We start from the raw sequence: 113,760 nt of genomic DNA, 5'->3' as shown, positions 1-113,760 counted from the left end.
CCAGTCTACTTTCAGCACCTTGAAAAACTCGGCCTCTTCGAGCCAGTTTTCATTGGGCAGTCCTTCAATGTACTCCGCGTTTGGAAGCATTTCACTATCACTCGGGCGTTTTAAAGTACGGATTACAAAAGTCAGATCTGGGCGTTGTTTTAGTGGTGCAGCAATCTTGGCACTGGCAGCAAAAAAGACCTTCGCGTTGGGTGGAATCAAGCTCAATGACTCTTCAACGTTATCTGCCGAATACCAAATATCATCATTGGCTTGCTCCCAAGCAGCTCGTTCAAAACGGAGCAACGGAATCGCAAGATGTCTTGTTGCTTCGACCGCATTGCAGGATATTTGAGCGGCATAGGGGTGGGTTGCGTCGACTACGGCAGCAATGCCCTGAGTTTGCAAGTAGTTTGAGAGACCATCGGCGCCACCAAAGCCTCCGGTTAGTATCGTCACTGACAGATCTGCTGGATTTTTGGTTACGCCTGCAAGTGACGCGATGACTTCGTACTCGGTATTTGCAACCAACACACCAATCAGCTTTCTGGCTTCTTGTGTGCCTGCGAGCACGAGGATTTTGGACCTCTCCAACATCAAAACTGCTCCAGTTTTGCAGGTTCTTTCGCTGGGACATGACCCAATACCTGACCTTGCCGATCGACCACGATAATCTCGACACTCACTGGAGCTCCGCGAAGGATGTTTAAGGCCGCACGCTGTGCTCTCTGCGCTATGACCTCTCCTATATGAATGTTTTCAGCAGCAGCTTTCTGAGCAATATGAGAGACTAAATTTGCCCTTCTTGTTTCCTCAAGGAGCTCTTTCGAAGCTCCGGCATGATCCAGCACATCTGCGAGGGCATCAAAATCGACTGCGGAGCGGGCTGAATGCAGGTCCATAGTGCCTTGTGCAAGCTTCGTCAGCTTTGCAATTCCACCGGAAATCGTTAGTTTCCGAACAGGGTGCGCGCGCAGATATTTGAGCAGGCCACCCGCGAAGTCTCCCATATCAAGATAAGCCTGTTCGGATAAATCAGGGTAGTAGGCACGCAGCACATCTTCTGAGGTTGCTCCTGTTGCAGCTGCGACGTGGGTCAAGCCAGTGGCACAGGCAACGTCTACACCGCGATGAATAGATGCTATCCAGGCAGCACAGGAAAACGGGCGGACAATGCCTGTTGTACCAAGGACGGAAAGGCCACCGACAATACCCAGGCGCGGGTTCATGGTCTTTTCAGCCAGCTCTTCGCCATTTTGGATGGATATCTCAACATCTACAGCAAGAGCTACGCCATGATCATCTGCCACTTGTTGCAGCTCACGGGTCATCATTTGGCGAGGCACGGGGTTGATTGCAGGCTCACCAACCGGGATCGGCAGACCGGGTTTCGTGACCGTTCCAACTCCAGAGCCAGCGATAAAGCGAATTCCGGCAACCGTTGGATTGGGGGTCACTTTGGCCTGAATGAGCGCTCCGTGGGTTACATCAGGATCATCACCAGCATCCTTGATGATGGCGGCTGAGGCAGAGTTCTCACTCAATTTCTCAAAGGCGAGTGCGAAGGATGGCGTATCACCACGAGGCAAGGTGATGCTGATCGGGTCCGGAAAATCTCCAGACAACAAAGCTGCATACGCTGCCTTTGCCGCAGCGGTTGCACAGGCGCCTGTTGTCCAGCCTGTTCTAAGTTTTTTTTGCCCAGTTTCAGCCATCCGGCGACTATACAGATTTAGCGGGATATACCAAGCAGAAGGCTTTGGACTTCCAATTGGTTTCCAATTAAATTGCTAGGCAAAATCACATAAATCATGAGACCCACTTGTTTGATATCTCTCTCCCCCACTTTGAATTTCCGGTGCTTGAAGCTGGATGGGTTTGGTTGGCTGGAGCAGGACCTGGTGACCCCGGCCTGCTGAGCTTACATGCTTTGAATGGCCTGCAGCAAGCGGATGTCATTGTCTATGACGCACTGGTGGATGAGCGAATACTTCAATTTGCGGGAGACGGGGCGGAAATCATCTATGCTGGCAAGCGCGGTGGCAAGCCTTCCCCCAAGCAGTCAAGTATCTCGATTAAGCTGGTGGAACTTGCGAAATCCGGCAAACGTGTCATGCGCCTAAAAGGTGGAGACCCGTTTGTGTTTGGCCGCGGTGGAGAGGAAGCTCTAGCACTGGTGGATGCAGGTGTTCCCTTCCGTATTATTCCCGGCATCACAGCTGGTGTTGGCGGGCTGGCATATGCTGGGATTCCATCTACCCACCGAGGGATTAATCAAGCGGTTACGTTCCTTACAGGTCATGACCAAAATGGGGTTGCGCCAGACGAGCTCGACTGGGATGCTCTTGCCAAAGGATCACCCGTGATCGTGATGTACATGGCGATGAAGCATATTTCTCTCATTACTCAGAAGCTTATGAATGGTGGCCGATGTACGACCGAACCTGTTGCTGTCATCTGCAATGCCACACAGCAGACCCAACAGGTACTGGAAACAACGCTTTCTGCTTGCGCTGAGGATATTGCAAGTTGTGGCCTAAAGCCGCCTGCGATTGTTGTCGTCGGTGAGGTGGTGAATCTGCGTGAGCAACTGAACTGGATTGAGCCTGCTCTTGCACGCACCTCACAACCCTCTCAAATGAAAGAAGAACCTGCCCTATGACTATTGCGAAGGGTTTCGTCATTGCCGCGCCGTCTTCCGGGTCTGGAAAGACAACGATTACACTGGCGCTGTTGCGTGCTCTTCGTGATACCGGACTTCGTATTGCCTCTGGCAAGTCGGGACCAGATTATATTGATCCGGCTTTCCACAGCGCCGCTTCCGGGCGGCCATGCCTCAACTACGACGCCTGGGCAATGTCATTGGCGCAACTTTCGCTCAACGCCACAGAACAGGACAAACACTCTGACGTTGTGGTTGTTGAGGGAGCTATGGGGCTCTTTGACGGTGCTGCCGATGGCTCAGGCTCTGTTGCTGAACTAGCAGTTCATCTGGGGCTGCCGGTTATTCTGGTGGTGGATTGCAAGTCTCAGGCGCAATCGGTTGCTGCCCTTGTCCATGGCTTCCTTACGTATCATCCACACTGTCATATCAAAGGTGTCATTCTCAACCGTGTGGGTTCTCCACGTCATGAACGCATTTTGCGGCGAGCATTGGAACCGTTGAATGTCATTGTGTTGGGTGCGTTTTATCGCTCTAAGAAACTGGAACTACCGGAACGCCATTTAGGGCTTGTGCAAGCCAGTGAGCGAGAGGATTTGGAAGAATTTCTAAATGCTGCTGGCGAGGTTGCTACTGAAAGTGTAGATGTGCCGGCTTTGATGCGCCTTGCAAAAGTGCTTGCTATTCCTGCCCGGGAAAACAAGGAGCTTACGGGTATTTCTCATTTACCACCGCTTGGGCAACATATCGCGATTGCAAAGGATATTGCCTTTGCATTCAACTATGAGCATCTGCTCAGTGATTGGCAGAAGCAAGGCGTTACGCTTTCCTTCTTCTCTCCCTTAGCGAACGAAGAGCCTTCAGCAAATGCTGATGCAATATTCCTGAGTGGTGGGTATCCAGAACTTCATGCAGAGCAGTTGTCTCAAGCAGAGACCTTTAAGCGCGGAATAAAATCTGCAGCAGCTGCAGACAAACTCATTTATGGTGAGTGTGGTGGCTACATGGTACTTGGTGAAGCCCTGACTGATAAAAGCGGGCAGTCTCATGAGATGCTTGGTTTGCTGCCGATTGAAACCAGCTTTGCGAAGAGAAAACTGCATTTAGGCTATCGTAAACTGAAAGCAACTGATGCCGCAAAATCTGCTGGTTTCCCTTGGCTCAAACCCTTGGGGGCACATGAGTTCCACTATTCGACACTGACGGTAAAATCAGAGGCACCGTCACTTTTTGACGCTCAGGATGCAGAGCATCACGATCTGGACCCATTGGGCCATATTAATGGACGCGTTATGGGATCTTTTGCCCACGTGGTGGCAGAAAGAAGCGAAGAATGGTGGTCCGCTTCTTCCTGAGCTGATTGGTTACACGGTCACTTTTGTTTTTTTCTTTGGGCGAAGAACGTGAACGTGGTTGGCGTCATAAAGTGCACTGTCACGAAACTCTTTCCCTGCCTTCAAGGCTGGTCCGACAAAAATGAGCGCCGTTCTAGTGATCTTGGAGGCTTTTGCCTTATCGCGAATGTCCGCTAGTGTTCCATGAATGAATGCCTCATCTGGCCAGCCCACGCGGTAGGCGATAATCACTGGACAATCTTCACCGTAAAGCGGTGTTAGTTTCCGGTAGATCTCTCCCAAATTTCTAACACTAAGATGGATTGCCAGCGTGGCGCCAGAGCGGCCAAGCGTTTCCAGATCCTCACTCTCAGGCATACCTGAGGACTTCATCGAGGTTCTGGTGACGATGATGCTCTGTGCGATCTCAGGGATCGTCAACTCGGTTTTCAAGGCAGCCGCAGCCGCAGCGAATGCGGGTACACCTGGAGTTACATCATACTCAATGCCCAGATCATCCAATCTGCGCATCTGCTCTGCTGTGGCACCATAAATAGATGGATCGCCAGAGTGAACTCTTGCCACATCCAGATCATTTTCGTGAGCCTTTGCAATTTCGTCGATGATTTCATCCAGCGTCATGGAAGCTGTATCCATGACTAAAGCATCATCTGGTGCTGCCTCTACAATAGCGGGCGGCACCAATGAGCCTGCATATAGGCAGACTTTACATTTTTCGATGAGCTTGAGCCCGCGCACTGTAATGAGTTCAGGATCACCCGGCCCTGCTCCAATGAAATGAACCCTCACGTTGCTGTCTCCGTTTCTTTCTCTGGTGCATCAATCCTTTTGGCATATCCGCGTGGCGTGTACACAAAATGCAATGACTGGCCATTGCCCCCCAAGCGGCTTTGGCTACATCCCACAATGACCGTGGTCAGCATGTCGACATCATCGACTTGCAGTTCCTTCAGCGTTGTTGTGGTGATGAGCTCATTCTCTCGCCCGATGTTGGATCCAAGAATAACAGGAGTATTTTCTGGACGGTATTCCAGCAGCTTCTCCCGTGCCCAAGCCAATTGCGTACGGCGGCGCTTAGAGACCGGGTTGTAGAATCCAATCACAAAGTCACCGATTGCTGCACCTTCCAGGCGTTGCTGGATGGTTTCCCATGGAGTGAGGAGATCCGACAGCGAAATCGCGCAGAAATCGTGCCCCAGCGGCGCACCAATGCGGTTGCTAAGCGCTATCATTGCAGAGATGCCCGGTGCGGATGCGACCTCAACGCGGCGGGCTGCATCGCTGACGCCACCATTGTCCTGCGAACGGTCTAGTAGTTCGAAGACCAGGGCGCCCATTGCGTAGACACCGGAGTCTCCTGAGCAGACCAGCGCGACGTTGTGGCCCTGTCCGGCTCTTTCGAGGGCAAAGCGGACGCGCTCTTCTTCCGCACCCAATGGAAAGGCGTGTCGTTGTTTGCCTCTGATCAGAGATGAGACGAGATCGAGATAAAGGCCGTAGCCTACAACTTCATCTGCCTCAGCCAACCAGCTGGAGGCTTCTGGCGTACGCCATGCTTCTTGCCCCGGCCCAATGCCGATGACGTGAAGGCGGCCTCTTGCTCTACCAAGTTTCTCGTGTTTCACAGGGACCAACGCTCTGGCGATCGCAACTGTGGCGTTTGCAGTCTTCTGCTTTTCCAGCACGAGTGCACCGGATGCACCGACACCAGCCAATGCAGAGCCTTCACTTACGCCGTGGCACCCAACCTCGGCAAAGACCACGTCAGACGGATTTTGCAGACGATCTCTTTGTTCGTTGAGTTCGTCAGCTGTGAACAGGCGGAAAGGCTTATTGTAGCGAACAGCAAGCTTGTTCATGGCTACCTCATCGGCCTTCAGGTCGATACTCGCGAAAGCTGCGACAGCTCCCATCGAGATGTCTGCCTCTTCCAAGCGTTTTTGAAGGAGCTCATCCAACTCCTCAAGAGAGCACCCTCGGGAACAGCCAAGACCGACAACGTGAGTTTGAGGATGGAACACGAGCTTTCCGTTGTGCCCATCATGTGGCTGCTCGGTTACAACAATTTCCAGTTCGGCATCATCTGCAACAGGAAGGTTGGCTGCCTCCAACCAGTCTGCTTGACCGGAGAGTTTTACGGTGTCACCTGCCAGCATATGCGCCATAACTGACTTGGCATCTGATGGATTGGCGAGCGTCCAGCCTTCTGGTGGATCATCCAGCGCAACACCAAATACAGTATCGCCGGCAGTTGTAATCGCGGCATGCCCTTGCAGGGCCTCTGCAATTTCATGAGTGAGAGCATTGGCGCCGCGATGTCCGCCGAGCAGTGGCACGACGCTTGAACCATCTTCTGACACCGCAATAACAGGGGGTTCGTTACGCTTATCTCCCAAGACGGGCGCGAGTGCACGGATGAGAATCCCCGCAGCACAAATACCGATGATTGGTGTTCCTGACTGAAACAGGGATCGCAGATGGTCCATCGGCTCTGAGAAGGACAGCTGGTAATCTACGTTTGGCTTGGAACCATGTTTTGCAAAGCCATGAATGAGGCTTTCATCCAGTACAGTGGAGAGCTTCTGAGCGGTTTTCAGAGCAACCGGGCTGATCACAACGATTGCGGGTGCAACGTCCATGCCTCTTCTCCCTTATAAACAATTATCATTGAAAAATACGGTGCCGTTTCATTTGGATAGTCGGCCAGACGGGCCACGACCATTTCCGGCAAGGTCGCGCGTTCGACGTATCCGGCAGCACCAAGTAAGCCCAGTTTTTCAAGCAGAGCTTTGACGCGCGGTAGATGGCGTCCAACCTTCATGATGACGAAGGCGTCGGACTGCTCAATACGGCGTTGAAGTTGCTCATCTTCCAGCGGACCGGGAATAATTGTCAGCACTTCATTGCGCGCTGCGAGGGGCCTGCCCAATGCAGCTGCACAGGCGTTGACTGATGACACACCCGGCACGATTTCACAGGAGAAGTCACCGCGCAGGCGCTCGTAGAGGTACATGAACGAGCCGTAGAGAAATGGATCGCCCTCACACAGGACAACAACATCTTCTCCGGCTTTCAATTTCACCGAGATCGTTTCTGCAGCTTGGTCGTAGATTTCCTTTGCAGGAAAACGTTCAACCTTCATCGGCATTTCAATCGGGACTTCTGTTGTTTCCTCTTGAATGTATGGTGCTGCAATTTGTCGAGCAAAACTGGGCACTCCAACAGCAGCCGGGTATGCGATTGTTTTTGCAGAACAAATGAGCCGGTGAGCTTTTAGCGTCAAAAGCTCAGGATCTCCTGGTCCAAGACCAACGCCATAGAGCGTGCCAGTCATGATTTTACCAAGCTCCATTGTGTTACCGGCATCAATGGACGCCAACCCGTGAGACCGCCAATGGGATCGACTCTTGAGATTGCTATACGGCTTAGATCTCCACCGTACTTATTCCAGCCCTCCGCCAGCACTTGCTCTCCTTCCAGAGTCACAGCATTGGCAACCAGACGTCCTCCTGATGGTAGCGCCTCAAAGCATGTTTTGAGTATACCCTTTGACGTCAGGCCACCTCCAACAAAAATCGCATTTGGCTGCGGCAAATTATCAAGTGCCTCTGGGGCTTTGCCTTCAATAAGTTGAAGCGTAGGGGTTCCGAGAGCTGCAGCATTGCCACGAATGAACACATGCCGCTTTTCCAGCGGCTCAATGGCAAGTGCCTTGGTGTCCTTTGCAGCCCGCAGCCATTCAATACCGATGGATCCGCTACCTGCGCCAATGTCCCACAGAAGCTGCCCCGGAATAGGGGCAAGCTTGGCAAGCGTAACAGCCCGCACTTCCTGTTTGGTCATTTTTCCATCATGGCGGAACGCAGAATCCGGCAGGCCGGGTGTGCGTGACAAGACAGGCGTGTTTGGGGTTGGTTTGGCCTCAATCGCAATCGTGTTCAGCTCGGCAGCTTGATCAGAATACTCTTCAGCTTCACAGCTTATAACTTTTTCCTGCGAACCGCCGAGATGCTCAAGTATCGTCAGGATACTTGCTCCATACCCTTCATCAGCGAGTAGATCTGCAATCTCCCCCGGAGCTGCGCCATTAGACGTGAGTGCGATAATGCGGGCACCGGGATAGAGGAAACCGCGCAGGGTATCCAGTGGACGACCGTGCAAACTGAGAGTTTCAACATTTTGCAGAGGCCAACCCAAGCGACTTGCAGCCAGAGAGAAGGCTGAGAGATGCGGGATGACTTCAATTTCCTCAGCGCTAAACTGACGATGAAGGGTTGCTCCAATACCAAACCACTGCGGATCACCCGTCGCCAACACCACGGTGTTTTGACCACGGTTTGCTGCAAGTTCTTCAATGCCTTTTGAAAGCGGGGATGGCCATGCTTTCATCTCACAACTGATGTTGTTTGCACAATACTGAAGAAGCTCCAGATGGCGCACTCCACCATAGATGCAAGAGGCAGCGCTCAATGCTGACTTTGCAGTTTCAGACAGGCCGCTGAATCCGTCCTCACCAATGCCGATGATTGTGAGCCAAGGTGCTATTTGACCGCTCATTTTGATATCCCCTGCACCTTTTCTTCAGGCAAGCCCGCTGCCATTGCATTGACTGCAGCTGCTGCAATTGCAGAGCCACCTCTGCGTCCCTGAAGCGTTAAGAACGGTATTCCGAGTGAGCTTGTGGCTAGCGCTTGCTTAGACTCTGCCGCCCCTACGAACCCAACGGGAAAGCCGAGAATAGCAGCTGGCTTTGGTGCTCCATTTGCAACCATCTCAAGAAGATGAAATAGCGCAGTCGGGGCATTGCCAATTGCTATGACTGCACCTTCCAGATGCGGTCTCCAGAGTTCAACAGCAGCTGCTGACCTTGTTGTGCCGAGCTGTTTTGCGAGCTCGGGCACTTCTGGTTGGTTCAAAGTACAAATGACCTGATTGCTTACTGGCAGATATTTGCGGATGATGCCATGAGCAACCATCTCGACATCTGTCAGTACAGGAGCACCGTTTCGCAGAGCCTCGTTTGCTTTGGTAACGACATCCTCAGAATATGACAAATCCTGAGGAATATCAGTCATCCCACAGGAATGTATCAAGCGGACTGCAACAGGCCTCAAATTATCTGGCAGGCTCTTTAAGTCAGCCTCTGTCCGTACGATTGAAAAGGACTGCCGATATATTTCGGCAGGATCCTTAATGTAATCGTAGGATGCCAGAACCTCTGGAATCTCGTTCTGGCCCATTCTCAGGCATCGTCCTTCAACATGGATTTCGGTCCAAGCGGGTGATCTGCATGGGGGTACGGATGATGATGGTGATCATGTCCATGGTCGTCACCGTGATGGTGGTGATGTCCGTGGCTGTGATCGTGGGAGTGACTATGAGCGTGATCATGAGAATCCGCGCCCTTGCTGTCGCACTCTCCAGTACACGTCACATCACACAGCTTGCACTCTGCTTCGTCGCCTAAGCCTTCCACATGGTGATGGTGACTTTCCTGAGGCAGGCCGATCTCAGCCTCAAATCCAAGAACTTGTTCTCTGTATTTACAGAGCTGGCAGTTCATATTGTTTGAACCCTGAACAATCTCCGTCACACGCTCCTGCATGGTGTCGATGACCTTCGGGTGATCGTTCAGATAGCCAGCTTTGATAAACTCAATATCCGGATGGCGCGCAGCAACTTCATCGGTGAAATTGTAAATACGCTGCACAAGAACGCCGGTGAACAGGAAGTATGGAAACACAACGATGCGCTTGTAACCAAGCTTAACAGCGTGCTCCAAGCCCGGTTCAACGAGGGGGAATGTTACGCCAGAATAGCAGGTTTCCGCCCAGCCAAAGCCGAAGCCTTCCCACAACATGCGGGTGATTTTGGCAACGTTGGAATTTGCATCCGGGTCTGACGCACCACGGCCAACGACCATGAGCAAGGTTTCTTCCGGTTTTACATCACCACCAGCTGCATCGATGGCTTCCTGAATGCGTGCGCCTGCGGCCTGCACCATGCGCGTATCGACAGCTAGTTCGCGGCCATATTCAATAGAAACTTCAGGATGTTTGGCCTGGTAGGTGTTGAGCACAGATGGAATGTCGTTTTTTGCGTGCCCAGCTGCAAACAGCATGCCTGGAACTGCAAGAATACGCGTGCACCCCTGCTCGCGCAGATTGTCCAAGCCTGAATGGATCACTGGATTTGCGAACTCAAGGTATCCATAGTCCACAGGAAGATCCGGAAATCTTTCACGCATACCTTTTGCAAGGCGAGCAAATTCGGCGACTGCACCTTTGTTTCGACTGCCATGTCCGCAGATCATGACGCCGAGCTTTTCTTCTGTTTTTATTGTCATTATGCTGGCTCTGCTTCTGTACCATCCGGGGAGAGAGCGCCATCGCTCTCAGCATTTTCAGGCGAGTTCTCTTCAGAGGAAGAGGGCCGCTTTTTTGCTTTGGCAGCCAGTCCAGCGATGATTGCAGCGCCGGTGACTGCGGCTATGCCAATCCAATGGCTGTGGCCAGCGAGTTCACCTAAATGTCCCGCATGCGCAAAGGCAGCAGACGAGGAAAGCCCCATCACTCCTGCGAGGAGTACGGGCTTTAAAAAATAAGACATGTTCTATCTCCAACATGCAGCGGTGCCTTCCATTGCCACGGGCAACAGGGGTTTATCGCTGTCATTTAAGGAGACGTCGCAAAGACAATAGATTGACCAACGAAATAGAACATCAACCACGCACCATAAGTCCGCAGCTTCACACATTATTTCGTCAGACAGCTTCGATTCTGGCCCCCGATGTGGGTCGACCGCCCCCGAAATCCATTTCAGTCCGTCACGGGACGCCGTCCATAGTTTTACGAGGAGCAAGCTAGTTGGCAGTCCTGAAGATAGCAAGATGATAAATTGCGCAATTGGTCGATACCAGAGGTTTTCTTAGGTGCAAAAATACGAGTAACTTGATCGAAGTGTTTGACTTACACCTGCATCTAGCATTGCTATTATAGGCAGGGCCCTAGCCTATCACAGGGGGCGCTTTTGTGGAGAATGCGTTATGAAAAAAGAGCTTGTCCTCACCGTCGTTGCTGATGATCGCCCAGGTCTGGTTGGTGAAATCTCCAAGGTGGTTGCAGATCACAAAGCAAACTGGATTGACAGTTCCCTCTCTCGTCTGGGAGGTCAGTTTGCAGGTATTGTTCGTGTGCATGTTGAAAAGACGCAGGCAGCAGGCCTTTCAGCAGCTCTGACCAAGCTTGAGTCTGTGGGACTTACCATTGGCATTCATGAGCACAACACAGGTGATGCACCAGCAGGTGCTCATGCGCTTCTTCATATTCTGGGACAAGATCAGCCGGGCATGATCAGCCGTGTTTCCAGCGTGTTGGCAGATCTTCATGTGAGCATTGAGACTCTGGAGTCACTGGTTGAACCGGGCTCCATGAGTGGTGGTCTCATGTTCCGCGCCAATGCTCGCATCATCATCCCAACGCATCTCTCACCAGCAGAAGTCTCCGACGCATTGGAAGGCATTGCGGCTGATCTGATGATTGACGTTGAACTCAATGAAGCAGCAGCAGAAGAGGACTGATCTCTTACACGCATCACGTTGTTCTCAGATCTCTCCCGGGTAACTACGTATTTACCCTCGATCCCTGCTGGGATTTACGCTAGATATGGCTGTTTGGTTCAATTCCTGGGAAAGATCTGATGCAAGAAACTGTTCGGACGATAACAGCGCTTCGCGGCCATGTGTTTCAATTTAGCGGCGATCCGTTCTGCGATAATCCGGCAGAGGCACTGACAAACTGGTCTGATGGGCTGGTTGTTACGGAAAACGGTAGGATTACCGCAATTGGTGATGCTGCGGACCTGATAAAGACACTGCCGGATGATGCGGTTGTTTATGATCATAGCGGCAAATTCATTCTGCCCGGCTTTGTGGATTGCCATGTCCATTATCCGCAGACAGAGGTGATTGCGTCCTACGGCGCTCAGCTGATCGAGTGGTTGAACACCTACACCTTCCCGGCTGAAGCAAAATTTGGCGACATTGACTACGCCCGCCGTGCTGCGGATGTGTATTTGCAGCAGAGCTTTTCAAACGGTATCACGAGTGCTTCAGTTTATTGTACCATCCATCCTGAGTCTGTAGATGCGCTGTTCGAGCAAGCTGCACGGTACAACATGCGAATTGCTGCCGGCAAAGTCATGATGGACCGCAATGCGCCAGAGAACCTGCGTGATACGGCGCAGACAGGTTATGATCAATCCAAAGCGTTGTTGGAAAAATGGCATGGCCAGGGGCGTGCGCTCTATTCCATCACACCACGCTTTGCACCAACGTCTACTCCTGAGCAGATGGAAGCGACCGGAGCGCTCTGGAAAGAGCATCCTGAAGCCTTACTGCAGACTCATACCTCTGAGAACCGTCAGGAGCTAGAGTGGGTGGGAGAGCTTTATCCTGAACATCCTGATTACGTTGGCGTTTACGAGCACTTTGAGTTGTTGGGTAAAGGTTGCGTGCTTGGGCATGGGATTTACCTGAATGATCGTGAGAAGGCGCTTATTCACGAAACCGGTACGTCCATCGCTCACTGCCCGACCTCGAACACCTTTATCGGCTCTGGCCTGTTCGATGTGCGTGGTTCTCATTTCACACATGAACCTATCAGTGTAGGGCTGGCAACCGATGTGGGGGGCGGATCCAGTTTTTCTATGCTGACGACAATGCGAACAGCCTATGAGGTTGCCCAGTTGCAGGGTTACTCTTTGCATCCGGTACAAGCGTATTATCTGGCGACTGTTGGATCTGCTAAGGCACTATATCAAGAGAACCGGATCGGCAATATCAAGGTTGGCATGGAAGCTGATTTTGCTGTCATTGACCCGCTCTCAACACCACTCATCCGCCACCGCATGGCATACGCCAATAACGTGATTGAGCAGCTGTTTATTCAAATGATCCTTGGCGATGATCGCGCGATTGCAGCCACATATGTGGATGGTAAGCGGGTCTATTCTCAAGCAGGATAACGCTGCGGTCAGAGCTGGTGAGTGCATCAGCTCTGTTTTTCACTGTTGAGGGCACCCGCGCCTTTTCCGAAGTACATGAAGGACAGCAGGTAGCACAGCAGAGTGACAGCTGCTGCGGTTCCAAACACATACTCATAGCTGTCCGTGAAAAGGAATATTGAGCTGGAGACAGACATTCCGATTGTACCACCCAGCATTTGAGAGGTGATCATAACACCACTCGCCTGCCCCTTTTTCGTCAACTCAACCGAGTCTACAGATGACTTCATAGATGGCAGGAACAACAAGGGCATCGCAGCTCCCCATGCGAGTAGTGCCGGAAGCAGCAGCCAATAGTTATCCTGTGAAATAAAGGCTGTTAGCCACAGAGTGGAACTGGACAGCACCAGCAGCCCCCACATGGCCGGCGTGCGAACACCAAACTTATCGACGCAGACACCACTCAAGCCCGCCGTTGCTGCATTCATCACGACTGCAGACATCAATGCTAAGCCTGCGAAGAAAGGGGCAAAGCCGAGCTTGTCCTGAAAGTACAAAGCTCCAAAAATGAACATTGCGATCTTGGAGTATTGCGCCTGAAAGACCACAAATGCTGCAACGGCAAAAGACGGCTCCTTGAAGAAACGCACTTGAATGAGCGGTGCCTTTTTATGCAGTTCATTCCAAAGGAAAATGGCTAGCGCAGACACCCCAACAACGAATGACAAGACAATATCTCTTGATGTCCAACCCCATTCTGGTGCTTGCATGATGGCCAGAACGAAAAAGAAAAGTCCCACAAGCAGTGTGATGATGCCTAGCCAGTCAAATGAGTACTCCGAAAGGCTTTTATCCTGTCCGTGAGCAATCCGTCCCCTCAACGGCGCAAATGCGATAACCAAACAGACGATCAAAACAAAGGGTGGATTGATCCAGAAAATCCATCTCCAAGAGAAATAGCTGGTGAAGTAACCGCTCACTAACGGCCCTGAAGACAAGAAGATTGTGGCGATTGAGCCGAACACGCCCAATGCGAAGCCTCTGCGTTCAGGTGGGAAAATGCGCAAAATGGCGACAATCGGCAGCGGGAACATGATTGCAGCGCCAATCCCCTGCACGACACGTGCAGCAACGAGGAACCCTCCGTTTGGTGCGAAGCCACAGGCCAGCGACGCCAGACCGAAGATAATCATGCCAGAGAGGATGAGATAATTGATGTTTACTAAGTCAGCCAGTTTGCCACCGAGAGCCACCAAAGCTGCGAACATCAATAGATAGGAGTTCACCACCCAATGGGCTTGAGTGAGTGTCATCCCAAATTCTTCTGAGATGGTTGGCAGAGCCAGACTAACGACTGTTTCATCCAACAAAGCGAGCCCAAGGATGAAACTCATTGCTGCCAGCAACACCCATCGATGCACAACGGATGGCATGCAAGTATATTTGGTGGGGTTTTGGGGCAACTCCGTCATTGGCACTAGCACCTCACAGGCCGTAGCCGACAGGCACAAGCCAATTCCAAGAGTTTCTAGCTATCACAGAGGCAAGAAGATGCTTAAGGGCGTACTTTGGTACACACTTAGCAGAGCACTAAGGCTCAAGAGACAATTATGCCGTTCTCTCGAGCCTCAGCTTCGTTAAATCTGGTTTTATTCACCCAGAGCAAGGCCTTCGCGGCGTGGATCTACCCCACCCTGCAGGCCATCTGCGGTGATCACAATTCCATGAAGACCGGAGTTGAGGTCACGAATGTTGGTTTTGTAACCCATAGCATCCAGAGCTGGTTGCAGCTTTTCAGCAGCTGTGCCCTTCTCAAGATCATAGGTGCCGAAGCGATTGACCAGATGCGGCATGGAGATCGCTTCCTGAATGTTCATACCCCAATCCAGGTTGGCAACCAGTGTTGTTGCTACGTAACCAATGATGCGACTACCACCTGGAGACCCAACGACAACGAATGGTTTGTCGTCTTTCATAACGATTGTTGGCGCCATGGAAGAACGTGGACGTTTGCCTGGCTCAACGCGGTTCGCAATCGGCACGCCATCACGATGCGTACGAAATGAGAAGTCCGTCAATTCGTTGTTAAGCAGGAAGCCATTGGTCATAAGACGAGAGCCAAAGCCATTCTCAATAGTAGTTGTCATGGAAACAGCATTGCCGTTTGCATCTACGATTGAGAAGTGGCTGGTTGATGGCAGTTCAATGCTCTCATCATCAGCCAGCAACATGGCGTGATCCCAAGTTGGGTTACCTGGGACAACCTTGTCTTTCGGCAGGGCTTTATCGCCGCTCAAAAGCTCAGCGCGCTCTTTGAGGTAAGCAGGTGCAACGAGGCCGTTGGTTGGCATTGGCACATAGTCATTGTCCGCCATGTAACGACCACGATCAGAGAAGGCGAGACGGGATGCGTCACCAATCAAGCGCCATGCGTTCGGGTCGCCTGAGTTCATGGAAGGCAGGTCATAGCTGTTGAGCTGACCGAGGATTTGACCAACAGTCAGAGCGCCAGAGGATGGTGGGCCCATGCCACAAACTTCAAAGGCGCGGTACTCTGCACAAACAGCGGCACGCTCTTTGATTTGGTAGTTTGCCAGATCCTCAAGAGCCAGTTTACCCGGATTGCCCTTAGCAGACTGAACAGTCTCAACGATGGACTTTGCAATATCTCCGGAATAGAAACCGTCCGCTCCATTTTGAGAAATTGCAGTCAGTGTCGCTGCATACTCTGGGTTTTTGAGCAGGTGCCCAACTGGCAAAGGAGTGCCACCCGGCAGGAAGTAGTTTTTCGTTGTTTCGAAACGAGAGAGGCGCTCTTGATCATTGGTGATCAAAGCGTTCAGGCGTGGCGAAACTTCAAAGCCGTCTGTTGCGAGTTTGATGGCAGGTGCAACCAGATCTGCCCATGGCAGAGAGCCCAATTTCGCATGAGTATCATACAGCAGCTTTACTGTGCCTGGCGTTCCTACAGATAGGCCGCCAACAACTGCATCATAGAATTTGAGCGGTTCGCCGTTTTCGTTTTGAAACAATTCTGGTGTTGCGGATACAGGCGCTGTTTCACGACCGTCATATGTGGTCAGCTCGCCCGCTTCTGCGTCGTAATAAACGAGGAAGGCACCACCGCCGATCCCGGAGGATTGAGGTTCAACCAATCCCAACATGAGCTGCACAGCAACCATTGCATCAATGGCGTTTCCGCCAGCTTTCAAAACATCAAAACCCGCTTTTGATGCATGAGGGTTTGCAGCAACCACCATAAACTTCTGCGCGGTTACCATTTGCTTGTCGGAGATTCCGCTTGCCATTTCCGGCGCAATACTGTCCGCCGCCTCTTGCGCTTGCGCAGGTAAAGCAAGCCCTGCTGCCAGTATGGCAGAGACCCATAGTTTCTTCATTATTTTCCCTCCTGAAGCGGGCAAATTCCCGCTGATTAGACTAGCTCTTCAAATTCACTTTCATTCTTCAATGCAAAATCCAAAATTCCACGCACATGTTCCGTGGTGCTATCAACGACCGGAGCTGAAATATCCTCCTGCCCCACCAACAGTCCAAGCTCTGTGCACCCCAGAATGACACTATCTGCACCCTGGTCCTGTGCTTTTCTGACAATCTGCAAGAGTGTGCGGCGAGAATCCTCATTAATCTGGCCCCGGCACAACTCATTATAGGCGATGTCATGGACGACGGCTTGCCCTCCATTGTCAGGGATCACTACCGATAATCCGTAGTTATCCTGCAATCTTCTGATGTAAAAATCCTGTTCCATAATGTAGCGCGTTGCAAGCAAAAGTGGTTTCCTGCGTTTTACCTTTTGAATGGCATTCGCAGTTGTTTCAGCAATATGAATGAATGGGATCGTCAAACCATCCTGGATGTAGGAGGCGACTTTGTGCATTGTGTTCGCACAGATCACAATGCAATCAGCACCGGCACCTTCTAATTTCAGCGCCGCCTGTTTTAGCAGGTTACCCGCTTCTTCCCACTCTCCGTGAGCAAGAAGCAACTCGATCTGAGAAAAATCAAAAGACCATAAAACCAACTCAGCAGAGTGGAGTCCGCCAAGCCGTAAACGTGTTTGCTGATTAATCAGTCTGTAGTAAGTCGCAGTGCTCTCCCAGCTCATTCCTCCTAATAAGCCAATCGTTTTCATATATTCCTCGACATACAATACTCGTCGTAGGAACTATGTTGGCAAATTGCGCCGACTTAGAGAAGGTCGTTTTTTGTGCAATTGAGCTGGGAGACCTAATTTAAGGCACTCTGCAGGTGATGTCCTCGCCGTCTTTCGCTTCACAACATGACCATTCGGTGTAATCTTCCAGGCATGCCTCACCACCTACAGAGCGGCGATTGCAGAGCTTATTCGTCTGGAAGGTGTAGCGATCATCCGCATCGATATCAGTAAATCTATGAATGGGTCCGTTGGGAGCCTCCGGTCCAATTGTGACCTGAACTTCGCAGAGTTCGGTATCAGTGGTATCCAGAGTGATAGATGTCGCATTCGCTTTCTGACCTAGCGCTAACACTAGGAAAAGAGCCGAAAATACGAAGAGGCCAAACCAGAGGGGGCGCTTAAAACACAGGGACATTATCTTCACCTTTAGTATTTTTCTATTAAAATTGAATAGAAATTACCTATTCAATTCCGAGGTAAAGGTAGCTATCGCCGGTAAACTTAAGCCGCAAAGTGGACGATGAATTTTCATAAGATTACAGTAAAGTAACCTAGGATAATTCTATTGCCACTTAGTCATGTTCACGCCGGGATCAATTCCTAGTGTATTAATGCCGCGAGCAGCAATTTCTTTGAGCATATCCGCTTTGTTTTGCATATCTGCATAAAATGGAGGCACCGGCGGTGCGATAATTCCACCCATCCGAGTCACCTTGAGCATCGCCTCCAAATGTCCCTCATGCAAAGGTGTCTCACGCGGGACGAGAACCAACTTGCGGCGCTCTTTGAGCACAACATCAGCAGCACGTGTGAGCAGGTTGTCTGAGAAAGAATAGGCCACACCTGATAGTGTACGCATGGAGCATGGCGTGATAATCATACCGTCAGTGTGGAACGAGCCGCTTGCAATAGCGGCTGTCATTTCATCAGGTGCGTAGGTGATGGATGCAAGCGCTGTAAGCTGCTCAACACCATCCTTGCCAAGCTCATGTTGGACAGAAGCGACAGCTCCTTTTGAATGCACCAGATGCGTTTCAACACTCAGCGCTTTCAGGATTTCCAGCGTTTTCAGAGCAAGTTGAGCACCAGATGCACCCGATACTCCGACAATGATACGCTTCGTCATGCAGCCTACTCACTTCCTTCAGGAGAATTCTTTATCTCTGAAGGGGTGATAGCATCCTTTGGTTGATCCTGGTTTTGTTTTTTAGTCAAGCCACCTGGAAACAGTTCATCCCAGCGATCTTCAACCTTCTTGGTCAGTTCTTCCGGCATACGCATCACTTCCGGCCAGTCAGTACGCGTTTCTGATCCGATTTTGGTTGTTGCATCAATACCAAGTTTGCCGCCCAGACCTTCCATACCAGATGCAAAATCCAACGTGTCGACAGGCGTGCGATCCAGAACAACGAGATCGCGAGATGGGTCCATGCGGGTTGCAACAGCCCACATAACATCGCTCCAGCTTCTGCAGTCTATGTCTTCATCAACGGTGATGATCAGCTTGGTCATGGTGAATTGAGGCAGCAGCGACCACATGCCCATCATTACGCGGCGTGCCTGACCGGGATAGCTTTTCTTGATCTTGAGAACTGCAATTCGATAGGAACAAGCCTCTGGCGGGAGCCATAGATCGACGACCTCTGGAATTTGCTGTTTCAGCAATGGCAAGAAAACATCGTTCATGGTTTCGGACAGGACTGCAGGTTCGTCTGGCGCTCTGCCGGTGAAGGTGCTCATGTAGACTGGATCCTTGCGGGCGCGGATACCCGATATTTTAAAAACAGGGAACTGATCAGGGTCGTTGTAATAGCCGGTATGGTCCCCGAATGGGCCTTCCTCAGCTGTTTCTAATGGCTCAGCAAAGCCTTCCAGGACAATCTCAGAGGATGCAGGGACATGCAGGTCCACGTGCTTACATGGGATCAGCTCTGGTCGCCCACCGGACAAGACACCGGAAATCATCAGTTCGCTGACGTCAGATGGTGTTGGTATGACTGCTGACAGGATTGTAGCAGGATCTGCGCCGATGACAACGGCAACCGGCATACGCTCGCCACGCGCTTGCCAGAGGCGATGGTGAGCAGCTCCACCGCGCATGGCGAGCCAGCGCAGGATTGCTTTGTCTTTGCCGATGACCTGCGCACGATAGATACCCAGATTGTATTGAGAGGGATCATCCTTCCCCGGAGGGCGTGTGATGACGATGCCCCATGTAATCAGTGGACCCGCATCGTTTGGCCAACACATCTGCACAGGGAACTGTTCCAGATCAACCGGCATGTCAATCAGAGGAGATGACCGCAAGCGTTTTGGGCGAGCCGCCCATGCTGCTTTGGCAACAGGCAGAGCATCGATGAAGCCTTTCAGGCCCTTCGGTGGTTGCGGTGAGCGGAGATAGGCCAGCAACTCACCCAAGGCTGGAAGCTCGTCCGGAGTGCAGCCAAGGCCAAGGGCAACGCGCTCTCGGGAGCCGAACACATTGGTCAAAAGCGGCATATTGCTGTGCGTTCCCGAACATGTGATCGCATTATCAAACTGAAGGACTGGACCACCCTGCTCAATCACCTGACGATGGATTTCTGTCGCTTCAAACTGAGCTGAGACCGGTGCCTTTACCCTCACAAGCTCCTGCTGCGCTTCCAATACATTGAGAAAGCTGGAGAGTGTCTCGAACTTCTTTTCGCTACGCCAATACATTCCATTTCCAGATTACTGGGCAAACTCGGGATCTGTTCGCCGGATTAACACACATTTGAAGGGTGTTGTCGCTCTGGTCCTTGACCTCCATCAATGATGAGTTCCGCTAGGATTAATAGGAGAGGATACTGATCAGTGGAGATTAAAGTATGTTCTTTAAACCGGAACGAGGCCTGTTTCCTCCTGCCCTGCAAAAAGCTCTCGGCATATTGCCGGTTCCTCCGCTTGGCTTTGCTCTGACCCGGGCAGTGCGTCGGCTTGCCCGTAATCGCCCAGACCTCTTCGAGCGTCTGGACACATACAAACGCACGCATTTCATTATCGACCCAATTGATATCCCGCACGTCTTCCGCATGATCCCGAATGGTGAACATGCGACGGTTGAGATGTTCAAACGTAAAGATGCGCCCGAAGGCGCGGCGCGTATCTCTGGACCACTTATCGTCCTGCTGGGACTGGTTGATGGCACATATGACGGCGATGCCGTTTTCTTTACCCGCGATCTGGTGATCGAGGGTGATACGGACGCTGTGCTAGCCCTTCGCAACACCATGGAAGAAGCCGATCTCTCCCCTGCTGAATTCCTTGGTTTTAATGGCCGCCCGCGTGAAGTCGTGGATAGAGCAACCAACAAGACCTTAGATCATCTGCGCCGACTACTCGACGCACCAACTGCCACTTCCTGATTGCCGCGGCAGAGTGGAAGCACTCTGCGCGAACCAAGTGGTTCACTCTGTTATTTTCTGGAAGGTGTTTTATGCTTGGACAGCGCAACGATAATAATCCATCGCTGGAGCTTGTTTGCCCAGCCGGTACACCAGCTGCTCTTAAAGCCGCCGCAGAAGCGGGCGCACACAGCATTTACTGCGGTCTGCGCAACGAAACCAACGCCCGTAATTTTCCCGGTCTCAACTTCTCTGAAAAAGAGCTGAATGCCGGAGTTCGCCTTGCCCATAAACACGGTTCGCACGTTCTTGTTGCTGTGAACACGTTTGCCCGGGCGGGTGACACACACATCTGGAAGCGCGCGGTTGATGCTGTTTCTGCATCTGGTGCTGATGCGATCATTGCTGCCGATATTGCAGTGCTTGACTACGCACAAGAGAAGCATCCGAACCTGCGTCTGCACCTTTCCGTACAAGCTGCTGCGGCAACACCGGAGTCCATCAGCTTTTATCAGGACACCTTTGGCGTGCAGCGTGTGGTTCTTCCACGTGTCATGTCCGTTGAAGAAATCGTCAAGCTCAATAAAGAGGTCACGGTCGAGACTGAAGTCTTTGTGTTTGGCGGCCTATGCGTGATGACGGAAGGGCGCTGCGCTTTGTCTTCATACGCTACAGGCAAGTCTCCAAACCTGACTGGCGTTTGCTCCCCTCCGGGCGATGTTTCTTACGACGAAGACGGCAGCAATCTTTATGCCCGTCTGGGCGGCTTTACCATTGATGGTTTTGGTGAAGGCGAAACTGCTGGATACCCAACGCTCTGTAAGGGACGCTTTAAAGCAGAGGGAGAAACCTCCTACCTGTTTGAAGACCCAGTTAGCCTGAATGCTGCAAGCTTGTTACCGCGCCTTCAAAAAGCAGGTGTGACCGCAGTTAAGATTGAAGGTCGCCAGCGCGGTAAAGCCTACATTTCACAGGTGGTGAAAGCCTTTCGTGCAGCTGTTGATGCCATGGATGCAGGCGGCAATGCAGAAGAAGAAGTTTCAGCCATGTTGAGCGCAATGACAGAAGGTGGACGCGAAACCACCGGCGCCTACAAAAAGATCTGGAGATAAGGACCAATCATGAGCAAGATCGAACTTTCCATTGGTCCTAACTTCTTCAACTGGTCCAACGAAAAACTCGTCGACTTTTATGCGCGTGTTGCAGATGAAGCTCCTGTTGAGCGCGTTTACATTGGCGAAGTTATTTGTGGCAAACGCATGCCGTTCAACGACAAGGTGTGGCCTGAGATTTATGAGCGCCTCACCAATGCAGGTAAAACGGTTGTCTTCTCAACAATTGCGCTGCCCGTCACCATGCGTGATCGTAAGTCCATCAATGCCCTTTCAGCAGATTGCGAGCTGGTCGAAGCTAACGATATTGCGAGTGTTCACAAACGCTCTGGTGAACCTTTCGTTGGTGGGCCGTTCCTCAACATCTACAATGAGCAGACAGCGAAGGTTCTCATAAACCTGGGTATGGAAACGTTCTGCCCGCCCGTTGAACTGCCGATCAAGTCTGTTGAAGCGATTGCACAGGCTCTGCCAGACCTGACCATCGAGCTGTTTGCATTTGGTCGTCTGCCACTGGCTGTCTCTGGTCGCTGCTACCATGCACGCGCTCACAAGCTGCACAAAGATAACTGTCAGTTCATTTGTGACCGTGATCTTGACGGCATGGATGTGACGACATTGGATGATCAGAAATTCCTTGCAGCCAATGGTATTCAAACACTATCTCACAGTGTTCAAGCCATCACGCTTGGCCGCGACGAGCTTTTGACAAAAGGCGTTGGCCGCTTGCGTCTTTCACCGCATGATATTGATATGATTGCGATTGCCGAGATCTATCGAGATCTTGTTGACGGAAAGATTGAAAGTGGCGAGGCCGTAGCACGTCTGCAGACACAACAGCTGCCAGGTGCGCTGGCAAACGGATATGTGACCGGAAAACCCGGACACCTCTGGGAAGCAGACTAAGATTTCAGGAAAAGCGGGGCTTCGGTCCCGCTTTTAGTTTGACGGGACCATTCCGCTCATCACGTCAAAGATCATTTTACAGATTTGCTCTGCAGCCTCAGCACGCAGGCTTTTCTGAAACTCGACAGCTTCCGCCGCTTTGCCTTCTTTGATGAACTTCAACAGCTCCCAATGCTCCTGAGCAGAGTTGACGGGCGCTCCATGCGCTTTCAGCAGCATGTTCCGCGCTCGTTGGGATCTATCCCAGAGCTGCAGAAAGACAGTCTCCAGATGCACGTTGCCGCTGAACTTGACGACATCTTCGTGGAACTTCTTGTCTGCAGATGCCCAAACGCTGAGGTCTCCACGCTCAAGTGAAAGATCCATCAGGGTGACAGAGTCCTCAAGTGCACGCGCTTGCTTTTCGCTGATTGGCTTTTCAGCTAGCTTTCGGATTGCAAGCCCCTCAACAACCTCAAGGATCTCGTAGATCTCCGAGATATCACCCACGGTGATTGGAAGGACGCGCATGCCTTGACGCGAGCGCATTTCCACGAGCCCGTCCTTTTGCAGCATTAGCATGGCCTCACGCACTGGCGTACGGCTCATTTCCAGCTGGGTAGCCGCTTCCTGCTCAAGCACCTGTGTACCCGGTCCGAGCCGGTTTTCGAGGATTGCTTGCTTCAGTTTGCGATAAGCGATGGAGACGTTAGACGTGGACGAAGGCATTTCCAAAAGGTGGGTTCGAGTAAAGATCGGCTTTCTCTATCATCCCCCTTCTGCATTGTCGATATTTCCGCCAAGTCATGATAAATTGCATTGCACATATAAAATTAATTTTATCTATAGAATCCATAGAGTTCGGCCATTTACCCTAATCAGAATTGATTACTTAAAACTACGTTTAATCCGTGAGTTATCCCTGCCAAAACGTAACTGCGTAATACACAAACAGATATCGGGCGACTTTGCCGATTGCGACCAACGCCAGAAAGTTCATGAATTTCATGCGCAATGTGCCTGCAATGACGGTGAGCGGGTCGCCAATAATAGGCACCCATGCGAGCAGCATTGACGCTTGGCCGTAACGCTTAAACCAACGTACAGCTTGCTTGAATTGGTGCTCTTTTACTGGGAACCATGAATGGTGCTGATAGTGCGACAAAAAACGCCCGCAGTACCAGTTGAACACTGAACCTGCGACGTTGCCCAGCGAGGCAGACGCGATCAGGATAACTGGATCCCAACCTCCCGCCAACAACAAGCCGCTGAGAGCTGCCTCTGATGAGCCCGGAGCTAACGTGGCAGCTAGAAATGAAAACGCGAACAAGCCACCATAAACACCAAGAGCCACGAGCATCTTAAGAAAAACTCCAAATCACTTGAGTAGTAATATTTCACAGCATATTGAGCCGCCCCTCCGTGCAGGCTATGAAGGGGCTCGTTTCGCTTGAGCGCATTTTCCCGATTGATTGCAGCTAATTAAACGAAATGCGCTGAAGGAGCTCTATGCTAAGATAAACAGTTCGGAAATAAGGCATTCCGACTAGTTCTGGGGGAGAACATGGATAAGCAACAGAAAATAAGTGTTGTTGACATGCATACAGGTGGCGAGCCGCTTCGTATCGTAACCGACGGCTATCCGGACATCCCCGGCGAAACCATTTTGGCAAAGCGTCGCTACGCACGTGATAACCTTGACCACCTCCGACATTTTCTGATGTTTGAGCCGCGTGGTCATTTCGATATGTATGGCGCGGTCCTCGTTGAACCGTCTCACCCAGACGCTCATTTTGGTGTGCTCTTCATCCACAATGAAGGTTACAGCACTATGTGCGGTCATGCCGTGATCGCTCTGGGCCGTTACGCAATTGATCATGGCTTGGTTGAAGCTAAATCACCCGTCACTGAAGTGCGCATCGAATGCCCTTGTGGTTTGGTTGTTGCTTCTGTGGAGGTCAGCAACGATGTCCCTGGTGCAGTCTCCTTCCATTCCGTCCCAGCTTTCCTTCATTCCCGTGATGTGACAGTAGATGTGAAAGGCCTAGGCGAACTGACGGTTGATGTCTCCTACGGTGGCGCATTTTATGGTCTGGCGCCTGCTTCTGCATTTGGGCTGGATGTTCAGAAATCCCGAACGCGCGATCTTGTTGATGCCGCAAACGCTGTTAGCGATGCGATCCGCGCCGCTGTGACACTTCAGCATCCGGATGATGCTGATCTTGCATTCCTGTATGGAACTATCCTGACAGATGGAAATGACGCTTACAGCGGTGATTCAACAGCAAACATCTGCGTGTTTGCTGATAGTCAGGTAGACCGTAGCCCAACAGGATCCGGTGTCACCGCTCGATTGGCTGCACAAGCTGCTAAGGGTCTGATTAGCAAAGGGCAAACCCGTCGTTTTGCAAGCCTGATCGCAACAAGCTTTGAAGGCACTTATTTCGCGGATGCCAAATGCGGGCCGCACGACGCGATCGTTGCGCAGGTAGCAGGCAAAGCACATTACAGCGGAGAAGCAACCTTCTGGCGGGAAAATGATGATCCTGTTGGTAACGGCTTCCTGCTGAGATAACTCTCTGTAGTTTTTCAGGTTTCGATGAAGTTTCGAAAAATGACAGCCTCCGCTTTCTCATCAGAGAGCGGAGGCTGTTGTTTTTTGCTGGAAATGCCTGCGGGTTAAAGCTAGAAAATACGAAGAAATTCAAAAAGATAACCGAAACTTTTCGGTAGCAATCGGGGGTGATCAGCAATGGCAGTTGATCCTAAGCGTTTTCTGAGTGACCTGTTTCATGCGGCCATTGAATCCGCTCAACCTGAGAAATGTATCCCGAAGTTCTTACCTGACACTCCCAAAGGACAGCTCATCATTATTGGTGCAGGGAAGGCCTCTGCAGCCATGGCACGGGCGGTAGAAGACAACTGGCAAGGAGATCTCAGCGGTCTCGTGATCACTCGTTATGGCTATAACGTTCCCTGCAAGTCCATCGAGATTATTGAAGCTGCGCATCCAGTGCCTGATGAAGCGGGATTGGCTGGTGCCAAGCGCATGTTGAAGCTTGTTTCCAATCTTTCCGCTGAGGACACAGTTCTCTGTCTCATTTCTGGCGGCGGTTCTTCACTCCTGCCTTTGCCGTTTGACGGACTTTCGTTGGAAGACAAGCAGTCCATCAATAAAGAGCTGCTGCGGTGTGGCGCTACGATCAGCGAGATGAACTGCGTGCGGCGACATCTCTCGCAGATTAAAGGGGGACGTCTAGCTGCTGCGTGCCATCCTGCCAAAGTGATCAACCTGCTGATCTCCGACGTTCCCGGTGATGATCCGATCAACATTGCATCTGGTCCGACGGTCGCTGACCCGACCACCTGTGCCGATGCTCTGGCGATTGTGGAGCGGTATAAGATTGAGCTCCCTGCAAGAGCATTGGAGGTTCTTGAAAGTGGCGTTGGTGAAACGCCGGATGAAAACGACCTGCACCTCGGATCTGTTGAGACGCATATGATCGCGACGCCGCAGTTGGCTCTGGAAGCCGCAGCATCTGTTGCCGAGAAACAAGGGGTTCCAGCTTACATACTAGGTGACAGCATCGAGGGCGAAGCCACGGATGTAGGCGTTGTGATGGCTGGGATTGCCAAGCAAGTTGCCTTGCATGGACAGCCGTTCAAAGCCCCTTGTGTGTTGCTTTCTGGTGGTGAGACAACAGTCACGCTCAAGGGCAATGGTCGCGGAGGGCGGAATGTGGAGTTCTTGCTCTCACTGGCAGTTGCTTTAGACGGCCAGCAAGGTGTCTACGCCCTTGCTGGAGATACAGACGGCGTTGACGGGATTGAGGAGATTGCAGGGGCTTACTGTGATCCTTCCACCCTACAAAGAGCCTGGGGCAAAGAGATCAATCCGCGGCGTTCCCTTGCTGACAATGATGGGCATGGGTTTTTTGAGGCGATTGGCGACAATGTTATCACCGGCCCGACACTGACGAACGTGAACGACTTTCGTGCGATCTTGATAAGATAGTGCCCGAAGCCCTTTAAGTCTCTGCGAGCCTCGGGCAACAAATTAAGGACCCCAGGCTCTAACGCCCTCAACTTTTATTGGACGAACGCGAGCACATCCCTGACTCATAAGGATACGTTCAACATCTGCATTCGAATATTCACGACCTTGAATCGCAGGAACTCTAACAGTCCATGGACCTGCCGCCGCTACAGGGTTCTCACCTTCAATCCGTGTTCTGTTGGGCAGACATCCCAAGATATAGTTGCGCATGGTGTCTACAACTGGGTTACGCCCCCTGCCACCAAATCGGAATTCAAGTACGTGATCGGATGCAGCATACGCAGGTGTTGTTGGCATCGCTGTCAGCCCAGTTACAATAATCAGCGCTGTAATGTGGCAATATTGTCTTAGTTTCATTTTTTTCTTCTTTATTCTGTTTAACAGACAGAAGCACTTTGCTTCGCAAGCTAAGACGAGTAACGCTGACTTTTGTGAAACTAGATAAGCTTACAACACGCCAATACGATTTCAGATAATGTAGATCATTCGCAATATCGATCAGATCGTTCAGGTGAGTAGACGTTTAAGCACCTCTCATCCATAATTGTATGATGCTTGATACGCTCAGTGACATCCTCACCCGCCTTTCCGTAAAAGGCACGCTTTACTTCCGCACCTCCTTTACGGTGCCGTGGGGTGTTGCCGTGCCGTCCTTTGAGAATGTGGCACGCTTTCATTTTGCCCATCGTGGGGATTGTATGGTGCGGGTGAAAGAGACAGGCAAGAAGGTGTTGCTCGCCCAAGGTGATTTGCTGATCGTTCCTCATGGCGCCGCACATGATATCTATTGCGGGCGCTCTGAGGAGGAAGTCATCCTGCCGCTGGATCGTGTTCTGGAGCTTTCCGGGTACAACGGTGAAGGTGTGCTGGTTTATGGCGGAGAGCAGGATGAACGTGAGACACAGCTGATTTGTGGTCACATCTCGTTGGCTCGCAATGCTCGTCATCTCATCTTTGATCAGCTGCCTGATTACATCCATATATCGAACTATGGAGAAGCCGCAGGGCGTTGGATGGAGGCTACTCTGCGTCTGATAGGAGATGAAACACATGGCACGCGCCTTGGTGGTGATCTGATCGCGCTTAAAATGACCGAGGTTTTGTTTGCTCAGGCGCTGCGCAGTTTCATTGAGCAGGAAGGTGAAAAGCACCTCGGGCTTGCCGGGTTCGCTGATCCGCAGTTGAGCAGAGCGCTGGCGGCCTTTCATAAGGCTCCTGCACGCGAGTGGAGTGTAGAGGGTTTAGCGCGGGAGGCAGGTCTTTCGCGGACTGGATTTGCGACGCAGTTTTCCAGCAAGATGGGCCTGACACCCATGCAATACCTGACCAGTTGGCGCATCCAGATTGCGCAGCAGGGTTTGGTTGATGATCAGATGAGCGTGTCTGAAGTGGCAGCGCTTGCCGGATATGCTTCTGAATCTGCATTTACGCGGGTTTTCAAGAAAGAAGTGGGTTTAACACCAGCGGCGTATCGCACATCTCATTAAATAAAATTAGCTCAATTGTTCTATTTTTAGATATATCCTGAACGATCTGCATATTTCTTTGAACGTCCTGAAATTGAGCAAAACAAGGGCTTCTCCTAATCTGACTGTGCCCACAACGAAAGACCGACACAGTCAAAAAGGAACCCTGTCATGTCCCTCCGTTTCGTTACAAAAAGTATCCATGCTTATCTGGATTATCCCGTTGCCTTTGCCTTGATCGGTTTGCCCTTTATTCTTGGTCTTGGAGCATCCAACCCATTGGCGCTCTGGCTATCTGTTGGCACAGGCACAGCAGCATTAATTTTGACGCTTCTGACGGATCACCAGTTTGGTGTACTCCGTGTGCTGCCTTACAGCCTCCATCTGGCCGTTGATGGAGCAGTTGGCGCGCTCTTCCTGCTCGCACCTTTCCTCTTCGGCTTCACCGGACTGGACGCAGCTTATTACTTTGCTAACGGCTTGGCCGTTGCAATTGTTGTGAGCCTGCACAAACCTGAGACCGAAATGGCAGCAGCTTGAGGCAAAGCCCCTCACTGCCTACACAACCAATAAACCGTAGGTGTCTGAAAGAGGCCTGCGGTTTATCCCATTTTTATTGAAGCTCTTGCCAATGCAGGTTCGGAATAGCGTTTCCAGAAACTGTATTGCGTCAGGAACAAGCCAACGCGATAAATAAAGTCCGCGAAGATTACACCTGCCAGTCCGTAACTCATTGAGACGCCGAATACATAGGCCAGCGGTAAGAATATAAGCCATTGCGTGATTGCTGAGACTGTCCAGGCTCGCTCGAACAGTTGGGCACCTTGCAGAACATAATTCATCACTGCTCCCGCAATGTTGATTGGCAAGATTAAGCAGGAGAGAGTGAACACCATAATGAGTTGCGGTTCATCCAATGCTTCTCCCAGCAAAAGGATCAGGACATCCTCAGAGAGCACCATGACGAGCAGAGCGTAGATCACAATGGGATATGCAGCACCTGAGATCATCTTCAGGCCAACCTGTTGGGCTCCCGACAGGTCTTTTGCCCCAACTGCCTGACCTACCTGACTGATCGCGACGCTTCCCAAAGCATTTGCCACATAAATCGGGATGAGTGTTGCCTGAGTGATAACCTGATAGACGGCCAAAGCTAAAACACTGAGATGCCCGACAATCCAGTAGCTTGAAAAGATCCCAAGAGCGTAGATTGTGCTTTGAGAGGCTGACAGGATTGCCTTCCTCAAAATCTCGATGATCAAAGGCACAGACAAGACTCCAAGCCTCAGTTTTTGCTGCGAGATCGCTTGTAGGGCTGCGGACACATAGAATATGGCTGCGAGCGCAAATGCGATGAAGGTACCGAACCCAACTCCTGAAATTCCCAGTTTAGGAGCTCCAGCCCAACCGAATGCCAGCATGACAGTTGCAACGGCATTCACGATCTGCGTTCCAATGCCGATGTAGGAGACGGTCCACGCCTTGCCGACAGCAATAAGCAAGCCGCGGGAGGCTCCGCACATATAATAAAACGGCGTCGCATAGAGGAGGAATTCCAGGTATCGCCTTGAGGCTTCTCTGACTTTAGCGTCCGGATTCATGAAACTGAGTATGTCTTCGAGAAAATAGATTGAAGCTGCTGTTAACAAGAGGCCAAAGCTTACGCCCAAGATCAGGCAGACCACAAATGCGTCCAGCACTTCGTTGTTTTCTCGACTGGTCAGAAACCCAGCAGTGAAGGATTGGATTGCGATGGAAAAGCCGTTGGAGAATGAAAACAGGACATAAAACATCATGCCGCAAATGCCGACTGCGGCAACAGCGGGTGCACCGAAATAGCTGGAGACGTAAGTGTCTGTCCAGTTGGTGAACAAGGCAGCGCTGCCGGTGAGGAAGAGCGGTAATGCCCGCAAATACATATGCTTAAACGAAATCATCGAAGTATGGATTACCGGAAAAAAGGTAGGAACTTAACTTAGCCAGCATACACCGTTCCCATGAGAGCGATAGATGAAAATAAGTAATTCAACCTATGTTTTATCTTATGCTTCTGGCTGATCTGTCTTTTCTTCATTTTCTGAAAGTAACTGTTTCGATCAGCACAGTAGCTCCTTTGTAGAAGTGCCAATCTCAACTGCATCGAGATCTTCATTCCAAGATCTCTTCCACTCATGGTGAGGAGTATGCCATGGCTGAGACAACTGCATTTGATGAGTTGGTTCGGGCGTTTTCGTCCAGTTTTGATCTGGACCTGCCGGAACCGTGTAATGGTGCCTACTTTTTCTGCGTTGATGAACGCAGTCATCTGATTTTGTGCCAGCATCATGAGGATTTTATCATGATGGCACTGACGAGTGGTCTGCGTAAAGTTGACCTTTCTGCTGATCAAGCCCTCATGCTTTTAAAAAGCAACGGCAACGCATTCACTCAACCACATATCATCGCGTCGATTACTGGGCAGCGCGTATCTCACTGGACCGAGGTTTCTTCGGGCGGTGGTGCTGAGCTTATGCGCAAGGCGTTTGATCTGCTGCTTGATGCAAACGCACGACTGGAGCGCGCGCAGCCTTCTGCTGAAGAGAGCGCAGACGATGTAATCCATGTGCCGTTGCCCAAGTACGGCTCAGACATGGTGATCATTGGTTCCTGATCACTCTGACGAATCAATGGAATTTACTGTTTTCACGTTGGTGTTCCGGCACTCCTGAACAATGGAGGCCAACACCGGGAATTTATGAGGTGTCCCATGGGTCGTTCTCCAATTCATTCAAAAATTTCGCAGCCTCAGGTCAATCCAGACCAACAAGGGGCCACACCAAAAAAAACAACCAGTTCCCATAAAGGACATAAGCTGGGCCATACCGAGCCAAAGAATGTGCATCGCTTGCTGGACCAGCTGGATGAGCTGAACGGAAAGTCTACACAGCACAGCCGCCCAGCAAAAGCCGGGGCGAAGGCCCCCCAACTGCGCTCACTCGCTTACCACAAGCATCATAAACCGGAGGGCGAACCTTCTAACCCAACGGATGGCATGTCACGCGCTGTGAAAAAGCTTCGCTATGAGGGCTACCGGTTGCCTTCAGAAAAGTTGATGGGGCATGGCGCGAGCAATACCGCGGCATCCTCGCAGCAAAGTACAAAGACGGTTCCAACTAAAGCAGTGTCTCCGCTCGCTGCGCATGCGAACACACTTGATCATTTGGGCTCAGATCCTGATCTGAGCGACTACGTTATTGTTGACACTCCCAAGCCTGCGGGAAGCCAGACGGCTGTTGTCAACGGCACGTCACAAGCTGTTGGACACCCTAAGTTGGAGACTGTTGAGCAACCATCTGCACCTCAACCGCGCAGCGAACCATTGGAGTTAAAACCACATCCAGCAATGCTGGCTATGCATGAGTTGGATTTGGCGGTGAGCCCGGAGCTTGAGCAGCAATTCCAAGCGTATCAGGAGAAGAAAACAGCCTTTATCAATGACCCGACGGGCACCGCGCATGAAGGGCCGGAGGCAGCAAAAAAGCAACGACTGATCACAGGTCTGTTGGGTATGGCTCAAGACAAGGCTGACACATATCTGCGTATGCAGTTCAGAACCGGGCTGGACAATGATGCACGTGCGTTGGCTAAACAAGTCTTTGAAGATACCGCTCATGATCCTCGCTTCCTTGCCTTCCTGAAGGTCGCGGCACTGGCAGCACCAGAGGATTTATCCAGTAATCACAAAGAGCTGCTGGTGTTCCTGAGCCAGAACTTGAAGGCCCTGAACAAAGAAGTTGTTGGTGATGTCAACACGCTCTTGCGCCAGAATGCTTTTAGCAAGGGTTTGAGTGAAGCAGTCGATACTGCCAGAGCAAATGCTGTGACCGAACAGGATGTGCGTTATCTGAATGATATCGAGAAAGATGTTGTTGCTTATCGAATAGCAACTTCCAAGCAATTGGGCGAAGCGCTGAATGCCAGCAATGACTTGCTGGCTGCCATGAGCTTTGGAGATGCGATCCTTTCCAGCACAGAGAGCCTCTCTCATGAGAATGGCCGGGCGCAGTACGCGTTGGCCAGCCTGCGTGAGGTGGCATCGCAGTTGACTGAGCAGCATCTGGCGGACCATCACAGCGCCAAGAAGACTGAGGCATGGATCGCTAAGCAGCCGTGGGCGGCGCTGATCTCCGTTTCCATTCAGAAAGATGGCGGATATTACGACATCAACACGGAGCTGCGTCACGACCCTGCTCCGAGAACAGTAGGCAACAGTACATTCTTCGACAACAGTGATGCGGTTCCGCAGCAGGGACTGACGAAGAGTGAGTTGCGCGATAAACCTCAACTCGTTCTGAATGGTCTGCGCTCCAAGGAGATGATGGAGGCCCTGAAACTGGTGCCGACTGGAGAGGATGGCGTCGATGAACTGCCGATTGTTGAAAAGCCAAGTGATCTGGCGATGGCTTGGGGCAGTACGCTCGTAGCGGCTAAGCAACGGGGCGATAACATTTCAAAGATGTTACCCGACTACTTCATCCTGAAGCAGGTGCGCTATCACAAGATTGAAGGCTTCCTGATTGAGAACGATATGCTTGAGCCAGCCTGGGTGGTTCAATACAAGCCGACCTCTCATACCATGTCAGAGATAGGCAAGATGAGGGCGCTGCCGCAAGCTGCTGCCAAAAACCTGGCATCCCTGACTGTTAATCTGAATGAATTGAAAGACAGTCAAACCAAGCAATCCGGCGAGCTTTCCTCTATAAGAGAGCGTCTAGACACCTTCTTGAGCACAAAAGGTAATGGCCTGCTGTTGAGTTTTGGCAAGGCCCATTTTGCGCTGGATAAGCTGATGGAGCATGTTCGCGATGACGTTCATGCGCGGATTGAAAAATCAGGTGGGAGCCTGAAGAAGATCCAGAAATGGATTTCAAAGCAACCTTGGGTCGCTTTGTTTGATGTTTCCATCACGCGTCCTGAAGGAGGCAAGAAGAGTGAGTATCTGATTTCTGTTAAGCAGAAGACGGCTCCAGAACCTGCCAAACCAGAATACACAACAGTCACGGTTGAAGATCCGGAACAGCAGGAAGCTGGGGCAACAGCTCCTCAGGCACATGATGAATTTCCGGGAGTGACAGGCACCTTGCGGGCGTTGTTAGAGCCAGAAATGCGAGCTCAACTCCTCCTGAAACCAACCGGTGAAGCCAGCTTGGGTGCGGAGGTTGTTGAAAAGCCAAGTAAGTTGGCACGGGAATGGGGTGAGCTGCTTGCCAAGGACGCTCAGACTCAAGAGTCCCTGCCAGATTTTCTGGAACTGCGGGAAATTCAGTATCACAGTGAAACCAGAAACGTCTTCAGGAAAGGACATCTGAAAACGTGTTGGGTGCTGGAGTTCAAACCTGAAGCTCTGAATGCTGGTAGGAGCTAAAGCTTGGGGAGTGCAGTTTCCTGACTGCACTCCTTCTCTACTATAGTTAGCGCTTGTAGATGATTGGGAACCAATCTTCTCGCAGGATTTGCCCAGGCTTCATGTCATGACCGGGGAATGGCGGAGATGTGCGGCCCGGCCGTTCAATATAGCGGGCATCGTCGCCTAGTAGACGCAGGGAGAATGCGCGGCGGCGCTGTTCTGTCGTGTTACCGCGTGCGCCGTGCAGCGTGTAATAGTTGAACGCGACCGCATCACCCGGTTCCATCTCCCATTCGCGGATCGGCATTCCTTCTGCATCCGGGTCCGGGATTGGTATGTACTCATCGCTATCGCCATAGAAGTTCTGCTCAGATAGCCAGCGGATTGGAAGAACTGGCTTTTCCCAAAGATGCGAGCCTGCAACACTGCGCAGGGTGGCGCCTGTTACGGCGTCCATTGGCGACCAGAAGCTGACGGTCTGCTGTCCCTCGACGAAATAGTATGGTCCATCTTGGTGCCATGGCGTGGCTTTGGACGTGCCCGGTTCTTTGACGAGTACGTGGTCGTGGAACATCTGAACGGTTTGAGATTGCATCAGGTCCGCTGCAGCTTCAGCTGCGGGGGAGTTGTTCACCACCTTGACAAATTCTGGAATGCGCTGCCAGTTGCAGTAGTCATCAAAGAAGCGACCGCCCTCACCTTCCTTCAGGTTTTCTGCCGCATATTCTCCCGGCTCTGCCATGTTCCGCTCAATACCGGCCCTGATTAGATCTACATGATCTTTAAAGAGGCCTTTGATCAGTACGACACCTTCGCGCTGATAAGTATCGATATGGTCCTGAGTGATAAGTGAAGATGGCATTGTCCCGTCCAGTCTGTTAGCGAAGCTGACAGTCTGGACGAAGAGTCACGTTGGATAAATACAACTTATGCTAGGCGATCTGGAGATTTTCTCAGGCAACCGTTGCGAAGGGCTGACCAACCTTTACCAGCGTTTCCTTGCCTGCCGCGCTGTTGGCGACCAGATCCTCGCTGAAGTTCACGGCACCCGGCACAAACACCACAACAACCGTTGACCCGCCAAACTTGAAGTAGCCTTTTTCGTCCATCTTTGCGACGTGGCCGGAAGTCTTTGTGTTTACGATGCTGCCTACGCCGAACGCTCCAACTTCCACATAGCACATGGTGCCTGCATTTTCGGTTTTTAGCAGTGTGTAGCTGCGCTTGTTTTCGCCGAACACATCTGGACCAGCACCCAGAGCAATCGGGTTTACAGAGTGGTAGGCACCCTGAAAGTCCTTCGCATCTATGATTTGACCTGCACAAGGGAAGTGATAGCGGTGGTAATCTGCCGGACACAAACGCACGATTGCCAGTGACCCGCCGATATAACGATCAGCGATATCTGGCAACATTTTGCGAATGGAGAATGGATGGCCCTTGACCGGAGTAAAGGTATCCTCATCCAACTTGGGGAAGACCAATACGCGACCATCAGCTGGGCTGACGATGGTGTTTGCGCCAGTGTCAAACGGGCGAGTTCCCTCTTTCAGATGGCGGATGAAGAACTCATTGAAAGAAGCGAAACTCTCCTGTGGGTCTGCGAACTCAGCGGTGTCGATGTTCAGCTCATCAATGGCACTTTGAATTTTGCCTTTAGAAAGCGGGCTGTCATAGTACCAGCCCATGGCCTTGCTCAATGCGGCGGAGCGGAACAGCAGCTTCTCAATCACGCTTGAACTGGAATCCTGATAGGCCCAACGGATCCACTTCTCCCCCAGAACCGTTTCTTCAAACTCTCGGCCGGTTTCACGGTCAATAACGATAATGGGTTGTTTCTCAGACATGTGGCAGCCCTGCTTGCAAATTACGAGGCTTTACTAGGTGAGATACTCGGTGAAGGCAAGTAACTCTCCCATTTATTTCAAAAACTGTAATCCCGCACAATTCTATCTTCACCAGATCACTCAAATCTCTCAGGATGCTCCCGAATATGCGTCAAATCAGGAAGCAACAGCGACTAAGTTAGAGCCAGCAAAATCATCTCGTTGCGGAGTTTCCTATGCCAGACAACAAACTCTCACCAGAACAACACCAGTGGGCTCAAAAGGTCTTCAGGCATTTGCAATGGAAGTTCCCCTTGGTGGAAGGTGATCCCACTGAGGAAGATGAGTTTGAGGATGTCCCGCTCGACGATGTTTCCCTTGATGCAACAACTGAAAGCAACGAGGACGTCACTCCGCAGATTGAAGCGGAACCAGATGATGAACTGACAGCTCGCAAAAAAGCTCATGATGCGGAGCTCGGCACTCTCTACAAGCGCATGAGAAATATTGCCAAGTCCATCAGGGTTGCCGGAAAACGGAAACCTGTTTTCACCGAAGAGGATGAGAGTCAGGATCTCTTTGAAGCAGCTAAGGAGCTGGGAGAAGAGCAGGTTGAGCGGGCTCAAAATTTGGTTAGAAAAGAAGATGAGAATGGTTTCACGGATCTTGGTGGGATCAAAGCTCATGTAGACAAAGCAGACCAATACCTGAAAACAATGCAAGCTGCTTATCAAAAAGGGCGCGGCAATGCGGTTGAGGAGCTGGTCGAACTTAAGAAAACCGCCGCATTACAACAAAAACGCGTTGATGATGTCTACAAAGAACGTGAACCAATCTTGCTCTGGAATGTGGATTTGTCTGCGGTCGACAAGGCTTACGACGCTGCGCAAGACAACTTCACGGAGATGAACCGAGCAATCTCTGGTTATGTGGTTTCAGAGGTCGACAGAACTCTATTGGTCGCAAAAGAGAGATATGCGGTTCTCAGGGAGGCAGTGGACAGCGCTAAGCGTTATGCGGATGCAGCTGGCACAACACTCTTACTCAAGGTGTCGATCGCTCAGCGAGAAATTCAGGATCTGGCTGGTCAGCGCGAGACATTAGATAACACCCCAGACCAGCAAAGTGCTCTCGATAAAGCCTGTGGCGAAGCAGCTGATGCGGCAAAGAAAGCAAATGACGCTGTCCTTAGCAATCGCGGTAAGGACTGTGAGAAGGCATTACAAGAAACAGAGAAGCTCATCGCGCAAGCACAGCAGGTGCTGTTGCAGGCGGTTGTTGGAACTTCTGAGATTGAGATCTCGCCACCAGAAGGTTTTGATGAGGAGGAGATCAAACGGCTTACCGGTGATGTCACAGCTCTCGAAAGTTCTGTTGAGAGGCTTAATGATCAACGGGATCTCGTGAAGAACCACGGTGTCAACTTTCCCTCTTTTGAAGCGGCATACCAATCAGCTCGTACAGACATTTTGAGTGCACAGACAGCCCTGCTGGCCAAAAATGCGTATAGCGCCCAAGAAAGCATCAGGGACATTCGCGATAGTGCAGCGGACATGCAGGACTACATAACTGAAGCGGAAGCAATGCTTCAGATTCAGGCGGAGCAGATTGCAGATCTTCGCCGCACACTTGAACCGCTTGCAGACACGCGCAAAGACTTTGAGAGATATGCGCAAGCGGACGAGAAGTTTGGCAAAAAGCAATTGACTCGGTTTGATGCTCTTTGCGGTGAGGTGAGTGCACTCATTGAATATGCAGAGGCATGCAGGGCAGGCCAGCGGGTTGAAGAAGCTGATCAGGCGATTGGAAACTCGCGCAACGGTTTGAAAAAACTGGAGAAAGAAACTCGTAGCCTGCAATGGATGCCAAAGGTCAACACTGCTGTGACGGAAGCTGAAGCACGGGAGATGCTGCAAAAGGCGATTGCACGCATCACTGTGGAACTTGAAGATTACGACAGCATGCGCAGTGTCTTCAAAGACAATGAAGAGCGACTGATCTACGCCAACTTACATGACAAGGCTGCGGATTTTGCAGAGCAAGCCTCCATTTTGCTTGAGCGGAAGAGGTTCCAAGCTTCAGAGGATGCTCTCGATAATGCCCGGATCACGCTCGATTCGATGGAGATCGCCTACGAGCGCGGTGCAGATACTGCCGCAAAAGTTGAGGGTTATCTTGCAGATGCCGAAGCTGCGAAAGACCGGATCAACGCTGTTTATGAGCAAGGGATTGCTCTGCAAGACCCTGACCATAAAAACGACTTCCTGAGCTACAACAGTATTGCAACGGATTTCGCCTTCCAGGTGGAAGGGTTGATTGCAGAAGGTAAAGTGAGGGATGCACGGGCTATTTTGAGCAATCTCAAGGTCGCTCTGGCAAATCTAGAACGCTGTGTTACGCAGAAGCCGCCGAAGAAAAAGAAAAGAAAAGCTGAACCCGCGCCGAGCCCAACACAGCAACAAGCAACAGATGAAGAACCTGTTGATCCACGTAGTGCTGAGCAGGCTGAACTGGCGCAGCAGTTATATCAGGTCCGCGCAGCTATCAATACGATCTTCAGTCAGGCACGGCCGCTTTGTGTTGATGAGTACGTGGCTGATCTGGAGGCAGCCTACGCTGGCGCGATGCAACATCATGAAGAAGGTAGCACAGCGCTTGCCGGAGATGACTTGGAAAGCGCGCGTGCATCTCTTTCTACGGCAAAACAAGATCTGGTCATCCTGCAGAAGATACAGGACAACAGCCGCCAAATCCTGAGTTCATTGTTGAATGGTTTGTCTGAAGGCGCGGCGTACTACGAGAACATTATTGCCGGGACTCATCAAAAACGCGCTGAGTTTGATGCCTGGGACATCGACCTGACTTCATTTGATGCCTCTTACAAAACAGCGCAGGAAACGCTGAGCAATCTCCGCAAGGCGATCAAAGATCAACTCGCCGGCTTTGCCAAAACTATGATGGACAAAATTGAGGATGACCGGAGAGCTTTTGAGGAAGCCTATGATACCCTTTGCGACACGAGGGATAACCTCCGTTCAGACCTAATCATAGACGTTTCTGACAGGCAGTCGAAGCTTTCGCGACTATTTGCTGCGCAGGATCGCTTTGATGGGAATGAGGCTCTTCTTGAGCGTTATGCAAAGTTTCATGCGATGGCATTGGTTTGCACCCAGATCATGCTGGATCATCTGAAAGTAGATGAAGGGAAGGAAGCGCAGAAGCAGTTCACCCAGTTTGACGAATGCGTGGCGGTCCTTGAAGAGATGTTACAGGCCGCAACACTGCCAGTTACAGAAGAAGAAAGTGAAGCGCAGAACCTCGATCAAGATGAAGCCGTTGCGATTGGCATTGAGCAGATACAGCGTGAACTCAAATCTTACGGTAAGCGCAAGGATATCTTCAAAAATGCTGAGGAACTCTCCAATTTTGAGAGCATGTTTAAGACTGCAGAAGCTTACCTCAAACAAGCCGAAACCCAACTTGGTTCAAACGCTGCTCAAGATGCACTGGAGAATGCCGAGATTACGATGGACAGTGTACGCATCGCTTTTGAACGTGGGCAGCGCACCGCCGCTAAGATTGACGGGTATCAGATCAAAGTTGAGGAGCTGGTTGAGATAATCAACAAACTCCACGGTCAACGCAACGCCATTCAGAATGATGACGATCTGGCCATATTCTTGGACAACAACGAAACAGCCAGCGAAGGGGCCTACAAGATTGAGAGCTTCCTGAGCAAAGGCAAGGTTATGGAAGCAGAGGTGCAGTTTGGCTTCCTCAACAGCCTCATCGCCAACATGGAACGGATGTTGAAACAACACACCACCAAAAAACGCAAAGGCATTTTCAAACGGCGAGGTGCAATGCGTCAAGGCAAGAAAAAGTAGGCTTTTGGAGTGCATTTTTGCCGATGCTTCAGCGCTTGTTGCAAGCGATGTTTGAATACGTTTGGCAATGTTTCTCTGCAATTCTGCCCCGACATGTTTGCATTTTAATTCGGGATTGGAACGCAGAATGAGACGCTTTTTCACGACAGGTTTGTGCGTGGTTGCCATTGCTGGTCTGGTTGGTTGCCAGACAACAACACCCGGGCAAGGTCGTTTGGGTGGCAAGGCCGTTGACTTTGAGGTGACGGAAAACTTCTTTGGCAGTGGTGGCGCGGCAACGACAGCAACGTTGCCTGATGGAGAAGTGTTCACCGGCAAGCTCGTGACCGCGAAGAGCCAAACCACCAACATCGGAGAAAGTGACTTCGATGACGGGTTTGATGATTTCGACGACTTCGATGATTTTGACGGGTTTGATGACGGGCCGTTCTTCGTCTCAACCTTCTCAACCACATACAGCCCCTATGCCCGGGGCGTGTTGTTTAGTGCGAAGCGGAGCATGCGCTGTGTCGTGACGCTTTCCAATCCATCTGGCGGGTTCTCTGATGGTGGTGTTGGACAGTGTAAACTTTCTGGTGGCGGCAGCTTCCCTGTTGAGTTTTAGAGAGCGAAATTTTTCTCACACTGTGCTTTTTGTGATTGCTGACCAAGTTGCCCCTGACTTACAGCCGGTTCAGGGGCTTTTGGCTGTGGTGACTGCGTTATTTGAACCGATCTCCAAACAGCCGAAACCGACATTTAGCTATTCGGGATTGGTAAATTACAATGAAGACTATTTTCAAGATTGGTGTGTGTGTTGCTGCTGTTGCAGTTTTGGCGGGCTGTCAGTCCACCACGACAGGACAAGGGCGTGTTGTTAGCAAAGACGGCAAGAACTCACAGAGCGTGACATTTCAGGTGACCGAAGAGTTCCTCGATGATGGCGCAGCCTCAGCTGTTGCAACACTTTCCAGCGGTGAGTTTTTCACCGGTAAGCTGGTGACTGAGAAGAAGCAGACCGAGAGCGTTGAAGACGGGTTCTTTTATGACGATGACGACGATGATTTCTTCTCCTCCAGCTCTTCCACCACTTACAATTCAAGAGCCAAAGGCGTGCTGTTCAGCGCTGCTCGCTCCATGCAGTGCCAGATCACTTTGAGCAACCCAAGCTCTGGCTTCTCAGATGGCGGCGTTGGCGAGTGTAAGATTTCTACCGGCGAGACTGTGCCGGTGCAGTTCTAAGCGAACCGCAGATAAAAGCCTGAGAAGCGCATTGCCTCTCAGGCAAGTTCAGCAGAGGGACTACCTCTGCTCGCTCTCTAGAGCATACCCGCGTTCATTTGCATTCACGCCTCATGCTCTAGCTTCTTTATTTTGAGCGTGTTCCGTTTGATTGAACTCAATCAAACGGAACACGCTCTATGCTTGTTAGGGTTTGGTGAGGTCCAGCGCGCAAGGCTCGAGCAATTCCGATATCTTCTCGCTACATCCCTGCACATCTTCTATGTGGCTGCGCACAGTATCAAACAGCGTCAGCAACGCTTCATATTCCTGCGTGTGCTCCATGCGCTCACTCATCACCACACTCATTGAATACACCAGATTTTTGAGGTGGTTGGATGAAAGGTTGAGCTGGTCCACTTCATTGCGAAGGGACATATGGGCACTTTTCTCATCTTCAGTTTTGGTCATCATTAAGCCTTCTCTGTTGGCTTGTTGAACAAACCACTCGACAGAAAGCTTTCGACAACCCACTGGCGAGCGGGAGGTTCGAAACCTGACAGAGACAGGCGGGTTTATTCCCCCGCGAAGGGTATTGTATTCACCGCCCTCCCGCCCATAAGCGAGAGTTTGCGTTTGAAGACCTAACTCCAGACACAAAAAGACCGCCAATAAACGGCAGCGGTGACCGCTCTGTGAGAGGTTTCGACGCCTCAACTTTAGGATGCGTTGTCTTGCTGCGAGTGTCAATGAGGGAAGTGGGGTTACCCCATGAAGGGGTGGTGTTGGGGCGTGCTAGAGAGTTTGTGACCTTTCCGGCAAAAGGCGCTTCAACACGTCTACTTGCTGCGTTTGGATTCATCGCTCTTCACAGGAGTCGGCGCAGTAAAGTCGAATGGTTTTGCCTTCTCATCCACCAAAGAGAAACCGAGAATTCTGCGCCGACTGCTGACGCGCTGTCCCTTATCTGTGGTCGTGCCTTCGGAGAAAGAAACCACCAACATCGGCTCAAGCAAGGCGCTGCGTTTACCATCAGGCATGGCGTACATCACCCGGCTCCAGGCCACTTGCGGCGATACGTTGGCGCTAAGCGTCCGGTAGAACCGCACCGTAAGACGGTTAGGATCGATTTCAACCGGCAGACGCTTGCCATCTTCCTCTGGCTCAGCCTTCTCATCAGTGAACTTGACCAGAGGTGTCACACCGCCAAACCGCATCGACCCAATTTGGCCATTGGCCATAACACCCACCCGCACCCCGGCATTGGCCAGTTCGACACCTTCGATCCGTGGTCGGTAAGTAACGCGGTACTCCAGGATCTGACTGCGACCTGGCTGCGCCTTCCGCGAGCCACTACCAACGCGGCGATAACCAATCTGAATGGCCGCATTGCTATAGAGGCGCCGGTCCAGGATCGCCTGCTCAGATAACGCCTCGATCACCTTGTTGGCTCGGGCAACCGCTTCATCCACGCTGATCCGTCCAAGTGGTTCACGGATCACGTCAATCTCTTCGTTAATCAGCCGAATTTCGTCAAAATTTGCATCATACCGGGCCAGGATCTGAGGAGCTGCGGACACACGCGCCCACGTGCCTGCCTCATCTCCGTAAAACGCCTCCTTCAACGCGACATCCATCTTTTCAGAACGATCCCCGTCAAGCATGAGGGTTATCGCAGCTTCGGCGGCATCAATCACCTGTTGTGCGTCACGATCATTACGCCAGGTCATCCGGATCACCGGAAGTTCCAGTCCTTCCTCAAATGCCGGAGCCTTGTATTGTGCGTTCCGTTCCAGAAGCAGCGGCGCTGTATTCCTGTTATCAGCGCGTTGCTGTTCTTGCTGGGCAGTCGCCGTTAAAGTCAGAGCAGCCAAGGCGGCAACGGATAAAAAAACACTTCTCGTCAACATCTCAAATACTCCTCTCAGCAACCACTTTGGCCATTGTCAAACATCAGGTAGCAAAAGTGGGTATCCGGGCTTGGGGCCTGATTAAGAAGTGTCTGATCGCGCAACTTCGCAGTATCCTGCACCCAGTCGCAGTGGTTCGGTGACAAACCAAAAGTGAGAGCGATTGGGGAGTTATCACCGGTAAACCAGCCTGGTCGATCTTCCATCTCTTCAATCCAGGCGCGTTCGTTCCTCAGATCATCCGTTTCCCGAAAGAAATTTCGCGGCTGGTTGTCTTTGACCGATGGCGAGTTGTGATAGCCAAAGGTCTGCCGGATCGCCTGGTCGAAATGGCTCGACAGGCTGTCGAGGTTGACCGTGCAACTTGTAACCCACATCGCATAAACGGCCTCATCACCGCCTTGAGTGCCAAGCCGTGTAGAGCTAGGAAAACTAACCGAGCAAATACCGTTACGCTGGTATCCGAACTGAATAAGAGCTCGCCAACCGTGCCCGGCATAGACTGACAAAGTGCGAGAATCCCCGGCAACATGGTCGATCCCACCCAAATTCTGCTCAATGAAATCCTCAGGCCATGCATTTGCATTGGACCAGCGGGTACCTGTCCAACCCCGATTGTTAAGCTCGCTGCGCAGGCTTGATGTAACATCGTTCAAGTCTGAATTTTGACAGCCATTGCCAGTGAAATCGGTAGACTCGTCAATCCAATAGTTGGCACCGTCCGCATTCGCCTGGGTGGTAATCAGACAAGCCAGCATGGCACTAACCGCAATTTTAAAGAATGAATACGAATAGAAGAAGGGTACTTTCATCGGGGAATTCCCCTTAAAGCTGTAAGAAGATCCAAATTATAAAAACAACGAGACCATCATACGGAATGTGAGCTGCATTCAACATTACCGCAATTCAGGGGTGTAATTGAGACGAGTAAGCAACGATGCAGCCGTATAATTGAGGCGTCAACAGCACAAAGAAACAGGTCTTACAAGGTCTTGCTTAAGCTACTCTGCAAGCTCTCTCAGCGAGATTTCAATATGTCCAACCTGGACACAGAAAACCCAAGTTGCATCCTATTTAAGTGATTGCATTTATTCATGAAAGGCTGTCCGCGTCGCTCACTCCACCTTTTCCGGCATGCCTTTGCCGTCGTCCCACCACAAGAGGTGTTGTAAGCAACACCCTTTCGCCCATAAGCGAGAGTTTTCGTATAGAGAACCAGCTCCAGACGCAAAAAACAACAGATTGCAGTTGCTTCTCGCGATAATCTCTAATGGGCGACCTTATTGAGCAAATCAATGCCATAGGCCTGCTCACCATCGAGGATGGTACCCTCTGAAAGGGATATGCGCAGAACGATGGAGTTGGGATTTTCCTCATCGCCTTCCTGATCAAACCATTTGAAGATATTTTTGAACTTCGCTCTAATTTCTGAGTTCTTTTCAGATTTCACCCAGCCGAGGTTCTCAGCAGTTCCCTGGAAAGAAAAACCTTCCATACCGCAAACAGAAACCTCGTTGTTCTTCTCTATTTGCAATGTTTTATTTTTTCTTGCGTCAGTGGAAACATAAAACACGCCATTTTCGTAGTAGGCGCAAACCATACGGGTTGAAGGGCGTGGTTTACCGGCTTCCTTCTCAGATAAGGATATTGTCGCGAGGGCAATAATCACTTCCTTATCGTTTCCGCAACGCGTTTCAATAAGCTTGATGGTATCTTCGTACTTGCTCATTTTCAAACACCTCCAATTTTGGTGTTTCTTACAGAGGACATAGTTGAGTACTTGTTTCGGCGTTCCGCTGCTCTGTATAAGCTTGCAATCGAGGCTATATGAGGCAGTAAGTGGATACCTTCCCAAGCTACTTTGCTGTTTCGCACTTCTCCGGGCTCTGGTGCCCAAGAAGGTTATGACGCCCTTCTATATAAGGGACAGTCCCATTGAGACCAGATATTCCAAGAGGTAGGAACAGGAGTTCACGCTCATGTCAGGCAATCTGTATGGTCTCTAACCTCCGTACACTTACCTTCGTGATGCATAGAGCTCACAAAAAAGCTTAAGCTCATCTCCCTTAGCATCAAGTCCGAATCATGCTTCTCGCACAGGTTATTAAATCGCTTTTACGCAACCATTCCGCGATTCATTGTCGTGTGATGAAGACGTTTCAAGCAGGGTATTGCGAGGCGCAAGCTATCTGCACTTTCCCACGCTCCTCACCCAACCTTCTCCGGCATGCCTTTGCCGTTGTTCCACCAGCGGTTTGGGTTGGTGCTTGTGGGGTTGTAGGCGGCGCGGCTGGCCCAGTCTTCGCGGAGGAAGATGACGGGTTCTTCGTAGTGGTGGGCGTAGATTATGGCGTCCATGACTTTTTCGAGCACTTTTGGGTCGCGCTCGATGGAGATTTTGAGCTCTACCATGGGGTAGGTCTCTGTCATGCCAGCCTGAAAGCCCTCAATGTGGGTTGTGGTGGTTGAGTTTGGTTCTGGTTGGGACGTTTCCTTGCCAACTGCGGAAATGCTGGCGTTGCGTTGGTAGCGGCCGAAGCTGAGCGGCTGCACCTGCATGACGGCATCCAATATACGGTCCGTGTCCTCTTCCAGCGTCTGAATTTCGATTGTCCAGACGGGCTCGAAACGGCCCGATTTTGCCTTGTATTCTGATAGATCGGACATGGTCCCCTCCCCTTACTCAGTATCCTGCGGGTTGCCGCGAAATGTGCCATAGAGGCCTATGATGCCAACCGTACATATCAGTGCGCCAGCGATGACGTTGAACAGCGTGCCTTCATAAAACGATGTGTAGGCGAAGTAGGCACCGTAGACGCTGATGAAGCAGGTGATGAGCACGTACAGGACTTTGCGGAAATTACGCATGATACGGCCTCGCTAGCTGGCAGGAACTACACCGGAGCCTAGCAGATTCCTTCTGCTTTGCATCCATGTTTGAGCAGCGTTCTGGTGATGAACATGTCGCTTTTATTCAATACGCACCTGCAGCACATTGCTAGGGTCTTCCTCATGAAAACAGGAGGCATTCCATGCATTTAAAATACGTCATTTTGTACGTTGAGAGCCCACGCGACACCATCGACTTTTACTGCAAGGCGTTTGGTCTGGAGCCGGGCCTGATCACCAAGGGCGAGGATTATGGTGAGGTGAAAACCGGTGAGACGACACTGTCGTTCTCCTCCTTCAAACTGATGGAAGACCTTGGCAAAAACCCATCGCAGGCGGATGCGAGCAATCCGTGCTTTGAAATTGCATTCCAAACCGAGGATGTTGCTGATGACCTTGCCAAAGCACTGGCAGCAGGTGCTGAGCTTGTGCAAGAGGTGAAGGAAGAGCCTTGGGGGCAGACGACATCCTACGTGAAGGATAGGAATGGATTTCTGATTGAGATCTGCTCGCTAGTGACGGCTCCGGCATGATGCGGGAGATTAGCCGAACGCGACCGATTGGGCCTGCTGTTTGAAGCCTGTGTTTGCAGAGAACTGCATTGGCGAGGTACCGAACCAGCGCTGGAACTCGCGGGTCATGTGGGCTTGATCAGAGAAGCCGTTGTCCAAGGCAAAGTCGGCCCAGTTCTCCGCAGTCTCAATATGGCGGGCTGCTTTGCGGATGCGGGCGAGCTGTCGCCAATAGACTGGCGAGCGGTTGGTGTGGCGCGCCAAGGTGCGCTGCAAGGTTTTGAGCGTTACCCCCAACGCTCCAGCGGAGGCGGCAATGGGCAGTTGCTCCTCCGCGATACAGCCCAGCGCTTCTGAGACCCTGTTGTTTAAGTTGGTGTGTTCCGCCAGTCGTTCGCAGATGCTGGCTTGATCCCAAGACTTCAAACCATTGAGAGCTGCAAGCAGTGCTGGCTCATTCACCTGTGCCCCCGGTTTGAGGCGGAAGCCGATCATGCGCTTTACGGTGATGCGTTCGGGTTGGTGCGGCTCATCAAACAGCTTCGAGACTTGCCATGACAGGCGCTGGCCCTCCACCTCTGTGACGATCAGATCTCTGCAGCCATCCGGCAGAATTGGTCCGGATGCACCAAGTTGACCCGAATGATGCCAGACTTGCGCGAGGGTTTCCGGCAGAGAGCTGGCAGTTTGATTGTGTTGCAAACCTTCCCTCCTTGTTCTGCCTGCTGGTCCGCTTATGCAATTTGCCATTAGAGCATTGAAGGATCAATCGGAATTGCTCCAATGCTCTTGCTCTTTGGCATAACGCCTATTCAGTGGCGATGAAAACATCCCGCTTCGGAAACTGTCGTACAGCTTTAGACTGCTGATTGAAGTGCGCCGCCAACAGGTAATCCGGATTGCTGGCGAGCCACTCTGACAGGTCTATGGCCTGATACTCACCGGTGTTGAAGGCGATCAGAATGCGGGCCTTTTCCGTGCCGGTGTTTTCAATAGAATGGCCATAGCCTTGCGGGATATAGCCAACATCACCCTTGTTCAGCGTCTCAACGGCATAACGGCCTTTGGCACCGAACATGGTCACACTGATGCTGCCTTCCATCACGTACTGCCACTCATCCGCATTGGGGTGCCAGTGAAGTTCTCTCAGTGCACCTGGATCAAGCTCCAGAACAAGGCCGGTGATGGTGGTCGCGATGGGAAACTCATTCTGACTGACACGCCATATTCGGCCACCTTTACGGGTAACCTTAGGTTCCTGTTTCATCAGGCTGTATTTGTGCGTTTCCGGAGTGGGGTTGAACTCGCCCTGATGCGGAAGTGTTGGCTGCTCCGGCGGGATAACGCCCTTGACAAAGTAGGCTTCCGATTTTGGGAAGTTGTCGAACGCGCTTTCTGGCATGCCAAGGTTTTGGGCGAGTAGCTTCTTTGGTGTGTGGCCGAGCCAATCGGTGATGCTGAATGTGCCAAATTCGGAGAAGTAGCCGTTATCGAAGATCAGGATGAAATGGCAGGGCTCGTCTCCCAAACATTGGATTGAGTGGCCGTGCCCTCTTGGAAAGTACCAGACGTCTCCAGGCTCGAAGTCATTGGTCGCCGACTGGCCATTGGGATTGATAACCGTCGTTCGGCAGTTGCCATCCATGACGAACGTCCATTCTGCTGCGGTTGCGTGCCAGTGCAGCTCTCGGGCGACACCCGGTGCGAGGCGCATGGAGACCCCGGCAATTCCAGTTGAGATGGGAAACTGTTCGACGGTGGCTTCTTTACCAAAGCTGCCGCCATCAACACGCCCAGCAGTTTTCTCCAGCTCGAACTTAAATTTTGGCAGTTCGTTGTTGGCCAAATCCGGTTCAGGAACGTTGTTCCAGAATGGTCCTGATGGGTATTCAGCTGCGGAAGCTTGTGTCGCCACCGCTCCGCCCATACCTGCTGCCACTGCAGCTTTGAAAAAGTCCCGTCTTGATGCGCCAGACATGTTGCCTCCCTACGATCAGGAAATGCAGCGCACACACTTTATCACGGTACTTTTTGGGGGCAATGGTAGGAGTACGTTGTCAGCGCAAAACAGCGGAAATGCTGCGGTTAGCGTTAACCGCTCGTGCTCGGGCAAGCATTATTGATTTTCATTTGAATGCCACACAACTTCAGAGGAAAATAAGTTTGCAAGGACAAAACTGCTGCTGTGCCGGACGTACCTTTTAAAGACGCAGCTGTATCTTACTGCGCGTCACCAACCTTGTTTTTAAAAGCTCATTTGCAAAGATTGGATAGTCCATGTCTGTCGATGTTTCTCAGCAATATAAAACCAGCTCAAACCTCAAAACACGCGCAAATCTGCATCGTCGGTATGCGAACAAGAGTTGGTTTGAGTGGGCTTTCAAGCAAATGGAGCTTCAGGAGAACGACAAGATTGCTGACGTTGGTTGCGGGACCGGGTGGTTCTGGACCGCCAATCAGCATCGGCTGCCCACAGGACTGGAGGTTTCACTCCTTGATCAATCCGCGCAGATGATCGCTGAAGCTGAAGAAGCGTTGGTCAAACTGCCCGCAATCAAACAGGTAACGACTTGTGTTGAGCAAGCTGAAACCATTCCGTTTGAAGATGCCTCCTTTGACGTGGTGATGGCCATGCACATGGTCTACCACCTTTCAGATACAGATAAGGCGATGGATGAAATGCGGCGCATTCTGAAGCCGGGCGGGCGCTTGATCATTACACTCAACAGCCCCACTAACCTTCAGCAGGTTTATGAGTTGAACAGCCGTGTGTTTGATGTTGCTCCGATAGATCCGTCTGTCGTGATAGCTCCACCGAATAAGATTGCAGAGCGTCTTCAACATCGCTTCAACACCCTCTCACTACAAACCTATAAGGATGTGTACGCCATTGACGATGCTGAGACCGTATTCTCAACGCTAACCTCCTACCCTCCGGGCAACGAGGCAACGCCGCAGCTGCAAGAGCAGCTAATGGGTGAGATCACGAGGAAACTTGAGGAGCATAACGGCACCATGCATACACCGCATGAAGTGCTGATGTTTGTTGCAGAGGCCCCGAGAAAGGGGTGATTATCGCTCTTCCTCTTCGGCGAGGTAGCGTTCGAGTTTGGTGTGGTTGGCGACTTTGAGTTCGCGGCCACGTTTTTCGACCAGGCCGTGTTCGATGAGTTGACTGACGGCGCGGCGGTAGACGCGTTCTGAGCAGCCGAAGCGTTCGGCTTCGCGGAAGACGCGCTCGAACTGGATTGGCGGTTTGTTGCCGCGTTCACGGAGGAGCAGGTCTTTCGCAATGTTGTAGGCCAGCGGGTACATGAAGTGCGAGGTGACCCGGTCCATGACACCCTGATAAGTATCCGCCAGACATTGGCTGAGCCAGATGCCCACGTGAGGGTGTTGCACCAACAAGGCTTCCAGCTCTGCAATCGGGATGACGCGCACGCTGACCGGACCATCGCAGCGGATATCAAACTGGATAGGTTTGCCCGTCAGAAACTCTATCTCACCGTAAAGGCGATCTTCGATATTGAACCTGCCATGACTGAAGCGTCGCCCATTGGCTGCGGTATAGCTAACCGTGCAGAAGCCATCCTCTATCCAGTACAGATGTTCAAGGTTTTGGCCTTGCCGGAGCAGGTAATCTCCGGGCTCCATATGGCGTAGAAGAAACGGACCAGTTTTGACCCATTCTAATACTTCCTTATGTCCAATTTCTGCGAGCGATTTAATTGTCATTTTTGCATTATTTAATTCAGAGATACGGACAATTGTCCTGTTTTTGAAACGGAGATATTTCTACCCTTCTCCTTGCAAGCTGCATAGGAGAATCTGATGACACCGCATATCAACGCCCAGACTGGAGACTTTGCTGAAACAGTCCTCATGCCGGGTGATCCGCTTCGCGCAAAGTATATTGCAGAAACCTATCTGGAAAATGTACGCGAAGTAACAAACGTGCGTAATGTGCTTGGTTTTACTGGTGAATACAAGGGTAAGCCAATCTCAGTTATGGCACATGGTATGGGCATGCCATCCATCTCTATCTATGCGCATGAGCTGATCAACTTTTACGGCGTGAAACAAATCATTCGTGTGGGCAGCTGTGGCGGTGTTGATGAAGAGCTGAAGCTTCGTGACCTTATCGTCGCGACAAGCGCCAGCACCAACTCCGCAATGATCCGTGATCGCTTTGCTGGCTATGACTATGCTGCTGCCCCTGATTTTGAATTGCTGAAGGCCTGTTCTGATGCTGCTGGTGGCCTGGGTCTGTCGCCGCGCTTCGGTAACATCCTTTCTGGTGACCTGTTCTACGGTTCCAACCCTGCACTGCTACCAGCAATGCAGAAAATGGGCGTTCTCGCTGTTGAAATGGAAGCTGCTGCATTGTTCGCAATTGCTGCGGAGTTCCGTGTGAAAGCACTGTGCGTGCTGACCGTGTCCGATCACCTGATCACAGCAGAGGAAACCTCCTCTGAAGAACGCCAGACCAGCTTTAACCAGATGATGGAACTGGCTCTGGAAACTGCATATGCAACAACACCAGAAATGGCTGCGGCATAATGAATATGGAACTTGTAGGCTATCTGGCCTCAATTACTGTGATGACTTCCCTCCTGATGGGCAACGTCCTGTGGCTTCGTGTGATCAATATGGTCGGTTGCATCCTGTTCACCATTTATGGTGTCGCAGTTGATGCTTACCCGGTTGTTTTGCTCAACGGCATGTGCGTGTTCATCAACATTTACCACTTGGCAAAACTGAGAAAGCAACAACAACAAGCACTTACGCCAGAAGAAGCGTAAGGCACTCGCCTCCCATCAAGCCAAGGTAATTGTAAACTTGAAAGCCGGAGAGCGTTTCATCGCCTCCGGCTCTTTCATTTCATCCTTCAACAGCCGAAACATTTAAAAGCCTAGAACATACCGTTTTCATGCGAAAAATCTTTCGGAATTTCCTGCACGATGTCCCAGTGTTCTACAATCTTTCCCTCATCATCATGCCGAACAATCTCGATCACTGCATTCCCCCAGTCCGCATACTCTACCAGAGCAAATGTGAGGTCCCCTTCAGACACGGCTTGGTGCACGGTGACATTGCTGAGTTTACCGTCACTGTTCTTGAAGAACCCAAGGATTGGCTCAATCCCATTTGGAACCTGCGGGTTATGCTGAATATACTCTTCACCAAAAAGACTTTTGAGGGTCGCGACATCACCCGCAATGCCTTTAGCAAAGAAATCAGTAGCCATTTCTTTATTCCGAGCAAGGTCTGCCTCGGAAACATCTGCATTCGGGTTCCCTCCGCCATCAATCATCGAATTGCCGTTGGCGGTTTTTGATTTCGGTGTTTCAACCTGGCTCGCATCCCAATGCTCTATGATTTTCCCGTCCTGGACACGAAATAAATCTCCAACAATCATTGTGTGTTCACCAATTGTGACGCGTGACTGCGTCGCAACAAGATTGTCTTGAGCAATAACGCGCACGACTTCTCTCGCAGGGGTAATTTCATTTTCCCGCATCTGCGTGATCGCTTCGCTCAGACCGTCAACACCGTCCTTAACCTCTGGGCTGTGCTGTATGTATTGCGGGTGATAATAGGTCTCAATCAGCTCAGTCTTTTGTGCGTCGAACACTTTTGCCAGAGCATTTAGCACCAGTTCTTTGTTGTTTTTTTCCAACTCACCGGCAAGACCAGCAGAAGACAATAAGATCAAACAGACTGCTGTCAGTTTCGATAGAAATTTCATCGGACGCTCCATATGTAAACGTCGAGATATAGACGGCCTTGTGAGTTCTAGCGATAACACCTATTAGATTCAGGTTATGAAGATTTTCGATCACCTTACATTAGATGGCTCAACCCTCCGGCAGTTGGTGGAGTTGAATGAGACCCGCTCCGTAACCCGCGCTGCTACTCGTCTGGGAATGACGCAATCCTCGCTAAGTTACTCTCTGGAGCGTGCTCGAAAGACTTTGGCTGATCAACTCTATATCCGTGTGGGCAATAGCATTGAGCCAACAGAACGGATGCTTCAGATCTTACCGGTTGCACACCGTATCTTGAGAGATTACGACACTCTCGCCATGCCTGCTTCGTACTTACCGGAGCAAGATGTAGGGACGCTCAAGATCGCAGCGAATGCATTGGAGCGGGATCTTCTGGTCAAGCCGATGTTCAATGAACTTCGGAAACTCGCACCCGGCATGACTCTGGAACTGCGCTCGACCGGGTCTTGGCTGGAAGTTCGCGAAAATCTACGAAACCGAAATGTTGACTTGGCGTTGTTCCCCACTCTTTTGAAAGAGGGTGGAGATATTATTCAACGTAAGTTAGTCGATATGGAAATGGCTGTTTTCTACGACAGCTCTGTGCGTTCTGCGCCTCAAACTTTAACAGAATATTGCGCTGCAAACCATGCGGTGGTTTCTCATGGTGAGATCAGAAGCTCAGGGATTGATCAGCTGTTAGCTGAGCAGGGCCTGAAGAGAAACATCGCGCTACGCGTTTCTGACTTTGATAGTCTGGGTGTTCTTCTGAAAGGTACAGATCTGATTGTCTGTCTTCCCGCAATGCTTCAATCCGGCTCCCTTAGCAGTCTGTCAACTGCGTGCCCCCCTTTGCCTGTGCCGCCAATGTGTCTCGCTCTGTTTGTGCATGAAAGCCAATTATCTAATCCGAGGCTTTCTTTCTGGAGCGACAAGCTGACAAGAGGCGCAAACTTGAAAGCCTAAAGCAGTTCGCATTTGAGTTGAAACACAGGAACTGCTTTAGCCTTTGTTTTTGCGTATCTTTATCCGAAAATCGGTTTCCACTTTTCGGAGATACGCTGTAGGTGAAACCTAATCCAGCATTACGTTGCGGCGGGCTTCGTTGGTGCGTTTGGTGGAGAGGAGGAGGTTGGTCTCGCTGGCTGAAATGCCATCAATCAGACGGATGCGGCGCAGCACATCATCGAAGTGGACGAGCGTATCGGTTCCCAGCTCCATGATCAGATCCCACTTGCCGTTTGTTGTGTGCAAGGCAGTGACCTCGGTCATCTTGTTGAGGTGATCGACGATGCGTTGGGTGCCTTTGCCCTCGATCTTGATCATCATAATGCCACGAACAGGTTGTTCAAAGACATCGCCCCGCAGCACGACCGTGTAGCCGAGAATGTCACCAACAGACTTCAAACGCTCCATACGTGAGCGCACAGTCGAGCGAGAAATCTTCAGCTCAAGGGCTAGATCAGAAACACTCGCACGCGCATTTCTACGTAGTGTCGCGATGATTTTTTGATCTATACCATCCAAAGTGCGTAACCTTACTTACCAATCTGGCCAATGCGACCACCATTTTGATCACAATGACAGCTTTTTACCGCCACTTCCACAAGGATAATAGTCCATATCGGATTTAATCGGGAAGTGGGAATGAAGAATACCGTTGTGCTCGTCGGGGCACCTGTACAGACAGGAACCAACATTCAGGGCTGCTTGATGGGCCCGGATGCTCTACGAACCGCCGGACTGCAAGACTCCCTGGAAGCACTTGGCTACTCCGTTATAGACCGAGGCAACATTTTACCAGAGGCAAGTCGGGATCGAGTTCATTCCAACAGCGCTGTCCACCATTTGAGTGAGACAATCAGCTGGACTGAGAAGCTCCATGACGTCGCTTTAACGGAAATTCGTGAAGGTCATCTGCCCGTCTTCCTTGGTGGGGATCACTCCATGGCAGCTGGAACTGTCAGCGGTATTGTCCGTGCGGCGGCAGAAGCTGGTGAAGAACAGTTTGTGCTCTGGCTGGATGCGCATCCTGATTTCCATAATCTCAGCACAACGACCAGCGGCAATCTGCACGGCACGCCCGCGGCTTACTTTTGTGGTCTCTCCGGTTTTGAGGGGTATTATCCGGAGCTGAACACATCAATCAAGCCAGAGAATATCTGCATGATGGGCTTGCGGTCCGTCGACAATGCGGAGCGGGCTGCCCTGCAGAAAACCGGCATTGAGACCTACGACATGCGCCGGATCGATGAAAACGGTGTAGTCAAGCCGATCAATGAGTTTCTGGAGCGTGTGAAGGCCGCCAATGGCCGGCTACACCTGAGCTTTGATGTGGACTTTCTGGACCCGGACATTGCACCAGCAGTGGGCACGACTGTTCCAGGCGGTGCGACTTTCCGTGAAGCGCATTTGATTATGGAGATGCTCTGCGACAGTCGGTTGGTCACCTCTGTGGATCTGGTAGAGCTGAACCCATTCCTGGATGTGCGTGGCCGGACAGCGACTTTGATGGCGGATCTGGTTTCCAGCTTGTTTGGCAAGCAGGTGCTGGACCATCCAAACCGCGCCTGATCGCAAGCAACACAATAAAAGATAGGTATCCCCATATGGTCCAGTTCGTAAGCGTTTCTAAAATTTTGGACTTGGTCAACAAACACGGTGTCGAGACTGTTTTGAAAGGCATGACCGAGTATGTGGAGGAAGATTACCGCCGCTGGTCTCTGTTTGACAAAACACCTCGTATTGCAAGCCATTCCAAAGTTGGCGTTATCGAACTGATGCCGACCAGCGATGGGGAGCTGTACAGCTTCAAATATGTGAATGGTCATCCGAAGAACACCAAGGAAGGTAAGCAGACTGTGACTGCATTTGGCATGCTTGCTGATGTGGACACGGGCTATCCGTTCTTCCTCTCCGAGATGACTGTTCTGACTGCCCTGCGTACTGCTGCGACCTCTGTTATGGCGGCAAAGCATCTGGCGCGAGCAGATTCAAAAACCATGGCGATCATCGGCAATGGAGCTCAGTCTGAATTTCAGGCGCTGGCGTTTAAGGCGGTTATGGGCATTACCAACTTGCGCCTGTTTGATACGGATGCGGAAGCAACAGAGAAGTGTGCTGCAAACCTTGACGGTAAAGGCTTTACCATCACCATCTGCCGCAGCTCTGAAGAAGCAATCACGGGTGCGGATATCATCACCACGGTGACCGCTGATAAGCAGCAGGCCACCATTTTGACCGACAACATGGTTGGAGCTGGCGTGCACATCAATGCCATTGGTGGTGACTGCCCCGGCAAGACCGAGCTGCACAAGGACATTTTGCTGCGCTCCAAGATCTTCGTTGAGTATCCGGAGCAGACCCGCATTGAAGGCGAGATCCAACAGCTAGATGACGACTATCCGGTTGTTGAGCTTTGGGAAGTGATTACGGGCGCTGCTGAGGGCCGCACCACAGAGCGGGACATCACCTTGTTCGACTCCGTAGGTTTTGCCATCGAGGACTTTTCCGGCTTGCGCTACATCTATGATCTGGTGAAGCAGGATGAAACAACTCAAGACCTTGAGATGATTGCTGAACCGGCTGATCCGCGCAATCTCTTTGGTCTTTTAGAAGTTAAACAAGCTGCCGAGTAAGAGCAGCGGTCATCGTTAAACTATCCCTTGCCCGGGGTTTGTAAGCGCCTGTCCACCTAGCAGGCGCTTCTTTTTTGCTGCTTAGCTCATAAGTGAGAGCCAAGCCCAGTCTCTTCCAGATCATTTACAGGAGGGTCTCAATGTGAGCTCTCTTTGCTTCAAGCCAGATCTCATCAATAAAAAGGCTGATGGTCTCGCGCAGTTCAACGCTGTTGTTTGGATCAAGCTGTTCGGCAAGAAGTTTATCAAACACTTCTGCTTCTACTACTCGGCCTTCCACGGTCTCTGCGATCTCAGGGGTGTATTTTTGTGCGATGAACTCAGTGATCACATCAAGGGTATCCACAGCCGCTTGCCTGATCTCATTATCTGGGACGGAGAAGTCACCCTCCAGCAACTCTGCCGGAAGTACAGACGCCACGTCATGGTTTTCTGGTTCAGCAGCTTTTACTTCGACTTTGGAAACGAATGGTGCGAGTGAGTCACTATTCAGCTTTTCCTCGGCAAAGTGAACACCAGTTACAACCTGCCTTGATGTCAGGCTATGGTTCTGGCCAGCAGAGAAACCACAGGCGTTGCAGGCCTGATCGTAGGCTTGGGTTCCAAGGGTTTCACCATATTTGTCCAGAAGAGCAGTACGGAACGCTCCTTGATCTGCTCCCTTTTGAGAATCCGAATTGCCTTGCAACGCAAGCCAGGAGACAAAACGACCTTGGATTGACGTGCTTGCCTGACGGGTTTGTACGCCCCCATCCGCAACCGTCAGCTTTTGAGAAGGCTCTGATGCGATCGCGATATTCTGGAAGTTACTCAAGCTAACTGAAGTCATAGTGTCCATCCCATTCTGCTGGTTTTTTTGTGATGGGATCAGACTAACGTTAAGTCAGATGAGCCACTGTTTTGTTCATCACAGCGCTCATGACACCTGAGTAACAACTCTGTCAGGCAGGGGTTGAGAAGCGATCTTTATTGTTGCTTTTCTTGGATAATGGACTGAAAGAACTTAGCTTTATGCGAGGCATCACGAGCTGGACTGCACCCGCCTAAAGTCGTGAATAACTGAATTATCTTCAGCCAACTCAAGCTAATTTGCTCAGTTTGGCGTTGCTGGCAAGTTCCGTTTTGAACCGCAACTGAAATCTGCCAGTTATTGAAGTCAGAGTTTAAAGAGCAAGCATCGCAATCGTGAGTGAAAGCCCAAAGCAGTCTTTCTTCAGGCTCCCACCAAGCTACATGCATGTCACTTTGCCTATATAGGCTGTGGGTGCAGCTTCGCTCACTTGTTGCGCTGATTGTAGCAAGCCCGCATCTTTGCAGTTTCAGCACTACTCAATTTTGCCTCCGGGCGATAAATATCGAACTCAAATGTTTCACTGCGGCCTGCATCAGCACGAAACCCCTGCGATGCATTTGGCTTGACCTCTTTCAAGCATGAACTGTAAGCCTTAAAGGAGATAAAGGCTCGCTTGCTTTGCTCACTTGAACCACAGGCAGTCAGCAGGCTCAACATAGCGACAGACGCCAGCACGAGGGGTGCAGATTTCTTTTTCATAAAGCAGAGCTTTCGTTGTTTGGGTGACACTTCTTATGATTTGATCGCTTCACGTTTGCGACGAGGCCAGAGCCTTTGAGCGCGCCAATATTGGTTACTCGCTTAGTTTCTGACATACCGAAAATCGACGGCATGGATACCATAAAAAATGAGATGCACAACACGGCGAGAGCACTAAAAGCTAGTTGGAAGCAATTTGCAACTTCAGGCACAAACTTGCCGGAATACTCGCTCTGATATAAAGCTGCGCCCTCTTATTATCTGTGAAATTTAAAGGGAGTCGCGCGGCTATGATTACCTGTTATGTGCATTATGAATTGAACCCGAGGAAGGTTGCTGAGTTTGAGCATTATGCCCGGCTTTGGATCCCGTTGGTTGAGAAGTTTGGTGGGCAGCATCATGGGTATTTTCTGCCTCACGAAAGCACGAATGACCTGGCGCTGGCTTTGTTCTCGTTTCCATCGCTCGCAGCCTATGAGCAATATCGCAAAGACAGCATGAAAGACGAAGACTGCCAGAAGGCCTTTGCTTACGCCGAAGAAACGCAATGCATACGCCGTTATGACCGGCAGTTTTTGCGGCCAGTGCTGAAGTAACTCCGGGAGTGGGGTCTTCGTTGAAGTCTACTTGGTGTGTTTCAAAGAGTATTCGACGACCTTGTCGCCTGCGATGAGCAGGAGGAGTTTCTTGGAGTCCCGTTTCACTTCAACAGGGCACTTCTTGGCGGCATCGGCTTTAATTTCCGTGAGTTTTTTGTCGAGGGCGGCGAGTTCGCGTTCGGCTTTCCGGAAGTCATTCCGCTTTTTACCGGCTTTTTTCCAATGAGGTGCCAGCTTTAGCAGATTGGCTTGCGCCTCTTCATACTCTTTGTCTTCGCTGAGCTTTTTGACGTCGCCTTTGTTTTTCTTACTCGCCTCATACAGTTTGGCGACCAGCTGGTTGTAGAGCTTGTCGAGATCATCAAAACCGCTGCTTTCGCGCTCCAGTGAGTTTTTGAGCCGCGTGAGCTTTCCGTGCGCTTCCGAGGCTTTGGAAACCTTGGGGGAGTCTTCAACGGCTGCCTCATAGCTTTTATCAAGGAAGGTTTTGTTGCCCAGCTCTTTGTTGAAGTTGGTTATATCCAGTAAATGAATGCCGTGTTTATGGTCCATTTTCTGCTTCAGGTCCGAAAGACCGCTGCGGAAATCGGAGAGGTTTTTAAAGGTCTTCAGAGTTTTTCCGGCCATTTCTGTCACCTGCTATTATTCAAAAAAACGCTAATGCAAAACGGTCAGGCTCAAAAGGAAGAGGTCTTTCGTTAGTTAAGCAAAGCAGAACCGGAGGTGACAAAAGCGAGTGTTTCGGTGAAGTTGTTCGCTTTGGCTTTTCTGAAAGACTAAGCCGGAAACTGCACTGGTCTTTCCCCACGCACAAACGTTTCTTTGAGAATTTAAAGTGGGTGGGTTGAGTAAAATACTATTTCCCCAAAACCTAAAATATCCTAGTAGTTTTGCTGGGCAATGCAGCAAGGGCCCGACCCTTTTGATTTTCCCATCCTCCATTCACTCGCAGCGTTTTGTGCAAGACGAAGCGCGCGCAGCTCTGGTTTGTCAAAATGAAAAGCTTCTCCGCTGCTTGTCAAAAAATTGCAAAAGACTCCGTCAGCCTGTTCTGGATCATGGTCAAGACCATGGTTCCTGTGATGATCCTTGTTCGCATTCTGATGGAGTTCGGGATGGTAGATTACCTGGGCATTGCGCTTGAGCCGCTGATGGGTCTGATGGGCCTGCCTGCTGTAACGGGGCTTGTTCTTGCAGTTGGCTTGCTGGTAGGCACCTACTCCGCAGTGGCTGTGATGCTGACTATTTTGCCGCTGGTATCGCTGAGTGTTGCTGATGTGACTGTGCTGCTTTCTGTGGTGTTGATCGCCCATGCATTGCCTCTGGAGCAGAGTATCTCCCGCCGTGCCGGGATCAGCTTTGTGTTTTCCTCCAGCCTTCGGTTCGTGGTGGGCATCACCTACGGCATGGTGCTGAACCTGTTTTACTCCGCAGGTGGCTGGCTGCAGCAGCCGATCCAGCTTGACTGGTTGCCTTTCGTGCCAACGATCGAAGAGACATGGCTGCAGTGGGGTTACTCCAGTGCGTCGCTGCTCTTCACCATGTTCTGGATTATCATGGGGCTGATCATCTTCCTGAAGTTGCTGGAACTGATGAAGATCACCGATCTGATTGGTTGGCTGCTCTCTCCGTTGCTACGCCTCATGGGCATCAGCAAGGCAGCAACGCCGATCACCATGGTTGGTGTTTTACTTGGGCTTTCTTACGGTGGTGGCCTCATCATCAAAGAAGCGCAGGAAGGCAAGTTATCCTCTCGCGATGTGGTGTTGTCGCTCTCCTTCATGGGCATCTGCCATGGGTTGATTGAGGATCCGCTGGTGATGATGGCGTTTGGCGCGCACTGGTCCGGCGCACTGGTTGGGCGTTTCGTGTTCTGCGTTGCTGCGATGGCGCTGATTGGTCGCTTGATCCAGATGATGCCGGAGGATGCGTTCAACCGGTTCCTCTACCGCCCAGCGAAAACAGCCAAGGCGGTTGGCTGATACTCTGTCCTGTTCCTGATGCATAGTTACGTTTCAGGAACACGCCTCGCTTAAGATGTTTCGCAGTGAGCTTACTCAGGTCTGATTGCGGAACATGTGCATGAGCGAAACACCTCCTCAAGAGACGCGCCCCCCTAACGAGGCCTGGTTTGAAACCAGGTGGTGGTGGCGGGTGAAGATGTGGCTGCAATGGGCCAGCTGGCTGCAGTACCTGCCCAATCTGGTGGTTGTGGTGCTGTTGCTGGTGTTGGCTGGGATCGGTGCGCTGGTCGGGTGCTGGCCATTTCTGTTGGTGGATTTGCCGCTTGTTCTTGCGGTGCTGTTGTTTTTCAATCTGATTTTCGATGTGGTTACAGTTCGGTATGGCTTTCACCCGGAAGAGCCGCTGCCAACCAGCCTTGAGCATCTGGATGCATTTGAGTTGATGCGGACGCGGGTCTCGTGCCGGTCCTTTCAAAAGCGGCTTATGAGCGAAGAGCATCGCCAAATGGTGCTTTCATTGGCAGAGCGGACTAGCAGGCCAGAGCATTGTCTGGGCCCTCACCCCATTCGCTTTGAATATGTCGACAATCCGCTTGTGGTTTGGCCTGCGGTTGGGACGCATGAGTTTTTGGTGGCTATTGCACCGCGTGCGTATCATGAGATGGCGGTGGTGGATGTGGGGCGCAGTTTGCAGAAGGTGGTGATTGAGGCCACGCGGCAAGGGCTGGCCACCTGCTGGATTGGGCCGGGAGCCGACCACAAGAGCATCATCAAGCATCTGGGTGAACGGTTTGATCCTGAGAAGGATCACATCATTTGCGTTTGCGGGTTTGGGTATCGCTCCCGCTACACCCCGCTGGCGATCCGCCTCATCCAGAAGGCACAGCGGCATCGGCTGGATGTGCAGGACTTGTTCTTTGCGGATGCTGGTTTTGCCAAGCCACTCAACACGAACGCACGGCCCTATCGAGAGTTTGGGCGGTGTTATGAGGTGTGCCAATGGTCGCCCTCCTCCTACAATGCACAGCCGACACGGGGTGTCGTGCTTGCGGAGAATGCGAGGATACGGCGGGTGGATTTTTGTGCGGCGACGCATTCACGGTACTACGCCATGGTGGCCTTGGGGATCTGGCTGGCGAACTGGGAATGCGGGTGTGAGGCGCTTGGCAAGGCGGGGCGGTTTGATCAACTTGCGCCAGAGATGCGCGGCAAAGAGCCGTTCCCGGATCTGCCGCGCTATGTCATCTCGTGGATGCCTGAGGAGATGAGCTCCTCAGGCTGAGCTTATCGGCTTAGACCCAGCGGACGTGCTTTGTGGTGTTGCTGGTGTGGTCGGCAGCTGGTGGGCTGGCGTGTTTTTGTTGCGGTGATTTCAACTCGCTCAACGCATCCTCAATGATATCGTTGAAACTTTCGACCGTGACGGAGCTCAGGAACGTCTCATCCTCCCGCTTCTCAATGAGCCGCTCAATCGCGAGATCGCGGATTGGCGGGATGTTGGCTGCAAAGTAGGTGCCCGTCGCCTCGCTGTCCCAGCCAATGCCAGGGACGTCGTGCTGCTCGGCCAGTGCGGGGAAATTCTCCCAGTTCAGCTGTCGCGACAGGTCATGGATGGCGACTTCTGCATTTTCTGGCAGAGAGTGCAGGAAGCTTTGTTCTGCGTATTTCCAGACCTGCTTTTCAAAGCGCTCAACGGCGATCTTCATCGGGTTAGGTGTTTCGGAAACTCTCAGGGCCTCCCCTTTCTCGACAGGTCTTTGGTCTCGCAGCACATTACGGTAGATACTCTGCAGCAGTTCATTGCCCCATGCTTTGGAGGTGGCATTTTCAGCCAGCAGTGGGTCATACTTCCCGGCAATTTCTGTGCTGAGGCGGGCCATCAGTTCCCGTTCTACGTGGAAGGGGTTCCGCTCCGTGTATTTGCCATCCGCGCGGGCAGCGAGAAGTTCGGTGTTTGTCTCCGGGGTCTCAATGATCTCACTTTGGAACGAAGGAACCGTCTGATGAGCCTTGTTCTGAACCAGATTGTTGATCGGATCGTGCTTCACATCTTCAGAGAGGGCCTTGATGCGCACTGCTGAGCTTTCGTTTCTCAGCACCTGATGTTCTGCAAAGTTGACGCCTTCCTGCACTTGCCGGGATGTCAGGCTGTGGCTTGTGCCAGGATTCTGGTCGCAAGCCCGACAGGCGGCCTGATAGGCTTTCTCGCCCAGCGTTTTGCCGTAGTGGTTGGTGAGCGCCAGACGGAAGGCGCCCTGATCTGCTTGCTTTTGCTCAGCGCCTTCGGCCTGTTGCTTGACCCATGTGACGAGCCGGCCAGCGATTGCGGTGCTGGAGTGGGTCTTCACCTGTCCCTCAGCAACCGAGAGCTTGCCATCCTGCGGGATGGTGTGTGCGGCGGAGACAAAACTGTTCAAACCAATCGCTGTCATTGTCCAACTCCCATGATGTCAGCGGCCCGGGCATGCTGCCCTCCCACCTTCCAGAGTAAGCAATGCATTTGCTAGTTGCTGTTCTGAGCGTCACAGGGAACAGTGGGATTTCATAGGGAAGACTGCGTAGTTGGCACTATTTGTCATGCTCCTTCAGGAAGGCATAGATGATTTCGTGGAGGCGTTCGCCGTCGAAGCTGGGAAAGTGACCGCCGTGGATGGTACGGACGGGGATGTCCAGCAGGCGCTTCATACTGGCGATGTAGTCCGCCATGTTGGAGTGGTAGCAGTCTGTCACCAGCGGGCCGTCATAGACGATGTCTCCTGCGATCAGGGTTTCTGTCGCTTTTTCCCATAAGGCGATACCGCCGGGGGAATGGCCGGGTGTATGGATGACCTCGAAGTGCCGATCTCCGGTGGTGAGCACTTCGCCATCTTCCAGCAGGTGGCTGGCAGGGGCTGGTTTGACGGCGTATTCGGAGGACTTGTAGGGCTCTGGCGGAAGCGCGTCGAAGATATCGTCAGTTGCGTAAGGATCAGCCAGCGTGTTCTGACGGGTTGGATGGGCCAGCAGGTCAGCTTCTGCGATATGGATCAAGCGATGCGGGAACTCGTGGTGGCAGCCGATATGGTCAAAGTGGGTGTGACTGGCGACGGCCATGACGGACTTTTCAGCGGTGAGCGCCACATGCTGCCGCAGGCTGACAACGCCCATGCCACTGTCCACCAACAGATCCTTGTGGCGTCCACGCACATGCCAGATGTTGCAGCGGTAGAACTGCTTGATGTAGGGCTCATCAATCAGCGTTATGTCATCTGCCAGTTTCGTGGTGCGATACCACTTCTGGGCCGGAATGCGTTCCACCGCTCATCCCTCCTGCTTGATCAGAGAAGTCCATCATAGCCAGCTCTGGTGTGCAGGGGGATAACTTTATTTGGTGGGAGTTATTTCGCCCCGCAAAATGCTGCGGGACGGAGGAACTCAGGAAAAACGGAAAGAACGCAAATGAACGCACATAGCAACGCAAGCTCGGTTTTGCGGGGTTGTCCCCGTTTTAGGCGTTGCTGCTTGGGGAGTAATCCGCGGCATTCACAGTTTTTGGGCGACCTTCCAGCGAGAGGCTGGTGATGCGTGGGGCAGTTTCGGCGATGACCTTGCCGCGGCGAACAACAGTGAGGCGAGTTGCCTTCATGCGGAGGGCTTCAATGGCATCTTGTGCCTGAAGCAACACGAAGTCTGCGTTGCCACCGACTTTGACGCCGTAGCCTTCCAGCCCCATGATCTTTGCAGAGTTTGTTGTGACGGCCTCATAGCAATAGCGGAGGTCATCACGACTGGAGAGCTGGCCTACATGCAGGCCCATGCTGGCGACTTCCAGCATGTCTGCGTTGCCCAGCGAGTACCAGGGATCCATCACACAGTCATGACCGAAGCCGACGGTGATGCCGAGTTCGCGCATTTCGCGCACGCGGGTTTGGCCACGGCGTTTTGGGTAGGTGTCGTGACGGCCCTGAAGCATGATGTTGATCAGCGGGTTGGCAATGGCACAGACATCGGCTTCCGCCATCAAAGGCAGCAACTTGGAGACGTAGTAATTGTCCATGGAATGCATGGAGGTGAGATGTGATCCAGTCACCCTGCCCTGCATGCCCAAGCGCCGTGTCTCGTAAGTCAGTGCCTCAATGTGGCGTGAGAGAGGATCATCGGATTCATCGCAGTGCACGTCCACCCGCAGGCCGCGTTGTGCTGCAATTTCCATGAGGGCCTTCACGGAGCGGGCACCGTCTTCCATAGTGCGCTCAAAGTGCGGGATGCCGCCGACCACATCCACGCCCATATCCAGTGCGCGGAGCAGGTTGTTTTCCGCCGTTGGTGAACGGTAGAAGCCATCCTGCGGAAAGGCGACCAGCTGCAAATCGATATAAGGCGCAATGCGTTGCTTTACATCCAGCAGGGCTTCCACGCCGAGCAGACGATCATCACACACATCTACGTGGCTTCTGATGGCCAACAAGCCCTGAGAGACTGCAAGATCGCAGTAGCGCAGAGCACATTCGACAACCGCATCAATGGTGAGTAGAGGTTTCAGCTCTCCCCAGAGGCTGATGCCTTCCAGCAGGGTGCCGCTCTCGTTCATTCTTGGCAGGCCGAGGGAAAGGGTGGCATCCATATGGAAGTGCGGGTCAACAAATGGTGCTGAGACCAGCTGACCCTGTGCATCAATCATACGCTCCGCTTCTGCGGTGATGCCCTTTTCAATCGCGGTGATTGTGCCGTTTTTCACCGCGATATCTACACCAGCTTCACCAGTGGTCAGAACTGCGTTTTTGACAAGGAGATCCAGAGACATGAGTGGTGCCTTTCTTGCTTTTCCAGCTTAACGCTGACCACGGAAATAAGGTTGCAGCAGGGCGCGCGGGTAGTCTGCCTTGCGAGCTACAAGCACCAGCGCCACGATGGATAGCAGGTACGGGATCATCAGGAAGACCTGCGATGGGATCACCGCGCCGACCTCGTTTTGCAGGCGGATCTGGAAGGCATCAAACGCGCCAAACAGCAGCGCGCCCAGCAAAGCCTTACCCGGTCTCCAACTTGCAAACACCACCAGTGCAATGCAGATCCAGCCGCGTCCGTTGATCATGCCGAAGAAGAAGGCATCAAAGGCGGACATGGTGAGGAAGGCACCGCCCAGCGCCATCAACGCAGACCCGGCCATGATTGCCCCGATACGCAATGCGAAGACCGAAAGGCCTTGTGCTTCAACAGCGGATGGATTGTCACCCACGGCGCGGATGGCGAGGCCAAGCGGGGTGCGATAGAGCACGTAACTGACCAGCAAGACCATGGCGAGTGCCAGAAAGGTCATGGATGTTTGCTGGAAGAGAGCTGGGCCAATGAAGGGCAGATCTGAAAGAACCGGAATATCAAGCGGCTGGAATGCCTCGATCCGTGGCGGGCTGGACACTTTTGGCAGAGCTGTGCGGTAGGTGAAGTAGCTGACCGAGGTTGCAAACATAGTTATGCCAAGGCCTGACACGTGCTGAGACAAGCCCAGCGGCACCGTGAGGATGCCGTGGAGCAAGCCGAAAAATGCCCCCGCCAATGCTGCGACGAGGATGCCGCCCCAGAGGCCAGCTCCGAGCCAAACAGCCATCCAGCCACACATGGCGCCAACCACGAAGATGCCCTCAATACCGAGGTTGAGCACCCCTGCCCGCTCGCAGACCAAGGCACCCAACACGCCGAAGATGAGCGGGGTTGCGATGCGGATGGCAGCAGCCCAGAAATTTGCGGAGAGAAGAATATCAATATATTCCATGGCTTATGCCTCCCCTTTGGCGACAAGTGGTGTCTTTTTGGGCCTGACAAAGCGGATTTTAAAGCGCACAAACAGGCTGGAAATCAATACGCAGATCAAAGACATGGCGACCACAAGATCAGCAATATAACTGGACACGCCCATGGCACGGCTCATGCTATCTGCCCCCACAAAGACTGCTGCAATGAAGATGGCGGCCATGACCACACCAACGGGTGAGAGACCTGCAAGCATCGCAACGACAACGCCGGTGTAACCGAAGCCCGGGGAGATATCGGCAGTCAAATACCCTTTGAGGCCAGCCACTTCGCTGACACCAGCAAGGCCTGCAAGTGCACCGGAGATCAAGCCGACTTTGATGAATGTGGAGGTGACCGGAATGCCAGCATGTTTTGCGGCAGAGACGTTTTCACCCGTTGCACGGATTTCAAAACCCCAGACGCTGCGCTTCATCATGATGTAGATGATCAGGGCTGATGCCAGTGCGATCACGAGGCCCCAGTGGATGCGCATGCGGGCGAACATTTTGGGCAGTGTGGCGGCGCTGGTCATGGGTTCTGACTGCGGCCAGCCCATGCCCATGGGGTCTTTCATGGGGCCTTCCAGCATCATCTGCACAAACAGCAGCACGACGAAGTTGAGCAGCAAGGTGGTGACCACTTCATCCGCGCCCAGCTTCGTTTTCAGCAGGGTTGGCACCAGCATCAAGGTGCCGCCAGCAATCATGCCTGCCAGTATAATCAGCGGGATCATAATGTAGGCGGGCGCGGAGATTGCGCCGGAGCCGATGGCGACTGCTGCGAGTGCGCCCACATAGAGCTGGCCTTCTGCACCGATGTTCCAGAGTTTGGCACGAAAGGCGACACTTACGGCCAGACCCGTGAAAATGAGTGGCGTTGCGCGGGCCAAAAGCTCAGAGAATGCGAACTTGGAGCCGAATGCGCCTTTGAAGATGTGCCCGTAGGCGGCGAAAACTTCTCCCCCTGCTGCTGCAATGGGGATCGCGGCAAGCACGAGCGCGGTGATTCCGGCGATAACTGGCAGGGCAAACGCGAAGAGCGAAGAAACATTGGTACGAGGTTCAAACCGGATCATGCTGCTTGTTCCCCTTTTATGGATTGTCCTGCCATCATCAGGCCAACCTGTTTCTTATCCAGCTTTTCCGTCTCCACTGGCTCGCAGATATGCCCGCGATGGATCACGGCAATCCTGTCGGATAACTGGAAGAGTTCGTCCAGATCTTCCGAGATGAGAAGGATGCCTGCGCCTCTGTCTCGCGCCTCTTGCAGGCGGCGGTGCACATCAGCTGTTGCCCCTACATCCAGCCCTCTGGAAGGCTGGGCGGCAAGGACGATATTGGGTTGCTGGTCCAGCGTTCTGGCGAGGACGATTTTTTGGATGTTCCCGCCGGAAAGCAGACGGGAGACAGCAAGCGGGCCGGAGCAGCGAATGTCATAGGCCTTGATAGCCTCCTGAGCACGCTTGCGAATTTCGTTGAAGCGGAGAAGGCCTAAGCGCTGATAGGCAGGCTTGCGGATCTCTTCCAGAACGAGGTTTTCCTCCACCGACATGGCACCAACGATGCCATCGTGATGGCGGTCTTCCGGGATGCGGGCAATACCGGACCGGATCACCGCAGCAGCATTTGGTTTCAGCGGATTGCCATGAAGAGTGACAGTTCCAGCCGTTGGTTCTTCCAAGCCGGAGACAACCTTTGCCAAGGTGCTTTGACCGTTGCCAGAGACACCTGCGAGGCCGATGATTTCCCCCTTTTTGAGGGCGAGATTGACGTTCTCAATCTGCTCTCGGCCCTCTCCTGCACTGACGCCAGCAAAAACCAGCGTTTCATCTTCCGGATAGCCGGGTTTGCGTTCTGCAGTTTGGACTGAATGCCCAACCATCACTTCAGCCAGTTGGTGACGATTGCACTCCGATGTTGGCAGGTCAGCAACGATCCGCCCACCTCTAAGAACAGCAACACGATCAGAAGCGCCAAGCACTTCGGCCATCTTGTGGGAGATGAAGATGATCGCCATTCCCTTGGCGGCCAGCAGCTTTAAAGTTTTGAAAAGACTGTCGGATTCCTGTGGCGTGAGAACCGCAGTGGGTTCGTCCAGCACCAGAATGCGGGCATCGCGGTAGAGCGCTTTGAGGATTTCGACGCGCTGTCGTTCGCCAACAGCCAGCTTGGAGACGCGCAGATCCAGATCAACTTCAAGACCAGAGCTCTGCATCAGCTCCTGCAGTTTTGCTCGCGCTTTGGAGCGGCTGAAACGGCGTGAGAACAGGCTCTCCGTTCCCAAAACGATGTTCTCAAGACCCGTCAGGTTCTCAGCTAGCGTGAAGTGCTGGTGAACCATACCTATCCCCGCTTCAAGGGCCGCCTGAGGAGCGCCGGGTTCCAGATCAACCAGAATACCAGAGGAGTGACGTACCATGACACGTCCTTGGTCAGCCACATAATGACCGAACAGGATATTCATGAGCGTGGTTTTCCCCGCTCCGTTCTCACCCAGCAACGCAACGATTTCCCCGGCATGCAGGTCCAGATTGACGTTTCCGTTGGCAACCAGATCACCGAAGATCTTGGTTATGTTTTGAAGAGATAAAAGCGGATGCCCGCTCTCAGTTTCTGGCATGGGATACCCTTAGACTGAAGAGGTTATGCGCGCGGCAGGCGGAGAAGGCGGGCCAGGTTATCCCCCCGGCCCGATCAGCGTTAATTGGAGGACTTTGGCTCTTCGTCGTTGATCTCAACGATAAAGGACCCATCCAGAATGCTCGCTTCGACAGCTTTAACCTTGCCAAGAAGGTCCGCATCCACCAGCGTTTCATCAACGACCAACGAACCACCACCATGGCCCATGAAGGAGTACTTGCCGTAGTCTTCAGCCTTGAAGTTATTCGCCTTTACAGCCGCAATTGCAGTGTCGACCGTTGGCTCCATATGCCAGATTGCTGAGGCGAGGATGGTGTTTGGATAGTCGGCAGCGGTGTCGATCACATTGCCAATCGCGAAGATGCTTTTTTCCATCGCAGCATCGGATACACCGAAGCGTTCCGCATACAACACATCCGCTCCAGCATCGATCATGGCGTAAGCGGTTTCCTTCGCTTTTGGCGGATCGTACCAGGAGTTGATGAAGTTGACGGTGAAGGTCACGTCCGGATTGGTTGCCTTAGCGCCATTCATGAATGCGTGCATCAGGCGGTTCACTTCCGGAATGGCGAAGCCGCCGATCATGCCAATTTTGCCTGACTTGGACTTTGCGCCTGCGATCATACCGGAGAGGTAAGATGGTTCGTGAATGAAGTTGTCGAATACAGCAAAGTTTGGTTCAGCAGCAGGGAAAGAAGAGCCCATGAGGAAGGCTGTTTCAGGGTATTCCGCAGCCACGTTACGGGCTGCACGCTCTACTGCGAACGCCTCGCCAACAATGAGCTGATGACCCGCTTCGGCGTATTCACGCATCACCCGTTCGTAGTCTGTGTTGGCTGTGTTCTCGGAGTAGACGTAAGTGATGTCACCACGCTCCGCCGCTGCATTGAGCGCTTGGTGGATGCGGCCAACCCATTGTTGCTCAACAGGAACGGTGTAAATCGCTGCAACCTTGAGAGGTTCGGCAGCTAAAACTTTTGCTGGAGAATAAACCGCGATTATGGCCGCAAAAGCAGCTACGGCTGCGAGAACATGGCGTCTCACCAAACCGTTCAAACGTGTCGCAAACATGCACACCCCCTGAAATCAATAATTGTGCAGGGCTGCAGATCAGACTGCAGCCGCAATCTGCCCTATCTCGCATTTTAAGTGAAAAGGTCCTGAGCAGGACGAAGGCATTAAAAATGGCTGTATACGAGACAAAGCGGCTAATGACTAGATGCCTCAGAAGTATTTTTTGCATGACGGCACGTAAATTAATGCAGATCACACAGTACTTTTCTTATGGTATTCAGCTATTTATCGACTTTATAAATATTATTTAACCACTATATGGCTGTGGATTGAGCCAAGCGACGACAAAACACTCGAATCGAAGCAACATTATGAAATTTTACTTTTCGGTCAAATAATTTCAATCAATATTATTTTGCAATATTTTCCATAGATTGAAAAATAGCTCACAACGCCTAATGAATGCTCTATCTGCCTAAATTGCACACATATAGCAGGTTGATTTCATGCAGGAATTAGCGCTTGCTGCTTATAGAGTGAGCAAGAGGGCTATTGCAGATCGCTGAGAGAAATTTGGGAATTATTGTATTTGCGAGCGCTTGAATGCGTTTCTTGCGCTGCCCGGAGGAGTGCAATCGCACCCCTCACATTGTGATATGGTGTAGCTTAAGCAGTCACGGTTGCAGCTTCCCAATCGGTTAGGATCTGCATAATCTGACGGCTGTCCTCAACACTTGGAGCCGGACTTTCCAGCGCCTTTTTGCCAGCTTCAATCGCTTCGCGGATCGCTCTGACCTGATAGACAAAGGCATTGCCGTCTGCTGTGATTGTGCGCGTATCTCCCGGCTTTTCGTATGGGGTAACCGTGAAGATATTCCCCTCAGCCTCCGGTAGCCATGGGTTGGAATTCAACACCAGACTTGCCTTGGAACCAAGCACTGTGAAAGCAGCATGCAGTCCGTAGTCTTCCGCTGTGTGAAGCTGGCAGACAACACCGTTATTCAACCGCAACGTCGCTGCAGACTCGCAGATATTCCCGTCCGCACCGCGTCGACCCATCGCCGAAATGTTATAGTTCTCAAAAATATGAGTTGGGAATGCGGTCTGTAACAGAAGATGCATCAGCGAGGTCGGATAGCAACCAAGGTTATAAAGTGCCCCCTTGCTGTGTGGGTTCACGAACCTGGCAATTGACGCGCAGTACTGAGCTGTAATCGACTGGATCTCACCCAACTCCCCAGAGGCAACCACATCGCGAATAGCAGCTGCAAACGGGTGGTTCAGATACATCAACCCTTCCACGAAGAATACACCGTTCTCGGCAACCGCTTTCAGCGCCTGATCGGTTTTTTCCATGTCAATAGACAGCGACTTTTCGCAGAGAATGGCTTTCCCCGCATTTGCTGCCTTGATCACGTACTCGTGGTGAATATGGTTTGGGAGAGCGATGTAAATGATATCAACGGCTTCGTCTTCAATCAGTTCGTTGAAGTCATCAAAGGTATGCTCAACATCGTACTTTTCTGCGAAGACTTTCAGAGGCACTTCTGACCGGCCTGCCACGGAATGTATCCGCGTCGATCCTTCCGCTTGTATAGCGTCTGCCATTGTCAGCGAGATGAAGCTTGTTCCGAGAAAGCCCCAGTTCAGTTTCGACATTGTTTTTCTCCAGAACACAGGATCCCGAGAACATCACGGGAAGAACTCCGGAAATAACCCTAATCACATTTAAGGAATGAGAAAATACCGGAGATCAATAGCTTACTGCTTATCCAAGTTTATCGATAAAAGAGCAGGTACTCTTTGCTAAGTACTTACAATTTTACTGAACCAACGGGCTGTCAGAACCAAGTAAATCAATACCTTTTATCTCAGCAGATCCTGCCAGGATGGTGATGTATTGAGACACTGCTTTGGACCAGCTTGCGGCTTCCAACCATGCTCTGATGGTTTCCTCAACATGCTCGAGTGGCAGGGTGTTCCCTTCAATCTTCCTGTTCAGGAAAATGATGTGGTAGCCGAACTTGGTCTCAACAGGTTCGCCTGTCATCTGTCCTGCATGCATCGATTGGAGCGCTTTTTCAAACTCCGAAACTGTGCTGCCCTTGGTCAATTGGCCCAGATTTCCGCCCGTTTCTTTTGAAGGGCAAGCGGAGTACTCCAGCGCTAAATCTGCAAAGGCCTCTGGTTTATCCTGAAGCAGTTTGATTACATCGTGGGCTCGCGCTTTGGCAATGCTGCGGGCAGTGAGTTGATCTGACCCAGCTGCAAACAGGATGTGGCTGGCTTCATAGATTGGCTCTGAGCTGAAGCGGGCCTTGTTGTTCTCATAGTAGCGCTGACACTCATCTGTAGAGGCTGACGGGATATCGACTTCCTGCTCGATCAGCTCTCTAATCGCAGCATCTTCAGGCGTTTCACTTCCGTCATCCATCTGTTCTGGTGCCGCCTGAATGTTCAAAGACCTGGCTTGCTGCAACAGCAACTCTCGGACAACTAACGCTCTGGCGGCAGCTTGCACGGCTTGACCAGGGTTCTCAGCTGGATGGTTTTGGGCTTCTGCCAGAATATTCTGCTCTGAGATCTGAACGCCGTTAACTGACACATCTGTGATGATCGGCTTGCTTTTAGGCGGCACCTTGGTGCTCGGCAGATCCACGTCTGCCGGAGCACCCTCACTCAGATTTGGGTTGGTGTAGAGATTGGCCATTTCACCTCACTCAGCAGGATTTCGTGAATTGGTGGAGTTGCGCTCACGCACGATCTGGTAACCAGGACGCCACAAGTATCTTGCCGGAACGCTGAGCATGTGCACCAAGCGCGTGAACGGGAAGATGAGCAAGATCGACAATCCCACAAACAGGTGCAACTTGAAGATCCATGAGGCATCAGCGACATAGGTTGCCGCATCACCGCGGAACGTGAAGATGCCTTGTGCCCATGTCATCAGTTTAACCATCTCCTCACCATCCAGATGCTGCAAGGAGATCGGAATGGTTGCCAAACCCAACAAAAGCTGGAAACCGAGAAGGCAGATGATGAAGGTATCCATGGCACTGGAGGCTGCCCTTACCCGCGCATCGTAGAGCCTGCGGTGAATGAGCAATCCAGCTCCAACAATTGCCATCAACCCCGCTATGCCACCAACAACAATCGCCAATACCTGCTTTGCACCATGGCTGATGCCTAGCATTTCGAAGATTGCAATTGGTGTGAGCATTCCAACGAAATGGCCAAGGAAGATGACGAGTACGCCCACATGGAAGAGTACCGAACCCCAGACCAGTTGTTTACGGCGGAGGAGCTGGCTTGAACCAGCACGCCAGCTGTAAGGCTCACGGTCATAACGGATGATTGTGCCTACAATCAAAACTGAGAGGGCGATGTATGGATATATTCCGAAGAACAACGTGTTGAAGAAGCCAGACATTTCTAGGTCTCCCCTTGGATGTTCTGTGGCGTTGGATCAGAGGGACGTCTGTCCGCAGCTCTCATTTGCATTCTTAAGCGATCAGGGCCGCAGCTGCCTTCTCCTGCATTGCCACCAAATTTGACGACCTCTTCTTGCCAAATGCGATCCATGGCTTCGAGATCATTTGGATCATCTTCGGGCTCTGCAAGAATGTTTGAGAGGAGCTCTTTGGAAGGTGCCGCTTTGCTGATTTCAGCAACAGCCCCAAATGCATTGGCGTAGATTGAGCCTTTCTTTTTGAGACGCAAACGAAGGGCTTCGAAGATATGCGCGGTCTGACCAAGCAGTTCCTGCGCCTCAGTAAAAGGCTGATGCGCCAAGTATTCGAGGAATAACGGGATGTAGTCTGGGAGTTCCGTGGTTTCTACTGCGAAACCATTTTTCAGGTACATCTCACGCAGATCGACGAGTGCTTGTCCGCGATCCCTACTCTCACCATGCACATGCTCAAACAGATGTAGTGAATGTGAGCGAGTCCGATCAAACAGGAACACGTATCGCTCCTGCACCTCATAAAGATCTTTACCAGCCAGATCATCGCAAAGAGTGCAAATCACTTTCTGGCCTTTAGCTGAGAGCAGGCGATCTGAGTTTATTGCTTTTTTCAGTGCTGGCAGGTCATCTAGCAGTTCTTGCGTCGGATAGTTGAGCAAGAGCGAGAGGATTTTTAAGGAGACGATCATCCGCGCATCTCCTTAAATATATCCGTTGGTGTTTCGACAGTTTTCTTGCGGGAACCACCGAACAGGTCAGTTCCATCACTGCCGCCAGAGCAACCATTGCCGAATGAGAAGCCGCAGGAGCCCCGGACATCGTAGGCATCCTCGGAAACTTCACGGTGAGTGGTTGGGATGACGAAGCGGTCCTCGTAGTTGGCAATCGCCATGATCTTGTACATGTCTTCAATCAACTCAGAAGTCAGCCCAACTCGTTCAGCAATAGCTTCATTGACTACGCCATCAACTGACTTGGAGCGCATGTAGGAGCGCATGGCGAGCATCCGTTCCAACGCCGTGACGACAGGCTCGTCTTTGCCTGCTGTGAGGAGGTTGGAGAGATAGCGGACCGGAATACGCATGCTCCGGACATCCGGCAGGTCACCATCCCAACCGATCTTGCCAGCCTCCGCGGCTGACTGGATTGGGGAGAGAGGTGGAATGTACCAAACCATTGGCAGTGTGCGGTATTCCGGGTGAAGTGGGAAAGCCACTTTCCAGTCGATTGCCATCTTATAGATTGGAGAAGCTTTGGCGGCATTCAGCCAATCCTCAGGAACACCATCTTTGCGGGCTTGTTCGATCACTTTCGGATCATGCGGATCAAGGAAGACCTTCAGTTGCTCTTCGTAGAGGTCCTTCTCATCCTTGGTTGAGGCTGCTTCTTCGATCTTATCCGCATCGTACAGGATCACACCCAGATAACGGATACGGCCTACGCAGGTTTCGGAACAGACTGTTGGTTGACCGGATTCAATGCGCGGATAACAGAAGATGCATTTTTCTGACTTACCGGAGGACCAGTTGAAGTAGATCTTCTTGTAAGGACAGCCAGAGACGCACATGCGCCAACCACGGCATTTTTCCTGATCGATCAGGACGATACCGTCATCTTCACGTTTATAGATGGCACCTGATGGGCACGCAGCGACACATGTTGGGTTGAGGCAGTGCTCACACAGGCGTGGCAGGTACATCATGAAAGTGTTTTCAAACTCGCCGTAGATTTCCTTCTCAATACCCTCAAAGTTGTAATCCTTTGAGCGCTTAGAGAACTCACCACCGAGAATTTCTTCCCAGTTGGGTCCCCATTCAATTTTTTCTATCCGCTCGCCGGTGATCGCTGATTTTGGGCGGGCTGTTGGGAACTGAGCACTTTCAGGAGCGCCTTGCAGGTGCTCGTAATCATAATCAAACGGTTCGTAGTAGTCGTCAATTTCTGGCAGGTCAGGGTTTGCAAAGATCTTCGCCAGAATGCGCCATTTGGCACCCATCTTGGGAATGATCTTGCCATTGCGTTTGCGAACCCAGCCACCGTTCCATTTCTTTTGGTTTTCCCAGTCTTTGGGGTAACCAATACCGGGTTTGGTTTCCACGTTGTTGAACCAGGCGTATTCAACGCCTTCCCGGTTGGTCCAAACGTTTTTACAAGTTACTGAACAGGTATGGCAGCCAATGCATTTATCCAGATTCAGCACCATTCCGACTTGTGCGCGGATTTTCATTCTGCTGCCTCCTGACCACTGTCATCCAGTGGTTCTTCCATCCAGTTCACTTTTTCCAGTTTGTGAACCACAACGAACTCATCGCGGTTGGAGCCAACCGTTCCATAGTAGTTAAAGCCATAGGATTGCTGCGCGTATCCACCAATCATATGCGTTGGTTTGGTGACGGTTCTGGTCACCGAGTTATGGATACCGCCTCGTTGTCCGGTGAGCTCTGATCCCGGTGTATTCACGATCTTTTCCTGAGCGTGATACATGTAGATCGTGCCTTCTTTCATGCGCTGAGAGACCACCGCACGAGCCACAAGCGCACCATTGATGTTGAAGACTTCAACCCAGTCATTGTCTTCAATGTCAGCCTTTTGCGCATCGACTTCTGAAATCCAGACCACCGGACCGCCACGGTTGAGCGTGAGCATCAGCAGGTTGTCTGTGTACGTGGAGTGGATGCCCCACTTCTGGTGCGGAGTGATGAAGTTAAGCACCAACTGTTTTCTGCCGAGAGACTTGTCATCAATCACCGGTTTGACGCCTTTGGTGTCTATCGGCGGCCTGTACACGCAGAAGCCTTCGCCAAATGCACGCATCCAGAGGTGATCCTGATAAAGTTGCTGACGACCGGAGATCGTTCGCCACGGGATCAACTCATGTACATTGGTGTAGCCTGCGTTGTAGCAAACATGCTCAGACTCAATGCCAGACCACGTTGGTGAAGAGATGATCTTACGCGGCTGAGCGACGATATCGCGGAAGCGGATTTTCTCTTCTTCCTTTGGCAACGCCAGATGGGTGTGGTCTCTGCCAGTGAACTCAGAAAGAGCAGCCCAAGCTTTGACAGCCACTTCACCATTGGTTTCCGGGGCCAGAGACAAGACGACTTCACTTGCATCAATATCCGTTTCGATTTTGGCCAAGCCTTTGGTTGGACCGTCTTCCAGTACCTCGCCATTCAGGCCTTTGAGGAGGTCTACCTCGTGCTCGGTGTTCCAACTGATGCCTTTGCCACCGTTGCCGAGTTTACTCATCAACGGGCCAAGAGCTGTGAAGCACTTGTAAATGTTTGGATAATCACGCTCAACGACCACAACGTTCGGCATTGTCTTACCGGGTTGCGGGTCAATATCGCCTTTCTTCCAATCTGCAACGTCAAATGGTTGGGCGATCTCGCCTGCGGTATCGTGCAGGATTGGGACAAGAACCACGTCCTTTTCTTTGCCGAGAACTTCCTGAGATACCTCAGAAAAGGACTTGGCAATTCCCTTGAAGATCTCCCAGTCACTGCGGGCTTCCCATGCAGGATCTGCTGCGCTGGAGAGTGGGTGAATGAAGGGATGCATGTCCGAGGTGTTGAGGTCGTTTTTCTCGTACCATGTGGCTGTTGGCAGAACGATATCCGAATACACGCAGGTGGTGGACATACGGAAGTCGAGCGTGACGAGCAGATCGAGCTTTCCTTCGGGCGCATTGTCATGCCAGACAGCTTCTTTTGCACGCTGACGGCCTTCTTCACCGAGGTCTTTGCCAAGTACACCATGCTCAGTACCAAGCAGATGGCGGAGGAAGTATTCATGGCCTTTACCGGAGGACCCAAGCAGGTTGGAGCGCCAGACAAACAGGTTGCGCGGCCAATTGGCTTCGTTGTCGGGGTCCTCACAAGACAGTTTGAGGCCACCAGACTTCAACTCCTGAGCAATGTAGTCTTTAGCTTCTTTGCCGCTCTCTTCTATCGCTTTGGCAACTTGAAGCGAGTTGGTCTCAAGTTGCGGTGCTGATGGCAACCACCCCATACGCTCTGCGCGGATGTTGTAATCAATCAGCGATGCATCCCAATCCCCATCAGGGGCGGTTGGCGACAAGATTTCATCTACCTTGAGCGTCTCGTAGCGCCATTGATCTGTATGCGCATAGAAGAAGGATGTTGAGTTCATATGCCGTGGTGGGCGTGTCCAATCCAACGCAAAGGCGAGTGCTGTCCATCCGGTTTGTGGGCGAAGCTTTTCCTGCCCCACATAGTGGCTCCAGCCACCACCAGATTGACCAACGCAGCCGCACATCACCAGCAGATTGATGATGCCACGGTAGTTCATATCCATGTGGTACCAGTGGTTCAGACCAGCACCGAGGATGACCATGGAACGTCCGTTTGTCTTCTCGGCGTTTGTCGCGAACTCGCGGGCCGTTGTGATGATATGATCTTTGGGAACGCCTGTGATTTTCTCTGCCCATGCAGGCGTGTAAGGCAGTTCCTCATCATAGGACTTGGCAGAGTTTGGATCATCCAATCCGCGATCCAGACCGTAGTTGGCAATAAAGAGGTCGAAAACGGATGCGACAAGCGCTTCACCTTCCGCCAGCTTCACTTTCTTTGCGGGGACTTTGCGCACCATCACGCTTTCATGGTTGGTTCCCGCAAAGTGATCATGCTCGCGATTGCCGAAGTATGGGAAAGCCACGTCAGCGACTTCATCATGATCAGCTTTGTCAATGAAAGACATGGCGAGGTCAGTGTCTTTGCCGGCACCGTCTCTTTCTTCAAGATTCCATTTGCCTTTCTCCCCCCAGCGGAAGCCGATGGAGCCATGCGGAACCACAATCTTCTTCGACTTGCGGTCCAGGGCGACAGTTTTCCATTCCGGATTATTTTCTTCCCCCAGCTTGTCCGCAAATTCGGAAGCACGCAGGAGGCGTTCCGGGATGTATTTGCCGTCTTTTTTGACGAGGCGAACCAGCAGCGGCATGTCGGAATATTTCCGGCAGTAGTCCTCGAAGTATTTTGCCTGCCTGTCTAAATGGTACTCACGCAGGATGACATGCCCCATGGCCATTGCCAGCGCTGCATCAGTGCCTTGCTTTGGATGGAGCCAGAGATCCGAGAACTTGGCCGCTTCCGAGTAATCTGGGCAGACCACGACTGACTTGGTGCCTTTGTAGCGAACCTCGGTGTAGAAGTGCGCATCGGGTGTACGCGTTTGGGGAACGTTGGAGCCCCACAACATCAGGAAGCCCGCATTGTACCAATCAGCAGATTCAGGCACATCGGTTTGCTCACCCCATGTTTGTGGTGAGGCAGGAGGCAGATCGCAGTACCAATCGTAGAACGACATGCATGTGCCGCCGAGCAAGGACAGATAGCGGGTTCCAGCTGCATAAGAAATCATGGACATAGCCGGAATTGGCGAGAAGCCAACGACACGGTCAGGGCCCCATTTCTTCGCTGTGTAAGCATTTGCTGCTGCGATGATTTCGTTGACTTCTTCCCAAGTGGCTCGCACAAAACCACCGTGTCCGCGCACTTTCAGGTAATCTGCGCGCTTTGCAGGATCATCCTGAATGGCTGCCCACGCAGCGACCGGCGATTTCACTGTCCGCTCGTTACGCCATAACTTGAGGAGACGGGAGCGAATGAGTGGATGCTTCACCCGGTTTGCGGAGTACATGTACCAACTGTAGCTGGCACCACGAGAACAACCCCGTGGCTCATGGTTTGGCAGGCCCGGGCGCGTACGCGGATAATCCGTCTGCTGGGTTTCCCAGGTGACAATCCCGCCTTTAACGTAGATCTTCCAGGAACAGGAACCAGTGCAGTTCACACCATGGGTCGAGCGTACGATTTTGTCGTATTGCCATCGCTTTCGATAGCTGTCTTCCCAATTTCGGTTCTCATTGGTTGTAACACCGTGCCCGTTTGCAAAGGTACCAGTGTCCTGTTTTGCGAAGAAGTTCAGTTTATCGAGTAGTAGAGACATCTGAAATGCCCTTCACGTTATTTGCTTAGCACGGAACGGATGCACCCTTGCGGGTGTAGAAGAACCACGTGATCACCAGACAGATCACGTAGAAGATGCCGAAGGCCCAAAGCGCGGCATCCGGACCACCTGTGTAGGCGATAGAAGTTCCGTAGGCTTTGGGGATGAAGAAGGCACCGTAGGCTGCGATTGCAGAAGTGAAGGCGATGATGGCCGCACTTTCACGTTCTGACTGACGCAGGTGAGCTGTTGCATCCAGCTCTGGCATCAAGAGGCCGACCTGTTGGCGCATGATGGTCGGGATCATCTGGAATGTGGAGGCGTTGCCTACGCCTGTCAGGAAGAACAGTGCCATGAAGCAGGCAAAGAAGCCCCAGAAAGCCCCCGGCTCTGTTTTGATGGACAAGAAGAACAGCACACCGCCAACAGCAACCGCCATGAACAAGAAGGTCCAGAACGTTACGCGGCCGCCACCATATTTATCAGATACCCAACCCGTTCCAGCGCGGGAGAGTGCGCCAACGAGTGGTCCAAGGAATGCGAAGGTGAGTGCATTTACTTCCGGAAACTGTGTTTTCATGAGCAACGGGAAGCCTGCGGAGTAGCCGATAAAGCTTCCGAAAGTCCCCGTATAAAGAATGCACATGATCCAGTTGTGCGCTCTTGAGAAGATGATGGACTGCTCTTTAAAACTCGCTTTGGCATCAGCGATATCATTCATGCCAAACCATGCAGCCAGCGTGGCGATAATGAGGAATGGAACCCAAACGAAGCCTGCATTCTGGATCCAAAGCTGCGATCCGTCTTCAAGGATTTGGGGAGCGCCACCGATCGCACCGAAGACACCTGCTGTGATGACAAGTGGTACGACAAACTGCATGACGGAAACGCCGAGGTTTCCGAGGCCTGCATTGAGCGCAAGCGCATTCCCTTTTTCTTTCTTTGGGTAGAAGAACGCAATGTTCGCCATTGAAGAAGCGAAGTTGCCGCCCCCGAAACCGCAAAGCAGGGCTAAAAGAAGGAAGATGCTGTAAGGTGTGGTGGGATCTTGAACTGCATATCCAATGCCTAAAGCCGGAAGAAGCAGCGATGCTGTGGTCAGCGTTGTCCAAAGGCGGCCACCAAATATTGGGACCATAAAGGAATAAAAGATCCTGAGCGTCGCACCAGAAAGGCCTGGTAAAGCGGCCAGCAGGAACAGCTGGTCTGTCGTATAATCAAAACCGATGGCGGGCAGCCTTGCGACAACAACACTCCAAACCAGCCACACTGAGAAAGCAAGCAAAAGTGCCGGAATAGAGATCCAAAGGTTCCGAGAGGCAATCGCCTTACCCTTGGTTTCCCAGAATTCCGGATCATCCGGTCGCCATTCAACTAGTGTGTGCCCTTTTTGAGTGTGGTTATCAGACATACATTCATTCCTTTTGGCTACATGCCCTCCCCAGACCGAATGTCCAGAAAGGACTTCGCTGGTTACGGATACTTTTCTGCACCTGCAGGTCCGTCCGGACCTTCAACCGGCTCATCCGGGAGATCAGAAAGATCTGTTTCGTCTTGCAATTCTGGATAACGCTTGCGCTCCATCCGGCGGATTGCGACGTGCATCCACACAGTTGAAACCGCAACGATGATGAAGAGGAGCATGAAGGGCGCTGTCCAAACGCCAGTCCAGTCGAGCAGAACTCCAAAGGCAATTGGCAAGAAGAAGCCACCAAGGCCGCCGATCATGCCCACGAGGCCCCCGACAGCACCAACATGGTAGGGGTAATAAACCGGGATGTGCTTGTAGACTGCCGCTTTACCAAGACTCATGACAAAACCAAGGACGACGGTAACGGAAACGAAAGCGCCTACGCCGAGGCCGAAGTTAAACTCGATCGGGCCGTCAATACCGCTGACAATATATGAGGTTTCTGGATAGCTCAGCAGGAAGAGGCAAAGGAGAGAGACGAAAAATGTGAGGTACATGACAAAGCGTGCACCCCATTTGTCTGACATCCAACCACCCAGCGCTCTGAAAACAGACCCGGGTAGTGAATAAAGGCCAGCGAAAACGCCAGCCGTTGTCAGCTCCAATCCGTAAGCTCCGGTGTAGTATCGCGGGAGGAATGATGCGAGAGCGACAAAGGCGCCAAAGACGAAAAAGTAGTAGGTCGCAAAACGCCAGACTTGCAGGTTCTTCAACGGAGCGAGCTGTTCTGCTGTAGATACAGCTTGCTTGCCTTCTTTCTTACGCTCCTGCTGAGACGGATCATCTTTACTGAGCAGATAAAACAGAACGGCTGTGACTGCCAAAACAATTGCGTAAACGCGAGCTGTACCTTCCCAGCCAACTGCGACTACCAGAAATGGCGCTACGAAGTTGGTAACAGCTGCGCCGACATTACCGGCACCAAAAATGCCGAGTGCAGTGCCTTGTTTCTCTTTTTCAAACCACTGGGAGACATAGGCTACGCCGATAATAAAAGAGCCGCCCGCCAATCCAAGGCCCAAGGCAGCTAACAGAAACACTTCATAGGTTTGTACTGAGGTGAGCAACCAGACACAGACTGCTGTAATGAGCATCTGCAGTGGGAACATAATTCGTCCACCAAACTGCTCTGTCCATACTCCAAGGAAAATTCTGCTCACAGAACCGGTGAGCACTGGTGTGGCGACCAATAAACCGAACTGAGTATCGGACAACCCAAGTTCGCCTTTAATGCGCACACCGATGATGGAAAAAATGGTCCAAACTGCAAAACAGATAGTAAAAGCAAAGGTGCTGAGACCCAATGCCCTATATTGATCGGAGCGAGTAACACCCTCAAGTGAATGCATAGTATTTGATCCTGAATTCTAGCAGGTAAGACAATCCACATAGAATCTCAGGAGCTTTAGCACCCAAAAGTAGAGCAACTCATAGAAAGAACAGGATTAAACGAGTAAAATTGAAATACAACTTGGAGTAAAACTATGTTTTATTTCCAACTCACGACGCAATGAAAAACACCTATCCAGACTACTTTGATGCTGGTATGTTTCGTGTAGAGGCGGGGATTTCAAAGTTAAAGCAATGTCTTACATCAACAATGTCAGGATGTTTGTGCGCGTGTTTGAGCTTGGCAGCATGTCTGCCGCGGCAAGAGACATGCATGTTTCTCCTGCGGTTGCTTCCTCCCGTATTGGAGAGCTTGAGAAGCACCTGGGCATTCGCTTGTTTAACCGCACCACTCGCACCATCCAACCTACTGAGCAAGGTAGCATTTTTTACCCCGGTGCCCGTAAGATGCTGGAAGCAATGGAAGAGGCTGAGGCAGCTGTGCAGGAGGTGACGCACACTCCACGCGGCTCAATCTTTGTTTCTGCTCCACTCGGGATAGGGCGGCGTTTGATCGCACCGCTTATTCCTGAATTCCACGATGCTTATCCTGAAATTCATGTTCGCCTCAGGCTTTCAGATCGTCCTCTCAACATTACGGGAGAAGGGTTGGATCTGGCTTTCATTCTGGGACAGTTACCAAATTCTGAAATGAGGCTGAAAAACCTGCTAGACTGTCCTCGGGTACTGTGTGCATCCCCTACCTATTTGAAGCAGCGTGGTGAGCCACTGCAAGGGACCGATCTCCAGCATGGAAAGCATGATTGTCTTCTGCTCCAGTTTCCCGGTTCCTCTGAAAGCCGATGGACGCTTCAAACTTCTGAGGGCTTACAGAGCTTCACAGTTGGTGGACCTTTCACCTCTGATGACGGCGATGTGTTGGTGAACTGGGCACTCGGCCATCACGGCCTCATAAATGCACCCTTATTTGATGTTGTCGACCATTTGCTCAGTGGAAACCTTATCGCCGTCTGCACTGCTACCCCTCCCGCTGATGTGCATTTGGCATGTCTTTTTCCGCACAAACGCTATCAAGATCCTAAGATCCGGCTTTATCTGAATTTCATCAGTGAGCAGTTGAAGGCGTATCTAAAAGACAAGAGTTATCAATATTCTAATCACCTTCAGAACAAGTAATTCCCGACTGAAAAGTCGTTTATGTACCTGTTTCTTTTTCCAGTTATTCGCGAAATACTTTCAAAATAATTTTGATAATCCAACTCATTTATTAGGCTAAACTGATAAATGGGAGGAGTTTGGTGGCCCTGCCAGCTGACGAGCTTTAAGGACACGGTTGATACCAGCACATTTACCCAATGTTTCGAACAGTGCCTCATTGATCCTTAATTCAACGAGTGCACCTCCCCGGCAAGGAATTCAACTTAATTCGGGTTGCTGCACTTACGCGGATTGTAATTGCGTGAGTGTCGTACAAGGAAGTAAACTTACATATGAGTACTCAAACACTGCCACCCCGCATCTTTGATGCACCTTCTGAGGGCATATCACCTTCTTCTTTCTACGCACCTTCGGGAGGCTTGCCTCCACAAACACAAGTCATGACAGACCGGGCAGTGTTTACTAATGCGTATGCCGTTATTCCCAAAGGCGTGATGCGGGACATCGTGACCTCAAATCTACCTTTCTGGGAAAAGACGCGCGCCTGGATTATTGCGCGGCCACTTTCCGGGTTTGCTGAGACGTTTTCGCAGTACATCATGGAAGTTCAGCCAGATGGTGGCTCTCTTAAACCTGAGCCAGATCCTGAAGCGCAGGGCGTGATGTTCGTTGTTCAAGGTGAGATTACGATCACAATGGGCAATGAAGCTTTCACACTTACTGAAGGTGGCTACGCCTATCTGCCTGCTGGAGTCCAATATGAAGTCCGCAACAATAGCTCTCTAGCTGCCACTTTCCATTGGGTTCGAAAGCGCTATGAGGCTGTCGAAGGCATTGCAAAGCCCGACGCTCTGTTTACCCATGAAAAGAATGCTGTGGTTGCTCCCATGCCAGATACCAATGGAGCCTGGACGACGACGCGCTTTGTAGACCCCAGTGATATGCGGCACGACATGCACGTGAACATCGTGAACTTTGAGCCCGGTGGCTGCATACCGTTTGCTGAGACCCATGTGATGGAACATGGCTTGTATGTTTTGGAAGGGAAAGCAGTATACCGACTGAACAACGATTGGGTTGAGGTGGAAGCCGGTGACTTTATGTGGCTGCGCGCTTTTTGCCCGCAAGCTTGCTACGCAGGCGGCCCTGGCCGTTTCCGGTACTTGCTTTACAAAGACGTCAATCGACATGCCCAACTTGGCTCGTTTCAGAGGTGATTAGGTATGGGTAATCGAGCCACGACAGAGCAGCGCACAATACGGATTGAAAAGCTCACCTCTGAGGTTTTTATGCCGTTTGGTGAACTGATTGAGACCGGTGGGACATCGCCTATCATAATCAATGAAGGTCGGTGTGAGCGTTTTTCTGATTTGGCTGGTGTTGAGTTTATTGGTGGCCGCGCCGGTGTAAGCCTTTTTCAGGCAGAGCTTCGCAGTCTTCCGCACACGCTGACGATGTTGGAGCGCCATCCATTGGGATCGCAATGCTTCATTCCGATGAACCAATCAGAATATCTTGTCATAGTCGCCGAAGATGAAGGTGGACGGCCTTCAACACCACGTGCGTTTATGGCGAGTTTAACCCAGTCCATCAATATCAAACGGAACACATGGCACGGCGTTCTGACTCCCATCAACGGGTCAGGACTGTTCGCTGTTGTCGACCGGATTGGGGACGGAAATAACCTAGAAGAACACTGGCTGAAGGAGGCCTACCTCATAACGGAATAACACTGTGCGTCATTAGTAGGAGGGGACTAAATGACCAGCAATTCCATCGGGACACCAGAACAACTGCGTGACCCGAACTACACGCCTGCTTTACATAAGGCGGTTCCACTTGGCATTCAGCATGTGCTTGCCATGTTCGTTTCAAACGTTACTCCGGCGATCATTATTGCCGGTGCTGCCGGATTTGGGTTTGGTTCTGATGCGGGGGCGCAGGGCTTCCCGGACATGACATACATGATCCAGATGTCCATGCTGTTTGCCGGAATAGCGACGCTCTTTCAAACAATTGGAATGGGAGCAGTCGGAGCCCGCTTGCCGATTGTGCAAGGTACCAGCTTTGCTTTCATACCCATCATGATCCCACTCGTTGCAGGTAAAGGTGTTGAGGCCTTGCCAGCTCTATTTGGAGGCGTGCTCATTGGTGGTTTGTTTCATGCCATCCTTGGGATTTTTATTGGTCGCATTCGCTTTGCTTTGCCGCCGCTGGTGACTGGCCTTGTCGTAACCATGATCGGTCTGGCGTTAGTGAAAGTAGGCATTCAGTATGCTGCGGGCGGAGTGCCTGCTATTAGCAAGCCTGAGTATGGAAGTATGCTCAACTGGTCTGCTGCGCTCATTGTCATTCTCGTCACCCTTGGCTTGAAATTTTATGCCCGCGGGATTTTAGCTGTATCTGCCGTGGTGATTGGGATCCTTGCAGGATACCTTTACGCAATGATGGTTGGCATGGTGACCGTGGATGGGATTGCCGCAAGCGTTGGTCGCTCTGCATCTTTTGCTCTGCCAATGCCCTTCGCCTATGGTTTTGATTTCAGCATTGCTGCTGTGGTTGGCTTCTGTCTCATGGCGTTTGTAAGTGCTGTTGAAACAGTAGGCGATGTCTCTGGCATCACAAAAGGCGGCGCAGGACGAGAGGCGACAGACAAGGAAATTCAAGGCGCGACATATGCCGATGGTTTTGGCACAGCAATAGCCGGTGTTTTTGGTGGTTTGCCCAACACATCCTTCAGCCAGAATGTTGGTTTAATTGCCATGACAGGCGTGATGAGCCGCCATGTGGTGACCATTGGCGCCTTGTTCCTCATCGTGTGTGGACTGATACCCAAGGTTGGAGCGATCATTCGCACAATTCCTATTGAGGTGCTCGGCGGCGGTGTCATCGTTATGTTTGGCATGGTGGTCGCTGCCGGTGTCTCCATGCTTTCCGACGTCAACTGGAACCGCCGGAACATGGTGATCTTCGCGATTGCGTTATCAATCGGCCTTGGTTTGCAGCTGGATCCAAAAGCTGTTCAGTATCTGCCTGACACACTACGCATTTTGATGACGAGTGGCTTGCTTCCTGCAGCCCTGATCGCAATTGTGCTCAATCTTATATTGCCAGAGGAGCTTTCCGCCGAAGCAACGGATGAAGTTTCAGGCGGCCTGGCCTCACAAGAGGATGCACCACTAAAACCAGCAGGCTCCCAAGCCTAAAGAAACTCCCCTCGCCGTTCCGCTACTGCGAGGGGAGCATCTCTTAAAGTTTCTGCCATGAACCGCCGTTCTGAGAGCTTTTCACGGCTGTTTCGATGAAGTTCAATCCATCCAGTCCATCAGCTACAGTTGGAAGCAGCTTGCTGCAGTCTGGTTCTGACTGGCCTAAAATGCGCGCAGTCAAAACATCCGCAAATTCGTTATAGATCGTTGCGAAAGCTTCCAGATACCCTTCAGGATGACCACCTGGGATGCGAGAGACTGCATTTGCGGCCTCTCTTGCATCTGGACCGCCGCGTGTGATGCGATAACTTGACTTTCCATAGGGTGAATATACCAAATGGTTCGGGTCAGCCTGCACCCATTCAACGCCGCCTTTGTCTCCATAAACGCGCAGTCTCAATCCATTTTCGTTGCCCGGAGCAACCTGTGACGCCCACAACATTCCTTTGGCACCATTTTCGTAGCGCAGCAGCATCTGCACATCATCATCCAGCGCTCTGCCCTCTACGAAGCTTGTTAGCTCCGCCAGCACTTCAGTTGCTTTCATGCCGGATACGAAGGAGGCAAGATTGTAAGCGTGCGTGCCAATATCTCCGATACAGCCGCCTGCTCCAGATCGTTTCGGATCAGTGCGCCAGCTGGCTTGTTTTTGGCCTGATTGCTCTATCGGCTCCGTCAGCCAATCTTGCGGATACTCCACTTGAATCAGACGAATTCTCCCGAGTTCGCCCTCCTCAATCATAGCTTTTGCCTGCCGGACCATCGGGTATCCGGTGTAATTGTGCGTCAAAAGGAAAAGTTTGCCAGTTTCCTCGACCAGTTGAACAAGCTTCTCACTTTCTTCACTGGTGGTGGTCATCGGCTTGTCGCAGATAACATGGATACCAGCTTCCAGCATCATGCATGCTGCCGGATAGTGCATATGGTTAGGCGTGACGATCGCAACTACGTCGACCGGATCATCCCGAAGCGGCTCTTTTTCTGCCATTTCTTCAAAGGATGTATAGGCCCGATCAGTTGGGATATAAAGTTCTTCGGCTGATGCCTTTGCTCGCTCAGGATCAGAAGAAAGGGCACCGGCAACAAGTTCATAGCGATCATCCAAACGCGAAGCGATACGGTGAACTGCACCGATGAATGCTCCCTGACCACCGCCGATCATTCCCAGACGCAGCCTACGTCCCAGTTTTTTCGGAGTATCCAAAACTTGTTGTGGTTCAGCTGCTTCAACGGTCATTATGCATTCTCCATATTTCTCAGGCGCTGATATCGGTTAGCGCATCAGCACCACCAGAACCTGTAGGATCATTAAGTTTGTGATCGTTAATTGCAAATACTCTTTTGTAAAAGTGTTGGCCATTTCAAAGAAACTGCTTCAAAATCCAGACTGATTTGTTGCTGACCTAAGAGAGGCTTGTAGTTCTTATGCCGAACTCATCGGAGACCACTCGAGCCTATTATGAAGAAAATGCAGAGAGCTTTATCGAGCGTACGTTGCATTTGGATATGGAGGAAATTCCCTTCACTGTAGATGAACAGCAAGGGAGGCTGGGTTAGAAAACTTGAAGAAGATTGGTGTCATCAGGGGATGAGAAATAGGATTCGTAGCTTGTCTCTGACACTTCCAGTTCATCAAAAGCATCTGCAGCTTCTTGCGGGCTGTCAATTCGTTTCATTTCCCTACGATGTATAAAGCTTTCCAACAGCTCCCAGCCAGCAAATGGAACCACTAACGTTTTTGCCCCAAACCCCAAACTCTCAACCAATGTAGTGCTTGCAACACCCATTACATATGAAGCCTTCGCCATTAATGCGTAACTGCTGGTGTCCTTATCGACAACCTCCACATTTTCTGGAATGCGACCTACATAATTGGCTAATAATCGCTGAGGTTGTTCAAATGGATGCATTTTGTACTGGAATAATAAGTCTGGACGCTTCAATGCTGTTTCAATAACAAACTCAAACAAGACAAAACTTATCACTTTCTGCGAAAAGGCAACAACCAGATTATCTTGTTTCTTGATATGCTTGTGCTTGTCCAACATTGCCTGCATACGCGTTGATCCTACAGAAACCATTTTCGCATCTTCAGGAAGATGAACTTCTTTTTCCCAGCCGGGACCAAATGTTAAAAGTCGATCTGGGAAGTATGGTACTGACGCTATTTCAGGAAGTGCATATTGACTATGATAATGTCCGATAATTCCGTGCTGGAACTCGCTGGTGGGGACACCCAGATCCTCGCAGGCTGCAAGCAACGCATAATAGTGCTTATTCCAACAAACATATACCGAATGCGTTTTCTTGCGAGCTAACAAAAACTTAAAGAACGCTTTATTTTTTGCAAAACTACTTACTTGGTGCCTAACTAGCTTTGAAATATTTTCTTCTGGGATCTCATAAGTTTCCGATACAAGTTTGCTAAAGGCTACAATTTCCTGCTCAGGAATACTGTAAGAGAAGAACTTAGAGATCCAATCAATTGACGCGGTATCGACTTGTGGAAACGGAAACATCGTGGCAGATGTTTCACCTAATCGCAACGCTGACCCGCCATAATGTTGTTCAATCGGTAACGTGAACCTCTGACTAGCAATAGACTTGCGACCAAATGCCAAAACTAAAACCGGCTTTCGATTCGGAGCGAAAGTTAGAAAGGTAGCTGTCAACAGATTAAATGGAAACTTTACTCGCCGTTTGAAATTTCTTAGATATTTTGATGATTTGCGTTTCAGCTTTTGCATCCGCGTCACGCGTACACGCTGTGTGTCATTTAATATATCTCTCTGTCGCATATAAGACAGAAATAGCTCCCCACGAACAAGGCGCCAAGCGCAAACATTACCAACGCGCAAATCGAACAATCCACTTGTGCGTTCAAGTTCAGTGAACTTTTTATAGGCTTCAGAAAATCTGTTGTCGGGCAGGCAGCTCATTGAATACATTTCCAGAAAAAAACATAATTATAGTAAGGTTTTATGTAAATATACAATGGCGGAGAGTGAGGGATTCGAACCCTCGGAACACTTGCGTGCTCAACGGTTTTCGAGACCGCCCCGTTCGACCACTCCGGCAACTCTCCTAATTGATCCTCGTGGTGAGGATTGCGGGACCATATAAAGAAGCTTTCCCTTCGGCAAGCCCTGCGACCGCTATGCCGCAGATAACTCACAGCTCACGCATCACCTCCCAATAAAAAACGCAGTGAGCGAACTATGCGGCTTGAACGTTTTCAAGGAAGGCTTTGATCGAGCGGTTAAACTGATCAGCTTCTTCAGAGATGCTGTCGGCCTGGTTGTTGATGTCTTCTGCCGTTTTGGTGGAGTTTTCAATAGTGCTGGCAACTTCCCCCATTTCGGACTCACCAATACGAGACTGATCAGAAGCATCGGTCACAGAACGCGCGATTTCGCCAACAGTTACAGACTGCTGTTCTACAGCTGCTGCCACTGCTGAAGAGCTGGTGGATAGCTTCTCCATCATGCTCGTCACTTTTTCGATGGAGCCAACGGCATCAGTAGACACCTGCTGGATCGCATGGATCTGCTGCGAGATTTCTTCCGTCGCCGTGGTGGTCTGGTTTGCAAGATGTTTCACCTCGGAGGCCACAACCGCAAAGCCTTTGCCCATCTCGCCAGCACGTGCGGCCTCAATGGTGGCATTGAGAGCAAGAAGGTTGGTCTGGTCTGCAATATCCTTAATTAGACTAACAACTTTTCCAATACGGGATGCAGTTTCAGCCAGCTCCTGAATTGTCTTGGACGTGTTGATAACAAGCCCACCAACTTCATCGGCAACGTCTTTGGAATTTACCGCTTCAGACGCGACTTCCTTAATGGAAAGAGACATTTCCTCACTGGCAGATGCAACAGTTGCCACTGATGTAGATGCGTGGCTTACCGCATCACCTGCTTTACCAGCTTTGTCAGAGACGCTTTCGACAGTGACGTTCAGAGCGAAGGAGGCTTCATGCAATGACTGGATTGCGGAGTTGAAACCGTCACCTGCAGCCGTTGCTGCTTTCTCGAACTCACGCACAAGAAGCGCAACTTTTTGCTCACGCTCCTGGCGGCGCTTGTTGTCTTCATCACGTTCATCGTTCAGCTGATTTCGCTCAATGGCGTTGGCACGAAACACTTCGAGGATCTTCGCCATTTTCGCGAATTCATCCCGGCCTTTGGTGCCTTCAATGTTGATTGAGACATCCCCGTTTGCCAACACGCCCATGGCTGTATGCAGGTTTGCGAGAGGGCGGGAGATACGCCACGCGATGTAGCCAGCAATCATCAGGCCGACAATCCCCATCGCAGCAGCCTGCAACAAGAAGCGCTGCATACTTGCAGCTGATGCATCGTTGTGAAGTGCCCTTGCTTCGGTCTCACCCGCTACACCAATATCATTAAGCTGTTTCGCAGCTGGGATCATTTCGTCCAACTGCTCCAGAGCGAAGACCATTTCCTCCTGAATGTCAGCATTCAGAGTTTCAATCTGCTCCAGCGTCTCTGTGTAGGTTGCCCAGAGTTCGCTTACTACCTGGGATGTTTCTTCTGGCATTTTCGCTGTTTGAATGACCATGCCAAACTGCTCAATGCGACTTTTGAAGGTGCTCTTTTCAATTTCATATCCGTCAACGCCAATGGTCCATTCCATGGCCTGAAGATCTTTTAGCAAACCAGCAACACGATGCGTGTCTTTGCTGACGTTCAGTTGCCGACGAGCCTTGTTGATTTCGAGCTGCATTGTGGAACTAGCACCCTGGAGGACTGAAATGAGACCTCCATCTGAGCTAGTTCCACGCTCTAGTGTCGCTTCAACCACAGCGCCAAATGTCTCAGAAAATCCGTAGGCATAGCCTTCCAGATTATCATAGAGCTCGTCTTCAATGCCCGGAACGCTTAGTGCGCGTGTTTCTTCAACCAGTACAACAACGCGTTCGCGTGCGTTTGCTGCAATGTCAGATGCCTCTACTTTCGGGTGAAGTAGAAACTCTCCACCAATTGCGCGCATACGATCAACTGCAGCACTGATCGCCTGTGCATTTTGCATCAGCTGGTTATAGGTCTGCGTATTTCTTTGAAATTCAGCATTCTGGCTATTCATTTGAGAGAGAAAAATCAGTGCCCCACCCAGCACAAGTATCGGCAACAACCCAAGAGCCATAACTCGAGTTACGACGGAATGTATCCAGGCGAACTTTGGAATGCGCATTTTATGCCCCCCGCACGTATGCGGTTTAATTCATTGGATGATAATGATCGCGAGATTGTCACATACATTCCATATTCGGCGCTCATTTCTCCCCTAAGCACTTGTATGGAACATGCACAAATCTCTTTGCGCTATTGTTGGCTGGCGAAGGTTTATCGATCCTTAAAACAATCATAGAATGAACCATAAAACGCAGCGTAATAGGTATTTGAACGTAACAATTAGATCGTAGGTATAAATCTGACAGCGCAACCATAGCGCGAATCACTCCTGCATAGGAGCGTTCTTTGACAGTCGAGTATTCGTGACATAAATCTCACCTCTCGTATTTCTAATATTAATGGCGAGATTCTGCGTTGACATTCCAGAATGCCTGCGTATATTCCAGCAGCTCATAAATTGCGGGGAAACCCGTGTTTTCGCGCTGTCCGAGGCAAGACATCGAAACCGCCTTCTGGTTTTTCCAGAGTTTGCGGTCGATCTCCCCGAAACGGGACGTTCCTAGAGCATAAGGGAAACGGTCGACAAAGTTCGCAGTTTGCTGCGACGCCAAAGGGTGCGCTTAGATAAGAAGGACATGCGCATGTTCGCAGTCATCAAAACAGGCGGTAAACAGTACACTGTTGCTGCTGACGATCTTCTGAAGATCGAAAAAGTTTCTGCCGAAGCTGGTGAAACAGTAACTTTTGACGAAGTTCTCATGGTTGGTTCAGATGCTGAAACCACCATCGGTGCACCAACCGTTGAAGGCGCTTCTGTTGTAGCTGAGGTTGTTGAGCAGGGTCGTGATCGTAAGATCATCATCTTCAAAAAACGTCGTCGTCAGAACTCCCGTCGTCGTAATGGTCATCGTCAGGCTTTCACTACTGTGAAAATCACCGACATCCTGACCAGTGGCGCTAAGCCAGCTAAAAAAGCCGCTGCTCCTAAGAAAGCTGCCGCTGCACCAGCTGCTGAAGGCTCCGACGATCTGAAAAAATTGCAGGGTCTTGGCCCAGCAATTGAGAAAAAGCTGAATGCTGCAGGTATCTCTACCTACGCACAGATCGCAGCTCTTTCTGCTGAAGACATCGCCCGCGTTGAAGAAGAAACTGGCACTAAAGGCCGCTTCGAACGTGATAACTGGGTTGCACAGGCTAAGGAACTCGCAGCGAAGTAATTCGCGCAAGTTTCTGTCCTAGAGATTAAACGAGGAGTACTTCGTTATGGCTCATAAAAAAGCTGGCGGTTCATCCCGCAACGGTCGCGACTCAGCTGGTCGTCGCCTTGGTATCAAGAAGTTCGGTGGCGAAGCCGTGATTCCTGGCAACATCATTGCACGTCAGCGTGGCACGAAGTGGCACCCAGGCGCAGGTGTTGGCATTGGTAAAGATCACACCATCTTTGCGACCGTCGAAGGCAAAGTTGCATTCGAAGAAAAACGCAATGGCCGAACATTTATTAATGTGATGCCGGTGGCACTCGCCGCCGAGTAACGCTGACGTGATAATCCAAATCGTCGGCGTCTCATCAGACCCCGACGGATTTGGAAAAATCCGGTTCAGATCGAAAGATCAGAAAAAGGGGAGATGGGACGCCATCTTCCCTTTTTCTTTGTCCAGTGGGATGGGCAGTAGACCGGAGTTAAAACCATGGTAGTTGAATACGAAGAAATCCCAGAAGAAAGCAGTTGCGTTGCGGCCGGGTCGCCGCAGGACACCGCGCGTCTCGTCATCGACCGAGCGCGCAAGGATGATTTGGCTGACATCCTGTTTTTAGCCAACAACCGTCGGATCGCTGAGAAACTGACGAACATGCCGCATCCATTCACGTATGAAGACGCTAAAGCGCTCGTGAAACGGTGTGATGTGCAGTTGCCATCTCAGGCGACGTTCGCGATCCGCATGAAGAACACTGGCCGTATTATTGGCGCTATCGGGTTCAATCCGCTTACTGAGGACTTTGGTGCTGTGCACCTGGGTTATTGGGTAGGCGAACCATTCTGGAACCAGGGATATGCGACAGAAGCTGTTCAGTCTGTTATCGAATTTGCGTTTGCTAACGGTGTTAAGGAGCTCTCCGCTTCTTGCCGCGTGAGCAATCCTGCCTCGCACCGCGTGCTGACCAAGTGCGGCTTTAAGCAGGACGGAACGACAAAGCTGCATTCTCTCGGCGCTATGGCCGTGGTGGATGCCACACGCTTTACACTGACCCGCAGCCAATGGATCGCGAATACGCGATGGGGCTCTGCTGGTTAAGTGATGCCAGATCAGCAGGTTGCAATGACAGCAACCTGCTTTCGGCAGCGTGATTGTTGTTTGGCTGTAACGGCTTACCCTCAACCACATAAAACCAGCGGGCTTTTAATGTGATCCTGATGCAGTCGCTCTGTCTGCAATCCGGATCATCGGGGCATGCTGCGTTTTACCCTCACTTACCTACTCCAACGAACGATTAGAGAAATATGAGTTTGATTTACAAGGCCTTTTACAATGCTCACCACAACTATAGATACCCAAAGGCTGCAACTGCGCCCGTTCCAATCTGACGATCTCCCTCGCTTTTGGGAGATCGGACCTTCTAACTATGAAATAGCACGCTGGCTCACCGGGTTAACGTGGCCTCCAATCATGATGGAAGCCGAGGCCTTTGTGGAACAAGCGCGCCTTGCAAATGCTAAAACGGACTCATTTCCGTTTGCCATCGACTTTAACGGACAGCTTATAGGCGGCGTTGAAGTCCAAAAACCCGGTGATCTCAAAGAGTTCCCGGAACTGCCAACCATTGGCTATTGGCTTTCCGAAGCTGCACATGGCCAAGGCTATATCACTGAAGCATGTGTTGCTGCGCTGCATTGGGGCTTTGCGCGCGCTGCATGTGACACCTTCGCCGCTCGTGTGTTTGCGACGAACTATTCCTCTCAGAAGGTATTGAAAAAGCTAGGCTTTGAGCCTTCTGGTGTTTGCCTTCGGTACTCTAAACCTTTGCAACAAGACATTGAGAATATCATCATGCATCTGCCGCGGGATCGGTTTGAGGCATTGCATGGTGATGCACATGTGATGATGGGAGCAGCACTATGACCACCTTTCCTCGTTTGAGAACAGCCAGCCTGACACTTCGGGAATGGAGAGAGACGGATGCACCGCGCGTGCTGAAACTCTTTCAAAATCATAGCATTACGCGCATGCTCACCTCAAAACCGCACCCTTTCGCCAAAGCGGATGCAGAGGCCTTTTTGCAAAAGGCAATGCCCGGTGATTTGAACGAGTATGTAAACTGGGCTGTTGAGCTTCAGGGCGAAGTGGTTGGTGGCATTGGCGCCGCGCCGCTTCATGAAACACCCGACATCGGATGGTGGCTGGCCGAGGAGCATTGGCAAAAAGGCATTATGTTTGAGGCTACTAGTGAAGCCTTACGCTATCTTCTTCTTGAACGCGAGCTCCCCAAAATCGTCGCCGATGCTTTCAGCGATAACAAGGGATCTCAAGCGCTTATGCGTAAGCTTGGCTTCGTTCATACTGGGCAAGGGACGGGCAGCAGCGCGGCACGTCTGGCCGGAATTTATCCTACAGAAGAGTTCGCCATATCCCCGCTTGATTTCATTGCAGCACAACAGCTCAGAGTGCAGGAGGCAGCACAATGACTACTTTTCCTCGTTTGAAAACGGCCAGTCTGATACTTCGGGAATGGAGAGAGACGGACGCGCCGCGCATTGTGGAATTACTGCAAAATCAGAATGTTACGCGTATGCTGGCAAGTGCTCCGCATCCTTATACCAAAGCGGATGCGGAGGTCTTTTTGCAAAGGTTTATGCCTGGTGACTTAGGCCATGCCGTGAACTGGGCTGTTGAACTTCAAGGTGAAGTAGTTGGTGGAGTGGGTGCTGGCTATCTTCAAAGAACACCGGTTCTTGCCTTTTGGCTTGCTGAAGAAAAGTGGAAAAAAGGCATTATGTATGAGGCAGTTAGCGCAGCACTTAGTTATCTCTTACTGGAACGGGAAATCCCATCCATCTGTGCTGATGCCTTTAGCGACAATGTCGGTTCTCAGGCTCTGCTGAGAAAGCTTGGCTTTGTCTATACCGGAAAGAATGAGGGCCGCAGTCGTGCCCGCCTTGCTGGGACTTATCCTACAGAAGAGTTTCGCATATCCCCTAGTGACTTCATTGCAGCACAACAAGCCAGAGCGCAGGAGGTAGCGCAATGATCTTTCCGGAATTACAAACCAACCGGTTGATTTTAAGAGCACTTCAGCCGGACGACTATCCGCGGCTGCGGTTCCTGTTTTCTGACTTTGATGTGGCGCGGATGACTGCCAGTTTTCCGCATCCTATCACTGATGAGTGGGCGCATGAGTTTATCACTCGTAACCATTCTAATGATTTGAGCACAGATGTGGTGTGGGCAATTGACAATGGTACCGGTTTCATCGGGTCCATTGGTGCACACCGGATCGGCAAATCCGCTTCTTTGGGCTATGCGCTTGGCAAATACTACTGGCGGCGGGGTTATATGAGTGAAGCTGTGCAAGCCGTTGTAAACTATCTACAAAATGAGCGTTGCGTTGAAAACGTTGATGCGTGCGTTTTTTTGGAGAATCCTGCGTCATTCCGCGTTCTTATGAAGAATGGCTTCGTCCCAACCTCTGTCTGCACGCATTCCTGCGTTTCCAGAGAAGCCGACGAAATCGAGACTCAGAACTTCGAACTCCAGCTGGCACAGTCTGCGGAGCAACCACAGCTTGCCGTGGCGGGGATAAGATAGGATGGCTTTTCCAGAGCTGAAAACAGACCGGCTCCGATTGCGCATGATCGACGACGGTGATCTGGAGCGCCTTGTCCAGCTGGCAAACTCTTATGCAATTGCGAGCACGCTTTCGGGCATGCCGCATCCGTTCACGGAAGAGACTGGTAGGTTCTACATTCATCGCGGCAAGACCAATGATCCTGAGAGTGTGGTGTTGTGGGCCATTGACGATGGGACTGGTCTAGTTGGCTGTATCTGGGCAAAGTTTGAGGATGTAACTGGCTGGACCGGTTATTGGATGGGTGAACCTTATTGGGGGCGTGGTTACATGAGCGTAGCGCTTCGCGCAGTTCTGCGTTTCGGATTTGAACAGCGCTTTGTTACGAACTTTGAGGCTGGTGTGTTTACCGACAATCCTGCCTCCTCTCACTTGTTGGATAAGATGGGCTTCAGCAAAGTGGGCGAAGAAACTATCCCCTCTAAAGGACGTGGTGATATCATGGTTCCACATCTCCGGCTTGCATTGCCCAAAGCCGATTTTGTGGACCTAGCAGAAGCGGAAGGTTGAGCACCATGACAACCCAAAGCACCTTCCCCGCTCTACGCAGCGAGCGACTTGTTTTGCGGGAGATGCGAGAAACCGATTTGGAGAGGCTTTGTGCGTACTTGCGGGATTTTGAGGTCTCCAAGTCGCTGAGCAGTCAACCGCATCCATTTTTGGAAGCGGATGGACGGGATTATATTGAGCAGGCTCATACGAACGATACAGCTGAGAATGTGACCTGGGCGATTGAGCTTGATGGACAATTTATTGGCGGGCTTAAAGCTAAGGAACTGCAAGGTGCTGCGAGCGTTGGTTATTGGCTTGGGCAGGAGCATTGGGGCAAAGGCCTGATGAGCGAGGCTTTGCGTGCTGTCCTTACCTACCTTTTTGAGGACCGAGAGCTGTTTGTCGTGCGCACGGGGGTTTTTAAAGAAAACCCTGCCTCTTTGCGAGTGCTGACCAAGTTGGGTTTCAAGATTACTGGTGAGGCCAAGCACGTCTGCCGCGCGCGGGGCAATGTGGAGCTCGATGAGATCCAGCTGCAAGTGACCCGCAATGACTTTCTTCGACTGACTAATTCAGACGTGATTTCGTGAGTATTCAAGATGTTTCCTGACCTAAAAACAGACAGGTTGATACTGCGCCAGTTCAAGCACACGGATCTGGAGCCGCTTTGCATGCACACGAATAACTTCGCAGTAAGCAAAACACTCTCTGAGGTGCCTTACCCTTATTCCAAAGCAGACGGAGAATGGTGGATCAACTACTGCCTGAACACGCCACTTTCTGAAAAGATCGCCTGGGTAATTGAGGGACCTGCAGGCTTTTCCGGCGCGATCACTCTGATGAAGCTTCAAAGCGGCAAGCCAATTCTTGGGTATTGGCTTGCTGAGCATCTTTGGGGCAAAGGCTATATGAGTGAGGCTGCTCAGGCCATTACTACATATGGCTTTGAGGTACTTGGCCTGCCCACGATTTACACCTCTGCGCTTGAAGAGAACCCCGGAAGCTTGCGTGTTCTGAGCAAACTGGGCTTTCAGGAGATTGGAAGAGGCTTTTCAACTCCGCGTTCCCGGCCAGAAGAGAAGCTGCCGAATATTTCTCTTAGTTTAACGCGGGAACAGTGGGCTGCACGACATGCCCCTGCCTAACGACCCTTATGGAATTACAGAGTACTTGCGGCGCACTGACCGAGTACTCCAAAACGCAACAAGTTGGACTAATGATGTTTCCTGAACTCAAAACAAACCGCCTGACACTCCGCCAGTTTCAGCAGGATGATCTGGAGCCGATCTGTGAGTACATCAGCAATTTTGAAGTCAGCAAGATGCTGACTGTGGTGCCCTACCCTTACACAAAAGCAGATGGGGAATGGTGGTTGAACCACATCAAGGAGACACCGCTAAGCGAAGAGACGAATTGGGTTATTGAATCCGAACACGGGTTCTCAGGCGTCATTGGAATACGCATCCCAGAAGATGGCTTCCCGCGCATTGGTTATTGGCTGGGTCAACCGTTCTGGGGCAAAGGCTATATGAGCGAGGCAACTGAGGCGGTGGTTAATTACTGCTTTGAGGAATTAGGTTCTACCAAAGTGACTTCCGGAGCATTTGAAGAAAATGACGGATCCCTGAATGTGTTGGCGAAGAACGGTTTCCAAACAATCGGCTCGGAGCCAGAAAAAAGTCGCGCTCGCGGAGAAGAAGAAGTCACTCTTATCAACGTGGAGCTCACCCGTCCTTTATGGGAAGCCATGCGGGCGGTGACGGTTTGAAGGTAAATTGCTTGTCGCGTGCCGATGGGTGCGCGCGACAAGTTTTGGGATTAGTCGAATAGCAGCGGTATCATGATGTGCATGGTGCTGTGCATGAAGATGAGAAAACCCGGACCGACCAGAAAAAACAGGCTCCCCATTATAATGCCGGGAACGAGAATGCGTGTGGCGATCAAGTTCCACAATAAGATGCTATCCAGTTCTCCAAGCTCATGAAGGAAGACAAAAGCTAGTGCTGCGATGAGGATTGCAGTGCCAGCAGACCAGAACACGCGATACCTGTACTCAACGCCTGACAGCAGTTTGAACATTCCGAAGAAGACCAGCGCACTCAATAACATGCGGAAGACGAGTTCTTCGCCGTAACCAGCTACCATGCCGAAGAGATAGCCTGGACGTGAGCTTTCTTCTGCCGGGACAAAGTCAGGCAGTTCACTCCCGAAAAACGCCCAGATAATGCATGTAATGATGATTGCTGTGCTTACACCGCTCACGATCTGCAAACCGGGCGTGTGCTTTATCAAGCCTGCCCAGCCGAGTTTGTTAAAGCAAAACCAGCCCAAGAGCAGTGAGGTGAAAATGATGAGCCAGGTAGAGACGTAAATCGGCACGATCTTGATGAACGGATCTGCCCAGAAAATCTGACTTGTGTTCTGTTCGGTGAAAACCAATAGGCCAATGCAATAGAGAACAAAGACCTGAGCCCAGACGATTGTTGCCATGAGTTGGTTGCGAAAGGTGGTGGGGAAGTAGTTGTGTTGGGAAGAAGATGTCATTGTATTTCCTCCGCCTTCTCGGAGACATTGTTGAGAAGGAGAAATGGAGAGGAGGGCAACATCTCAAACGATTTTGCTTGAGAGGCTGCCCTACGCATCAATTCTGGCTCAAAGTTTCTGGCCGTTGTTGATGATGGTGGTCGATGCCGGGACTGCATTTACGACGGTTTGAAGCGCCATGCAGGCTTTCTCACTCGCCTCCACCAAAGAGGCAATCAGAGATGGGTCTTCTTGCGATTCGATGATGATGACTGTCTCGACGCCTTTTGAAACACCAAGCATGTCCGAGCCTTCTTCAGCGGTCATTCCCGGAATTCTGGACTGGAACTTCATTTTCTGCTCCAGCTTGATGGAGGAGATGTTCAGCTTCCGGGACTGAGCCAACCCATGCACATGCGTGAGCAGGCAGAAGCCGATACCCGCGGCCAGGTAAGACAATGGTGCGGGAGCTGTATCCGTGCCGCCAATGGATGAGCCTTCGTCGCAGAGAACTTCAAACGCGCCAAAGCCGGGGACGTTGGGCTGGACCACACCGGTCTTGACCAAGCCATCGCCTGTGAGCTCTGCGAGGAAATCGACCTCAAGCTCCATGCCGTCTTTCGACTTTTTGATTTTGTTTAAGCTGATGTGCTGGGGCGTTGGCATGGCCGCTGCCCGGGTCACGATGGGATGTGTCACAGTGTTATTATCAAGCATCTTTACCTCCGTAAGTGTACGATACTGTACCGTACACTTAGCAGATAAAAATCACTTTCGTCAAGCATGGCTGTTTCAGCTGGTCGGCGCTGGATGAGATCAAGCGCCATATGCTTTCATGAAATCATGCACACATTGGCGAACATGATCTGAGATTTCCTGTAGAGTCGGCGCGGATTGAACGCCCAGCAGAAGAGCAAGATGAGTGTCCTCGCGCAACATACCCATGAAGATGGCCGCTGCGTTTTCAGGATGTTCGATGGCGACGATGCCCAGATTGCTCGCCAGTTGGAGCTGCTGTGCAATGCTGGAGGTTGCCCGTTTGGGGCCAAGCTGGAAGAATGATTTGGTAATATGAGGAGCGCGACTGCCCTCACCTATCAACATGCGCCAAAGGCCCAGAGTTCTGTCATCATAGATGAGGGTCAAGACAGCCTTGCCAAAGACAAACAGAATCTCTTCAAGCTCCTGACGGGAGCCGCCATCTTCGTTTGAGTCGAGAGGTTTAATGGAGAGGACAGGCCCTTCAGACAAGTTGCTGACAATCTCTGCCAACATTGCTTCTTTGTTTTTGAAGTGTCTGTAGACTGTGGTTTTGGAGGCGCGGGCACGTCTGACGATCTCATCCATTGAGGTGTTGGCATAGCCAAGCTCGATGATGGCGTCAGCTGCGATTTCCAAAAGCTCTTGTTTCCGCTTTTCGCCGCGCGATACCTTTTTCTCTGATTCCATGCAGGTTTTCCGTCTCTCACGTGGGTACGATACCGTATCTTACACTAAGCTCTAGTGAATTTGGTGAGGAGAAACAAGATTGCAAGGGAATGGAATGTGGGGGCGCTCAGCTGACATCACGGCGAAGCATGATGTTGGGAGCCGGATTTTGGGAGGGTCGTATTGGCTGAATGGAAGCCTGATGGCTATCTCATTGTTGATTTATTGATGTCTGGGCCAAAATCCAGACAAAAAAAAGAGCGCATTGCTGCGCTCTTTTTCACTGAACAGCTCGAATTATACGGTTTCGAGGTTTACAGCGCTCTGACGGCCATCACGACCAGCTTCCAGTTCGTAAGTTACGTCCTGGCCATCAGCCAGAGTAGACAGACCGGAGCGCTCTACTGCAGAGATGTGAACAAATACGTCTTTGCTTCCATCTTCAGGTGCAATAAAACCGAAACCTTTAGTGCTGTTGAACCATTTCACGGTGCCTTTAGCCATCGTGATATCTCCTAGTTAGTGTGCCGCTGCGACATGCAGATAGCTTTGGTTGCGTCAGGGCGAAATCGAGTGCACTGACGCCTAAAAAGGAGACAGGGTCGATAGTCTTAACGTAGAGACGGCATTCCACATATTGACTGATAAGTAAAGATCCAGCTTTCCATTTGAGGCGTGTAGAGCCATTTTTTTTAAATTCCCTGTGTTTTTACTGAGTCAAATCCTAACTTATTCCCTGATCTTTTCACAAAACGCATAAAATTGAGGGAAACTCGATATTGGAGACACCTGGCGGTTGCATTGCCGGATTTGTCGATATTTGAGCGAATATTCCTCAGCATGTGAAAAATATTCCAGAAATATGCTCTAACTGCTTGCAATAGGGAGTGGTCCGAGATAGTGACCGCCCCCAAGCTTTGAAGTTCCTCTCGGATTTTGAAACCTCCAAGATGCTGTTGCCTGCTTGCTTTGTTCCCCTGTGAATAAAGGTGCAGGCGTCGATCACCTTCGATTCTCCGATCTGTGTGTGTTTATCGGGCAATTGAAGATGGGTCCTGCTTCTCTGATCTGGCTGGCGCGACTGTTTATGCGTTCCGCGACTTTCAGCAGATGGCAGGATAGGGTCTTTGAGCAAGGTTGCGGCAACAGCCTTTTGCTCCCTCGTCCCTTTGTGATCGTACCCGCACTCGCGGCAGGGGTTCACTTGAGATTTCAGGAACCAAAAGCAAGGGTTGGATAGCACCGGCGCGTTGCGAGCACATGGCTCGACGGGTTTGACGCTATCTTCGTGTACTTAAGAGAAAGAGCGCCAGCGACAACAAGCCAAGCGCTCCAAGAAGAATAAGAAGAGATTGTCATGTTCCCGGAGTTACAATCCGAGCGCTTGATCCTACGCGATTTTCGCGAGAGTGATTTTGATATTCATAATGCGTCTTTGAATGATTTCGATGTGAGCAAGATGCTGACTGTCGTTCCGCATCCTTATACAAAGGATGATGGAGACTGGTGGTTTGATCATTGCCGCACAACATCTCACTGCGAAGAGATCAACTGGGTGATCGACAATGGTGAAGGCCTTGTCGGCGTCATCGGCATCCGCAATGTCTCGACAACACCGCACCTGGGTTATTGGCTGGCTAAATCCCAATGGGGTAAAGGTTATGCCAGTGAAGCGACCAATCTGATATGCGATTATGTGTTCAACCGGCTGAATGCGGTTGCGATGAACACTGGCCTGTTCACCATCAATCCGAAATCTCTGAATGTGCTTCAGAAGAACGGGTTTGAGGTGACTGGCGAGACTAAAGAGAAGAACCGCGCTCGTGGTGATCTCGAAATGGATTACACTACAGTTACGCTGACCCGGGACAGATGGACATCGATGCAGGCGATTGCAGCCTGACGGTCCAATCTCTAAAGCAACTTGTCTTTAGAGATTTGTTCTTGCGCATTTGAATTTTGAAAGGCTTGCGAATTGATGTTCGTGAGCCTTTTGGCTGTTCAGGGCAGCAAACCATAAATCAGGTTGCTTATTCTTTTCTGGAAAGCGCTAGACACTTTTCGGGAACACGCTTAAGCAATAAAATTAGCCAGATTTGCCGTTCCGCCCTTGGCGGGAGCGCAATAGGGCTTTATGACGTCCTCCAAAGAACGTCACAGGTGGACGAAAGAGAATAAAATGAAATTCCTCGATCAGGCAAAGATCTTTGTAAAGTCTGGTGATGGTGGCGCGGGCAGCGTCAGCTTCCGCCGTGAGAAATATGTTGCCGAAGGTGGACCCGACGGCGGTGATGGTGGCCGTGGTGGTGATGTATGGGTTGAGTGCGTTGATGGCCTCAACACACTGATCGACTATCGCTACGCACAGCACTACAAAGCAAAAATCGGCATGCATGGCATGGGCCGCAACAGAACCGGCGCCAAGGGCGACGATGTTGTGCTTCGTGTTCCTGTAGGCACTCAGATTCTTGAAGAAGACAACGAGACCGTTCAGGCGGACATGACTGAGATTGGTCAGCGCTTGTTGCTTCTGAAAGGTGGTAATGGCGGTTTCGGTAACGCGCACTTCAAATCCTCAACCAACCAGGCACCGCGCCATGCGAACCCTGGTCTTGAAGGTGAAGAAAAGTGGATCTGGCTGCGGCTGAAGCTGATTGCGGATGCTGGACTTGTGGGCCTGCCAAACGCTGGCAAGTCCACCTTCCTCTCCGCTGTATCAGCAGCACGTCCGAAAATTGCGGATTATCCGTTCACCACGCTGCACCCTAACCTGGGTGTGTGTGAACTCGACAATCGCGGCTTTGTGCTCGCTGACATTCCGGGCCTCATTCGTGGTGCACACGAAGGTCATGGTCTTGGCGACCGTTTCCTTGGCCACGTGGAGCGTACTCGCGTTCTGCTGCATCTGGTGGATGGCTCTGGCGAAGAAGATCCGGCAGATTCTTACCGCACCATTCGCGGTGAGCTGGAAGCTTATGGCCATGGTTTGGATGAGAAGGCTGAGATTGTTTGTCTTTCCAAAGCAGATGCATTGACAGAAGAGTTGCGCGAAGAGCGCTTTAAGTCTCTTGAAGAGGCCTGCGGTCAGAAGCCTTTGATCATTTCGTCTGCCAGTGGTGAAAACATCGACACTGCACAGCGCATGATCATTCGTGCAATTGACAAGAATAAGCAAGACGAGGCCAATGCCATCCCTTCTGATGGAATTGAGGAGTGGCGCCCGTAATGGCTCGAAGTCTGAGCGACTATAAGCGCATCACCGTAAAAATCGGCTCTGCCCTTCTGGTAGAAAAAGGCCGATTGAAGCGTGAGTGGCTGGAATCGCTGGCAGATGACCTTCAGGCTCTTTCCGAAGCTGGGAAAGAAGTGCTGGTGGTCTCTTCCGGTTCCATTGCTCTTGGTCGTGGTGTGCTTGGTCTGCCAGCTGGTCCGCTCAAACTGGAGCAGGCGCAAGCCGCCGCTTCTGTGGGCCAGATTGCACTTGCTCAGGCGTATTCTGAAATTCTCGGTGTGCGTGGTTTAACGGCTGGCCAGATTCTGCTGACGCTCGGCGACACGGAAGAGCGTCGCCGTTACCTCAATGCGCGCGAGACGATTGGCACTCTGCTGAAGATGGGCGCTGTGCCGATCATCAACGAAAATGACAGCGTTGCGACCTCCGAGATCCGCTATGGCGATAACGACCGTCTGGGCGCCCGTGTGGCGACCATGGCGAGTGCGGATCTTCTTGTGCTGCTGTCTGATGTGGACGGGCTTTACACCGCCGCTCCGCAGACAGATCCTGATGCCATCTTCCTGCCTGAGGTTCCTCAGGTGACGCAGGAGATTGAGGCGATGGCCGGTGCGCCGGGAACAGCCTTCTCCTCCGGAGGCATGAAGACCAAGATTGATGCGGCTAAGATTGCGCAGAGCGCAGGTACATCCATGATCATTGCCAGTGGCAAGACCATGAACCCACTCAACGCGATTGAAAATGGCGCACGGGCGACATGGTTCCCTGCTCCATCTTCACCTTCCCGGGCCCGCAAAACGTGGATCAGCGGTCACCTGAAGCCGCATGGCACCATTCAGCTGGATGCAGGCGCGTTGAAAGCTGTGAAGGCAGGTAAAAGCTTGCTGCCAGCAGGGGTGACCAAAGTGGATGGCACATTCACACGTGGTGATGCGGTGCGTATTATAGATGCGGACGGGCACGATGTGGGTTGCGGGCTTGTGGCCTATGATTACGGTGAGGCCTCTCTCATTATTGGGCGCAACAGCAAAGAAATTGAAGCCATTGTTGGCTATCCGGGACGTGCAGAGATGGTCCATACGGACGACCTTGTGCTCTCTACATCTGATTTGGACAATTCATAGAAACTGTTTAGGTTGACCAAGTTCAACCAGTGATGACTTAAGGGTTTTGCAGATGCTGAATACTTCTGAAGTGGCAAATGCGGACAATACCGATGTTCGCGACTTGATGGCAACTCTTGGCAAGAAGGCACGCGCTGCTGCACGTACTCTAGCCATTGCCCCCACAAGCCAGAAGAACAAAGGCCTGGAAGCGATGGCAGCTGCCGTTCGCTCTGCAACCCCTGAGATCCTCAAAGCGAATGCGATTGATCTGGAGAGCATGCAGGTCAATGGTCAGCTGGCATCCTTTATTGATCGCGGCACATTGAACGAAGAGCGCATTGAAGCCATTGCCTGCGCACTGGAAGACATTGCCAAGCTGGACGACCCTGTCGGCTCTACGATTGCAGACTGGAAGCGCCCGAACGGTCTGGACATCTCCCGCGTCCGCACGCCTCTTGGTGTAATTGGCGTAATCTACGAGAGCCGCCCGAACGTGACTGCGGATGCCGGAGCATTGTGCCTAAAGGCTGGTAATGCTGTTGTGCTGCGCGGCGGATCAGACACCATCAATTCCAACCTTGCTATCTATAAAGCTTTGCAAGCTGGCCTTGCAGACGCCGGACTGCCGGTAGATGCCATTCAGATTGTACCGGTGAAAGACCGTGCTGCTGTTGGCGAAATGCTGAAGGGTCTGGATGGTAATCTTGATGTGATCATCCCGCGTGGTGGCAAGAGCCTTGTTGCACGTGTTCAGGATGAGGCCCGTGTGCCTGTGTTTGCGCATCTGGAAGGTCTGGTTCATATCTTCATCGACAAAAAGGCCGATCTGGATAAGGCGATTGAAATCACCGTCAACTCCAAGATGCGCCGGACGGGCATTTGTGGTGCTGCCGAGACGCTGCTGGTTGATGAAGCTGTGGCAGCAACCATTTTGCCTCCAATTCTTGCTGCTCTTCAACAGAAGGGCTGTCAGATTCGCGGCGATGAAGAGGTCATGATGCTGTGCCCGACCGCTTCTGAGGCGAATGATGATGACTGGTCTACAGAATATCTGGACGCGATCATCTCTGTGAAGATTGTTGGCGGTCTGGAAGATGCGATTGAGCATATCGGGATCTACGGCTCCAATCACACGGACTGCATCATCACAGAAGACCAGATTGCGGCCCGCAAATTCCTTACTGAAGTGGACTCGGCTATCGTTCTTCACAATGCATCCACACAGTTTGCGGATGGTGGTGAATTTGGTATGGGTGCCGAAATTGGCATCGCAACTGGCCGCATGCATGCGCGCGGACCTGTTGGTGTGGAACAGCTGACCAGCTTCAAATACGTGGTTCGCGGGAACGGCCAAACGCGTCCATGACGAACCCCGACCCCACAATGGGCGATAGCCACGGCAAGCTTGGGATTGTGCAACCAGACTGGATGCGCCTTCCCTATGCTGCTCCGGGCAATCGCATTGGTTTGTTTGGCGGGTCGTTTAATCCCCCACATCCCGGCCATCTTATGGTGGCGGAGACGGCGTTGCGGCGCTTGAACCTGCATCAGATCTGGTGGTTGGTCACGCCCGGAAACCCACTGAAGTCTAACCGAAACCTCGCGCCCCTGGAAGAACGTGTTGCCGCTGCGCAGGCTTTGGCACGACATCCACGCATGAAGGTGACGGCCTATGAGAAGGTACTTGGCACCTCTTACACGGCAAGTACGGTGGAGCAATTAAAGCTGCGCAGACCGCATCTGAATTTTGTCTGGGTTATGGGTGCAGACAATCTCTCCAATTTTCACCATTGGCAAAACTGGCAGAGCATTATAGAAGGGGTGCCTGTGGCAATTGTTGACCGGCCCAAAGCGACCCTTTCGTCTCTTTCCGCTCAAGTTTGCCAAAGGTATGCCTTTGCTCAATTAAAAGAAAAAAGTGCAGACCACCTGCCTGAGTGCAAAGCCCCGTGCTGGACCATTTTACGTGGTCCGCTGGATGAAACCTCTTCCACCCTCCTGAGGAATAGAGGACACACCCCAGGGTAACTTTACGCTTTTTACGGCAAGTAGTGTCTTGAAAATGCCATAGGGACCTGAGTATTCTTCTTGACGGAAGGCTTGAGTTTGTGCATTTCAGGCTTTTCGACCGGCAGAGTACTGCTTTCTCTAACCATGGCGAGGGCTCTTAAGCTGACCATGACAACTCAACATGAAGGGACGGACACCATCGCTCCTCTTCAACCGCATGATCCCACCAATGAGGGGGACGTGCTTGCACTGATCCTCAACAGCCTGGAGAATTCCAAGGCTGAGGATATCGTATCTCTAGATCTTACAGGCAAATCTGCTCTGGCTGATCACATGGTTGTGGCTTCTGGCCGCTCTCATCGCCATGTGGGTGCTGTTGCCGACTACCTGCTCCGTGATCTGAAAGATGCTGGCTACGGTAACGCTCGCGTTGAGGGCATGCCGCATTGTGACTGGGTGCTCATCGATATCGGTGATGCAATCATTCACATTTTCCGCCCAGAAGTCCGCAGTTTCTACAATGTAGAAAAGATGTGGTCTGCGGATAGCTCTGCACCGACGCAGTTCATCGGATAGTATCAGTGCTTCTTTGAAGCACTGACTATTACACCAGTCAATTCTCTACCCCTTTGGGGGAATGAGGGAGTCTGGGCAAATGCCGCTGATGCAGGTGCTGCTCCATCTGCATGAGATCTTTTTGCGGGTCACTACGATCTAATCCCGGAGACTTTATGAAAGTCACGATTGCCTGCGTCGGCAAAATGAAAGCTGGCGCGGAAAAGGACATGCTTGAACGCTATCTGGACCGAGCCCGCAAAGCTGGCCGTTCCGTTGGCATTACGTCTGTGTCCGTGGTGGAATTTTCAGAGAGTCGGGCTGCCCGTACGAGTGATCGAAAAGACGAAGAAGCGCAACTGCTGCTCAATGCGCTTCCTTCCGGTGCGATCCTGATTGCACTGGATGAGCACGGCAAGGCACTTTCCAGCGAAGCCTTTGCCAAAAAGGTTGGCGGTTGGGCCGATCAGGGTATTTCGGATATGGTGCTCGCCATTGGCGGTGCCGACGGCCACGGCCAGGCGCTGCTGCAACGCGCAGACCTGAAGCTCGCTCTGGGCTCCATGACATGGCCTCACCAACTCGTCCGGATCCTCTGCGGCGAGCAAATCTACCGCGCCATCACGATACTGACAGGACATCCGTATCACCGGGCGTGAGTGGTGTAGAGATTGCACAAACTCCTTCGCGAAAACCGATTATCGAGCGAGCAACTGGTAATAGTGCAACAGTATTTATCTTAGTGATTGACACAAGGATGATCAGAGAAATCCTATCTATCTAACAGGCTAGAGCACAGGTAGAACGAACCAAGCTCAATCCTTTTTATAGACTTAAAGATTTCTCTATGTTGACGTATCTTACCGACAGCGCAGTACAGCTGGAAATATTTGGCCTAAAACGTATTTTTCCAGCAAGCAAAAAGCATAGAGAAGAAGATTTCCAAGACAAGTTTGACTCATCGACCTTATTCTATGATTGCTTCAGGTCCTTTGATGGCAAGAACATAATCCTCGTTGGTCCTAAACCATTGGGTTTTGAGAAAGAACTTGCAAAAGCGACGTTCTCGATAAGCGATGGGAAACTTCGCACTAAACATCGAAAACTAAAGCAGATTCACGAAATCTGGATCAAAGTAGCACCTGACCAAGTTATCGATACGGTGGATATGACGCTAAACGGTGTCCGAGCCCAGATCAACGTGAGCGCGAGCGCTGCAAAGCGGTTTGAAGGTAAACGTACACTCTCTACACTATGTAAAGAGACCCCTGTGTGCTGGATCCTCGACTGGGTCAAGTTTAACGTAGTGAACCACGACGTGAACGCGCTCGTTCTCTTTGAAAACAGCCAGAGTGTTCAACGCGTACAGGAAATTTATCAGGCGCTTGAGCAATCCGGCCTCGATATTGAGTTTGAAGTGGTCCACGCGCCTTTCCCGTATGGACCGCCTCAGATGCGTGACATCAAATTCCTACAACGCTCAATACTTCAAATACTTCGTTGGAAATATGTTCAAACTTCTGACGCACTTCTGTTTTGCGATGTCGATGAGTTTGTCATTTGTGAAAAAGGCGTATCTATATTTTCCGGTTTAAAAGATAGCTTTTTGGGTTATTTCCTTATTCCCGGGGTTTGGATCGAGCCAGTGACTAATGCAGGTATCAATGAGCTCAAATCTCTTGATGATCGTCGCCATAATATGTTTTTGCACACAACCAATCCACCAACGGCGACACATCGAAAATGGGTGGCAGTTCCTTCGCGGATTCCCCAGAGTATTCAGTTCAAGGCCCACGGCGTTCGGCCCGAGCCTAAACACGCTGCTTGGCTACACCCATTTTTTACGCGCCTAAAACCGTTTTTGCGGTCAGCAACACTCTGCCATTTCAATGCTATTAGTACGAGCTGGAAGACAGATCGAGATAAAATTGGACCGATTGACGAAAGCAAACATACCTTGCACGAAGGCCTTCGCAATGCTTGTGATGCGGCATTTTCTGACAAGACCAAGACACCTGAACTTTCATAAGTAATGAGGACTGGTGTTAATTCAGAAGCTACCCTATTTCGTCCTTCCTTTTGCTTCTTCACTACAAAGCACCCGATAGGTACAGCTGAACATTACAAATCAATTGCAGATATTGATGTTTTTGCTGGAAGTCGGTAAGCCTGCAACGTGGTTGACACTTCCTTAACGCTGTTAGGAGCATTATCCTCGGCGTTAACTTTGGGGCTGCGTTCCTGTGTTTTAGCAGGGTTGGTCTGCGTCGATATTTTAGTATTAAGGTCAGCGGTTCAGTGGGTTGCTGTACTTTGGGAGTTCAGTTGTTGCGTTTTAGGGGAAACCTGATCCTCCGATCGGTGACAAGCTTTGCCTTGTTTTTTGCGGTTGCGCTTGTTCTGCCGCTACAAAGTACTGCGCAAAAACTGACGAACGTCTCCTTTAAAATTGAAGATGGCAAGATTGATCCCGAAGACCCGGCTGCACTTGCTCTGCTCCAGAAACAGGAACGGGAAAAAGAACTTCGCAGCTTGAATGAAAACATCTCCCTTTCCAAAGAGAAGCGTGAAGAAATTCAGCGGTCCATTCGTGCGTTGGAGCGCGATGGTGAGAGCCTGAGCGGAGAGTTGATCCGCACGGGTGAGCGCATGAAAAAACTCGAAAACCAGCTGGAAGCCACTGAAGCACGGTTAGGCCGACACAGAAAAAATGAGCAATCTGTCCGGGCGTCATTGAATGAACGTAAAGATGTTTTAGCTGAAGTTTTAAGCGCTTTGCAAAGGATCGGTCATCGCCCACCGCCAGCCATGGTCGTGCGTCCTCAAGATGCTCTTGGTGCGGTACGCAGTGCGATCCTGCTCAACTCAATCATGCCGGAAGTGCGGATTGAAGCGGAAGCGTTGGCGAGTGATCTTGCTGAACTGTCTCGGCTTCGAGCAAAAATTGAAGCAGAGCGCAACCGGGTTCGAAGTGGTGCAATACAGATGGCGGAAGAGCGTCATCGTGTTGAATTGCTTTTGGAAAAGAAGAAGGCAGCACGGCAGGAAAGCCTTGCAGCGCTGGAAGCCGAGAAGGCTCGCGCCAAGGAACTTGCCGAAAAGGCAACCTCTTTGAAAGAGTTGCTTGCTACCCTTGAGCGAGAAGTGAAGAGCAGCCGTCGTGCAGCGGAAGCAGCGCGACTTGCGGACATTGAGCGGCAAAACCGGATCGCCTCCGGTGATCCGTTTGCTGATCCGAGCCGATTGAAACCGGTTGTTGCTTTTTCGGATACCCTTGGGCTTTTGCCTGATCCGGTGTCTGGAACGCTCCTGCAAGACTTTGGGGTTGCAGATGGTTTTGGCAACGTAACGACTGGCCAATCCATTGCGACACGCCCGAATGCCCAGGTCACCTCCCCCACTGATGGTTGGGTGGTGTATGCAGGGGATTTCCGCTCTTACGGGCAGATGGTAATTGTTAATGCAGGCGGCGGATACCATGTCCTTATGTCCGGGCTGGACGATGTCATGGTGGAGTTAGGGCAGTTTATTCTAGCTGGAGAGCCAATCGCTAAAATGGGAGAAACGCGCCTCGCAAGCGCTAATAACCTTAATTTTAGTTTGGACCAGCCGGTTTTATATGTAGAATTCAGGAAAGACGGCACTGCAATCGACCCCAACCCATGGTGGTCACGCGCCGAAAACGAAAAGGTTCGCGGATGATACGGAAAGCATCGCTTTTGTTGGTTGGCGTAGTCATGGGGGCTACGGCGGTCGTAACATATTCTCAGGCACCATTCAGATTTGCTGAACCAGCTTCTGCTGCGTCTCCTGATACCTACAATCAGCTCAATCTGTTTGGCGACGTGTTTGAACGTGTGCGCTCTGATTATGTAGAGGAGCCAGCTGACTCCAAGCTGATCGAGACCGCTATCAACGGCATGCTCACCAGCCTTGATCCGCACTCCAGCTATCTGCCTCCAAAGAGCTTCCGCGATATGCAGGTGCAGACCCGCGGCGAGTTTGGTGGCCTTGGTATTGAAGTGACCATGGAAGACGGCCTTGTGAAGGTTGTTGCTCCGATTGACGACACTCCGGCTTACAAAGCAGGCGTACAGGCAGGCGATCTGATTACCCATCTTGATGGGGAACAGGTTATGGGCCTTACCTTGAATGAGGCTGTCGAGAAAATGCGTGGTCTGGTCAATACAGACATCGTCATTACAGTGCGCCGTGAAGGTATCAACGAACCAACCGATATCACCATCACCCGTGATGTGATCCGCATCCGCTCTGTTCGCTGGAACAAAGAAGACGACATCGGTTACATCCGCATCACGCAGTTTAACGAACAGACCTTTGATGGTCTGGAAAACGCTGTTGATGAGCTGACTGCTGAAATCGGCGAAGATAATCTGAAGGGCTTTGTGCTGGATCTGCGCAACAACCCAGGCGGTTTGCTGGATCAGGCGATTGCTGTTTCTGATGCGTTCCTGAACCGTGGTGAAATTGTTTCTACCCGTGGCCGTAATGCTGAAGAGACCCAGCGCTATAACGCTCGCAATGGTGACCTGACTGAGGGTGCGCCTGTGATCGTTCTGGTGAATGGCGGTTCTGCGTCAGCCTCTGAGATTGTAGCCGGTGCTCTGCAGGATCATCGCCGCGCAACTATTCTGGGCACACGTTCCTTCGGTAAAGGTTCTGTACAGACCATCATTCCACTTGGTGCAAATGGTGCGATCCGACTGACAACTGCTCGTTATTACACACCGTCTGGCAACTCCATTCAGGCTAAGGGTATCCGCCCTGACATCATTTCCTTGCAGGAACTGCCTGATGAGCTGAAAGGCCGTGCTGAAACCAAAGGCGAAGCAGGTCTGCGTGGTCACCTTCAGGCTGAAGAAGGCGATGAAGGTTCTGGCAGTCAGGCTTACGTGCCACAGGACAAAGACAAAGATGTGCAGCTGAACCTGGCAAAATCCCTGCTCCGCGGCGAGAAGACTGATGCAGCCTTCCCACCAAGTGCAGACAGTGCAGCAAACGAATCCAAATAATTCAGAGTATCGAGCGCTTCATCCGGAGCGCTCGATTTCTATCTATTTGTTTTCAGGCATATACCTCTCCGAAAACCGGTAGCCACATTTCGGGGATATGCTATAAAGTGATTAAGGACGCCGCGCTAAACCTTCGTTTGGCGCGGCGGAATTTTATGACAGGGTGGGGGCACCAATGGTTAGGAGCGATTTGACAGCTCCGCTTGGAATGAACAAGCGTCGGAGCATCGGGCGATTGCCGCTCGGCCTGATTGGTGTCGCCATCATGACTGTTATTTTCACCACCGGCTTTATCTGGATCGGCATTGTTGATGACCCCAACGGTGGCGAGCCGATGGCGACTATCGAGCTTTCCAGTGCTCTTGATGGTGTTGCTCCCAGTGATATCGAGATTGTTGACCTACCGGATGGTTCTCAACTGGCCCAGATTGGGTCTGACCAGTTTAATGCCAATGGCTTTGGACAGGATGGCAGCTATCGTCCCTCTCGCCCGGCAGGCGCAAACGCGCAAGATCAGGCCAGTGGACCGACATCACTCGTCGATCTGGCCCGGCGTGTTGATTATGAGGGGCTGGATGGTGGCTTCTCAAGCGAGTCTCTTTCTACCGACCCAATTGATCAGCTGCTCGAGCCCAATAAGTTCGGCTCCCTTCCAAAGATCTCTGCTGAGGGTATTCGCCCGCTTGATGCCTATGCACGGCGGCCAAACCCTGCAGCGCTGACACAGGCGCGGATTGCTATTTTAATCAATGGTATCGGGCTTAACTCCGACATGACGCTCAAGGCCATTGAGGATCTCCCTGCTGACATCTCTTTGGGGCTTTCTCCATATGGTGATGACATCAACAGCTGGATGAAATCCGCCCGCCTTTCCGGGCATGAAGTGCTTCTTCAAGCTCCAATGGAGCCGTTCGATTATCCTGACAACGATGCTGGCCCGCAAAGCCTGCTGACCAATCTGGACAGGAAGCAGAACGAGGAGCGCCTCTCCTGGGTTCTTGGACAGACCAGCAATTATGTTGGGCTTGTCAACTTCATGGGCGACCGCTTCACCTCTAACGAGACCCGTATGAGTGAGTTCCTCAGCAAGGTTCGTGATCGTGGCCTGATGTATGTTGATGACGGTTCGTCTCCCCGCTCCAGAGCAAGCGAGGTTGCCGGGACGCAGAAGGTGCCATTTGTGCAGGCCGATCTGGTTCTGGACCAGAACCTGAGCGCCGAAGCCATTGGTACACAGTTGCTGGAACTGGAAACAATTGCTCGTCAACGCGGCATTGCCGTCGCAACTGCGACTGCTTTCCCTGTTACGTTGAATGCGTTGGAAGCGTGGTCGCAGCGGCTAGAGGAGCGCGGTCTTTCTCTCGTTCCAATCAGCTCTGCCATCAATTCCACACGCTAGAGCCTGTCGCATTTATGGAACGTCACGCATGATGCTTCAGCTCTTTACTTTGCACGTATTCCTATCTGAGAACCGAAGCCACGTTTCTGGAATATACTCTTAACTCTCTTTATTGGACCAGACATGACCGATTACAGTGCCCTTCCCTTCCGTCCTTGCGTTGGCATCATGCTTATCAATCGGGATGGGCTTGTCTGGGCTGGCAAACGCTATGGCGACAAGCAGCCTATTCCTGAAGAGTTTGCCTGGCAGATGCCGCAGGGTGGTCTGGACAAGGGTGAAGACCCGTTGGAAGCCGCGAAGCGTGAGCTTTATGAAGAGACTTCTGTGAAGTCCATCACGCTGTTGGCTGAAGCGCCTGACTGGTTTTCATACGATTTTCCTGAGGAAATTCAACGCCAAGTGCGTAAGGCTAAGTATCGTGGCCAAACACAGCGCTGGTTTGCATTCCGCTTTGATGGCGATGACAGCGAAATCAATATCCTGACTCCACCTGATGGACATGCTCAGGAGTTTTGCGAGTGGCGCTGGGAAAAGGCCGAGAACCTTGCTGGTCTCGTGATCCCGTTCAAGCATCAGGTCTATCTTGATGTGGTTGAGGCTTTCTCTGAGTTCACAACTTGACGCTGCTTTGAGGAGCGATACAGAATAATCTCACCGTTCTGGGAATTTCCTAGCTGAACGTAAGAGATCGACATCTGTTTGGCGCCTTCATTTTGAGTGCGCTCAGCAA

The 113,760-nt window shown here is 51.5% G+C and carries 111 protein-coding genes, 1 tRNA gene and 1 pseudogene (1 of these 113 only partly in view); 54 read left to right on the top strand and 59 right to left on the bottom strand.

Annotation, left to right across the window (positions count from 1 at the left end; translation table 11 throughout):
* Together PsAD26_RS03930 and PsAD26_RS03925 are read right to left on the bottom strand one after the other, a co-directional pair.
* A protein-coding gene (locus PsAD26_RS03930; protein WP_208985492.1) for a precorrin-6A/cobalt-precorrin-6A reductase crosses the window boundary here: on the bottom strand, window positions 1-561 show its 5' portion. It extends 192 nt beyond the left edge of the window; the window shows 561 of its 753 coding nt (coding positions 1-561); the start codon lies at window positions 559-561; its stop codon lies beyond the left edge, outside the window.
* 23 nt (window positions 562-584) lie between these two features.
* Window positions 585-1,703 (bottom strand): cobalt-precorrin-5B (C(1))-methyltransferase, encoded by a 1,119-nt coding sequence (locus PsAD26_RS03925; protein ID WP_063309336.1) that lies wholly within the window; start codon window positions 1,701-1,703, stop codon window positions 585-587.
* Between the two features lie 107 nt (window positions 1,704-1,810).
* On the opposite strand from PsAD26_RS03925, the gene cobA reads away from it, so the two are divergent.
* Together cobA and PsAD26_RS03915 are read left to right on the top strand one after the other, a co-directional pair.
* Window positions 1,811-2,650 carry a uroporphyrinogen-III C-methyltransferase gene (gene cobA / locus PsAD26_RS03920; protein WP_063309335.1) on the top strand — a complete coding sequence of 280 codons (840 nt, stop codon included), beginning with the start codon at window positions 1,811-1,813 and terminating at the stop codon, window positions 2,648-2,650.
* Window positions 2,647-4,005: a cobyrinate a,c-diamide synthase gene (locus PsAD26_RS03915; protein ID WP_063309334.1), complete on the top strand. Its 1,359-nt coding sequence runs from the start codon at window positions 2,647-2,649 to the stop codon at window positions 4,003-4,005. The genes cobA and PsAD26_RS03915 overlap by 4 nt, the downstream gene beginning before the upstream one ends.
* 9 nt (window positions 4,006-4,014) lie before the next feature.
* Here the strand turns inward: PsAD26_RS03915 and cobM are convergent, their stop codons facing one another.
* Genes cobM through PsAD26_RS03880 form a run of 7 tightly spaced genes read right to left on the bottom strand, consistent with a single transcriptional unit; the run spans window position 4,015 to window position 10,614 of the window.
* Window positions 4,015-4,794: a precorrin-4 C(11)-methyltransferase gene (gene cobM, locus PsAD26_RS03910; RefSeq protein WP_063309333.1), complete on the bottom strand. Its 780-nt coding sequence runs from the start codon at window positions 4,792-4,794 to the stop codon at window positions 4,015-4,017.
* Window positions 4,791-6,644 (bottom strand): precorrin-3B C(17)-methyltransferase, encoded by a 1,854-nt coding sequence (gene cobJ / locus PsAD26_RS03905; RefSeq protein WP_063309332.1) that lies wholly within the window; start codon window positions 6,642-6,644, stop codon window positions 4,791-4,793. Before cobJ ends, cobM begins: the two co-directional genes overlap by 4 nt.
* On the bottom strand, window positions 6,617-7,339 hold the full coding sequence (gene cobI / locus PsAD26_RS03900; RefSeq protein ID WP_208985491.1) for a precorrin-2 C(20)-methyltransferase: 723 nt from the start codon (window positions 7,337-7,339) through the stop codon (window positions 6,617-6,619). The genes cobJ and cobI overlap by 28 nt, the downstream gene beginning before the upstream one ends.
* On the bottom strand, window positions 7,336-8,562 hold the full coding sequence (locus PsAD26_RS03895) for a bifunctional cobalt-precorrin-7 (C(5))-methyltransferase/cobalt-precorrin-6B (C(15))-methyltransferase (protein WP_063309331.1): 1,227 nt from the start codon (window positions 8,560-8,562) through the stop codon (window positions 7,336-7,338). The genes cobI and PsAD26_RS03895 overlap by 4 nt, the downstream gene beginning before the upstream one ends.
* A complete protein-coding gene (locus tag PsAD26_RS03890) occupies window positions 8,559-9,245 on the bottom strand; it encodes a precorrin-8X methylmutase (RefSeq protein WP_063309330.1) in 687 nt (228 codons plus the stop codon). The genes PsAD26_RS03895 and PsAD26_RS03890 overlap by 4 nt, the downstream gene beginning before the upstream one ends.
* A 2-nt stretch (window positions 9,246-9,247) precedes the next feature.
* Complete coding sequence (locus PsAD26_RS03885; RefSeq protein ID WP_063309329.1) at window positions 9,248-10,351, bottom strand: sirohydrochlorin chelatase; 1,104 nt, start codon at window positions 10,349-10,351, stop codon at window positions 9,248-9,250.
* Window positions 10,351-10,614 carry a DUF6732 family protein gene (locus PsAD26_RS03880; protein WP_063309328.1) on the bottom strand — a complete coding sequence of 88 codons (264 nt, stop codon included), beginning with the start codon at window positions 10,612-10,614 and terminating at the stop codon, window positions 10,351-10,353. Before PsAD26_RS03880 ends, PsAD26_RS03885 begins: the two co-directional genes overlap by 1 nt.
* A gap of 436 nt (window positions 10,615-11,050) precedes the next feature.
* Between PsAD26_RS03880 and PsAD26_RS03875 the strand changes: the two genes are divergently transcribed.
* Window positions 11,051-11,584 carry an ACT domain-containing protein gene (locus PsAD26_RS03875; protein WP_063309327.1) on the top strand — a complete coding sequence of 178 codons (534 nt, stop codon included), beginning with the start codon at window positions 11,051-11,053 and terminating at the stop codon, window positions 11,582-11,584.
* A gap of 119 nt (window positions 11,585-11,703) precedes the next feature.
* The gene (guaD, locus tag PsAD26_RS03870) at window positions 11,704-13,029 is read left to right on the top strand and encodes a guanine deaminase (protein WP_063309326.1); all 1,326 of its coding nucleotides are present in this window, start codon (window positions 11,704-11,706) and stop codon (window positions 13,027-13,029) included.
* 26 nt (window positions 13,030-13,055) lie between these two features.
* Here the strand turns inward: guaD and PsAD26_RS03865 are convergent, their stop codons facing one another.
* From PsAD26_RS03865 to PsAD26_RS03840, 6 genes are all read right to left on the bottom strand, one after another.
* Window positions 13,056-14,480 (bottom strand): MFS transporter, encoded by a 1,425-nt coding sequence (locus PsAD26_RS03865; RefSeq protein ID WP_208985490.1) that lies wholly within the window; start codon window positions 14,478-14,480, stop codon window positions 13,056-13,058.
* Window positions 14,481-14,657: 177 nt separating this feature from the next.
* Complete coding sequence (ggt, locus tag PsAD26_RS03860; RefSeq protein WP_063309325.1) at window positions 14,658-16,406, bottom strand: gamma-glutamyltransferase; 1,749 nt, start codon at window positions 16,404-16,406, stop codon at window positions 14,658-14,660.
* Window positions 16,407-16,441: 35 nt separating this feature from the next.
* The gene (locus PsAD26_RS03855; RefSeq protein ID WP_063286603.1) at window positions 16,442-17,161 is read right to left on the bottom strand and encodes an aspartate/glutamate racemase family protein; all 720 of its coding nucleotides are present in this window, start codon (window positions 17,159-17,161) and stop codon (window positions 16,442-16,444) included.
* A gap of 100 nt (window positions 17,162-17,261) precedes the next feature.
* Window positions 17,262-17,600, bottom strand: coding sequence for a hypothetical protein (locus PsAD26_RS03850; protein WP_057461653.1), 339 nt, complete (start codon window positions 17,598-17,600; stop codon window positions 17,262-17,264).
* A 147-nt stretch (window positions 17,601-17,747) separates the two neighbouring features.
* Window positions 17,748-18,311, bottom strand: a complete 564-nt coding sequence (locus PsAD26_RS03845) for a UbiX family flavin prenyltransferase (RefSeq protein WP_063309324.1) — start codon at window positions 18,309-18,311, stop codon at window positions 17,748-17,750.
* A 5-nt stretch (window positions 18,312-18,316) separates the two neighbouring features.
* Window positions 18,317-19,885 (bottom strand): UbiD family decarboxylase, encoded by a 1,569-nt coding sequence (locus PsAD26_RS03840; protein WP_063309323.1) that lies wholly within the window; start codon window positions 19,883-19,885, stop codon window positions 18,317-18,319.
* A 149-nt stretch (window positions 19,886-20,034) separates the two neighbouring features.
* On the opposite strand from PsAD26_RS03840, the gene PsAD26_RS03835 reads away from it, so the two are divergent.
* The 3 genes from PsAD26_RS03835 (at window position 20,035) to PsAD26_RS03825 (ending at window position 22,568) form a co-directional block, all read left to right on the top strand.
* The gene (locus PsAD26_RS03835) at window positions 20,035-20,571 is read left to right on the top strand and encodes an SCP2 sterol-binding domain-containing protein (RefSeq protein ID WP_063309322.1); all 537 of its coding nucleotides are present in this window, start codon (window positions 20,035-20,037) and stop codon (window positions 20,569-20,571) included.
* A 71-nt stretch (window positions 20,572-20,642) separates the two neighbouring features.
* A complete protein-coding gene (locus PsAD26_RS03830; protein WP_057461646.1) occupies window positions 20,643-21,662 on the top strand; it encodes a peptidase U32 family protein in 1,020 nt (339 codons plus the stop codon).
* 9 nt (window positions 21,663-21,671) lie between these two features.
* Entirely contained in the window at window positions 21,672-22,568 is an 897-nt protein-coding gene (locus PsAD26_RS03825) for a U32 family peptidase (protein WP_063309321.1), read from the top strand.
* Window positions 22,569-22,601: 33 nt separating this feature from the next.
* Here the strand turns inward: PsAD26_RS03825 and PsAD26_RS03820 are convergent, their stop codons facing one another.
* Together PsAD26_RS03820 and PsAD26_RS03815 are read right to left on the bottom strand one after the other, a co-directional pair.
* Window positions 22,602-23,276, bottom strand: coding sequence for a GntR family transcriptional regulator (locus PsAD26_RS03820; protein ID WP_063309320.1), 675 nt, complete (start codon window positions 23,274-23,276; stop codon window positions 22,602-22,604).
* Between the two features lie 187 nt (window positions 23,277-23,463).
* The gene (locus tag PsAD26_RS03815) at window positions 23,464-23,907 is read right to left on the bottom strand and encodes a YqaA family protein (RefSeq protein ID WP_063309319.1); all 444 of its coding nucleotides are present in this window, start codon (window positions 23,905-23,907) and stop codon (window positions 23,464-23,466) included.
* 204 nt (window positions 23,908-24,111) lie between these two features.
* Here PsAD26_RS03815 and PsAD26_RS03810 point away from each other — a divergent pair, with 204 nt between their 5' ends.
* Together PsAD26_RS03810 and PsAD26_RS03805 are read left to right on the top strand one after the other, a co-directional pair.
* The gene (locus PsAD26_RS03810; RefSeq protein WP_063309318.1) at window positions 24,112-25,122 is read left to right on the top strand and encodes a proline racemase family protein; all 1,011 of its coding nucleotides are present in this window, start codon (window positions 24,112-24,114) and stop codon (window positions 25,120-25,122) included.
* Between the two features lie 177 nt (window positions 25,123-25,299).
* Window positions 25,300-26,562: a glycerate kinase gene (locus PsAD26_RS03805; RefSeq protein ID WP_063309317.1), complete on the top strand. Its 1,263-nt coding sequence runs from the start codon at window positions 25,300-25,302 to the stop codon at window positions 26,560-26,562.
* 42 nt (window positions 26,563-26,604) lie between these two features.
* Here the strand turns inward: PsAD26_RS03805 and PsAD26_RS29270 are convergent, their stop codons facing one another.
* Entirely contained in the window at window positions 26,605-26,961 is a 357-nt protein-coding gene (locus PsAD26_RS29270) for a hypothetical protein (RefSeq protein ID WP_153040837.1), read from the bottom strand.
* 194 nt (window positions 26,962-27,155) lie between these two features.
* Here PsAD26_RS29270 and PsAD26_RS03800 point away from each other — a divergent pair, with 194 nt between their 5' ends.
* Window positions 27,156-28,091, top strand: coding sequence for an AraC family transcriptional regulator (locus PsAD26_RS03800; protein ID WP_063309393.1), 936 nt, complete (start codon window positions 27,156-27,158; stop codon window positions 28,089-28,091).
* Window positions 28,092-28,241: 150 nt separating this feature from the next.
* Window positions 28,242-28,610, top strand: coding sequence for a hypothetical protein (locus PsAD26_RS03795; protein WP_063309316.1), 369 nt, complete (start codon window positions 28,242-28,244; stop codon window positions 28,608-28,610).
* A 62-nt stretch (window positions 28,611-28,672) separates the two neighbouring features.
* Here the strand turns inward: PsAD26_RS03795 and PsAD26_RS03790 are convergent, their stop codons facing one another.
* Window positions 28,673-30,007: an MATE family efflux transporter gene (locus PsAD26_RS03790; protein ID WP_063309315.1), complete on the bottom strand. Its 1,335-nt coding sequence runs from the start codon at window positions 30,005-30,007 to the stop codon at window positions 28,673-28,675.
* 251 nt (window positions 30,008-30,258) lie between these two features.
* Here PsAD26_RS03790 and PsAD26_RS03785 point away from each other — a divergent pair, with 251 nt between their 5' ends.
* Both PsAD26_RS03785 and PsAD26_RS03780 read left to right on the top strand, forming a co-directional pair.
* Entirely contained in the window at window positions 30,259-30,720 is a 462-nt protein-coding gene (locus PsAD26_RS03785) for a hypothetical protein (RefSeq protein WP_063309314.1), read from the top strand.
* A gap of 96 nt (window positions 30,721-30,816) precedes the next feature.
* Window positions 30,817-33,474: a hypothetical protein gene (locus PsAD26_RS03780; protein WP_063309313.1), complete on the top strand. Its 2,658-nt coding sequence runs from the start codon at window positions 30,817-30,819 to the stop codon at window positions 33,472-33,474.
* A gap of 46 nt (window positions 33,475-33,520) precedes the next feature.
* On the opposite strand, the gene PsAD26_RS03775 is transcribed toward PsAD26_RS03780, so the two are convergent.
* Both PsAD26_RS03775 and asd read right to left on the bottom strand, forming a co-directional pair.
* Window positions 33,521-34,318 carry a phytanoyl-CoA dioxygenase family protein gene (locus tag PsAD26_RS03775; protein WP_063309312.1) on the bottom strand — a complete coding sequence of 266 codons (798 nt, stop codon included), beginning with the start codon at window positions 34,316-34,318 and terminating at the stop codon, window positions 33,521-33,523.
* A gap of 91 nt (window positions 34,319-34,409) precedes the next feature.
* Window positions 34,410-35,303 carry an archaetidylserine decarboxylase gene (gene asd, locus PsAD26_RS03770; RefSeq protein WP_063309311.1) on the bottom strand — a complete coding sequence of 298 codons (894 nt, stop codon included), beginning with the start codon at window positions 35,301-35,303 and terminating at the stop codon, window positions 34,410-34,412.
* 215 nt (window positions 35,304-35,518) lie between these two features.
* Here asd and PsAD26_RS03765 point away from each other — a divergent pair, with 215 nt between their 5' ends.
* The 3 genes from PsAD26_RS03765 to PsAD26_RS03755 all read left to right on the top strand — a co-directional run bounded on the left by PsAD26_RS03765 (window position 35,519) and on the right by PsAD26_RS03755 (window position 40,390).
* Entirely contained in the window at window positions 35,519-39,169 is a 3,651-nt protein-coding gene (locus tag PsAD26_RS03765) for a hypothetical protein (RefSeq protein ID WP_063309310.1), read from the top strand.
* 127 nt (window positions 39,170-39,296) lie between these two features.
* Window positions 39,297-39,773 (top strand): hypothetical protein, encoded by a 477-nt coding sequence (locus PsAD26_RS03760; RefSeq protein ID WP_063309309.1) that lies wholly within the window; start codon window positions 39,297-39,299, stop codon window positions 39,771-39,773.
* A gap of 161 nt (window positions 39,774-39,934) precedes the next feature.
* Window positions 39,935-40,390: a hypothetical protein gene (locus tag PsAD26_RS03755; protein WP_063294172.1), complete on the top strand. Its 456-nt coding sequence runs from the start codon at window positions 39,935-39,937 to the stop codon at window positions 40,388-40,390.
* 186 nt (window positions 40,391-40,576) lie between these two features.
* Here PsAD26_RS03755 and PsAD26_RS03750 read toward each other — a convergent pair whose 3' ends face one another.
* The 6 genes from PsAD26_RS03750 to PsAD26_RS03725 form a co-directional block, all read right to left on the bottom strand.
* Window positions 40,577-40,843 (bottom strand): hypothetical protein, encoded by a 267-nt coding sequence (locus PsAD26_RS03750; protein ID WP_208985488.1) that lies wholly within the window; start codon window positions 40,841-40,843, stop codon window positions 40,577-40,579.
* 365 nt (window positions 40,844-41,208) lie between these two features.
* A complete protein-coding gene (locus tag PsAD26_RS03745; protein WP_063309308.1) occupies window positions 41,209-42,279 on the bottom strand; it encodes a hypothetical protein in 1,071 nt (356 codons plus the stop codon).
* A gap of 14 nt (window positions 42,280-42,293) precedes the next feature.
* Window positions 42,294-43,091 (bottom strand): DUF6345 domain-containing protein, encoded by a 798-nt coding sequence (locus PsAD26_RS03740; RefSeq protein ID WP_063309307.1) that lies wholly within the window; start codon window positions 43,089-43,091, stop codon window positions 42,294-42,296.
* A gap of 455 nt (window positions 43,092-43,546) precedes the next feature.
* Window positions 43,547-44,008: a pyridoxamine 5'-phosphate oxidase family protein gene (locus PsAD26_RS03735; RefSeq protein WP_063309306.1), complete on the bottom strand. Its 462-nt coding sequence runs from the start codon at window positions 44,006-44,008 to the stop codon at window positions 43,547-43,549.
* A gap of 479 nt (window positions 44,009-44,487) precedes the next feature.
* Window positions 44,488-44,946, bottom strand: coding sequence for a hypothetical protein (locus PsAD26_RS03730; protein ID WP_063309305.1), 459 nt, complete (start codon window positions 44,944-44,946; stop codon window positions 44,488-44,490).
* 12 nt (window positions 44,947-44,958) lie between these two features.
* A complete protein-coding gene (locus tag PsAD26_RS03725; RefSeq protein ID WP_063309304.1) occupies window positions 44,959-45,147 on the bottom strand; it encodes a hypothetical protein in 189 nt (62 codons plus the stop codon).
* A 164-nt stretch (window positions 45,148-45,311) separates the two neighbouring features.
* On the opposite strand from PsAD26_RS03725, the gene PsAD26_RS03720 reads away from it, so the two are divergent.
* A complete protein-coding gene (locus tag PsAD26_RS03720) occupies window positions 45,312-45,701 on the top strand; it encodes a VOC family protein (protein WP_063309303.1) in 390 nt (129 codons plus the stop codon).
* A gap of 9 nt (window positions 45,702-45,710) precedes the next feature.
* On the opposite strand, the gene PsAD26_RS03715 is transcribed toward PsAD26_RS03720, so the two are convergent.
* Together PsAD26_RS03715 and PsAD26_RS03710 are read right to left on the bottom strand one after the other, a co-directional pair.
* Window positions 45,711-46,382 carry a helix-turn-helix domain-containing protein gene (locus PsAD26_RS03715; protein ID WP_063309302.1) on the bottom strand — a complete coding sequence of 224 codons (672 nt, stop codon included), beginning with the start codon at window positions 46,380-46,382 and terminating at the stop codon, window positions 45,711-45,713.
* Between the two features lie 106 nt (window positions 46,383-46,488).
* A complete protein-coding gene (locus tag PsAD26_RS03710; RefSeq protein WP_063309301.1) occupies window positions 46,489-47,658 on the bottom strand; it encodes a cupin domain-containing protein in 1,170 nt (389 codons plus the stop codon).
* Between the two features lie 299 nt (window positions 47,659-47,957).
* Between PsAD26_RS03710 and PsAD26_RS03705 the strand changes: the two genes are divergently transcribed.
* On the top strand, window positions 47,958-48,752 hold the full coding sequence (locus tag PsAD26_RS03705; protein ID WP_063309300.1) for a class I SAM-dependent methyltransferase: 795 nt from the start codon (window positions 47,958-47,960) through the stop codon (window positions 48,750-48,752).
* On the opposite strand, the gene PsAD26_RS03700 is transcribed toward PsAD26_RS03705, so the two are convergent.
* Window positions 48,753-49,415, bottom strand: coding sequence for a Crp/Fnr family transcriptional regulator (locus PsAD26_RS03700; protein WP_084403561.1), 663 nt, complete (start codon window positions 49,413-49,415; stop codon window positions 48,753-48,755).
* 96 nt (window positions 49,416-49,511) lie between these two features.
* On the opposite strand from PsAD26_RS03700, the gene deoD reads away from it, so the two are divergent.
* Window positions 49,512-50,240 (top strand): purine-nucleoside phosphorylase, encoded by a 729-nt coding sequence (gene deoD, locus PsAD26_RS03695; RefSeq protein ID WP_082826957.1) that lies wholly within the window; start codon window positions 49,512-49,514, stop codon window positions 50,238-50,240.
* Window positions 50,240-50,482 carry a YgjV family protein gene (locus PsAD26_RS03690; protein WP_063309298.1) on the top strand — a complete coding sequence of 81 codons (243 nt, stop codon included), beginning with the start codon at window positions 50,240-50,242 and terminating at the stop codon, window positions 50,480-50,482. The genes deoD and PsAD26_RS03690 overlap by 1 nt, the downstream gene beginning before the upstream one ends.
* Before the next feature lie 110 nt (window positions 50,483-50,592).
* Here the strand turns inward: PsAD26_RS03690 and PsAD26_RS03685 are convergent, their stop codons facing one another.
* The gene (locus tag PsAD26_RS03685) at window positions 50,593-51,429 is read right to left on the bottom strand and encodes a nuclear transport factor 2 family protein (RefSeq protein WP_161831209.1); all 837 of its coding nucleotides are present in this window, start codon (window positions 51,427-51,429) and stop codon (window positions 50,593-50,595) included.
* A gap of 76 nt (window positions 51,430-51,505) precedes the next feature.
* On the opposite strand from PsAD26_RS03685, the gene PsAD26_RS03680 reads away from it, so the two are divergent.
* Window positions 51,506-52,414, top strand: a complete 909-nt coding sequence (locus tag PsAD26_RS03680; RefSeq protein ID WP_063300097.1) for a LysR family transcriptional regulator — start codon at window positions 51,506-51,508, stop codon at window positions 52,412-52,414.
* 108 nt (window positions 52,415-52,522) lie between these two features.
* Here PsAD26_RS03680 and PsAD26_RS03675 read toward each other — a convergent pair whose 3' ends face one another.
* Window positions 52,523-52,975 carry an Lrp/AsnC family transcriptional regulator gene (locus PsAD26_RS03675; protein WP_063300096.1) on the bottom strand — a complete coding sequence of 151 codons (453 nt, stop codon included), beginning with the start codon at window positions 52,973-52,975 and terminating at the stop codon, window positions 52,523-52,525.
* Between the two features lie 120 nt (window positions 52,976-53,095).
* On the opposite strand from PsAD26_RS03675, the gene rocF reads away from it, so the two are divergent.
* Window positions 53,096-54,022: an arginase gene (gene rocF, locus PsAD26_RS03670; RefSeq protein WP_063300095.1), complete on the top strand. Its 927-nt coding sequence runs from the start codon at window positions 53,096-53,098 to the stop codon at window positions 54,020-54,022.
* Window positions 54,023-54,057: 35 nt separating this feature from the next.
* Window positions 54,058-55,086 carry an ornithine cyclodeaminase gene (locus PsAD26_RS03665; protein ID WP_063300094.1) on the top strand — a complete coding sequence of 343 codons (1,029 nt, stop codon included), beginning with the start codon at window positions 54,058-54,060 and terminating at the stop codon, window positions 55,084-55,086.
* Between the two features lie 124 nt (window positions 55,087-55,210).
* Here PsAD26_RS03665 and PsAD26_RS03660 read toward each other — a convergent pair whose 3' ends face one another.
* Window positions 55,211-55,915 carry a hypothetical protein gene (locus tag PsAD26_RS03660; RefSeq protein WP_063309391.1) on the bottom strand — a complete coding sequence of 235 codons (705 nt, stop codon included), beginning with the start codon at window positions 55,913-55,915 and terminating at the stop codon, window positions 55,211-55,213.
* Window positions 55,916-56,362: 447 nt separating this feature from the next.
* The gene (locus PsAD26_RS03650) at window positions 56,363-56,638 is read right to left on the bottom strand and encodes a hypothetical protein (RefSeq protein ID WP_063309296.1); all 276 of its coding nucleotides are present in this window, start codon (window positions 56,636-56,638) and stop codon (window positions 56,363-56,365) included.
* 290 nt (window positions 56,639-56,928) lie between these two features.
* On the opposite strand from PsAD26_RS03650, the gene PsAD26_RS03645 reads away from it, so the two are divergent.
* Window positions 56,929-57,234: an NIPSNAP family protein gene (locus PsAD26_RS03645; protein ID WP_063309295.1), complete on the top strand. Its 306-nt coding sequence runs from the start codon at window positions 56,929-56,931 to the stop codon at window positions 57,232-57,234.
* Between the two features lie 27 nt (window positions 57,235-57,261).
* Here PsAD26_RS03645 and PsAD26_RS03640 read toward each other — a convergent pair whose 3' ends face one another.
* The gene (locus tag PsAD26_RS03640) at window positions 57,262-57,864 is read right to left on the bottom strand and encodes a hypothetical protein (protein WP_063309294.1); all 603 of its coding nucleotides are present in this window, start codon (window positions 57,862-57,864) and stop codon (window positions 57,262-57,264) included.
* 368 nt (window positions 57,865-58,232) lie between these two features.
* Here PsAD26_RS03640 and PsAD26_RS03635 point away from each other — a divergent pair, with 368 nt between their 5' ends.
* Both PsAD26_RS03635 and PsAD26_RS03630 read left to right on the top strand, forming a co-directional pair.
* Window positions 58,233-59,219: a nucleoside recognition protein gene (locus PsAD26_RS03635; RefSeq protein ID WP_208985487.1), complete on the top strand. Its 987-nt coding sequence runs from the start codon at window positions 58,233-58,235 to the stop codon at window positions 59,217-59,219.
* 100 nt (window positions 59,220-59,319) lie between these two features.
* Window positions 59,320-60,483, top strand: a complete 1,164-nt coding sequence (locus PsAD26_RS03630; protein ID WP_208985486.1) for a nitroreductase family protein — start codon at window positions 59,320-59,322, stop codon at window positions 60,481-60,483.
* A gap of 10 nt (window positions 60,484-60,493) precedes the next feature.
* Here PsAD26_RS03630 and PsAD26_RS03625 read toward each other — a convergent pair whose 3' ends face one another.
* From PsAD26_RS03625 to PsAD26_RS03555, 15 genes and pseudogenes are all read right to left on the bottom strand, one after another.
* Entirely contained in the window at window positions 60,494-61,633 is a 1,140-nt protein-coding gene (locus PsAD26_RS03625) for a hypothetical protein (RefSeq protein ID WP_208985485.1), read from the bottom strand.
* Between the two features lie 136 nt (window positions 61,634-61,769).
* Window positions 61,770-62,498: an MBL fold metallo-hydrolase gene (locus PsAD26_RS03620; RefSeq protein ID WP_063304340.1), complete on the bottom strand. Its 729-nt coding sequence runs from the start codon at window positions 62,496-62,498 to the stop codon at window positions 61,770-61,772.
* 190 nt (window positions 62,499-62,688) lie between these two features.
* Window positions 62,689-63,984 (bottom strand): amidohydrolase family protein, encoded by a 1,296-nt coding sequence (locus PsAD26_RS03615; RefSeq protein WP_063309292.1) that lies wholly within the window; start codon window positions 63,982-63,984, stop codon window positions 62,689-62,691.
* Window positions 63,985-64,011: 27 nt separating this feature from the next.
* Entirely contained in the window at window positions 64,012-64,953 is a 942-nt protein-coding gene (locus PsAD26_RS03610) for an ABC transporter permease (RefSeq protein WP_063286558.1), read from the bottom strand.
* Between the two features lie 3 nt (window positions 64,954-64,956).
* On the bottom strand, window positions 64,957-66,048 hold the full coding sequence (locus tag PsAD26_RS03605) for an ABC transporter permease (RefSeq protein ID WP_063306132.1): 1,092 nt from the start codon (window positions 66,046-66,048) through the stop codon (window positions 64,957-64,959).
* A complete protein-coding gene (locus tag PsAD26_RS03600) occupies window positions 66,045-67,592 on the bottom strand; it encodes an ABC transporter ATP-binding protein (RefSeq protein WP_063309291.1) in 1,548 nt (515 codons plus the stop codon). Before PsAD26_RS03600 ends, PsAD26_RS03605 begins: the two co-directional genes overlap by 4 nt.
* A gap of 80 nt (window positions 67,593-67,672) precedes the next feature.
* Complete coding sequence (locus tag PsAD26_RS03595) at window positions 67,673-68,683, bottom strand: BMP family protein (protein ID WP_063309290.1); 1,011 nt, start codon at window positions 68,681-68,683, stop codon at window positions 67,673-67,675.
* A gap of 609 nt (window positions 68,684-69,292) precedes the next feature.
* On the bottom strand, window positions 69,293-70,285 hold the full coding sequence (locus tag PsAD26_RS03590; protein ID WP_084403560.1) for a Gfo/Idh/MocA family oxidoreductase: 993 nt from the start codon (window positions 70,283-70,285) through the stop codon (window positions 69,293-69,295).
* Between the two features lie 163 nt (window positions 70,286-70,448).
* On the bottom strand, window positions 70,449-71,336 hold the full coding sequence (locus tag PsAD26_RS03585) for a peptidylprolyl isomerase (protein WP_063309289.1): 888 nt from the start codon (window positions 71,334-71,336) through the stop codon (window positions 70,449-70,451).
* Between the two features lie 6 nt (window positions 71,337-71,342).
* Entirely contained in the window at window positions 71,343-72,056 is a 714-nt protein-coding gene (narI, locus tag PsAD26_RS03580) for a respiratory nitrate reductase subunit gamma (RefSeq protein WP_063309288.1), read from the bottom strand.
* A gap of 2 nt (window positions 72,057-72,058) precedes the next feature.
* Complete coding sequence (gene narJ, locus PsAD26_RS03575; RefSeq protein WP_063309287.1) at window positions 72,059-72,781, bottom strand: nitrate reductase molybdenum cofactor assembly chaperone; 723 nt, start codon at window positions 72,779-72,781, stop codon at window positions 72,059-72,061.
* A complete protein-coding gene (narH, locus tag PsAD26_RS03570) occupies window positions 72,778-74,319 on the bottom strand; it encodes a nitrate reductase subunit beta (protein ID WP_063309286.1) in 1,542 nt (513 codons plus the stop codon). The genes narJ and narH overlap by 4 nt, the downstream gene beginning before the upstream one ends.
* A complete protein-coding gene (locus PsAD26_RS03565; RefSeq protein WP_063309285.1) occupies window positions 74,316-78,065 on the bottom strand; it encodes a nitrate reductase subunit alpha in 3,750 nt (1,249 codons plus the stop codon). The genes narH and PsAD26_RS03565 overlap by 4 nt, the downstream gene beginning before the upstream one ends.
* A gap of 25 nt (window positions 78,066-78,090) precedes the next feature.
* Window positions 78,091-79,443, bottom strand: a pseudogene (locus PsAD26_RS03560) (NarK family nitrate/nitrite MFS transporter); the annotation flags it as partial.
* 95 nt (window positions 79,444-79,538) lie between these two features.
* On the bottom strand, window positions 79,539-80,885 hold the full coding sequence (locus PsAD26_RS03555; RefSeq protein ID WP_063309283.1) for a nitrate/nitrite transporter: 1,347 nt from the start codon (window positions 80,883-80,885) through the stop codon (window positions 79,539-79,541).
* A 235-nt stretch (window positions 80,886-81,120) separates the two neighbouring features.
* On the opposite strand from PsAD26_RS03555, the gene PsAD26_RS03550 reads away from it, so the two are divergent.
* The 4 genes from PsAD26_RS03550 to PsAD26_RS03535 all read left to right on the top strand — a co-directional run bounded on the left by PsAD26_RS03550 (window position 81,121) and on the right by PsAD26_RS03535 (window position 85,250).
* A complete protein-coding gene (locus tag PsAD26_RS03550) occupies window positions 81,121-82,062 on the top strand; it encodes a LysR family transcriptional regulator (RefSeq protein WP_063309282.1) in 942 nt (313 codons plus the stop codon).
* Window positions 82,063-82,427: 365 nt separating this feature from the next.
* Window positions 82,428-83,261, top strand: a complete 834-nt coding sequence (locus tag PsAD26_RS03545) for a bifunctional allantoicase/(S)-ureidoglycine aminohydrolase (RefSeq protein WP_208985500.1) — start codon at window positions 82,428-82,430, stop codon at window positions 83,259-83,261.
* A 6-nt stretch (window positions 83,262-83,267) separates the two neighbouring features.
* Complete coding sequence (locus PsAD26_RS03540; RefSeq protein ID WP_063309280.1) at window positions 83,268-83,774, top strand: ureidoglycolate lyase; 507 nt, start codon at window positions 83,268-83,270, stop codon at window positions 83,772-83,774.
* A 30-nt stretch (window positions 83,775-83,804) separates the two neighbouring features.
* Entirely contained in the window at window positions 83,805-85,250 is a 1,446-nt protein-coding gene (locus tag PsAD26_RS03535; RefSeq protein WP_063309279.1) for a nucleobase:cation symporter-2 family protein, read from the top strand.
* Window positions 85,251-85,293: 43 nt separating this feature from the next.
* Here PsAD26_RS03535 and PsAD26_RS03530 read toward each other — a convergent pair whose 3' ends face one another.
* Entirely contained in the window at window positions 85,294-86,490 is a 1,197-nt protein-coding gene (locus PsAD26_RS03530) for a Gfo/Idh/MocA family oxidoreductase (protein ID WP_063309278.1), read from the bottom strand.
* A gap of 188 nt (window positions 86,491-86,678) precedes the next feature.
* On the opposite strand from PsAD26_RS03530, the gene PsAD26_RS30330 reads away from it, so the two are divergent.
* The gene (locus PsAD26_RS30330) at window positions 86,679-86,810 is read left to right on the top strand and encodes a hypothetical protein (protein ID WP_275507193.1); all 132 of its coding nucleotides are present in this window, start codon (window positions 86,679-86,681) and stop codon (window positions 86,808-86,810) included.
* Here PsAD26_RS30330 and PsAD26_RS03525 read toward each other — a convergent pair.
* From PsAD26_RS03525 to PsAD26_RS29265, 4 genes are all read right to left on the bottom strand, one after another.
* Window positions 86,807-88,192 (bottom strand): hypothetical protein, encoded by a 1,386-nt coding sequence (locus PsAD26_RS03525; RefSeq protein WP_063309277.1) that lies wholly within the window; start codon window positions 88,190-88,192, stop codon window positions 86,807-86,809. The two genes, PsAD26_RS30330 and PsAD26_RS03525, sit on opposite strands and share 4 nt — an antisense overlap.
* A 56-nt stretch (window positions 88,193-88,248) precedes the next feature.
* Window positions 88,249-88,338: transfer RNA gene (locus PsAD26_RS03520), tRNA-Ser, on the bottom strand.
* A 131-nt stretch (window positions 88,339-88,469) separates the two neighbouring features.
* Window positions 88,470-90,464, bottom strand: a complete 1,995-nt coding sequence (locus PsAD26_RS03515) for a HAMP domain-containing methyl-accepting chemotaxis protein (protein WP_208985484.1) — start codon at window positions 90,462-90,464, stop codon at window positions 88,470-88,472.
* A gap of 337 nt (window positions 90,465-90,801) precedes the next feature.
* Window positions 90,802-91,017: a hypothetical protein gene (locus PsAD26_RS29265; protein ID WP_153041445.1), complete on the bottom strand. Its 216-nt coding sequence runs from the start codon at window positions 91,015-91,017 to the stop codon at window positions 90,802-90,804.
* A gap of 30 nt (window positions 91,018-91,047) precedes the next feature.
* On the opposite strand from PsAD26_RS29265, the gene rplU reads away from it, so the two are divergent.
* From rplU to PsAD26_RS03460, 11 genes are all read left to right on the top strand, one after another.
* The gene (gene rplU, locus PsAD26_RS03510) at window positions 91,048-91,623 is read left to right on the top strand and encodes a 50S ribosomal protein L21 (protein WP_057461735.1); all 576 of its coding nucleotides are present in this window, start codon (window positions 91,048-91,050) and stop codon (window positions 91,621-91,623) included.
* Between the two features lie 46 nt (window positions 91,624-91,669).
* Complete coding sequence (gene rpmA, locus PsAD26_RS03505) at window positions 91,670-91,939, top strand: 50S ribosomal protein L27 (RefSeq protein ID WP_057461576.1); 270 nt, start codon at window positions 91,670-91,672, stop codon at window positions 91,937-91,939.
* 156 nt (window positions 91,940-92,095) lie between these two features.
* Window positions 92,096-92,701: a GNAT family N-acetyltransferase gene (locus PsAD26_RS03500; protein WP_063309276.1), complete on the top strand. Its 606-nt coding sequence runs from the start codon at window positions 92,096-92,098 to the stop codon at window positions 92,699-92,701.
* Window positions 92,702-92,935: 234 nt separating this feature from the next.
* On the top strand, window positions 92,936-93,526 hold the full coding sequence (locus tag PsAD26_RS03495; RefSeq protein ID WP_084403559.1) for a GNAT family N-acetyltransferase: 591 nt from the start codon (window positions 92,936-92,938) through the stop codon (window positions 93,524-93,526).
* The gene (locus PsAD26_RS03490; protein WP_063309275.1) at window positions 93,523-94,089 is read left to right on the top strand and encodes a GNAT family N-acetyltransferase; all 567 of its coding nucleotides are present in this window, start codon (window positions 93,523-93,525) and stop codon (window positions 94,087-94,089) included. The genes PsAD26_RS03495 and PsAD26_RS03490 overlap by 4 nt, the downstream gene beginning before the upstream one ends.
* A complete protein-coding gene (locus PsAD26_RS03485; RefSeq protein ID WP_063309274.1) occupies window positions 94,086-94,652 on the top strand; it encodes a GNAT family N-acetyltransferase in 567 nt (188 codons plus the stop codon). The genes PsAD26_RS03490 and PsAD26_RS03485 overlap by 4 nt, the downstream gene beginning before the upstream one ends.
* Entirely contained in the window at window positions 94,649-95,209 is a 561-nt protein-coding gene (locus tag PsAD26_RS03480; protein WP_063309273.1) for a GNAT family N-acetyltransferase, read from the top strand. The genes PsAD26_RS03485 and PsAD26_RS03480 overlap by 4 nt, the downstream gene beginning before the upstream one ends.
* A 1-nt stretch (window position 95,210) precedes the next feature.
* Window positions 95,211-95,759, top strand: a complete 549-nt coding sequence (locus PsAD26_RS03475) for a GNAT family protein (protein WP_063309272.1) — start codon at window positions 95,211-95,213, stop codon at window positions 95,757-95,759.
* A gap of 5 nt (window positions 95,760-95,764) precedes the next feature.
* A complete protein-coding gene (locus PsAD26_RS03470; RefSeq protein WP_063309271.1) occupies window positions 95,765-96,331 on the top strand; it encodes a GNAT family N-acetyltransferase in 567 nt (188 codons plus the stop codon).
* A 9-nt stretch (window positions 96,332-96,340) separates the two neighbouring features.
* On the top strand, window positions 96,341-96,886 hold the full coding sequence (locus PsAD26_RS03465) for a GNAT family N-acetyltransferase (protein ID WP_063309270.1): 546 nt from the start codon (window positions 96,341-96,343) through the stop codon (window positions 96,884-96,886).
* Window positions 96,887-96,894: 8 nt separating this feature from the next.
* Window positions 96,895-97,509, top strand: a complete 615-nt coding sequence (locus PsAD26_RS03460) for a GNAT family N-acetyltransferase (RefSeq protein ID WP_208985483.1) — start codon at window positions 96,895-96,897, stop codon at window positions 97,507-97,509.
* 50 nt (window positions 97,510-97,559) lie between these two features.
* On the opposite strand, the gene PsAD26_RS03455 is transcribed toward PsAD26_RS03460, so the two are convergent.
* The 4 genes from PsAD26_RS03455 to PsAD26_RS03440 form a co-directional block, all read right to left on the bottom strand.
* Window positions 97,560-98,285, bottom strand: a complete 726-nt coding sequence (locus tag PsAD26_RS03455; protein WP_063309269.1) for a hypothetical protein — start codon at window positions 98,283-98,285, stop codon at window positions 97,560-97,562.
* Between the two features lie 108 nt (window positions 98,286-98,393).
* Window positions 98,394-98,981, bottom strand: coding sequence for an OsmC family protein (locus tag PsAD26_RS03450; RefSeq protein WP_063286536.1), 588 nt, complete (start codon window positions 98,979-98,981; stop codon window positions 98,394-98,396).
* Between the two features lie 99 nt (window positions 98,982-99,080).
* Entirely contained in the window at window positions 99,081-99,713 is a 633-nt protein-coding gene (locus PsAD26_RS03445) for a TetR/AcrR family transcriptional regulator (RefSeq protein WP_063309268.1), read from the bottom strand.
* 276 nt (window positions 99,714-99,989) lie between these two features.
* Complete coding sequence (locus tag PsAD26_RS03440) at window positions 99,990-100,196, bottom strand: cold-shock protein (protein WP_057461563.1); 207 nt, start codon at window positions 100,194-100,196, stop codon at window positions 99,990-99,992.
* 853 nt (window positions 100,197-101,049) lie between these two features.
* Between PsAD26_RS03440 and PsAD26_RS03435 the strand changes: the two genes are divergently transcribed.
* The 12 genes from PsAD26_RS03435 (at window position 101,050) to PsAD26_RS03380 (ending at window position 113,651) form a co-directional block, all read left to right on the top strand.
* A complete protein-coding gene (locus PsAD26_RS03435; RefSeq protein ID WP_063309267.1) occupies window positions 101,050-101,595 on the top strand; it encodes a GNAT family protein in 546 nt (181 codons plus the stop codon).
* A gap of 276 nt (window positions 101,596-101,871) precedes the next feature.
* The gene (gene obgE / locus PsAD26_RS03430) at window positions 101,872-102,918 is read left to right on the top strand and encodes a GTPase ObgE (protein WP_063309266.1); all 1,047 of its coding nucleotides are present in this window, start codon (window positions 101,872-101,874) and stop codon (window positions 102,916-102,918) included.
* The gene (proB, locus tag PsAD26_RS03425; RefSeq protein ID WP_063309265.1) at window positions 102,918-104,048 is read left to right on the top strand and encodes a glutamate 5-kinase; all 1,131 of its coding nucleotides are present in this window, start codon (window positions 102,918-102,920) and stop codon (window positions 104,046-104,048) included. The genes obgE and proB overlap by 1 nt, the downstream gene beginning before the upstream one ends.
* A 52-nt stretch (window positions 104,049-104,100) precedes the next feature.
* Entirely contained in the window at window positions 104,101-105,396 is a 1,296-nt protein-coding gene (locus tag PsAD26_RS03420) for a glutamate-5-semialdehyde dehydrogenase (protein WP_063309264.1), read from the top strand.
* Window positions 105,397-105,413: 17 nt separating this feature from the next.
* Window positions 105,414-106,058, top strand: a complete 645-nt coding sequence (locus tag PsAD26_RS03415) for a nicotinate-nucleotide adenylyltransferase (RefSeq protein WP_153041447.1) — start codon at window positions 105,414-105,416, stop codon at window positions 106,056-106,058.
* A 150-nt stretch (window positions 106,059-106,208) separates the two neighbouring features.
* The gene (gene rsfS / locus PsAD26_RS03410) at window positions 106,209-106,616 is read left to right on the top strand and encodes a ribosome silencing factor (protein ID WP_244271711.1); all 408 of its coding nucleotides are present in this window, start codon (window positions 106,209-106,211) and stop codon (window positions 106,614-106,616) included.
* A gap of 155 nt (window positions 106,617-106,771) precedes the next feature.
* Entirely contained in the window at window positions 106,772-107,254 is a 483-nt protein-coding gene (rlmH, locus tag PsAD26_RS03405; RefSeq protein ID WP_057461558.1) for a 23S rRNA (pseudouridine(1915)-N(3))-methyltransferase RlmH, read from the top strand.
* A gap of 188 nt (window positions 107,255-107,442) precedes the next feature.
* Entirely contained in the window at window positions 107,443-108,624 is a 1,182-nt protein-coding gene (locus PsAD26_RS03400) for a hypothetical protein (RefSeq protein ID WP_063309263.1), read from the top strand.
* 296 nt (window positions 108,625-108,920) lie between these two features.
* Complete coding sequence (locus PsAD26_RS03395) at window positions 108,921-110,297, top strand: peptidoglycan DD-metalloendopeptidase family protein (protein ID WP_208985482.1); 1,377 nt, start codon at window positions 108,921-108,923, stop codon at window positions 110,295-110,297.
* A complete protein-coding gene (locus tag PsAD26_RS03390) occupies window positions 110,294-111,628 on the top strand; it encodes a S41 family peptidase (protein ID WP_057462750.1) in 1,335 nt (444 codons plus the stop codon). The genes PsAD26_RS03395 and PsAD26_RS03390 overlap by 4 nt, the downstream gene beginning before the upstream one ends.
* A 175-nt stretch (window positions 111,629-111,803) precedes the next feature.
* Window positions 111,804-113,027, top strand: coding sequence for a divergent polysaccharide deacetylase family protein (locus tag PsAD26_RS03385; protein WP_208980847.1), 1,224 nt, complete (start codon window positions 111,804-111,806; stop codon window positions 113,025-113,027).
* A 123-nt stretch (window positions 113,028-113,150) separates the two neighbouring features.
* The gene (locus tag PsAD26_RS03380; RefSeq protein ID WP_063309262.1) at window positions 113,151-113,651 is read left to right on the top strand and encodes an RNA pyrophosphohydrolase; all 501 of its coding nucleotides are present in this window, start codon (window positions 113,151-113,153) and stop codon (window positions 113,649-113,651) included.
* Window positions 113,652-113,760 lie beyond the last annotated feature (109 nt).

It is taken from the genome of Pseudovibrio sp. Ad26 (assembly GCF_001623285.1).
In the GTDB taxonomy this organism is placed as follows: domain Bacteria; phylum Pseudomonadota; class Alphaproteobacteria; order Rhizobiales; family Stappiaceae; genus Pseudovibrio; species Pseudovibrio ascidiaceicola.
Note: the sequence above shows the minus strand (reverse complement) of the source record. Positions and strands in the feature narration are given on the sequence as shown.

Bases quoted from the DNA above. Each gene is read 5' to 3' on its own strand.
- PsAD26_RS03530 (WP_063309278.1), bottom strand. From the start codon at position 86,490: ATGACCGTTGAAGCAGCTGAACCACAACAAGTTTTGGATACTCCGAAA.
- PsAD26_RS03650 (WP_063309296.1), bottom strand. From the start codon at position 56,638: ATGAAAAAGAAATCTGCACCCCTCGTGCTGGCGTCTGTCGCTATGTTG.
- narJ (WP_063309287.1), bottom strand. From the start codon at position 72,781: ATGATCGTCTCCTTAAAAATCCTCTCGCTCTTGCTCAACTATCCGACG.
- PsAD26_RS03615 (WP_063309292.1), bottom strand. From the start codon at position 63,984: ATGTCTCTGGATCTCCTTGTCAAAAACGCAGTTCTGACCACTGGTGAA.
- PsAD26_RS03700 (WP_084403561.1), bottom strand. From the start codon at position 49,415: ATGACAATTAAATCGCTCGCAGAAATTGGACATAAGGAAGTATTAGAA.
- PsAD26_RS03445 (WP_063309268.1), bottom strand. From the start codon at position 99,713: ATGGAATCAGAGAAAAAGGTATCGCGCGGCGAAAAGCGGAAACAAGAG.
- PsAD26_RS03400 (WP_063309263.1), top strand. From the start codon at position 107,443: ATGTTGACGTATCTTACCGACAGCGCAGTACAGCTGGAAATATTTGGC.
- PsAD26_RS03555 (WP_063309283.1), bottom strand. From the start codon at position 80,885: ATGCATTCACTTGAGGGTGTTACTCGCTCCGATCAATATAGGGCATTG.
- PsAD26_RS03760 (WP_063309309.1), top strand. From the start codon at position 39,297: ATGAGACGCTTTTTCACGACAGGTTTGTGCGTGGTTGCCATTGCTGGT.
- PsAD26_RS03420 (WP_063309264.1), top strand. From the start codon at position 104,101: ATGCTGAATACTTCTGAAGTGGCAAATGCGGACAATACCGATGTTCGC.
- PsAD26_RS03415 (WP_153041447.1), top strand. From the start codon at position 105,414: ATGGGCGATAGCCACGGCAAGCTTGGGATTGTGCAACCAGACTGGATG.
- rplU (WP_057461735.1), top strand. From the start codon at position 91,048: ATGTTCGCAGTCATCAAAACAGGCGGTAAACAGTACACTGTTGCTGCT.
- asd (WP_063309311.1), bottom strand. From the start codon at position 35,303: ATGTCTGAGAAACAACCCATTATCGTTATTGACCGTGAAACCGGCCGA.
- PsAD26_RS03705 (WP_063309300.1), top strand. From the start codon at position 47,958: ATGTCTGTCGATGTTTCTCAGCAATATAAAACCAGCTCAAACCTCAAA.
- PsAD26_RS03790 (WP_063309315.1), bottom strand. From the start codon at position 30,007: ATGATTTCGTTTAAGCATATGTATTTGCGGGCATTACCGCTCTTCCTC.
- PsAD26_RS03725 (WP_063309304.1), bottom strand. From the start codon at position 45,147: ATGCGTAATTTCCGCAAAGTCCTGTACGTGCTCATCACCTGCTTCATC.
- PsAD26_RS03800 (WP_063309393.1), top strand. From the start codon at position 27,156: ATGCTTGATACGCTCAGTGACATCCTCACCCGCCTTTCCGTAAAAGGC.
- PsAD26_RS03845 (WP_063309324.1), bottom strand. From the start codon at position 18,311: ATGACGAAGCGTATCATTGTCGGAGTATCGGGTGCATCTGGTGCTCAA.
- PsAD26_RS03610 (WP_063286558.1), bottom strand. From the start codon at position 64,953: ATGGAATATATTGATATTCTTCTCTCCGCAAATTTCTGGGCTGCTGCC.
- PsAD26_RS03535 (WP_063309279.1), top strand. From the start codon at position 83,805: ATGACCAGCAATTCCATCGGGACACCAGAACAACTGCGTGACCCGAAC.
- PsAD26_RS03550 (WP_063309282.1), top strand. From the start codon at position 81,121: ATGTCTTACATCAACAATGTCAGGATGTTTGTGCGCGTGTTTGAGCTT.
- PsAD26_RS03435 (WP_063309267.1), top strand. From the start codon at position 101,050: ATGTTCCCGGAGTTACAATCCGAGCGCTTGATCCTACGCGATTTTCGC.
- PsAD26_RS03455 (WP_063309269.1), bottom strand. From the start codon at position 98,285: ATGACATCTTCTTCCCAACACAACTACTTCCCCACCACCTTTCGCAAC.
- PsAD26_RS03805 (WP_063309317.1), top strand. From the start codon at position 25,300: ATGGCAGTTGATCCTAAGCGTTTTCTGAGTGACCTGTTTCATGCGGCC.
- cobJ (WP_063309332.1), bottom strand. From the start codon at position 6,644: ATGGACGTTGCACCCGCAATCGTTGTGATCAGCCCGGTTGCTCTGAAA.
- rlmH (WP_057461558.1), top strand. From the start codon at position 106,772: ATGAAAGTCACGATTGCCTGCGTCGGCAAAATGAAAGCTGGCGCGGAA.
- PsAD26_RS03390 (WP_057462750.1), top strand. From the start codon at position 110,294: ATGATACGGAAAGCATCGCTTTTGTTGGTTGGCGTAGTCATGGGGGCT.
- PsAD26_RS03745 (WP_063309308.1), bottom strand. From the start codon at position 42,279: ATGTTGACGAGAAGTGTTTTTTTATCCGTTGCCGCCTTGGCTGCTCTG.
- PsAD26_RS29270 (WP_153040837.1), bottom strand. From the start codon at position 26,961: ATGAAACTAAGACAATATTGCCACATTACAGCGCTGATTATTGTAACT.
- PsAD26_RS03495 (WP_084403559.1), top strand. From the start codon at position 92,936: ATGCTCACCACAACTATAGATACCCAAAGGCTGCAACTGCGCCCGTTC.
- PsAD26_RS03765 (WP_063309310.1), top strand. From the start codon at position 35,519: ATGCCAGACAACAAACTCTCACCAGAACAACACCAGTGGGCTCAAAAG.
- PsAD26_RS03850 (WP_057461653.1), bottom strand. From the start codon at position 17,600: ATGTCCCTGTGTTTTAAGCGCCCCCTCTGGTTTGGCCTCTTCGTATTT.
- PsAD26_RS03485 (WP_063309274.1), top strand. From the start codon at position 94,086: ATGACTACTTTTCCTCGTTTGAAAACGGCCAGTCTGATACTTCGGGAA.
- PsAD26_RS03480 (WP_063309273.1), top strand. From the start codon at position 94,649: ATGATCTTTCCGGAATTACAAACCAACCGGTTGATTTTAAGAGCACTT.
- PsAD26_RS03475 (WP_063309272.1), top strand. From the start codon at position 95,211: ATGGCTTTTCCAGAGCTGAAAACAGACCGGCTCCGATTGCGCATGATC.
- PsAD26_RS03730 (WP_063309305.1), bottom strand. From the start codon at position 44,946: ATGTCCGATCTATCAGAATACAAGGCAAAATCGGGCCGTTTCGAGCCC.
- PsAD26_RS03450 (WP_063286536.1), bottom strand. From the start codon at position 98,981: ATGCTTGATAATAACACTGTGACACATCCCATCGTGACCCGGGCAGCG.
- guaD (WP_063309326.1), top strand. From the start codon at position 11,704: ATGCAAGAAACTGTTCGGACGATAACAGCGCTTCGCGGCCATGTGTTT.
- PsAD26_RS03680 (WP_063300097.1), top strand. From the start codon at position 51,506: ATGAAGATTTTCGATCACCTTACATTAGATGGCTCAACCCTCCGGCAG.
- proB (WP_063309265.1), top strand. From the start codon at position 102,918: ATGGCTCGAAGTCTGAGCGACTATAAGCGCATCACCGTAAAAATCGGC.
- PsAD26_RS03470 (WP_063309271.1), top strand. From the start codon at position 95,765: ATGACAACCCAAAGCACCTTCCCCGCTCTACGCAGCGAGCGACTTGTT.
- PsAD26_RS03710 (WP_063309301.1), bottom strand. From the start codon at position 47,658: ATGTCTGGCGCATCAAGACGGGACTTTTTCAAAGCTGCAGTGGCAGCA.
- ggt (WP_063309325.1), bottom strand. From the start codon at position 16,406: ATGAAGAAACTATGGGTCTCTGCCATACTGGCAGCAGGGCTTGCTTTA.
- PsAD26_RS03815 (WP_063309319.1), bottom strand. From the start codon at position 23,907: ATGCTCGTGGCTCTTGGTGTTTATGGTGGCTTGTTCGCGTTTTCATTT.
- PsAD26_RS03795 (WP_063309316.1), top strand. From the start codon at position 28,242: ATGTCCCTCCGTTTCGTTACAAAAAGTATCCATGCTTATCTGGATTAT.
- PsAD26_RS03385 (WP_208980847.1), top strand. From the start codon at position 111,804: ATGGTTAGGAGCGATTTGACAGCTCCGCTTGGAATGAACAAGCGTCGG.
- PsAD26_RS03835 (WP_063309322.1), top strand. From the start codon at position 20,035: ATGTTCTTTAAACCGGAACGAGGCCTGTTTCCTCCTGCCCTGCAAAAA.
- PsAD26_RS03890 (WP_063309330.1), bottom strand. From the start codon at position 9,245: ATGGGCCAGAACGAGATTCCAGAGGTTCTGGCATCCTACGATTACATT.
- PsAD26_RS03500 (WP_063309276.1), top strand. From the start codon at position 92,096: ATGGTAGTTGAATACGAAGAAATCCCAGAAGAAAGCAGTTGCGTTGCG.
- PsAD26_RS03895 (WP_063309331.1), bottom strand. From the start codon at position 8,562: ATGAGCGGTCAAATAGCACCTTGGCTCACAATCATCGGCATTGGTGAG.
- PsAD26_RS03785 (WP_063309314.1), top strand. From the start codon at position 30,259: ATGGCTGAGACAACTGCATTTGATGAGTTGGTTCGGGCGTTTTCGTCC.
- PsAD26_RS03825 (WP_063309321.1), top strand. From the start codon at position 21,672: ATGAGCAAGATCGAACTTTCCATTGGTCCTAACTTCTTCAACTGGTCC.
- PsAD26_RS03885 (WP_063309329.1), bottom strand. From the start codon at position 10,351: ATGACAATAAAAACAGAAGAAAAGCTCGGCGTCATGATCTGCGGACAT.
- PsAD26_RS03780 (WP_063309313.1), top strand. From the start codon at position 30,817: ATGGGTCGTTCTCCAATTCATTCAAAAATTTCGCAGCCTCAGGTCAAT.
- PsAD26_RS03465 (WP_063309270.1), top strand. From the start codon at position 96,341: ATGTTTCCTGACCTAAAAACAGACAGGTTGATACTGCGCCAGTTCAAG.
- PsAD26_RS03865 (WP_208985490.1), bottom strand. From the start codon at position 14,480: ATGACGGAGTTGCCCCAAAACCCCACCAAATATACTTGCATGCCATCC.
- PsAD26_RS03775 (WP_063309312.1), bottom strand. From the start codon at position 34,318: ATGCCATCTTCACTTATCACTCAGGACCATATCGATACTTATCAGCGC.
- PsAD26_RS03840 (WP_063309323.1), bottom strand. From the start codon at position 19,885: ATGTATTGGCGTAGCGAAAAGAAGTTCGAGACACTCTCCAGCTTTCTC.
- PsAD26_RS03735 (WP_063309306.1), bottom strand. From the start codon at position 44,008: ATGAGCAAGTACGAAGATACCATCAAGCTTATTGAAACGCGTTGCGGA.
- PsAD26_RS03380 (WP_063309262.1), top strand. From the start codon at position 113,151: ATGACCGATTACAGTGCCCTTCCCTTCCGTCCTTGCGTTGGCATCATG.
- PsAD26_RS03460 (WP_208985483.1), top strand. From the start codon at position 96,895: ATGGAATTACAGAGTACTTGCGGCGCACTGACCGAGTACTCCAAAACG.
- PsAD26_RS03755 (WP_063294172.1), top strand. From the start codon at position 39,935: ATGAAGACTATTTTCAAGATTGGTGTGTGTGTTGCTGCTGTTGCAGTT.
- PsAD26_RS03625 (WP_208985485.1), bottom strand. From the start codon at position 61,633: ATGACAGCGATTGGTTTGAACAGTTTTGTCTCCGCCGCACACACCATC.
- rpmA (WP_057461576.1), top strand. From the start codon at position 91,670: ATGGCTCATAAAAAAGCTGGCGGTTCATCCCGCAACGGTCGCGACTCA.
- PsAD26_RS03925 (WP_063309336.1), bottom strand. From the start codon at position 1,703: ATGGCTGAAACTGGGCAAAAAAAACTTAGAACAGGCTGGACAACAGGC.
- PsAD26_RS03525 (WP_063309277.1), bottom strand. From the start codon at position 88,192: ATGAGCTGCCTGCCCGACAACAGATTTTCTGAAGCCTATAAAAAGTTC.
- PsAD26_RS03630 (WP_208985486.1), top strand. From the start codon at position 59,320: ATGAGCGAAACACCTCCTCAAGAGACGCGCCCCCCTAACGAGGCCTGG.
- PsAD26_RS03590 (WP_084403560.1), bottom strand. From the start codon at position 70,285: ATGTCGAAACTGAACTGGGGCTTTCTCGGAACAAGCTTCATCTCGCTG.
- PsAD26_RS03585 (WP_063309289.1), bottom strand. From the start codon at position 71,336: ATGGCCAATCTCTACACCAACCCAAATCTGAGTGAGGGTGCTCCGGCA.
- PsAD26_RS03540 (WP_063309280.1), top strand. From the start codon at position 83,268: ATGGGTAATCGAGCCACGACAGAGCAGCGCACAATACGGATTGAAAAG.
- PsAD26_RS03640 (WP_063309294.1), bottom strand. From the start codon at position 57,864: ATGGCCGGAAAAACTCTGAAGACCTTTAAAAACCTCTCCGATTTCCGC.
- PsAD26_RS03665 (WP_063300094.1), top strand. From the start codon at position 54,058: ATGGTCCAGTTCGTAAGCGTTTCTAAAATTTTGGACTTGGTCAACAAA.
- PsAD26_RS03750 (WP_208985488.1), bottom strand. From the start codon at position 40,843: ATGATGACCAAAACTGAAGATGAGAAAAGTGCCCATATGTCCCTTCGC.
- PsAD26_RS03600 (WP_063309291.1), bottom strand. From the start codon at position 67,592: ATGCCAGAAACTGAGAGCGGGCATCCGCTTTTATCTCTTCAAAACATA.
- rocF (WP_063300095.1), top strand. From the start codon at position 53,096: ATGAAGAATACCGTTGTGCTCGTCGGGGCACCTGTACAGACAGGAACC.
- PsAD26_RS03820 (WP_063309320.1), bottom strand. From the start codon at position 23,276: ATGCCTTCGTCCACGTCTAACGTCTCCATCGCTTATCGCAAACTGAAG.
- PsAD26_RS03875 (WP_063309327.1), top strand. From the start codon at position 11,051: ATGAAAAAAGAGCTTGTCCTCACCGTCGTTGCTGATGATCGCCCAGGT.
- PsAD26_RS03740 (WP_063309307.1), bottom strand. From the start codon at position 43,091: ATGAAAGTACCCTTCTTCTATTCGTATTCATTCTTTAAAATTGCGGTT.
- PsAD26_RS03810 (WP_063309318.1), top strand. From the start codon at position 24,112: ATGGATAAGCAACAGAAAATAAGTGTTGTTGACATGCATACAGGTGGC.
- PsAD26_RS03595 (WP_063309290.1), bottom strand. From the start codon at position 68,683: ATGTTTGCGACACGTTTGAACGGTTTGGTGAGACGCCATGTTCTCGCA.
- PsAD26_RS03440 (WP_057461563.1), bottom strand. From the start codon at position 100,196: ATGGCTAAAGGCACCGTGAAATGGTTCAACAGCACTAAAGGTTTCGGT.
- PsAD26_RS03915 (WP_063309334.1), top strand. From the start codon at position 2,647: ATGACTATTGCGAAGGGTTTCGTCATTGCCGCGCCGTCTTCCGGGTCT.
- rsfS (WP_244271711.1), top strand. From the start codon at position 106,209: ATGACAACTCAACATGAAGGGACGGACACCATCGCTCCTCTTCAACCG.
- obgE (WP_063309266.1), top strand. From the start codon at position 101,872: ATGAAATTCCTCGATCAGGCAAAGATCTTTGTAAAGTCTGGTGATGGT.
- PsAD26_RS03635 (WP_208985487.1), top strand. From the start codon at position 58,233: ATGAAAAGCTTCTCCGCTGCTTGTCAAAAAATTGCAAAAGACTCCGTC.
- PsAD26_RS03830 (WP_057461646.1), top strand. From the start codon at position 20,643: ATGCTTGGACAGCGCAACGATAATAATCCATCGCTGGAGCTTGTTTGC.
- PsAD26_RS03720 (WP_063309303.1), top strand. From the start codon at position 45,312: ATGCATTTAAAATACGTCATTTTGTACGTTGAGAGCCCACGCGACACC.
- cobI (WP_208985491.1), bottom strand. From the start codon at position 7,339: ATGACTGGCACGCTCTATGGCGTTGGTCTTGGACCAGGAGATCCTGAG.
- PsAD26_RS03880 (WP_063309328.1), bottom strand. From the start codon at position 10,614: ATGTCTTATTTTTTAAAGCCCGTACTCCTCGCAGGAGTGATGGGGCTT.
- deoD (WP_082826957.1), top strand. From the start codon at position 49,512: ATGACACCGCATATCAACGCCCAGACTGGAGACTTTGCTGAAACAGTC.
- PsAD26_RS03660 (WP_063309391.1), bottom strand. From the start codon at position 55,915: ATGACTTCAGTTAGCTTGAGTAACTTCCAGAATATCGCGATCGCATCA.
- PsAD26_RS03690 (WP_063309298.1), top strand. From the start codon at position 50,240: ATGAATATGGAACTTGTAGGCTATCTGGCCTCAATTACTGTGATGACT.
- PsAD26_RS03645 (WP_063309295.1), top strand. From the start codon at position 56,929: ATGATTACCTGTTATGTGCATTATGAATTGAACCCGAGGAAGGTTGCT.
- PsAD26_RS03605 (WP_063306132.1), bottom strand. From the start codon at position 66,048: ATGATCCGGTTTGAACCTCGTACCAATGTTTCTTCGCTCTTCGCGTTT.
- narH (WP_063309286.1), bottom strand. From the start codon at position 74,319: ATGAAAATCCGCGCACAAGTCGGAATGGTGCTGAATCTGGATAAATGC.
- narI (WP_063309288.1), bottom strand. From the start codon at position 72,056: ATGTCTGGCTTCTTCAACACGTTGTTCTTCGGAATATATCCATACATC.
- PsAD26_RS30330 (WP_275507193.1), top strand. From the start codon at position 86,679: ATGCCGAACTCATCGGAGACCACTCGAGCCTATTATGAAGAAAATGCA.
- PsAD26_RS03490 (WP_063309275.1), top strand. From the start codon at position 93,523: ATGACCACCTTTCCTCGTTTGAGAACAGCCAGCCTGACACTTCGGGAA.
- PsAD26_RS03855 (WP_063286603.1), bottom strand. From the start codon at position 17,161: ATGAAAACGATTGGCTTATTAGGAGGAATGAGCTGGGAGAGCACTGCG.
- PsAD26_RS03515 (WP_208985484.1), bottom strand. From the start codon at position 90,464: ATGCGCATTCCAAAGTTCGCCTGGATACATTCCGTCGTAACTCGAGTT.
- PsAD26_RS03685 (WP_161831209.1), bottom strand. From the start codon at position 51,429: ATGAAATTTCTATCGAAACTGACAGCAGTCTGTTTGATCTTATTGTCT.
- PsAD26_RS03565 (WP_063309285.1), bottom strand. From the start codon at position 78,065: ATGTCTCTACTACTCGATAAACTGAACTTCTTCGCAAAACAGGACACT.